This is a genomic window from Microbispora sp. NPDC046973 (genome assembly GCF_040644495.1).
Lineage (GTDB): Bacteria > Actinomycetota > Actinomycetes > Streptosporangiales > Streptosporangiaceae > Microbispora.
In genome coordinates this window covers 55,954-168,374 of the sequence record NZ_JBEYWQ010000011.1, presented here as the reverse complement: position 1 = coordinate 168,374, position 112,421 = coordinate 55,954, and the positions used below count along the sequence as shown (strand labels likewise).

Below are 112,421 nucleotides of genomic sequence, written 5' to 3'. Positions count from 1 at the left end.
ACCTTCCACGGCGCCGAGCGCAACAAGGCGCTGGGCGTCTGGGCCGCTCTGGGCGGCGTCGGATCGGCGGCGGGAGTCATCCTGGGCGGCGCGATCACGGCCGGCCCCGGCTGGGAATGGGTGTTCTTCATCAACGTCCCTGTCGGCGTCGTGGTGCTGGTCGCCCTGCCGTTCACCGTCCCGGCCCCGGCACGCCAGGCTCAGCGGGGCCGGATCGATCTACTCGGGGCGCTGCTGGTCACCGGGGCGACCGCCTCCCTCATCTACGGACTGGTCAAAGCGGGCGACGCCGGCTGGGGCGGGACGGCGACGCTCGTGGCATTGATCGCCGCCCTGGCGCTGTACGCCGGGTTCGCCATCGTCGAAGGGCGGGTTCGCGCGCCGCTGATGGACGTTCGCATGCTCACACGGCGTCCCGTTCTCGCGGGTGCCTTCCTCATGCTGGTCGCCAGCGCGTTGCTGATCGGCTTCTTCTTCCTCGGTTCCGTCTACCTGCAGCACGCACGCGGTTACACCGCCCTCGGCACCGGCCTCATGTTCCTGCCCGTCGCGGTGGCCACCGGAATCGGTGCGCACGTCGGCAGCCGTCTCGTCGGGCGCACAGGCAGCCGTCCGATCGCCGCCGCGGGGTTGGCGCTCGCCGCCGTCGGCTCCTGGCTGCTCACCGGCTTGTCCGCCGAGGCCGACGTCTGGGCGGTCCTGGTCCCCGGCTTCGCCGTGGCTGCCGCCGGTCTCGGCGCGGTGTTCGTCGCGGCCACCACCTCCGCGCTCGGCTACATCTCTCATCAGGAGGCCGGCCTTGCATCCGGCGTGGTCAACACCTTCCACGAGGTCGGCGGGTCGGTCGGCGTCGCCGTCGTCTCCACCATCGCAGCCGCCGGTATCGAGACCGGCACGATCACCGGCTTCGGAACGGCCTTCACGGTGTGCGCCGTCAGCGCCGCCCTCGGCGCCCTCGTCACCCTGGTCCTGGTCCCACGCGGCAGACCACACCACGTCGCAGGGCCGCACGCGCACTGAGGACCTGGGCTTCAGCCGTGGTCACGGCCCGCGAAAGCCGTACGGCGGGCGGCCGGCGGGGGGAGGGCGGGGGGAGGGCGCTCGCCCTGCCGGCGTCTCGCCCGAGGCGCCGGCCCGCCGGCGCAAGGGCCGGGATTCCGCCGCGCACCGCCATCGCCGGCGGCCTCGGTGCACACCTGTCCTCGCGGGGCAGCAGGTGATGGACACCGAGACAACATCCGGGGGCCCATGACCGCGGCCTGACCGAACACTCCGCGCGCACCGCAGCTCAGTGGTGGTAGGCGTGGACGACGGCGTGTCCCTTGCCCTTGCCAATGATCCACTTGTTGATCGGCGTGGTGACCAAGAAGGCGACGAGCAGGGAAAGCGCCAGGGCGCCCCAGAACAGCGCGGACGTCAAAGTAGCGGCCATGGCGCCTGGGATGGCGATCATGACGCCGTTGTCCACGATCTCCATGACGATGATGGAAACGGTATCGGCCGCCAGCGCCAACTTGATCGCGCCGGCCCAGCCCACTCCAGCCCTACGGAGGGGGAGCAGGGTCAGCAGATAGCCGAAGAAGAAGGCGAGCACGACGGCCAAGGCGACGGACGGGCCGGTGGTCCAGCCGAGCGCGGTGGAAATCACCAATCCCAGGACTTCACCGATGGCGCACCCGGTCAGGCAGTGCAGCGTCGCGGACGCGGCCGTCCGCCAGGACGCTTTCGTTCCGACGGCGCTGTGATGCGAATGGGCTGCGTGATCCAGAGTCGGCGGGTGCTCGCCGTGCTCATGCTCCATCTGGTCGTGGTGGTGCTGCTCGGTCATGACGACTCCGGCACATGTAGGTGGGCCTCGTTACTCGTCCGAGGTTAATACCCCTAGGGGGTATCTGGCAAGCATTGCGATGAGCGGCACCCGGCGAAGCGACACGCCGGAACTCGACGCCGGGCGGCAGATGAGTGCCGACGAAGCGCGGTCGCAGGGGCTGTCAGGCGCGGAAGGGCCTGTAGGCCTCGGAGAAGGTCTGGCCGCTGCCCTGTAGTTGTGCGCCGTCCGTCCATGTGGCGCTGTTGTCGGTGCTGCTGCGGATCCGCCCGGCGGGCAATCCTCATCTCGCGGGCATTCGGGATCACCTTGGGACGAATGGGAAGGTCATGGCATGCCTGCCGAAGACACTCAGCAAGGAAGCGGCAGCATCATCATGCCCAGGGTCACCAGTACGGCGGGGACGCCGACCGCGGCGGCGACGGCGAACCACGACAGGGATCTGACGTGAGGCAGCAGTGGAGGCGTCTGCGGAGAGGTCAGCCGGGCGATTCTCAGCCTGGCGATGTGCGTGGTGGCGGGGTTGACGGCCAGGGCACCCACGGAGCACGACGCGACTGAGAGCTTCTGTAGCGCACCGATGAGTGGAGCCCTTCCGTGGTGGTGCGCCGCCTGATCGTCGGCGGCCAGTTCCAGCAGGCCGGGCAGGGTGGTGTGCGCGAGCCGTAGCGTGCCGAGCCAGGGAACCGCGGCGCGCAGTGCGTCGGCCAGCATCAGGACCAGGTGGTGCCGCTGCCGCAGGTGCGCGCGCTCGTGGGCCAGCACCGCCTCCATCTCGGCCGGGCCGAGCCGGTCGAGCGCGCCTGTGGTCACGACGATGGGCCGTTCTCGCGCCGGCAGGCAGTAGATCATCGGCATGGGGTGCTCGAGCACGCGGACGTCCGGTGTCCCGGCGAGATCCCCCGCGACCACGTCGAGCATCTGCCGGTGCTCGCGGCGTTCCCGGACGGTCCGGACCACCCTGGGCACGGCCAGGCTGAGGGAGGTGATCCCCGCCGCGAGGAGCAGAACTGTCCCGAGTGCCGCCACCGGGGATATGGCATGGCCGTCCTCCGGCAGGCAGTCGGCGAGCCAGTCGACGAGCCGGTGACCGGGAGTGGAGGGCCAGACGAGTGCGATAGCGGTCAGCCCGGTCAGGGCCAGCGTGGTGCCGGCGAGAGCGGCGGTCCACAGTGCTACGGCGGTGCCGGGCAACCCCGCGGACCATCGCGCGCGCAGCAGCATGGGGCCCGCGAGGTGCCCGAGCAGGAACACGCATCCGGCCAAGGCGATGATTGCGGCGATCATTCCCAGTTCTCACCTTCTCGCGCCTGGGATCCGAGGAACGGGTGGGCGACGGCCACCGTCGCCCACCCGCCGGGAGTCCTACTGCAGGAGCTTCCTCATGGTGCTGATCTCCGCGGACTGGCCGGCGATGATGGCGTCGGCCATCTGCTTGGCCGGTTCGTAGACGCCGGCTCCCTGCTCCTCCTTGGCCATGGTGATGGCGCCCTCATGGTGCTGGATCATCATCGTCAGGAACGCCTTGTCAAAGGCGGCGCCCTTGAGTCCTTCGAGCTTCTTCATGTCCTCGCCGGACATCATGCCGGGCATGCCGTGGTCCATATGGTCCATTGGCATGCCGTCCTCGTCGGGAACCTGAACACCCCAGCTTTCGAGCCAGCCGGTCATCGTCTGGATCTCAGGATCCTGGGCGGCCTCGATCTGCTTGGCCAGCTCCTTGACCTTGCCGCCGGCGGCGCGGTCCTCGGCCAGCTTCGCCATCTCAAGGGCCTGGCGGTGGTGCGGGATCATCATCTGCGCGAACCATATGTCCCGGTCGTTGTGGTACGCGGCCGGGCTGGTGGCAGGAGCCGGTGATTCGGCAGGCATCGCGGACATCGACGACGTGGCGGACATGTCGTGGGCGGCGGTGTCCGTGGAGCCGCAGGCATTGACCAGCAGGCCGGCTCCGAGCAGGGCGGCGGGAACGGCAAGACGCTTCATGGGTGAACACTCTCCGTGTGTAGGTACAGGCAGGTCGCTGGGGCTCGACGGCGAGGCAGGCCGTCGAGTGCGCCTTCTACACCCGGATCACACAGAGTTGCGCGAGGGTCGGACCTCTGGGACGGGCGGTGGGCCCGCGGGGGAGGAACGACTGCAAGAAGAGCCGACTTGGCGGGGCACCGAAGCGGCCTGCACCCACTATGACGAGGAGAAGTAGTAGGACCGACCCGGCCAGGAGGAGGGCGAGACAGACCTGGCCGCCGCCGTGACCCTGGTGGGGAGAGCCGGGCGTGTCGCCGTGCCGGTCGCGCGTTCCGGCCATCGGCATCGCCGAATGATCGGTTTGGGCGGAGTGCAGGGCCAGGACGCTGGGAGTGGGAAGAGGCCCAGGTGAGGGCTGCAGTCCGTGCATGGCCAGTAGACCGCACAGGACGGCGGCAAGCAGGAGCAGCCCGCTCAGTGGAGCGAGCCTGCACGCCACACCGTCCGTCGTCACAGTGGACACATTACCCATCGATCCAGGCGCTTCCCGCACCACCTGGCAATGCCTTCCTAAGCACTCACTACTATCCGGACTAGTGACCATGATGGCCTCCGGCGATACCAGTGCCGGGCCATCGGTGATGTTCAACCATGATCGTCCACCGAGGCCGGAGGCAGCAGAGGCGAGCCATGATGCCGACTGGAGGACAGGGCCGGGAGACATCCGACAGCGCGGTTGCCACGTACGCCTTGAACTGCCACCCCGCTTTACGCGGAATCGGGATCGGGCGGCAGGTCGAAGGTTCGCGGGGGAAAACAGGGATAGTGTGATCGTGAGCGCTGGGGAGACACCGCTGATCCCGTCGCGGCATCCCGGGGACAGTGGTTGATCGACTGCCACTGCCTACGATGGGGGTCCAGACTCGGTGACCGCTTTGTCGCGCCAGGCCTGATCTACTACCTTACCTAGGAAGGACGAAGGCGGAGGAGACGTGCGCGAGTTCGGCAAGCTCGAGGCCGCGGTGATGGACTGCGTCTGGGCTCTCGGCCGGCCTGTGTCCGTACGCGAGGTGCTGACCGAGCTCCAGAAGAGCCGCGACATCGCCTACACCACGGTGATGACGGTGATGGACACCCTGCACGGCAAGGGCTGGCTGCGCCGTCGGTTGGAGGGCCGCGCCTACAGTTACGAGGCCGTGGCCTCGCGCGAGGCGTACACGGCTCGTCTGATGCGCGGAGCGCTGGCGACGAGCAACAACCAGGCGGCGGCGTTCGTCCACTTCCTCGCCGAGCTGACCCCCACGGAGGCGGAGGCGCTTCGGCAGGCGTTGAAAATCGTCCCCCCGAACTGATCTCCGCCCACGGCTCCCTGGCCGCGATCATCTCCCGGATGTCGTCGAGCCCGAACCCAGCTTCCTTCGCCCGCAGGACGACCGCGATCCGGTAGAGGTCATGGGGACCATACCGGCGGCGATCGCCTTCGATCCGCGCCGGCTCCAGCAGGCCGACGGCCTCCCAGTGGCGCAGGACATGCGTGGCCAGGCCGAAGTGTTCCGCCACCTGTCCGATGCTCATCGCCGGAGGGTTCGAGTTTGACTTCATGTCGACATCAAGTCGCATGGTGGGGCGCATGTCCGACGACGAGATGCCCCGTGTGCCAGCCGAAGATCTCAACCGGCTCATCCGGCTGCTCGACGCAGCCGACGCATCCCCTGGCGCGGCAGCCCTCCGTGCCCGAACCTACGAACTACTTCACATCGCCCCCGGAATCCCAGCGGTCGACGTCGGGTGCGGTACCGGCCGCGCCGTGGCGGAGATGAACGAGCGTGGCGCCCAAGCCCTCGGCATCGACGCGAGCGTGCAGATGATCGATGAGGGCCGTCGACGCCGGCCGGATCTGGACCTGAGGGTGGGCGACGCCTACGAGCTGTCCCTGCCGGACGGCTCTGTGGCGGCTTACCGCGCCGACAAGGTGTACCACGAGCTCGACGACCCGGCGAAAGCGCTCAGTGAAGCGTTCCGCGTGCTCACACCCGGCGGGCGAATCGCCCTGATCGGCCAGGACTGGGAGAGCTTCATCATCGACTCGGACACTCCCGCGATCACCCGCACCATCGTCCAGGCACGCGCGGACACGGTTCCGAATCCTCGCGCCGCTCGCCGCTACCGCAATCTCCTGCTCGACGCCGGCTTCGAGGACGTGTCGATAGAGGTCCGCACCGGCATCTTCACCGACGCCGCCATGCTGCCGATGCTCTCGGGCATCGCCGAGGGAGCCTGCGCGGCCGGCGCGCTCGACCGAGAGCAGGCCGACATGTGGATCGCCGAGCAGGATAGGCGGGCCAAGGCGGGGCGGCTCTTCCTTGCGATACCGCTGTTCCTCGGCTCGGCAGGCCGCCCCTGACGAGAACGGCTACCGGTGACGTTCAAGAGACCAGCCGTACGCCGCCCATGAAGGGGCGCGTCTTGATGCTGACGATCTTCACCACGTCTCCCGTCTGCGGGGCGTGAACCATCATGCCGTCGCCGACGTACATGCCGTTGTGGTGAAGGTCGGAATAGAAGAAGACGATGTCCCCCACCTGAAGCTGGTCCATGCTGGGGACGCGTGTCCCCAACTGCCACTGGGCTCCCGTGTAGTGGGGCAGGTTGATCCCGACCTTCGAGTACGCCCACAACATCAGGCCTGAACAGTCGAAGCTGTTCGGGCCGGCGGCTCCCCACACGTAGGGCTTGCCGACCTGACTGACCGCCCATCGCGCGGCCTCGGCGGCTTTGCCCTGGCCCTCGACGGACACCGTCGGCAGGTCGGCGACGGGAGGCGGGCCGAGTTGCTCAATCTTGGCCTTCACCTCTTCGATGAGTTTCTCGATGCGCTGCTTCTTCCCTGCCAGGTCGCTCACCAGGTTTCCGAGCTGCTTCTTGTGCGCGTTCGCGCGCTCACGTGCCTGCTCGACCTGGTCCTGCAGTCGCAGCGCGTCCTTCAACTGCATCCCCCACTGCTGAGAGAACTGCGCAGTGAGCGAGGCGGCGGACAATACTGCCCGGGGGTCTCCTCCGGCCATGGCGAGGGAGGGTGAAGCGAGGGACCCATTCATGTAACTCGTGTTGGCGAGCGCACGGGTAGCCTCCCGTACCTGCGCGTATCGCTGCTCGATCCGTGCGGCCTCGGTGTTCAGCCGCCGCGACTCACGCTTCGCCGCGGCCAGCTCCACGCGCCGGCCGTTGTACTGCTCGGTGAGCTTCTCCGCCTGCTCGTTCAGGCGGGCGAGTTGAGCCTTGAGCTCCTTCGGGGTCGGCTTCGGCGCAGCAAGGACGACCGAGGGCATCAGCATTCCGGCGACAGCGGCCAGCGCCCCGGCTAGCCGTAAAAGGATGTGCGAAAGCGGCGCCTCAGGCTTACGTCCCACGCTTCTCCGCTCTTTCACCTGTCGCGAGGCACGTCTCGGACCTGCGTGACCGCTTCATGGCCCGCTGGCCGCGGTCCGCGACGTCCGGCACGTCCGAGTCCTCTTCCTGAGGCCGGGCCGAACTACGACGCACCTTAGTAGACATGTGTCACTTACGCATCCAATGCGGGACGCATCAGTCCAGACCGGTGAACACAGGTGCGCGCAGGAAGCAGCGGCATCGTCCTCGGTTCACCTATCTCCAATAGGAGATTCGTCTGCCGCATCTCTTCGGTTCAAGAGATTCGTCGTCAGCGACTGGGTGCGCCTGCCCCGCTTCGAGCGGCCCCTTTACCGGCAGGCCCGTGACGCTCCGCCACGGGCCTGCCGGATCGGGCCTACCGACCCTCGGACAGGCTCGCCACGAGGCGGTCGAAGGGGGTGCCCCCGACCAGCTCGTCCAGCACCGCGAGCAGGTGGGGGCATTCACAGGCGGGATGCTCGGCAGGGCAGTCGAGCGTGTACGTAAGGAACTCGCGCGCCGCCCGAGCCCGTACGATCAGGTCGTCCAGCCGCTGTATCTGCCGGCTCGTGTCGTGCCGCCATCGTTCCCGGGGCTGATCGAGTACCGCGGCCGCCACATCCAGGGAAATGCCCAGCCGCTTGGCCAAATGCACGAAGGCAAGGCGGCGCAGCTCCTCCGGCCCGTACATCCGACGCCCGCGTTCGCGCCCGCCCGGCCGTACCAGACCGCGTTCTTCGTAGTAGCGCAGTGTGGATGGGTTGAGGCCGAAGCGACCGGCGGCCTCACCGATAGGGATGGACTCCATGGCTCCATTTGACTTCAAGGCCGCTTGAACCGAGAGCCTGGTCGGCATGAGGACGCCATCGATCTCGTCCTGGGCCTTCGACGGCCCGGTTCGGTCCCCGTTCGCCATGCCCACCGGTCTTCCAGGGCGGATAGCGGGGTGGCTGATGCTGCGGCTGAGCGATCCGGGGGAATTGCTCGGACTCCTCGACGTGCAGAAAGGCGACCACGTCTGCGAGGTTGGCTGTGGACCGGGCGCGCTGATCCGCGCGCTGGACCTGGAGACCTCGGCGCAGGCGATCTGCGGCGTCGATCCGTCCGCCGAGATGCTGGCCATGGCGTCGCGGCATAACGCGGCAGCCCTCTCGCGCGGCCGGGTGCGGCTGGAGCCCGGCACCGCGGATGACACCGCCCAGGCTGACCAGAGCTTCGACCGGGTCGTGTCGCTCAACAATGTAGCCATGTGGCCGGACCTCGACGCGGGTGTGCGCGAGCTCCACCGGATCCTCCGGCCGGGCGGCATCCTGCTGATCGCCTGGCATGGCGGAAGGGCGCCTTCTGCGATCGCCAGGAAGAACTCCCTGCCCTCACAGAAACTCAATCGAATTCGCCACGCGCTGGAGCGGGTCTTCCCGCTGGTAGAGCGCCAGGAGCTGACGAAGCTCACCGTCTTCACCGCCCGGCGGAGTGCCTGAATGGTGCACCTGCCGTTCGACCGCCCGGCGGATTACGGCCGACGCTGAGCGCCCAGCCCGGCCAAGGTGACGGCGACCAGGCGGTGGACCGCCTCATGGCTGTCGACCGCGCCGGCCGCGGTGAGGGCGTGCAGGCAGTAGCAGGCCAGCTCCTCGGCCGCCACGTCGTCACGAAGATCCCCGTCCCGGGCGGCCTCGGCGATCAGGTTCTGCATGAACTCCCGTAACCGCTGCTGCGCGCGGTCGACGTGTTCGCTGCGATGCAGTAGTGCGGCGAGCTCACTGCCATGGTGGCGCGCCGAGTGGTACTGGATCTGCGCGAAGGTCTGAAGGGCGGCTCGCAGACGTACGACGGCAGGCTGGGTCGGCTGTGCCGCCGCGGTGAGCTGGTCGAGATGTGCGTTGATCTGGCGTTCGTGCCACGCGGTGAGGACGGCCTGGGCGTCGGGGAAGTACTTGTACAGCGTCGCGCGCCCGACGCCGGCGCGCTCGGCGATCTGCGACATCGTCAGCGAGACCAGCCCGCGCTCAGCCACCAGCGCAGCCATGGCGTTGAGGGCGGCGTCCCGAACCGCTGCGCGATGCGCGTCGATCGTCTCGGTCCACAGCTTGGGCACATCCGGATCATACAGGCTGTCCTCTTGCGCGCCACAATGCCATTGCCGTAGACAGAGTGTATCGATAAATTCGATCTCACTACGACCTCCCGGACACCCGCGAGGCGTCATTTCGAAGAGGAAGAACGGACACTCGCATGCGGAACGCGGCCACCGGTCGGCACCACGACGCCATCGGCACCACAAACAGCCTGGACACCGAGCGCCCGAACTGGGAGGAGATCTACGCCCGTGGGCCGCGATGGGATATCGGTCGCCCCCAGCCGGCATTCCTCGCTCTCGCCACGTCCGGCGCCATCTCCGGCCGAGTCCTGGACGTCGGCTGCGGGACGGGCGAACACGTGCTGATGTGCGCGGCCAACGGCCTTGACGCCACCGGCGTCGACATCGCCGGCGCCGCGATCGACGCCGCGGAACGCAAGGCACACGAGCGGGGCCTGAACGCCCGGTTCCTCCGTCACGATGTCAGGCGGCTGGCCGAGCTCGAGGAGTCCTTCGACACCGTGTTGGACAGCGGGCTGCTGGTCCACGTCCTCGACGACGAACAGGACCGCGTCGCCTACCTACAGGGGCTGCGGGCGGTGGTGCCGTCGGGCGGCCGCTACTTCGTCCTGTGCTTCCGCGGCCCGCAGAGCGAGTCGGGGCCGCGGCACCTGGTGCGCGAGGACGTCACCGCCTGCTTCGCCGAAGGATGGCGCGTGGAGTCGATCGAGGAGACCACCCTCGACAGCCTGAGCGACGAGGACGGCATCCCGGCGTGGCTCATCGCCCTCACGCGGATCTGATCCTCGCCTATTCCGGCGCCTCACCCGGGATCAGACCAGGGCCGGATTTCCTCCACGACAGACGAGCAAGGAAGCTTCCCGATGCCAATCTTGCACGCTCAGATCCAGACCGAACGGGCCGGGCGCTACATCGTCCAGTTCTGCAAGCACGCGACCGCCATGGGTAGCGGCGGCCACATCGCCCGGATGCATCCGCACGCACCGACGGCCCGCCGTGACGTGCAGGTGGCCGCCGAGTGGTCGGACACCAGCGGAACCGTCACCTTCACCCCATGGGGCGAATGTACGCTCACCGCCGACGCCGGCACCCTCACGGTTCGCATCGACGCCCCCGATGAGGAGGGCCTGGCCCAGATGCGCGACATCGTCACCCGCGACTTCGAGCGGTTCAGCCGTCGCGAGCCGGTGACCGTGACCTGGCAGCGGCAGGAGACCCCGGACGGCCCGGTCCGGCACACCGGCGCGACCACAGCCTCGCCACGGCGAGCGATTTCACGGTCCAACCTCCAGACCATCCTCGTGGCGCTGGCCATCCTCCTGGTCATCGGTCTGCACGTCGGCGTGGCCGGCACGGTAGTAGCGGAATCGCGCTGGACCACCGCCGCTGTCAACATCGTCGTAGCGCTTATCGTGCTGAAAATCGCGCTGATCACGTGGGCTCGCTTCCGGATCCGCCGCCGCGAAGGTGTCAGAACCTCCAATCAAGGTTGGGACGGCTAGTGCTGTGACCGGAGAAGATCACCGGGTTCGCGTGTAGATCTCGGCGCCGATCGGATGTGGCGTACATGTCCCGACCGGCGCAAGGAGGCGCGGTGGCAGAACCGGTCAGAGTACGCAGACTTACGCACCAGGAGGGCCAAAAACTCCAGCAGATCGTGCGGCGAGGGAGCACCAGTTCGGTGCGGTACCGGCGGGCGATGATGCTGCTGGCCTCCGCGGGCGGGAACACCGTCCCGGTCATCGCTCGCCTACCCGGACCGGCTGCTCGACGAGCTGCGGCGAACACCGCCACCACCACCGCCCTCCTCGGGCTACACCTCGTCCCTGCGACCGGGATGATCACCACCCTGGCCCGGAGCCTGCGCACCCGGACCGATTGACGATCCCGCAACGGGACAACGCGCGGCGCAGGGGCGTACGCGAGCGCAAGCGCGTGAACGATCAGACGGCGGGCGTAGATGGCTGCCCGGCGGCCCGCAGGGCCGCAGCCACCTGCGGATGGATCTCGAAGATGGCGTCCAAGCCGGTCAGTTTCAGCACCTGGGTCAAGTGCGGCCCGGCCCCGGCCAGCAGCAGCCGGGTGCGCGCACTGCGGCCACGCCGCCACAGGCCCACCCACTCAGTCAGCCCGGCGGAATCGCAGAAGACGACATCCGTCATGTCCACGATCAGCACCGAGGCGTCCACGAGCCGCCCTGCCTGGGTGCGCAGCAACGGAGCCGACACATCCGTCAGCTGACCGGCGGCACGAACCACAGTGACACCGGCGTCCCGACCGACGGTGACAGTTGAGATCAGCCCTGGATTGGATGCCACGGGCGAGCTCCTCATACCTGCGAGGATCAGGGCAGGTGAGCTCTCTTCTTACCATCAGGGGCGTGATCAAACCGATCAGATGCGCGTCCCCGAGTGGAGCACCCCAGCGGAAATCCACCTGTGCCATCGAGCAGGGCCAGTGCACAGCCAAGCGGCGTACCGACAAGAAGACCCGAACGGCTCCACTCCAAGCCGTCAACATTCGCCTGTCGGGACCGCAGCGCAATAGATGCCCCTTCCGTCAACCTCAAACGGGAGGGGCGGTGCCGAGGGTTGGGCGTACCGGGCCGACCGGCTTCGTCGTGTGCTGAGGATCGCTGTCGAAACCGAGATTTGCGCGGCGCCTGGAGTGACGACGAACCCTCAGCAGGCGCTGGGGAGACCACGCAGCGCGGCAGCCAGGGGGCTTGGCCTAGGCTGCGGCCATGGCTGAGATCACGTCTCCGACTCCCAAGGAAGCCTTCGAGCTGTTGCTCGCCGGTAACCACCGCTTCGTTGCCGGCGCCCCGGAGCACCCGAACCAGGACGCGACACGCCGCACCGAGATCGCACCGGGCCAGCGCCCGTTCGCCGTCCTGTTCGGATGCTCTGACTCCCGGTTGGCCGCCGAGATCATCTTCGATCGTGGCCTGGGTGACCTGTTCGTGGTGCGCACCGCAGGCCACGTGATGGGTACGGAGGTGCTGGGCAGCATCGAGTACGGGGTGGATGTGCTGGACTGCCCGCTGGTGGTGGTCCTCGGCCATGACTCGTGCGGCGCGGTGGGCGCCGCGTGCGCCGCTCTGGAGGACGGGATGGTGCCGTCCGGGTACGTCCGGGACGTCGTCGAGCGAGTGACCCCCAGTGTGCTCGCGGCGCGGGCCGCAGGTCGTGTGGAGGCCGACGAGATCCTCGCCGAGCACGTGAGGCACACGGTCGACCTGCTGCTGGACCGCTCTCGAGTGCTCGCCGAACGAGTCGGCGCGGGCCAGGCCGCCGTCGTGGGCCTGTGCTACCGCCTGGCCGACGGCAGCGCTCAAGTGGTGGCAGCCCGCGGCCTCGAAGTCACCGCCGGTTCCGCATCGTGACCGGAGCTCCTCCAGCCGTTGCCCACCAACGTCACCGCGGCTACGGCCTGAACTGCGCCTCGCACGTGTTCAGGGGCCGGACGCTGGTCCGGCTGGGTGCTGGTGGGGGGTTAAAAGGCAGGTAGGCGGTGTACCCGGTGCCCCGGAGCCGGTGGGCGGTCCAGGCCTGGGCGTAGCCGGGAGGTCCGGAGCGTGTTCTGGCGAGGGCCGCGGTGGGCTCGGTGTCGGCACGGCGCAGCAGGGCGGCTTCGGTGATGTTGCGGGTGTTGCCGCTGACGTCGGCGGAGGCGCAGCCGGCGTAGTAGCCGATCGGCTGGGAGTGGCTGCCGGTGACCAGGCAGGGCGGGTGCAGGCCGAGGCGGTGCAGGCCGTCGGCGACGGCTCGGTAGCGGTAGCGGTGGCTCGTACGCCGGCGGCCGTCTTCTGGAGGACCGTGTACTGCACCGTCAGGTGTACGACGAGCAGCGCGGCGAGGACGCCGGCGACGGCGGCACGGGCGGGGACCGGGCGGACGGCTCGCACCGTACGGCCGGCCAGGGTGGCGACGGGCAGGGCCAGCAGGGCGTAGACGGGCAGGAAGAAGCGCGGCGCGGAGTAGCCGAGGTGGCCTGGGACGCCGCAGAGGCAGGCCTCAAACCCCGCTCTCCGCAGGACTGGCACGCCTTGGACGACGCGATCGACGGGGCGCTGACCGCGCTGCGCGCCGGCGACCCGACCCAGGCACAGTGTGTCGCGGCGCTACAAACCCTTGAGAAGACCTTGAACCAACAGCAGGGCTGAACCGCTCCTCCGGACAATCATGCCGCCACACTCAACCGGACGCCGCCGACACATACCGGTCGGCGGCGCTGGAACCTGACCGGTCGGCCGCGGACTCCTGGTGAGGTCCCGCGGTGGCGCATCGACGGTCCACCGCAGCGCTGACGAGTGAGCGGTGGCGTGGCTGGTGGTCGCCGCTGGTGGCCAATCTCGTGCTCGGCCTTCTTGGTCCGTGGATCTCCCGAACCCTGCCGCCGTGAGTCGCCGTCCGGTTGGCGCCGACCGCGATGGTGGCCGTGGCCCTGGGCACCCCGACCTTGCTGACCGCGTCCGGGTTCTTGTCGCTCGCGCAGATGCTGCAGGTAGCACTGCTCATGAGTTGATCTGCGGGTCGGCTCGGCGACGAGCAGCCGTGGCCGTTGGCGGCCGGGGCGATAGCGGAGGCAGGTGCCGGGCTGTTTCGGGCGCACGGGAACGAGGCGGTCGATCGCCTACTCGGACCTCTCTGTGGGGCATCTCCTGAAGGGGGATCGGTCCCGGCCGGCGGTAGCTCGCGCCTCCCCATAGACGCGGGCGGCCCTGGCCTGCTCCGCCGCGGCGCGTCGGGCGGCGCGCCAGGCCGGCGGAGGTCTCGACGGCGATCAGGGATGCCGCGGTGTCGTGTCAGCGGCCATGTCATGACGGCGACGACCCGCGTCTCTCCGGAGGCTCTGGCTCGCTGGCAACAGAGCCGTGACCCGACGGCGCGCCGCCGCAGCTGATCGACGGTGCGTCAGCCACCACAGACAGGCAAAACCCACCGGTCAGGTAGTCGCCAGGACGGCAGCGATCGGCGGGACGAGCGGGGTAGGCGCGGCGTAGTCACACGGGTATCGAGCGAGGAACCGGACGCCGGAGTGCACAGCAATCATGGGGACTGCCCACGGGGACAGCGGGGCAGTCCGAACCAGGGCGGACCCGCAATGTCTGGGCGGGGTACGTTCTTGGGGCTGGTGATCGCAGGCTTTACCCTTGGGCGGTTCGAAGACCTGTCGAGGGTCGTGGCCTGAATGCGGTGGGAGTGGGCGGATGAGCGGCGCGGGTGAGTTCGTCGTTCCGGCGGTGGTCGAAACTCCGGCGCGTGCGCCCGAGCCGACCGGGCGGGTGGGGCGGTGGCTGCTGGAGCACCGGGTCCAGCCGGTCGGGCCGGAGACGGCCGAAGGGCACGCCAAGCCTCAGACCTGGTGGAAGGTGATGTGCTTAACGGGGGTGGACTACTTCTCCACGCTGGCCTACCTGCCCGGTATCGCGGCGCTGGCGGCCGGCGCGCTGTCCCCGCTGGCCACGCTGCTCATCGTGGCGCTGACGCTGCTGGGCATGCTACCGATGTATCGGCGGGTGGCCAGGGAAAGCCCGCACGGTCAGGGCTCGGTGGCGATGCTGGAGCGGCTGCTGCCGTTCTGGCGGGGCAAGCTGTTCGTGCTGGTCCTGCTGGGGTTCGTGGCCACGTCGTGGATCATCACGATCACGCTGTCGGCGGCCGACGCGTCCGTGCACGTGGTGGAGAACCCCTTTTTCCCGAGCTTTCTGCACGGCCACGAGGTCGTGCTGACCGTGGTGCTGCTGGTGGTGCTCGGCGGGGTGTTCCTGCTCGGCTTCAGTGAGGCGGTCGGCGTGGCCATCCCGCTGGTGGCGCTGTTCCTGCTGCTGAACGCCGTCGTCGTCGCCGTCGGGATCGCCGACGTCGCGGCCGAGCCCGAGGCCCTGTCGCGATGGACGGACGGGCTGCTGAACGGGGGCGGCGGCTTCACCGGGCTCCTCGGCCCAGCTGTGCTGGCCTTTCCGCTGCTGGTGCTCGGCCTGTCCGGATTCGAGACGGGGGTCAGCATGATGCCGCTGGTGGCCGCCGAGGGCGAGGACGCCGAGCAGCGCCTGGCCTCGCGCGTCCGCAACACCCGCAAGCTGCTCACCGCGGCGGCGCTCATCATGAGCGTCTACCTGATCGCTACCAGCTTCGTGACCACGGTCCTCATCCCGGCCGAGCAGTTCCGCCCCGGCGGCCAGGCCAACGGCCGCGCGATGGCCTACCTCGCCCACCAGCATCTGGGTGAGACTTTCGGCACCGCATACGACATCAGCACCATCCTCATCCTGTGGTTCGCCGGTGCCTCCGCGATGGCGGGGCTGATCAATATCGTGCCCCGCTACCTGCCCGGCTACGGCATGGCCCCCGAATGGGGTCGGGCCGTACGCCCAGTCGTCGTTGTCTACACGCTGATCTGCATCGCGCTCACCCTCGCCTTCGGCGCCGACGTCAACGCCCAGGCCGGCGCGTACGCGACCGGCATCTTGGCGATGATGGTCTCCGGTGCGGTCGCGGTCACCATCTCCGCCATCGCCAAGCGGCAGCGCCCCGCCGCTTTCGGCTTCACCGTGCTGACCTTGGTGCTGCTGTACGCGCTGGTGGAGAACATCCGAGAGAAGCCGGACGGCATCGCCATCTCCGCCCTGTTCATCCTGGCCATCATCGTCATCTCTCTGGTGTCGCGGATCTCTCGCACCACGGAGTTGCGCGCCGAGCGGATCGAGTTCGACGAGGCCGCCCGCCGCTTCGTCACCGATTCGCTCGCCCACGACGGCGCGCTGAACCTCATCGCCAACCGCCGTCAGAGCGGCGATGCGGCCGAGTACGCCGCCAAGGAGAGCGAGCAGCGCGGTATGAACCCCGTCCCGGGAGCAGCCGACGTGTTGTTCCTGGAGATCGACGTCATCGACCCGTCGGAGTTCAGCAACGTGCTGCAGGTCCATGGTGTCCAGGTCGACGGCCACCGGGTGCTGCGCGCGGCCAGTCCCGCTGCCCCCAACGCCATCGCCGCGATCCTGCTCGCCCTACGTGACGTCACCGGCGTGCGACCGCACTGCTACTTCGAATGGTCGGAGGGCAGCCCCCTAACACACCTGTTCCGTTATCTCCTGCTCGGCAGGGGAGACACACCCCCGGTCGTCCGTGAGATCATCCGCAAAAGCGAACCCCAGCCCGCCCGCCGCCCAGGCATCCACGTCGGCGGCTGAGTGACCTCCACGAGCAGCGCATCTCCCTGCCCACACTGGTGGAGCACCTGGGCGCGGGTAAGCAGCGCGGGCAGGATCTGCTCGATCAGGATGTTGATCTGCCGGCTCCCCTGGACGCCGCCGGTCACGTAGACGAGCGGCAGATCCGGGGCCAGGCCGTACCTCTCATGCGCCCGGGCAGGGATTCCGTGCAGGAGCGGGGGCGGATGGGGTTGCCCGTGACCACGGTGCGCGGGCCCGCTGAGGGAGGTGGTGGCGTACGTGGCCGGGGCCCATCCCTGTGAGAAGCTCGCGGAGGAGATCTGCCAGCAGCGCGGGAGGGCAAGCATCAGGGCCCGTTAGAAGGGGGCGGGCGAGGCCCGCCCCCCTTGGCACTTTCAGAAGTGGTGCGCGACGGCCGTGCGTCACCCCGTTGGGGTCGTCCTGCTGACCCGAGCGGTCTTCCGCTCCGCAGTCGCCTGCGGCCGCGAAGGCTGTGGAGCGGGAGGTTCCGGAGTGGGAGGCACCGATAGAGCAGCCTCCCTCTCTCTGTCCTGTGCTTGCTGAGCGGACCTGGAGATGTCTTCCAATTCGTGCGCGGTCTCCTCGAACTCCTCCGCAGCCCCGCGGCTCGCCTTGCTGACGACCCTTCGGCCACGGACAGCCAGGTCCTCGTAGACCTCGTTGGCCTTGGCGACGGCGTAGGGGCCGACACCTGCGAGGGCACAAAACGGCTTAGAAGTAGTGATTTTCTTGACCGGAGTAGTGAGCTGCATATGGTCACCCTTCCAGTGCATTCCGGATGTGATTACCCTTGCGCGAACCTCCGGAGGCGCAGGCAGGTCATGCGCCGGGAGCCTGGTATTGCACCTGCTGCTTGGTAGCCTCGTCGATCTCTTCCGGCGTCAAGAGGACAACGGTCTTCGTCCGCAGTCCACCAGATGCCGAGGCAGTGAAGCCCCAGGCGGCGCAGGCCGCGTTGCTGGGCAGGTCGGCCACGACGTAGACATCGGTCTCGCCGAAGGCGAAGTACATCTGCTCGACATGGCCCCCGAGGCTGTCCGCGATGCGGTCCACGACTTGGCGTCGCGCGGTGCCTCCCTCGCGGAGCACCCCCTTGAGGCCCTCTTCGGTGTAGGTGGCCTGGATCAGGTACTTGGGCATGGGATTCGTCCCTTCCCTGGCCTCCGGGAACGGTCGCGAATACGGAAGGCCCGCTGCCATGGACGAACGGGCCTCCGCCGGTCCGTTGAAGGCCCTGGTTGCGAGATGAACTCGGTGACCTTCTGTACCGTAGAGGGACCTTATCGGACTCGCTCTCGACGCTATGCACCGAGCAGTCAGGTCCAAACAACGAAGGTGCCGAGAGCACGCCATAAACGCCGTCTACCTTCAGGAACGCTCGCCCCCGGCCCAAGGGAAACGCAAAGAGGTGGGCCTCGCCCTCGGGCCGTGGAGGACGGGGCCGTTTTCCAGGATCCGACCGTGCGAAGGCTTGCCTGGCCAGCGGGCGCCCGCTGCCCCCGCAACGGGCAGTCACATGCAGCGTCCCACCCTCAAGCCCCAACGCTCACGAAAGGCACGCACAGGGGAGCGTCTACCTCCGATCAAGAGGTATGTGCGCGCGCTCTCTTGAGAGGCTCTTGGACCGGGCGAGACGCCGCAGTTGGCCACAGCCCCATAGGCTCCCTTCGTAGCTGATCGCTACTGCTGGTAGCCGACCCGAGGGCCGCTGTGATCAAAAAGACGCTCATCGCCGCGCTGGCCATCATGGCCGGATTCATCACCTACGGCCTGGTGGCCGGCTACCGCGAACTCGCACGACGTAGGGCGGGCGGTTTCCGCCGCTGATGTAGCGTCGACCACCCGCCCGCATGTCAAGAAAAGAGGCTCTGCGCTCGTGAGAGGGCAGAGCCTCTTCTGATCAAGGGGACTCGTATCGCTGACCGTCTTCGCCAGCCTTAAGGGCCTCTTCCACCGAGTGAAACCGGTCGAAGGCCGACAGCAGGCGCGTGAGGGACAGAATGCGCTCAACACGGGGCGCGACGCCTGCGAGGGCGAGGCCCATGTCGCGTGCCTGGCAGCCCCTGAGGACATACACCAAACCGGACAGACCGACCGAGTCGCAAAACGACACTGTGGCGAGATCGAGCACGAGTCCGGCGGGTTCGGTTTTCCAAGCCGTCCTGGCGGCGTTCTTGAGTCGCTCGGCGGTGCTGCGGTCGAGGTCACCCGTGACCGTGAGGATGGCCCACTCACGCTCAAAGCGTGAGTGGATGTCAAAGGCGGGGGATGCGGGCGGGATCACGGCCCTGCTCCTTTCGGGAACGGAGTCCACCCTGCCCGGAAACTCATGGCGAGACCACGGACCCTTCGCCGGCGTTTCTCCGCTGCATGCTCAACACGACCGGCCTGATCCAATTGTTCGAGATGCATGAGACGTTGGAGCAGGCCTTGACGGATCCGGACGGCTGGGAGACTGGCAGGAATGCGGCCCCCGCTCCTCAGTGAGACAGGAGCGGGGGCCGTCTAGCACTCGATGCCGCCGGTGCGGCGCTTGTCCGCAGGGGAACGCTCGGGTACGGCGGGCAGAGCGAGCTGCCGCCGGCCGGGACCGGCCTCCAGGCCCGCACGCCCGGACGGCGGGCGAGCGATACACCGACTATCCGGCCGCTACCCGGGGATGTCCCTGGACCGCCACTGTCTTCATCAGGAGGAGATTCGGCCATGAACGCTCCCGCCGGGCTGCTCTACTTACTGAGCGTTGGGAAGGAAAAAGAACTGATCCTCCGCGTGCACGACACGATGCCCGCGACTGAGGACCTGGTCACGTGGATGGAGCAGGGCAGCGTGGTGCCACTCCACGTCTCCCACGAGGGGGAGCCGAGCAGCTTCACCTACGTGGTCAACTTCACGCACGTCGTCGGAGCACGGCTCGCTCCTTATACAACGACGCGGATAAGCAGCTTTTGAGCTGAAGTGTCAGCGGGAACCGGCCGTGCCATGGCAGCTGCGTCCGCAAGTGCGGCACAACGCCGCCCGCGATTGTCGACCATGCACCGTGGCTGCCCACAACCGCAGACTGGTGCCGCCGAAAGATGATCGCTAGTCTCGCCGTCCGTGCAGGAAACCCTCTCTTTCGGACCGCCTGAGGGTCCGCCTCGCGCGAGGAGATCACGGTGGCTTTGGCCGGCCCTGGGCCTTACGGCCGTCGTGGGTTTGAGCTCTGGGGCGTACGGCGCCATCGAGCTCAAGCGGGAGCTCGACCGGCCCCCGACCGACTCAGAGCTGCACGCCGTGTCGGTGCAGGAGATCGCGCTGCGGTGGCGCACCAGGTCGGCGGGCGAGATCTTCCCGGCCACCGTCGACTCTGGCTCGGGTGGGACGAAGGAACTGGCCGTCCGTGTCGGGATCGCTCCGCAGGCGTCCTGCAGCAAGGCCCTGGACGCGGTGATCGCGAAGGTGGCCGTGGCCGACGGCTGCACGACCGTGCTGCGCGCCACCTACCTGGACAAGACTCAGACGCTGGTGACCACGGTAGGCGTCGCCGTCTTTCCGGACGAGGCGTCGGTGTGGAAGGTATCCCGAGTCGTGTGGGGGAACAGTGCGAGCCGGGGTGTACGTGCCGTGGCCTTCCCCGGCACGCTGTCGGCCCGGTTCCGCGACGCCGCTCGGCAGCGGTTCTTCATGACGAACTACGCCAACTATCTGATCTTCGTCAGCGGGGGATACGCCGACGGCCGGCCCAAGGTCAGGCTGGACCGGCCCCAGCTGTTCATGTTCGGTGACCAGATCGCCGCGCAGGTGGGCGGACGGCTGCAGACCTATGTGGATCCATGCACGGTCAAGGGGGTCGTCACATGCTGAAACGCACGCTCTCCCTGCTGGTCGCGGCCATGCTCCTGCCCGCCGCGCCGGCCTCGGCCGCCGACGACGACGTGTTGGGACAGCTTGCCAGGGATTTACAGGCCGCCCACCGCCTCGCCACTGGCAAGGGCGTCACAATCGCGATCCTGTCCGACGGCGTGGACCCGGGGCTCCACGAACTCTCCGGCCGCCTGAAGATCGCTCCGGACCTGGTCAAAAGAACCGAGCCGGACCAGCGCGTCGGCACCCTGCTGGCCTCGGCGATCGCAGGAACAGGCACGATCGCTGGCCGGCCGATCAAGGGCATCGCTCCCGCCGCGACGATCCTTTCCGTCCGGGTACGGCCCTCGTCAACGGCCGCGTACAAGAAGTTCCTCCAGACCGACGCGCTGGACAAGGTGGCCACCGGCCTCCGCTACGCGACAGATCACGGGGCCAAGGTCGTCTTCATCGAAGAAGGGCGCGGAGCCGCGGCCAACACCGCCAAACTGGCGCAGGCCGTCGACTACGCCCTGCGCAAGAACGTCGTCATCGTGGCCGAGGCCTCGCGGCTGGTCACCTATGAGGGGAAGCCGACCCCGCCCGAGTCGCTGTCCTATCCGGTCGCCCTCCCGGGCGTCATCGGTGTCGGCGCCACCGACGAGAAGGGACGACCGCTCACCAAGATGTCGGCCCGCAACTCCACCGTGCTGCTGTCGGCGCCGGGGACACGGCTGAACGTCACAGGCGACGGCAACCAGAGCCGGTGGTACATCTACGGACCGCCCACCGCCGCGGCATGGGTGGTCGGCACCGCGGCCCTCATCAAAGAGAAGTACCCCAAGCTCTCACCCGCGTGGGTGGCTCAAGCCCTCACCGTGTCAGTACGACACCGGCCCAGAGGTGGATACGACGCGACCGTCGGCAACGGCATCCTCAACCCGGTCGAAGCACTCAGGCAGGCCGCCCGGTTGAACCGGCTTCCCGGCTCGGCCCCGCCGAGCAAGTACGCGGTACGGTCCACGACCCGCTTCGGCGGCCTGCCGGACTCTCCGATCAAGGCCGTACAGTGGGACGAAACCAAGCTGATCCGCTACGGCTCCATCTCCAGCGCCGGATTCCTCCTGCTCGCGATCTCTCTTGTCATCGCTGCCGTGTCCATGGTCCGTAGGCGCAGGGAACGCTTGGAAAGCACCGTCCCAGGTGGTCCGCTGACGGACCGCTCCCTCGGGACACCGCCCGCGGTAGCCGAATCCGGCGGGATGAACCACCGCCCTGAGTGACTTGTGAGGTGCGACAGCGCTCTCCAGTACGGTCCACATGATCACCAGATTGGACGACGGCGCTGCCCGAATTCGGCATCACACGCCCGGCACCCCCGACAGCTGGGTGATCAATACATACCCCGCATGCCGACATTGGACGTGCCGGCCTATGAGATGAGCTCAGGACAGCAAGCACTGTCTCCAGGAGGAGAGGGGGAACACTTCGACCACTTCTCAATGGCGGAGAGTGAGTACGGCCCGAGCCGCCTGATGACGCGCCGCCGAGAGTTCGGCCGATATGGCGTCGATGTCAGCCTCGTCCATGATGATCGCCGCCTCTCGCGGTTTACGTGTATCCATCATCGCGATCCGAAGATGCGTGGGCGGATGAGTCGTGTCGATGGACGACATACGCAGGGCCGAGACCCGCAGCCGGCGCAGCCGCTCGGTCTGGGGGACCGAAGCGATGTAATCCCGCAGTTCCTGCCAGAGGTCGACGTCGCTCTCCTGATTCAGCGCGCGGTAGAACCCTCCCTTCTGATGCAGGGCGGTCTGACGCTGGAGCAGGGTTTCGACGCTCTCGTGCAGGGCCAGGGCTTCCAGCATCGATCTGGTCGCCGCCGACGAGGCCACCCGCGCGGCGAGGTCGTCGGCCAGGTACTCGGCTCGCTGCCCGCTGCGCAGCGTGAGACGGTGCAGCGACAAGAGGACCAGGCTGGTGACCTTGTGCGGGATGAACAGCAGCGCCGCGGCGGTGACGGAGGCGAGTGTCGAGAGGAGGTCCGAGCCCGCACTGACGATCCTGCTGGGATGGGTGACCTCGTACCACTGCTCGAGAGCTGCGGAGGCCGAGTGCAGCCACAGACTGCGACGGCTGTCGCCGTTGCGGGAATGCCCGAACTCGTGCCCCAGCAAGGCGACCCGCTCCTGCGGGCTCAGCACCTCCCACAACGCCAGGCCGATCGTGAGAACGGTACGCCGGCGCAGCCCAACCCTGCCGAAAGTCGCGTTGTAATCCGGGGTCACGCGGATCATGTCGGCGGGCCCCACCCCCAGCTCAGCGGCGACCCGATCGGCGAGACCGTAAAGACGAGGTGCCTCGGCCCGGCTCAGCGACCACTCATCCCGCCGAAATCTCCCCAGCCTCGGCCGCAGAGAGAAGGCGACGACCAGCCCCAGCACGCCAAGAACCCGGGCCAGGAATATCCCGTTGATCACGAGCCATATCGATCCGGCTACGAGAACCACGGTGCCCAGGTGCACCACACCTGCGATGACCATAGCGGCGGCCCCCGCTCGGTCCCGCCCGTGGGCCGGCTCACGCGCACTGCTGACCTCGGCGTACAGCCGTTCGACGGCCGCCCGGTCGGCAGCGCGGCGTCTGTCCTGCCATCGACGCCTTCGCCGGATGGGCGTGGCAGCCGTCTCCGCCAGCGGGTCGACGTTCCAGTCACATGCCGGGCACCAGGCGCTGAACCGGGGGTCCGTCGAGACGGGGGCGGAGCACGAGGGACAGATGCTGTCGGACGGGGACGTCATGACGCAGATCTTGCCGAAGAAGGAACGTGTAGCGGGACGAATTTGGGTACGCGCCGTAGATCGTGCGACACCAGGTTCCTGAACTCACCCCGATTCTCAAGCAGCGGACTGGTGCCGAACTGGACCTGAGGCGGCAGTGGCCGCAGATCTTCCGTGTTCAAGCAACCGGGAATGATCGTCCAGGTCGAACCTGCATGCTGTCGATGTGGACTGATCTCTGTCACCTGGTCAGGGCTGGCCCACTAACGAATGGCTAACAAACGATCAAGAGGCCAGGTCCCGCATCACGGGAACTGGCCTCTGAGCTGGTACTTCGTGGTGGGGCTACCAGGACTTGAACCTGGGACCTCTTCCTTATCAGGGAAGCGCTCTAACCGACTGAGCTATAGCCCCGCACCGCGCAACGAAGGTTACCGCATCCCGTTTCCGGTGGCGAATCCGTCGTTCCGAACGAGGAAAAGCTTACCGTGTCCGGGCCCCTGGTCGTGCCATCGAGGCGCATCCGTACGGCGGGCCGCTCGTGTGGGCGGCCTGCCGTACCGATGGTCACTCGGCTTCGCTGAAGGTGACCTCGACACCGCCCACGAGATCCGCGGAGATGTTGTAGATCACGGCGCCGAGGGTGGACAGCGCGGTGATGAGCACGACGTTCAGCGCGCCCAGCAGAGCCGCGTACCCGAGGATGCGGACCGGCTCGAACCAGCTCGCGATGTCGATGGTGCCGGCCCCGGCACCACCGGCGCCGCTGGTGAGCTGGTTGACGGTGTCGGTGATCGAGGAGAAGACGCCGAGCGCCGACAGCACGCCGTACAGCACGGCGACGGCCACGAACAGCACGACGAAGCACACCAGCGACACGACGAAGCTGAACTTCATCGCCGACCACGGCTCGATCCTGCGCAGGACCAGGTGGGCCTTGCGCGGCGGGCGCACGCCGAGCTTCTTGTCCTTGTCCTTCTTGGAGGACTCGGGGCGGTCTGCGGCCGGGCCGAAGCTCAGGCCACGTACGGAGCCGCCGTCCGCCGAGGGCCGACCGTTGTCCACAGACGGGCGGGCGTTGTCCACAGGGGGTGTGGACGCACCGAGGCCGGTGGGCCGGGGATACTGCGCGGTCGCCCCGCCGCCGTCGGATTTGCCGTTCTCGGACGCGCCGTCCGTGGCCGCCTGCCGCTTCCATGGCTGGTCGCCGGCCGAGGTCCGGATGCGCATGGTGTCGTCGGCCTTCGCCTTGTCGGCGGCGGTCACGTCATCTCCTTCGGAAGCCACCTTGGCGACGCTACCGCCATCGTGCGTCCGCGCGGTAACGCCGTTCGAAGACGACGCCGGGCGGGCGCCCGTGGGTCTCTGCTTGCCGCCGGGTGTACGCGGCCCGCCGGTGTCACTCATGCCACGCCCTCGTCTGACGGCTCGGGTGCGCATCCGCGAATCGCGCTGTGCTCAGCGATTCGCCCGCTACGCTCGCTCATGCCTCGCCTCCTGCCCCGTTCTCCTCGGTCTCCAACGACTCGGCGTTGCGAGCGAGGGCCACAACGCTGTCACCCTCGGCCAGGTTCATCAGGCGGACGCCCATGGTCTGGCGGCCCGACTGCTTGATCTCGCCGGCGCTGGTACGGATCACCCCGCCGGCAGAAGTGATCGCGAAGACCTCGTCCTCGGGACGCACCATGACGGCTCCGACCAGCTTGCCACGAGCGCTGACGATCTTGGCCGTCAGTACGCCCTTGCCGCCCCGGCCCTGGACCGGGTACTGGTCGGCGGGTGTCCGCTTCGCATACCCACCCTCGGTCGCGATCAACACGTCATCGCCGTCGCTCATGACGTTCATCGCGAGAAGTTCGTCACCGTCGATGAAGCGCATGCCGATCACACCGCTGGTCGCGCGGCCCATCGGGCGCAGCGCCTCGTCCGAGGCGGTGAACCTGATCGACTGCGCGTTCTTGGACACGAGCAGCAGGTCATCACCCTCGGAGACGAGACGGGCGGCGATCACCTCGTCATCTTCGCGCAGATTGATCGCGATCAGGCCACCGGATCGCGGCGAATCGTATTCGGAAAGCCGCGTCTTCTTCACCAGACCGCTGCGGGTCGCCAGCACCAGGTAGGGCGCGACGTTGTAGTCCCGCAGGTCGAGGATCTCCATCACGTGCTCATCGGGCTGCATGGCGAGCAGGTTCGCCAGGTGCTGGCCGCGGGCGTCCCGCCCCGAGTCCGGCAGCTCGTACGCCTTGAAGCGGTAGACCCGGCCCTTGTTGGTGAAGGCCAGCAGCCAGTGGTGCGTCGTGGTGACGAAGAAGTGCTCCACGATGTCGTCCTGGCGGAGCTGCGCGCCCCTGACCCCCTTGCCGCCACGCCGCTGCGCCCGGTAGAGGTCGGTGCTCGTCCGCTTGGCGTAGCCACCGCGCGTGATCGTGACGACCACGTCCTCCTCGGCGATCAGGTCCTCGATGGACATGTCGCCCTCGTACGCGGTGATCTCGGTCTTGCGCTCGTCGCCGTACCTCGCGACGATCTCCCCGAGCTCGTCCGACACGAGCCGGCGCTGCCGGGGCTCGGAGGCCAGGATGTCCTGGTAGTCGGCGATCTGCGCCATCAGGCCGTCGTACTCGTCCTGGATCTGCTGCCGTTCCAGCGCGGCCAGCTTGCGCAGCTGCATGTCCAGGATGGCCTGCGCCTGGACCTGGTCGATGTCCAGCAGCGTCATCAGGCCGCCCTGCGCCTCGGCCGCCGACGGCGACCGCCTGATCAGGGCGATGACGTCGTCGAGCCGGTCGAGCGCCTTGAGCAGACCGCGCAGGATGTGCGCCCGCTCCTCCGCCTTGCGCAGCAGGAACCGGGTGCGCCGGACCACGACCTCGATCTGGTGCGTGATGTAGTGCCGGACGAACTGGTCGAGCCGCAGCGTCCGCGGCACGCCGTCCACCAGCGCGATCATGTTCGCGCCGAACGTGGTCTGGAGCTGGGTGTGCTTGTAGAGGTTGTTCAGCACGACCTTGGCGACCGCGTCGCGCTTGAGCACGATCACGAGCCGCTGGCCGGTGCGCGAGGACGTCTCGTCGCGGACGTCCGCGATGCCGGTGACCTTGCCGTCCCTGACCAGCTCGGCGATCGTGAGCGCGAGGTTGTCCGGGTTCACCTGGTACGGCAGGGCCGTGACGACCAGGCACTGCCGGCCCTTGGGGTCCTCCTCGACCTCGACGACGGCCCGCATGATGATCGAGCCGCGGCCGGTGCGGTAGGCGTCCTCGATCCCGCGGCGGCCGACGATCAGCGCGCCGGTCGGGAAGTCGGGGCCCTTGACCCGCGCGAGCAGCCCGTTGAGCAGCTCCTCGTCGGTGGCCTCGGGGTTGTCGAGCGCCCACTTGACGGCCTCGCCGACCTCCCGCAGGTTGTGCGGCGGGATGTTCGTGGCCATGCCGACCGCGATGCCGGCGGACCCGTTGACCAGCAGGTTGGGGAACCGCGACGGAAGGACGACCGGCTCCTGTGACCGCCCGTCGTAGTTGGGCTGGAAGTCGACGGTCTCCTTGTCGATGTCCCGGAGCATCTCCATGGCGATCGGCGCGAGGCGGCACTCGGTGTACCGCATCGCGGCGGCCGGGTCGTTGCCCGGCGAGCCGAAGTTGCCCTGGCCGTCGACGAGCGGGTAGCGCAGCGACCACGGCTGCGCGAGCCGTACGACGGTGTCGTAGATCGACGTGTCGCCGTGGGGGTGGTAGGAGCCCATGACGTCACCGACGATGCGGGAGCACTTGAAGTAGCCGCGGTCGGGCCGGTAGCCGCCGTCGAACATCGCGTACAGCACGCGGCGGTGCACGGGCTTGAGGCCGTCGCGGACGTCGGGCAGCGCGCGGGACACGATGACGGACATCGCGTAGTCCATGTAGCTGCGCTGCATCTCGGCCTGGATGTCGACCGGCTCGATGCGATCGGCGGGGGGCCCAGGCGGCGTGTTCACTTCCGTCACGAAAAGTCCTTCTGGTCGGCCGCGCTGCTCAGACGTCGAGGAACCGGACGTCGCGGGCGTTGGTGATGATGAAGTTCCTGCGGGCCTCGACGTCCTCGCCCATCAGCACGCTGAACAGGTCGTCGGCCTGGGCGGCGTCGTCGAGGGTGACCTGGCGCAGGACCCGGGTGTCGGGGTTCATCGTGGTGTCCCACAGCTGGGCGGCGTTCATCTCGCCCAGACCCTTGAACCGCTGCACGCCGTCGTGGAGCCGGGGGTCGCGCCGGCCGCGGGCGACGCCGTCCTCGATGATCGCGTCCCGCTCCCGGTCGGAGTACGCGTACGACGCGTCCTCGCCCTTGCGGTCCCACTTGATCTTGTAGAGCGGCGGCTGGGACAGGTAGACGTGCCCGGCCTCGATCAGCGGGCGCATGAAGCGGAACAGCAGCGTGAGCAGCAGCGTGGTGATGTGCTGGCCGTCCACGTCGGCGTCGGCCATCAGGATCAGCTTGTGGTAACGCAGCTTCGAGATGTCGAACTCGTCGTGGACGCCGGTGCCGAGAGCCGTGATGAGCGCCTGGACCTCGTTGTTCTTGAGGACCTTGTCGATCCGGGCCTTCTCGACGTTCAGGATCTTGCCGCGAAGCGGGAGGATCGCCTGGAACTTGGGATCGCGCCCGCCCTTGGCCGAGCCGCCGGCCGAGTCGCCCTCGACGATGAACAGCTCGCACTTCTCCGGCTCCGACCACTGGCAGTCGGCCAGCTTGCCGGGCAGGCCGCTGCCGCTCTCCAGCAGCGACTTGCGCCGGGTGAGGTCGCGGGCCTGCCGGGCCGCGATGCGGGCGCGGGACGCCTGGAGCGACTTGTTGATGATCTCCTTGGCCTCGCCCGGGTTGCGCTCGAACCAGTCGCGCAGGTGGTCGTTGCAGGCCTTCTGGACGAACGACTTCGCCTCGGTGTTGCCGAGCTTGGTCTTGGTCTGGCCCTCGAACTGCGGGTCGGCCAGCTTCACCGAGATGATCGCGGCCAGGCCCTCGCGGACGTCGTCGCCGCTGAGGTTGTCGTCCTTGCCCTCCTTGAGGAACTTCTGCTCGCGCGCGTAGCGGTTGACGATGCTGGTCAGCGCCGCGCGAAAGCCCTCCTCGTGGGTGCCGCCCTCGGCCGTGTTGATCGTGTTGGCGAACGTGTAGACCGACTCGCTGTAGGAGGCGTTCCACTGCATGGCGATCTCGACCGAGATGCCGTCGCCGTGCTCCTCGAAGTCGATGACCGAGTTGTGGATCGGGTCCTTCTTCGAGTTCAGATGGGTGACGAAGTCGGACAGGCCGCCCTCGTAGTGGTAGGTGACCACCTTGGCCGTGCCGTCGATGATGTGGTCGGGCCGCTCGTCGGTCAGCGTGATCTTCAGGCCCTTGTTGAGGAAGGCCATCTCCTGGAATCGGCGCGCCAGCGTCTCGAAGTTCCAGGCGGTCGTCTCGAAGATGTCCGGGTCGGGCCAGAAGCTGATCGTCGTGCCGTGCTCGTCGGTCGGCTCGCCCTTCTCCAGCGAGGCCGTCGGCTTGGCCATCACGTACTTCTGCCGCCACACGTGGCCGTCGGTGCGGACCTCGACCTCCAGGCGCGTCGACAGCGCGTTGACGACCGAGGCGCCCACGCCGTGCAGGCCGCCCGAGACGGCGTACGACTTGCTGTCGAACTTGCCGCCGGCGTGCAGCACGGTGAAGACGACCTCGACGGCGGGCCTGCCCTCGGCGGCGACGATGCCCACGGGAATACCGCGTCCGTGGTCCATCACGCGCACGCCGCCGTCGGCGAGCAGGGTGACCTCGATCAGGTCGTTGTAGCCGGCCAGGGCCTCGTCGACCGCGTTGTCGACGATCTCGTAGACGAGATGATGCAGCCCGCGCTCACCGGTGGAACCGATGTACATGCCGGGGCGCTTGCGGACCGCTTCCAGCCCTTCGAGAACGGTGATAGAGCTAGCGTCGTAGGACAAGTGCGAAATCCTCCTGCCGCGGACACGCGGCGGGCGGCACCGTGGATTGGCTGCCCCTGCCGTGCCCGTCACCGTCGTGAGTGCCCCGATGCGCGCACCCAGGGAAATCGGCCCATGGGACCGGGGTGACGCAAACCGGACGTGTCCTTGAGTCCGTTTACATTCTACCGGTCCGATGGACATCAAGTGGCATTCACGGGGGCTGTGATGCCCTGTCGCTTGATGATCATGTTTCTGAGCACCCCCCACACGGAATGGGGGTCGGAGCCTCAGACGCGATTTTGGGCCGGTTCGGGCTCTCCTCGGGTCGGTTCTCGGATCGCCGGGCGCCGGTGCGGGCCCCGGACGGCGCTCGCCGCGGCGCGCTCAGCCGTACGTGTCGCCCGGCCCACGGCTTCCGCGTACGCGCAGGCCGCCCTCCGGGCGGTGCCCCACGCCGGGGCCGTGCACCTTGACGCGGGTCACGGTGCCGTCGCCGAGCTCCTCGTTCAGCCGCCTGACCAGGGTGGACGCGAGCAGCCGGACCTGGGTCGCCCAGGCGGTCGAGTCGGCGGCGACCATCACCTCACCGTCCTCGAAGCTCTCCGGCCTGGTGTGGGCCGCCAGTTCGGGGCCGACGATCTCCGCCCAGCGGCCGAACACCCCGCCCACCGCGACCGGCTGTTCCCATCCCCGGGCCGCGAGCAGGTCGCGGATCGCGCGGCCGAACGGCAGCGGGTCGCCGGAGTCACGCCGCGGGGCGCCCGAGCCGGAGCGGCGGCGCGGCTCGGTGCGCGGGAGCTGCCCCCGCTTCAGCGCGTCGGCCTTCGCCTGGGCCAGCTTCTCCCGTGCCAGCGCGGCGCCCCGCGCGGCCGAGCCCTGCGGGGACTGTCCACCGCCTGTGGATATCTCATCGGACACGGGTCACGCTCCCTTCCATCACGTCGAACCGGGCGCCGGCCAGCTCGGGCGGCACGTCGTCCGGCACCGCCGCCGTGATGAGCACCTGCTCGGCCGGGGCGACGATCTCGGTGAGCCGCCTGCGGCGCTGACCGTCCAGCTCGGCGAAGACGTCGTCCAGGATCAGCACGGGGTCGCCGCCGTCGGCCCGCAGCAGGTCATAGGCGGCCAGCCGCAACGCGAGGGCGAACGACCACGACTCGCCGTGGCTCGCGTAGCCCCGGGCCGGCAGCTCGCCCAGCCGCAGCAGCAGGTCGTCGCGGTGCGGGCCGACGAGGGTCACGCCGCGTTCGAGCTCCGCCTGGCGCGCCTCCGCGAGACCCGCCCGCAGGTGCTCGGCCAGTAGTTCCCGGTTTGTCCCCAGGGTGGGGATATCTGTGGATAACCCCGACGGCCGGTATTCGAGATCGGCGAGTCCCGACGACGGGGCGAGAGTGGCGTACGCCTTCGCCGCGAGCGGACGCAGCGCGTCCACCAGGGCCAGCCGTGCCGCCAGCAGTTCCGCACCGTGGCGCACCAGGTGGGAGTCCCAGACCTCGAGCGTGCTCAGGACGTCTCCCGCCCCGGCGGCGGCGAAGGCCGCGTCGTCCTCCTGCCTGCGGCCGCCGCGCCGCCGTCCCGCCCGCGTCGCCGCGGCCGTACGCAGGAGCGCGTTGCGCTGCTTGAGCACGCGCTCGTAGTCGGCACGCACGCCCGCCAACCTGGGAACGCGGGCGACGAGCAGGTCGTCCAGGAAACGGCGGCGCTCGGAGGGGTCGCCCTTGACCAGTGCGAGGTCCTCCGGGGCGAACAGCACGGTCCGCAGCAGCCCGAGGGCGTCGCGCGGCCGGGGGACGGGCGAGCGGTTCACCCTGGCCCGGTTGGCCCGGCCCGGGTTGATCTCGATCTCGATCAGCGCACGGCGGTCGTCCCTGACCACGGCCGCGCGCACGATCGCCCGCTGCGCGCCGTGCCGTACGAGCGGCGCGTCGGTGGCCACGCGGTGGCTCGAATGGGTCGCGATGTAGCCGAGCGCCTCGACCAGGTTGGTCTTGCCCTGCCCGTTCGGCCCGACGAACGCCGTCGCCCCCGGCTCCAGCACGAGTTCGACCTCCGGATAGGACCGGAAGTCGGTGAGGGACAGGCTCGCCACGTGCACCCCGCCAGGCTAGTGCCGGTGCCCGGCCTTCGTGTCCCGGCCACGACGCGCTGTGGAGAAACGGCGCGTTGTGGAGAAGCGGGCGAGAGCGGGGTGTTCGTCCACAGCCTGTGGATGATCGACGCCGCCGGCCCGCGGTCAGGCCGCATCACCCCGGACGAACCCCGGCATCCACACCCTTGTGGACGAACGGGAAGCCGCGTGGGGACGCCGAGGTCCGGCCGCGCGTCAGCCCTCGGCCTCCACCGGCGGGGTGACGTCGGCGCCCGGGGCGTCGGCGCCCTTGCCGGTCTGGCCCTCGACCGAGGCGACCGCGTGGCCGCCGAACTGGTTGCGCAGCGCCGCGACCATCTTCATCGCCGGGGAATCGGCCTGGCGCGAGGCGAAGCGGGCGTACAGCGCGGCCGTGATGGCCGGCAGGGGCACGGCGTGGTCCACGGCGGCCTGGACCGTCCACCGGCCCTCGCCGGAGTCCTCCGCGTAGCCCTTGAGCTCGGTGAGGTCGGGGTCCTCCTCCAGCGCCCGCACCAGCAGGTCGAGCAGCCAGGACCGGATGACCGTGCCGTGCCGCCAGCTCTTGAACGTCTCCGGGACGTTGGTGACGACGTCGCTGGCCTCGAGCAGCTCCCAGCCCTCGGCGAAGGCCTGCATCATGCCGTACTCGATGCCGTTGTGGACCATCTTCGCGAAGTGGCCCGCGCCCACGCTGCCCGCGTGGACGAAGCCGTCCTCGCCCTCGGGCTTGAGCGTCTCGAAGATCGGCATGAGCCGGCGGACGTGCTCCTCCTCGCCGCCGGTCATCAGGGCGTAGCCGTACTCCAGGCCCCAGACGCCGCCGCTGACGCCCACGTCGACGAAGCCGATGCCGCGGGTGCCGAGTTCGGCCGCGTGCCGCTGGTCGTCCAGATAGTGCGAGTTGCCGCCGTCGATGACGATGTCACCGTCCGACAGCAGGTCGCGCAGCTGCTCGACCGTGCTCCGCGTCGGCGCCCCGGCGGGAACCATGACCCAGACCGCGCGCGGCGCCTGAAGCCTCTCGACGAGGTCCTTGAGGCTGCCGACGTCGCTGATGGAGGGATCGCGGTCGTAGCCGACGACCTCGTGGCCGCCGCGCCGCAGCCGCTCGGCCATGTTCCCGCCCATCTTGCCGAGCCCGATCATGCCGATCTGCATCTGAGCCACCCCTCAACCTCTGCGTCGTCCACCGAGGCACGCGTACCCATGCATCAGGGGTCCATGCCCGCAGGAGATCGTACGCCCGGGGTGTTCGGGCCGCGTCAGCTGGACAGGCGGATGGGCATGATGAGGTAGCGGTAGTCCTCGCTTCCCCCGTCGTCCACAGGCTTGCCCCCGGTGAGGATGGCGGGCTTGGTCGGCGTGGTGAACTGGAGCCGCGCGACGTCGGAGTCGATCGCCCCCAGGCCCTCCAGCAGGAACTGGTGGTTGAAGGCGATGTTGATCTCGTCGCCGTCGAACTCGACCGGCAGCGCCTCCACGGCCTGCGCCTCGTCGCCGCTCCCGGCCTCCAGGACGACCTCTCCGCCGCGGAAGGCCAGCCGTACGGGGGTGTTGCGCTCGGCGACGAGCGCGACGCGCTTGACGGCCTCCACGAACGAGGCTGTGGACAGATCCGCGCGCGCGGAGAACTCGGTGGGCAGCAGGGAGCGGTACTTCGGGAACTCGGGGTCGAGCAGCCGGGTCGTCGTCCGCCGTCCGGAGCTGGAGAACCCGATCATGCCCTCGCCGGTGCCGCCGGCCCGGCTCAGCGCGATCTCGACCTCGGCGCCGGTGCCGCCCAGCGCCTTGGCGGTGTCCGCCAGCGTACGGCCGGGGATCATCGCCACGGCCTGGAAGTCCGGCTGCTCGGGCTGCCACTTCAGCTCGCGTACGGCGAGACGGTAGCGGTCGGTGGCGGCGAGGGTCACGGTGTCGCCCTCGATCTCCATCCGTACGCCGGTGAGCATCGGGAGGGTGTCGTCCTTGCCCGCTGCGACGGCCACCTGGCCGACGGCGGAGGCGAACACGTCGCTGCCGACCCGTCCGGCGGCGGGAGGCATGGCCGGCAGGGAGGGGTAGTCCTCCACAGGCATGGTGAGAAGTGTGAACCGGGCGCTGCCACAGGTGACGACGGCCTTGGCGCCGTCCACAACCAGTTCGACGGGCTGTGCGGGGAGCGCGCGGGTGATCTCGGCGAGGAGCTTGCCCGAGACGAGCACTACGCCCGGCTCACCGGTCTGCAGGTCGAGGGTCACCTCGGCGGAGACCTCGTAGTCGAAGCCGGAGAGCTTCAGCCGCTGGTCGTCGGTCACCTCCAGCCGCATGCCGGCGAGCACCGGCACCGAGGGACGGGCCGGAAGGCTCCGTGCCGTCCACGCGACGGCCTCGGCGAGCACGTCGCGATCGATCCGGAACATCACGTGGATCAGCCTCCTGGGTGTCGCTGCTTCGTCAAGTCTTCACTCTCCCGCACCTGTGTGCCTCCAGAACCCCTTCTATGGTTCTTGAGTTCCTTAGGGAGAGAGATACAAGTCGTCCTAATAGGAAGTGTGGATATGTGGATGTCGAGCATTTTCGCAGCTCAGCGGAGCTGATTCATCCACTGCCCGTGTGGGGGAACCGTGGACGGACCCCCTGTGGACTGTGGGTGGTCCCGCTGTCCCCACAGCCGTTCCCCAGGCGAGCGCCCCTCTGTCCACGAGTAATCCACGAGGTTTCCACCGGTTGTCCACGGGGTAAAAGGGACAGCTGAGCTGTGTGTGACGAGTACGCACAGGGCATCCCCAGCTCGTCCACGGGTATTCCCCAAACCATCCCCAGGTTCTCCCCAAACTTTTCCCCAAGTGGGGACGGCGCGTTGGCGGGCCGGAGAGGGTGGGGGTAACGCACGGAGCCGCCGCCGAGGGCCGGCATTTTTGATCCACAGAGTTATCCACAGCTGTGTACTAAGCGTTGCGTGCGCGCTGCTTGATCCGTGTCGTCAGCTCGTTGACCTGGTTGTACATCGAGCGCCGCTCGGCCATGAGCGACCGGATCTTACGCTCCGCGTGCATCACTGTGGTGTGGTCGCGCCCGCCGAACTGCTGGCCGATCTTCGGCAGGGACAGGTCGGTCAGCTCGCGGGCCAGGTACATGGCGATCTGGCGGGCGGTGACCAGGGCGCGCGAGCGTGAGCTTCCACACAGGTCGTCGAGCGATACACCGAAGTACTCGGCGGTTGTGGACATGATGAGGGAGATGGTGATCTCCGGGCTCGCGTCCTCGCTGATGAGGTCCTTGAGGACGATCTCGGCGAGCTGGATGTCCACAGACTGCCGGTTGAGGCTGGCGAACGCCGTGACCCGGATGAGCGCGCCCTCGAGCTCGCGGATGTTGGTCGCGATGCGGCTGGCGATGTACTCCAGCACGTCGGGCGGCGCGGCCAGGCCCTCCTGGATCGCCTTCTTGCGCAGGATCGCGATGCGGGTCTCCAGCTCGGGCGGCTGGACGTCGGTGATCAGCCCCCACTCGAACCGGTTGCGCAGCCGGTCCTCCAGCGTCACGAGCTGCTTGGGCGCCCGGTCGCTGGAGATGACGATCTGCTTGCTGGCGTTGTGGAGAGTGTTGAAGGTGTGGAAGAACTCCTCCTGCGTCTGCTCCTTGCCCTCGAGGAACTGGATGTCGTCCACGAGGAGGATGTCCACAGCCCGGAAACGGGAGCGGAACCCGTCGGCCTTGTGGTCGCGGATGGAGTTGATGAAGTCGTTGGTGAACTCCTCGGAGCTCACGTACCGCACCCGGGCGCCGTCGTACAGGCTCTGCGCGTAGTGGCCGATCGCGTGCAGCAGGTGGGTCTTGCCCAGCCCGGAGTCGCCGTAGATGAACAGCGGGTTGTACGCCTTGGCGGGGGCCTCGGCGACCGCGACGGCGGCGGCGTGCGCGAAGCGGTTGCTGGCGCCGATGACGAACGTCTCGAACGTGTACTTGGCGTTCAGCCGGGCCGGCTCGCCTGAGGTGCGGCCGCCGCGGGAGTCCCAGCGGTTCTGCCCGGCGCCGGGAACAGGGCCGGGCACGGGACCGGACACGGGGCCCGGCACCGGCTCGGGCTTCGGCGCGGCGGGCGGCTCGGGGGAGTAGCCGCCGGGCCGCTGCGGATGGTCCGGCGGGGACATGTGCTGCGGAGGCTGCGGATACTGCTGGCTCTGTGGATAGTGCGGCTCGGCGTCGCGCCGGATCGGGCCGTCCTCACTTAACGGGAAGCGCGGGGCCTGGGGGCGAGGCTGTGGATAATCTGTGGACGGCGCCTGTGGACGATGGTCGGCCGGCGGCGCCACGGCGGGGTCCGAGGCGGCGGGCAGGCCGGCGCCGGGATCGACCATCACGGCGATCCGCACGGGCCGGCCGAGCTCCTGCGACAGCGCATGCACGATCAACGGGCGCAGCCGTACCTCGATGACCTCCTTGGCGAAATCGTTGGGGGCCGCCAGGAGAATCGTGTCGTTGATGAGGCCGGAGGGCTGCGTCATCTGGAGGAACGCGCGCTGCTGCCCCGAGACGCCCTCGTCGAGCAGGGTCCTGAGCGCCCGAGCCCATACAGCGTTGAGATCGACGCCTTCCATGGCTCGGCCCCTCCTCTCGTTGCGCGGCCCCGCTCGCCCGCCGCGATCCGTGTCGTTTCCCGGTCCTGTACGCCTCGCCGCACCGGCCCTCGTCCGGCTGCCATCCACATATGATCCACATGATGTGCACAGCCCGTGCATCCTCCCCGGGCACATTCACGCTGGTGGGGGGAAGGGCCGGACGGCCGACGGTAGCGGTGTGCGCAACCTGCGTTCAAGGCGTTGTCCACAGCCTAACGGGCCATGGTCGCTCGCCGTACTCGCTTGCCGTCACGGGTGCCGGTTTGACCTGACGTACGGTGGGCCCGTAACGTGTCCCGGTCGGCTAATCACGCGACGGCTATTTCGCATGCCCGCGCATATGACGAGCCGTGACCATGGAATGTACCGCGCCCGCGGAACGCCGCGGACGTGCCTGAAGCCTGGAGCCCACCCGTGAGCAAGCGTACTTACCAGCCGAACAACCGTCGCCGCGCGAAGACCCACGGCTTCCGGCTGCGCATGCGCACCCGGGCCGGCCGCGCCATCCTGGCCGCGCGCCGCCGCAAGGGCCGCGCCGAGCTGACGGTCTGACGATCAGACGCCGCCCGCCCGTGTCGAGCGGAGCGGGCGGCCATACGTCGAGGAAGGCCCGGTGCTGCCGTCCGCGTCCCGCATGCGGCGGGGTGACGAGTTCGCCGACGCGATTCGCCGTGGGCGGCGCGCCGGGCGTCCCACCCTGGTCGCACACCTGAACCTGCGTGACGCCGACGAGCCACCGCTGGTCGGCTTCGTCGTGAGCAAAGCGGTCGGTGGCGCCGTGGTGCGGAACCAGGTCAGGCGCAGGTTGAGACACCTCGTGCGGAGCCGCCTGCCACTGTTGCCGAGAGGTAGCCTTCTGGTGGTACGCGCCAATCCACCGGCCGCGTCCGCGCGCAGCGAGCACCTGGCCGCCGAACTCGACGTCGCGCTGAGTCGTTTACTCCGGCGGCGCGGGTCCGATTCCCGGACCCCGACGGATGGACGGTCATGACAGCGCAGCAACCGACCCCGGCCGTGGTGCCCGGGGAGGCCGATCGGCCCGCGACCGGGCCGGTCGCCCGCGTGCTGCTCGCGATCATCCGGTTCTACCGCGCCTTCATCAGCCCGATGCTGGGGCCGAGGTGCCGGTTCGAGCCGTCCTGCAGTGCCTACGGTCTGGAAGCCGTCGCCGTTCATGGAGCGGCGCGCGGGGTCTGGCTGACCGTCAGGCGTATCGGACGGTGTCACCCGTTCCATCCCGGAGGTTTCGACCCGGTGCCCCCACGCCGAGTCCGGTCTCACGACGAAACGCAAGGGAGCTAGCTCGGTGGAGCTGCCATTCCTGAACTGGCTGTACACGGCGGTGGCCTGGGTGATCACCCAGATCCACGCCGGGTACAGCACTTTCATCCCCTCCAGCAGCGGTCTCAACTGGGCGCTGACCATCATCACGCTGACCGTGCTGATGCGTCTGCTGATCTTCCCGCTCTTCATGAAGCAGATGCGCTCGTCGCGCAAGATGCAGGAGCTGGCGCCCAAGGTCCAGGAGCTGCGCAAGAAGTACAAGAACGACAAGCAGCGCATGAACCAGGAGGTCATGCGGCTGTACCAGGAGGGGGGCGCCAACCCGCTCGGGGGCTGCCTCCCGATCGTCGCGCAGTTCCCGATCTTCATCTCGATGTTCACCGTGCTGCGGGCCATCGCCGAGGACCGGGCCGTTTTCGGCATGACCAAGGAGCTGGTGAACAGCGCGCGCGCCGCGCACGTCATCGGCGCGCCGCTGGCGGCGAAGTTCTTCGACAGCTCCGAGGTCATCAGGAGTCTCGGCGCCCAGCCGCTGATGACGAAGATCGTTCTCGCCTGCTTCGTCGCCATCAGCTCGTGCACCACGTTCCTCACCGTCCGGCAGAGCGTGAAGCGCTCGATGGCGCAGATGCCGGACAACCCCATGGCGCAGCAGCAGAAGATCCTCATGTACATCTCGCCGCTGTTCGCCGTCTTCAGCCTGAACTTCCAGCTCGGTCTGATCCTGTACTGGGTGACCACCAACCTGTGGACACTCGGCCAGCAGCACTGGTTCTACAGCCGTCATCCCATGCCGGTTGTGGACGAGAAGGGCAACGTCACCACTCCCGAGCCGACGAACGGCATCTTCACCAAGCTGGTGGGAAAGCCCAAGGCGCCGGCGCAGCCTGAGCCCGAACCCGCCCCCAAGATCGTCCGTCAGCAGCCGACGCGCCAGCCTCGCAGCAAGCGCACCGGCAGCAAGAAGTCGTAGGAGAAGGAGAGTCCGGACGTGACCGAAGCTGAGGAGACCCTCAAGCCTGCTCCCGACATCGAAGCCCTGGAACAGGAGGGCGAGATCGCGGCGGACTACCTGGAGGGCCTGCTCGACATCGCCGACCTGGACGGCGACATCGACATGGACGTCGAGGGCGACCGGGCCGTGGTCTCGATCGTGGGCATCAAGGGTGACGAGCTCGTGGGTCCCGGCGGGGAGGTGCTGGAGGCGCTGCAGGAGTTGACGCGCCTGGCCGTGCACCGTCAGACGGGGGAGCGTTCGCGGCTCATGCTCGACGTGGGCGGTTACCGGGAGCGGCGCCGCGCCGAGCTCACCAAGGTGGGCGCCGCGGCGGCCGACGACGTCAAGCGCACCGGCGAGCCGAAGGCGCTCAAGCCGATGACGCCGTTCGAGCGCAAGATCGTTCATGACGCGGTCGCCGCGGCCGGCCTGCGCAGCGAGTCCGAGGGCGAGGAGCCCCGCCGCTTCGTGGTGGTCCTGCCCGCCTGACCGCTTTTCACAGTTCCGACGCGGGGAAGCCGCCGGTCCCACATCCGGGACCGGCGGCTTTTCCGTCCTGTACGTCCATTCCTCGCCCTGCCTCTTCGGCCGGATCCGCACCGCCGGCGGTCGCCGGATGTACGGCCGGCCGTCGCCGAGGGGAAAGGACGGTTACCCTTGGCCAAGAGCGTTCCTGGATGAGTGAGTGATGACGGAGAGCAACGAGCTGCCCGAGGCGCCCCCGGTGGCCCGGGAGATTTTCACCGGTGAGGCGTTGGAGCGGGCCCGGGTGTTCGCCGAGTTGCTCGCCGGGCCGGGCGTGGTGCGAGGACTGCTGGGGCCGCGCGAGGTGCCCCGCATCTGGGACCGGCACCTGCTGAACTGCGCGGTCGTGGAGGAGGCGATCCCGCCGGACTCGTCTCTGGTCGACATCGGCTCGGGCGCGGGCCTGCCCGGCCTCGTGCTCGCGATCGTCCGCCCCGACGTGACGGTGACGCTGCTGGAGCCGCTGCTCCGCCGCACCGTGTTCCTGTCCGAGTGTGTCGAGGTGCTCAAGCTCGACAACGTGGAGGTGCTGCGCGGGCGGGCCGAGGAGCTCGCCCACAAGCGCGTCTTCGACGTGGCGACGGCGCGGGCGGTCGCGCCGCTCGACCGCCTGCTGTCGTGGTCGATGCCGCTGCTGCACGAGGGCGGGGAGTTGCTGGCGATGAAGGGGGAGCGGGCACAGGAGGAACTGGACGCGGCCCGCCCCCAGCTGGAGTCGTTCGGCGCCAGGCATGTCGAGTTGATCACAGTGGGGCGCGGTAAGGTCGAGCCGCCCGCGACCCTCGTTCGCGTCGTCGCCGGACGGTCTCCGCGAACGGACACGCGGAGGCGACGAAAGAGGTGAGCCGGTGGCGGATGCCGGATCAGGCGGTGTGACAGCGGGTCTGGGTTGGCCGGAGACTCGGCTCCCCCTACGCTGGGAGATCGCGACAGCAGGCCGGTCCTCCGGGGTGGGCTGGCCTCGTCCCCCTGTCTCGCCGGTCGAAAGGACGACGACCGTGTCCCAGACCCCCCTTAGCCCTGGCGATTCGCCGCTGGTACGAGAGGCACTGAGTTCTGTGGTTTCACGTGAAACAGCCGCCACGCCCCCGCAGGCGGCTGCGTCTTCCGTCGGTTACTCGACGCGCGACGAGGGGGCCTGGCCCCGGCCTTCCCGGTGTCGCGTGATGACGGTGGCCAACCAGAAGGGCGGCGTGGGAAAGACCACCACGGCCGTCAACCTCGCGGCGGCGCTGTCCATGCACGATCAGCGCGTTCTCGTGGTCGATCTCGACCCGCAGGGCAACGCGTCCACGGCGTTGGCGACGGAACACCGGTCGGGGATGCCGTCGGTGTACCAGGTCCTCGTGGACGACATGCCGCTGTCGCAGATCGTGAAGCCGGTCCCCGACATGCCCAACCTGTACTGCGCTCCCGCCACCCTCGACCTCGCGGGCGCGGAGATCGAGCTGGTCCCGATGGTCGGCAGGGAGACCCGTCTGCGGCGGGCGCTCGCCTCGTTCGACTCGATGGAGTTCGACTACATCCTCATCGACTGCCCGCCGTCGCTGGGCCTGCTGACCGTGAACGCCATGGCGGCGGCCCAGGAGGTGCTCATCCCCATCCAGTGCGAGTACTACGCCCTGGAGGGTCTCACCCAGCTTCTGCAGAACGTGGAACTGGTGCGCGCGCACCTGAACCAGACACTGTCGGTCTCGACCATCCTGCTCACGATGTACGACGGCCGGACCCGCCTCGCCTCCCAGGTGGCCGAGGAGGTGCGCTCCCACTTCGGCGACACCGTGCTCGACGCCGTCATCCCCAGGAGCGTCCGCGTCTCCGAGGCGCCCAGCTACGGCCAGTCGGTCATGACGTACGACCCGGGCTCCAGCGGGGCGCTGGCGTACATGGGCGCCGCTCGCGAGATCGCCTATCGGGCGGCGGCCCTCACCGGCGCCTGACAGAGCTACTGCGCTTCCGGGCAGAGGCTCCGGTCCTCCCGAAGCCCGCTCCGCTTCTTACGTCCGGCCACGCGCCGGAGGTCCGGTGGCGGAGTTGTGCACGGCTGGATGCGCGGAGACTCATGGCGGGGCTCCGCAGCGGTACTCTCTCCTGGTGTGTGCGTGCCGGTGCCCAGTGACCCCGAGTCGCTGGGCACCGCCTTCTGTGCGGGTATGAGGGAGCAGCGGTGAGCCAGCAGCGTCGGGGACTGGGCAAGGGTCTTGGGGCTCTGATCCCCACAGGACCGATCGTCGATCCGGCGTCCGCGGCGAGCGCTCCGCCTGCCGGTCTGCCGTCGACCGCTCAGGGGACGGACGTGGTGGGCCTGCGTCCGGTGGAAGGCGCCTACTTCCAGGAGATCGAGGTCGACTCCATCTCCCGGAACCCGCGGCAGCCGCGGGAGGTGTTCGACGAGGAGCGGCTCGACGAGCTGGCGGCGTCCATCAAGGAGGTCGGCCTGCTGCAGCCGGTCGTCGTCCGCGCCGTGGAGGACGGCCGCTTCGAGCTCATCATGGGGGAGCGGAGGTGGCGCGCCTCGCAGATCGCCGGGCTTGACCGCATCCCCGCGATCGTCCGGAGCACCCAGGACGACGAGATGCTCCGTGAGGCGCTGATCGAGAACCTTCAGCGGGAGCAGCTGAACGCGCTGGAGGAGGCGGCCGCCTACCAGCAGCTTCTGGACGACTTCGGGGCCACCCACGAGGTGCTCGCGAGGAAGGTCGGACGGTCGCGCTCGCACATCAGCAACACCCTGCGATTGCTGAACCTTCCGCCCGAGGTGCAGCGCCGAGTGGCGGCCGGAGTCATCAGCGCCGGGCACGCGCGGGCGCTGCTGACGCTGAGCGACCCCGCCGCCCAGGAGCGGCTGGCGACGCGGATCGTGGCCGAGGGGCTGTCGGTCCGGACCGTCGAGGAGATCGTGGCTCTGGGCGAGGCGACCGCGGGGCCGGCTCCACGCAAGCCCCGGGCGAAGAAGCCGACCGCTCCGGCGCTGCGCGACCTGGCGGATCGGCTCTCAGACCACTTCGAGACGAAGGTGAAGGTCGACCTCGGCAGCCGGAAGGGGCGCATCGTGGTCGAGTTCTCCACGATCGACGACCTGGAGCGCATCATCGACACGATGGCGCCCGAGGCTGCCCACGCGATGCGGAGCAGGGGCATCACGACGGAGTGACCGTAAGAGCCTGCGGTAGCACACGGGACCTGCCGCAGGTTTCACGTGAAACATCGCGCCCAGGGCCTCCTCGTTCGGAGCTGGCGGGGTCGATGTGTCGCCTCTCCGCGCCGGCTTCGCATCCGGCTCGCTCGACGGTGGTCCCATGAGCGCCGTCGGCCGTTCCTATGCCGGACTATGCACTCGTCTTGTTCCTCGGCCGCCCAGCGCGAGTGCTCCTGACGCTCACGCGCTTGCCTGCCAGCCGCCCCGGAAGGCCGGACAGAGCGGAGGCGGGCGGGGGAGAGGGCCGGAGGCTTAGACCGGGTCCCGGGGAACTCCGGGCCTGCAAGGAAGTTTCGTAGGCGGAGCGGAGCGGGCTTCGCGAGGATCGAAGGCTCTTTCCGGCGGAGTGGCCCGCGCCCGGCCAAGGTCTGTGAACGCCGCATTCTCAGACACCAAGGTTCGCGCAGACCCCACAGCAACGCGCTCCGGGCCGCTGTGCCTGCCTGTAGAGAGCGCGCGCGCCGTCACCGGCCACTGATACGAGGTCCTCGCCGCCCGGAGATATCTTCCCGGATTGGAGCCGCCCCCTCCAGGCGAGCCTGGAGGGGAGTGTTTCACGTGAAACGGAGGCGGGATCAGCCCCGGGTGGCGGCAAGCTCCAGGAGTCCCTTGCACAGGGTGCCGAGGTCCCGGCCCGCCGCCTCCGCCGCCATCGGCAGCAGAGAGGTCTCCGTCATGCCGGGCGCCACGTTCACTTCAAGGAAGTACGGCTTGCCGTCGGCGTCGACGATGAGGTCGGTGCGGGAGATGTCTCGCAGGCCGAGCGCGGTGTGGGCGGCGACCGCCATGCCCGCACAAGCCTCAGTGGCCTCGGGGGAGAGGCGGGCCGGCGCGAAGAACTCCGTCTGCCCGGCCGTGTACCGGGCCGCGTAGTCGTACACGCCGTGGTCGGGCACGATCTCCACCGGCGGCAGAGCGATGGGTCCGTCGCCGAGATCCACCACGGAGACCGCGACCTCCACGCCCTGGACGTACCGCTCGATGAGCGCGGTGTCGCCGTAGGCGAAGCAACCGACCATGGCAGCCGGCAACTCCTCCGCCGTACGCACCATGGAGGCGCCCAGCGCGGAACCGCCGCGCGAGGGCTTGACGAAGAGCGGCAGACCGAGCCGGTCGATGATGCGGGCGAGCACGGCCGTGGCGCCGAGGTCGTGGAACGTCTCCTTGGGCAGCGCCACAGAGTCGGGCGTGTTCAGCCCCCAGGAACGGACGACCGCCTTCGCCGTGGGCTTGTCGAAGGCGACCCGGCAGGCGTCCGGCGTCGCACCGACATAGGGCACGTCGAGAAGTTCGAGCACCGAGCGGATGGCGCCGTCCTCTCCGGCGCCGCCGTGCAGGGTGACGAAGACCGCCTCCGGCGGGTCCGCCAGCACGGCGGGCACGAAGGTGGCGTCGGCGTCGCGCGTCTCCACGTCCACGCCGGCGGCCCGCAGCACCTCCGCGACGCGGCGTCCCGACCGGATGGAGACCTCACGCTCGTAGGAGAGCCCTCCCGCGAGGATGAGCACGTGGCCCAGATCGCTCATGGCGCCTCACCGCCGATGCGCTCCGCCGCGGCACCGGTTTCGGTCCAGCGGTGATCGGTCTCGCCTGGCCCGGGTCGCGTCCCCCTCCACGGACGCGCGGGGGGCGATCCTTGGGTCATCGTTCGCTCGCTCACGAAGAGGGCCTTTCTCGCCTCGAGAAGTCAGTACGGCCAGCCTGAACAGGCTAGTGCCCCGCCCGCGTCGCCGCGTCGCCGCGTCACGTCTCAGACAAGGTCGTACTTGCGCCGGAGCCGCCCATGAGCGGTGCCATGGGCGGCTCCTCCGTCACCTGGGGGCAGCGGCCGTACCGTGTCTAGGCGAGATCCGGGCCGGGGGTGTCGACGCCGGCGTGCCCCGGTGTGGAGCCCGTGCCGAACGTGTCCCGCAGCCTGAGCTCCTGCTCGATCACGCCCGCCAGGCGGCGCACGCCCTCCTTGATGCGGTCGGGCTCGGGGTAGCAGAACGACAGACGCATGTTCCGCGTGCCGCCGCCATCGGAGTAGAAGCCGGTGCCCGGCACGAACGCGACCCGCTCGGCGACCGCACGGGGGAGGATCGCCTTGGAGTTGAGTCCCTCGGGGAGCGTCATCCAGACGAAGAACCCGCCTGCGGGGCGGGTCCATGTGCAGCCGGGCGGCATGAGCACGTCGAGCGCGCCCAGGAGCGCGTCACGCCGCTCGCGGTACAGCTCGCGGAACGACTTGATCTGCTCGCGCCACGGCTGGGTGGCGAGATACTGGCCCACGGCGAGCTGGGTGAAGGACGAGTGCGACAGCACCGCCGACTCCATGGCCAGGACCAGCTTGTCGCGTACGGCGTGCGGGGCGAGGGCCCAGCCGACGCGGAAGCCGGGGGCGAGGGTCTTGGAGAACGAGCCGAGATAGACCACGCCCTCGGGGTCGTCGGCCCGCAGCGCCCGCATCGGTTCCGCGTCGAACCCGAGCAGGCCGTAGGGGTTGTCCTCCACCACGAGGACGCCGGCGCGGCGGCAGATCTCCAGCACCTGGCGGCGGCGCACCTCGTTCAGCGTCACGCCGGCGGGGTTTTGGAAGTTGGGGATCGTGTAGAGGAACTTGATCCGGTTGCCGGCCGCCTGGAGCGCGTAGATGGTCTGCGCGAGGGCCTCGGGGATGAGGCCCTGGTCGTCCATCGCGATGTGCACGACCTTGGCCTGGTAGGCGCTGAACGTGCCGAGCGCCCCGACGTACGAGGGTCCCTCGGCGAGCACGACGTCGCCGGGGTCGATGAAGATCCTGGTGATCAGGTCGAGCGCCTGCTGCGAGCCCACCGTGACGACCACGTCGTCCGCGTTCGCCTCGATGCCCTCCATGCGCATGACCTCGCAGATCTGCTCGCGCAGGGCGGGGTCGCCCTGCCCGGAGCCGTACTGCAGGGCCACGGAACCGCGCGAGGTGACCAGGTCGGCGACGAGTTCGCTGACGAGGTCGAGGGGAAGCGCGTTCACGTACGGCATGCCGCCGGCGAGCGAGACCACCTCGGGCCTCGACGCGACGGCGAAGAGAGCTCGGATCTCGGAGGCGACCATCCCGGCGGCGCGGGCGGCGTACCTGTCGACGTAGGCGTCAATGCGCGACCCATGGGTCGCGTTCGTCCGACCGTGATCAAGCTCTTGTTGTGCCACGGTCCACCTCCGATCACGTAGCCGAGAAATCCAGAGTACGGTAACGCGCCACTCCGATCACAACAGGGTATTGACCATCAAGGGCCCCTTTTCTTGCATTCCCGCACCACTGTTTCGGTCCGGCCAACCCCTTTAATGGTCGTCGGCGACCGTTGTGGCGCACCCGCTCCTGCCCTTCCGCTGAGTTACGATGCGAGCTGGAGACGCCGTATTCGCGCGCTTTTCTGGCAGGACTCCTGACGGGGATTGGGGCATCACGTGTCGCGTCGGCTGGTCAATGTCACCCTCGACAATCTCGATGACCTGCCGCGACGGTGCCGGCGGTGCGTGTTCTGGGAGCTCGATCCGGTCAGCGGCGAGCGCGCCGTGGAGGCGGGCGACCCGGCCCTGGAGAAGGAGGCGTGGATCTCCGCGACCCTTCTCGAGTGGGGGAGCTGCGGGAAGATCGCCTACGTCGACGGCGTGGCGGCCGGGTTCGTGCTCTACGCCCCGCCGTTGTACGTCCCGCGCTCGGTGGCGTTCCCCACGTCCCCGGTCAGCTCGGACGCCGTGCTGCTGATGACCGCGCACATCGTGCCGGAGTTCACCGGCGGCGGGCTGGGGCGGATGCTCGTGCAGGGCGTCGCCAAGGACCTGACCCGCCGCGGCGTACGGGCGATCGAGGCGTTCGGCGACCTGAAGTGGGAGCAGCCGGGCGGCTGCGTGCTGCCCGCGGACTATCTGCTGTCGGTCGGCTTCAAGACCGTGCGCCCGCATCTGCGCTTCCCCCGGCTCCGGCTGGAGCTCAAGACGGCCGTGTCGTGGCGTGAGGACGTCGAGGTGGCGCTGGAGCGCCTGCTGGGGTCGATGTCCCCTGAGCGGGCCCTGCGGCCCGTCTGAGGGGCCTCCAGCGGTCCCACAGGGCACCGGAGAACGCGAAAGCCCCCCGCGCCGCACGCACGGGGGGCTCTTCGGATGGTGCCGGCGGAAACGGCGTCAGATGACGCCGTCGAGCTCGCGCAGCAGCATGGCCTTCGGCTTGGCGCCGATGATCTGCTTGACGACCTCGCCACCCTTGTAGACGTTCATCGTCGGGATCTGGAGCACACCGTAGTCCCGCGGCGTGACCGGGTTCTCGTCGATGTTCAGCTTGACGATGGTCAGCTTGTCGGCGTTCTCGGCGGCGATCTCCTCGAGGATCGGCCCGACCTGACGGCACGGACCGCACCACTCGGCCCAGAAGTCGACCAGAACCGGCTTGTCGCTCTTGAGGACCTCGGCCTCGAAGCTCGCGTCCGTCACGCTCTTGATCGCGCCCACGGTATCTCTCCCCTTGCATGAGTGGTGTGGCGGTGCAGACAACCGCGGAGACTGTCCCCGCATTCCCGATGTCGGGACTCAGGCGTTCAGCGTCAGCCAGCGCTCGGCGTCGAGCGCCGCCGCACATCCGGTCCCGGCGGCCGTGATCGCCTGACGATAGGTGTGGTCGACGACGTCCCCGGCCGCGAACACCCCGTCGATGTTCGTCCGCGTCGACGGCGACTCGACCACGATGTACCCCTGCTCGTCCAGGTCGATCTGGCCCTTGAGCAGGTCGGTGCGCGGCTCGTGCCCGATCGCGATGAACAGGCCGCCCACCGGAAGGTCGGACTCCTCGCCGGTCTTGACGTTGCGCACCCGCACACCGGTGATCCGCTCCTCGCCGAGCACGTCGGCGATCTCGCTGTCCCAGATGAAGCGGATCTTCTCGTTCGCGAACGCCCGGTCCTGCATGATCTTGCTGGCGCGCAGCGAGTCACGACGGTGGATCACCGTCACCGACTTGGCGAACCGGGTCAGGAAGATCGCCTCCTCCATCGCCGTGTCGCCGCCGCCGACCACCACGATGTCCTGGTCGCGGAAGAAGAACCCGTCACAGGTGGCACACCACGACACGCCGCGCCCCGACAGCCGCTTCTCGTTCTCCAGCCCGAGCTCGCGGTAGCGCGACCCGGTGGCCAGGATCACGGCCTTGGCGTAGTAGGTGTCGGTGTAGGTCTTGACGACCTTCGGGTTCGCCTCGAGGTCCACCTCGACCACGTCGTCGGCCACCAGCTCGGCGCCGAACCGCTCGGCCTGCTTGCGGAAGTTGTCCATGAGGTCCGGGCCCATGATGCCGTCGGGGAACCCGGGGAAGTTCTCCACATCGGTCGTGTTCATCAACGCGCCACCGGCGGTGACCGACCCCTCGAAGACGAGCGGCTTGAGGTCCGCGCGCGCGGTGTAGACGGCCGCCGTGTAGCCGGCCGGCCCCGACCCGATGATGATCACGTTACGAACGTCGCTCAACGGACCCGCCTTCTTCGCTCCCGGTTGATTGCAGTGCCGTCAACAGATCCTAGGCCCCCGTCATTCCCGGGCCGGTCTCCTGAGACGGCGAAGCCCCCCGGAGGTCGCGGGGGGCTTCGTCACTGCTGATGGTACGGCTCGCGCCGCGTGCTCACTTCCAGGAGGCCAGAACCTCGGGCCGCAGCTTGTGGCACTGCGAGTCCACCACGACCACTCGGACGGCGTTGCTGCTCTTGTCCTCCCAGAACGCCATGACCGTGGCCTCGTTGCCGTTGTAGAGGGCCTTGTCGACGCCGATCGGCGTCCGGTCGAGCTGGGTCGAGAACCGCTTGACGCAGGTGTCGAGGTCCTCGTCGTCGTTGGTGCCCGAGCCGGGCGCCACGCCGAAGTAACCCAGCAGCGGCCCGCGCAGCTCGCGGCTGGTGTAGTTGTGGCCGCTGGCGTACGTCGAGTAGGTCAGCGCCTCGACCTTGGCCGGGCTCTGGCCGGGATCGCCCTGGCTCACCACCTGCTGGGACGGCGAGTCGCCGAAAGAGAGCAGGCCGGTGGCGAGACCGCCGCTCCCGATCACGACGGCCGCCGCCGCGGCGACCGCGGCCGGCATTGCCCACGTGCGCCGCCTGGACGCCTTGCGGCCCGCCGTACGCGTCCCGGAACGGCGTCTGGCCGGCACGATCGTCCCGTCGTCGGCGACGACGCCCAGCGGAGCCGTCGTCGCGGCGACCGGCGCCGGCTCGCGCTCCGGTTCCACCTGCGTCTCGGCAGCGGTTTCCTCGGTGGCTTCCGCGGTGGTTCTCACCGGGGTCGCGACCGGAGGCTCGACGGTCTCCCACGGAACGCCGTCCCATGGAGCGCTGTCCCACGGGGCGATCTCCTGCGGAGCGTCGTCCCATGGAGCGTCCCGCAGGACCCGGTCCCAGTCCGGAGCCTCGGCGGCCAGCGCCTGGTCGATGCGCCTGGCGACGCCGAGAGGCATCGCCGGCACCGGCATCGCCGCCAGGACCTCGCGGACCGCGGCCAGGTCGGCGAGGCTCTCCCCACAGGGGTCGCAGACCGCGAGATGCTCGCGGACCCGCCGGGCCGTCGTGTCGTCGAGGAGACCCTCCGCCAGTTCGGCGAGAACCTCCAGGTCGTAGTGCGTGTCACCCGTCACGAAGTTCTGCTCCCTTCCCGGATGAGACGCGAGTGAGGTCAGATCGGTTCCGCAGATGCGAAAGAATCGGGGCGAGTTTGGCGCGGCCCCGCGCGCAGCGGCTCTTCACGGTGCCCGGCGGGACGCCCAGCACCGCCGCCGCGTCGTCCACCCCATACCCCATCATGTCGACCAGCACGAGGGCCGCCCTCTGGTCGGCCGGCAGCAGCTTGAGCGCCGCCGTGACCTCCAGGGACACCTCGCGCTCACCCGCCTGGTCGGTGGCCGGGATTTCGCGCTCCGCGGCCTCGATGAGCTCGTCGTCGGCGACCGGGCGCACCGATTTGCGGCGCATGCGGTCGAGGCAGGCGTTGACCACGATGCGGTGGAGCCACGTCGTGACCGCCGCCTCGCCGCGGAAGCTGCCCGCCTTCCGGTACGCCGAGACGAACGCGTCCTGGACCGCGTCGGCGGCCTCGTCGGGATCGCCGAGCGTACGCAGGGCGACCGCCCACATCCGGTCGCGGTGCCGCCTGACGATCTCGCTGAACGCGTGAGGGTCGCCGCCGAGGTGGCGGGCCAGCAGATCGGCATCGGACATCGCGTGTCGCGCGTGCTCAGCCGTCGGGGGATTGTCTGGTGGGGAATTCACAAGTCCCTGCTATGCCGATCCTGGGGAATGCACCGTTACGTCGTAGATAGTGCCACGATACTGCCCGTTGAAGGGGGGAAGCCGGGTGAACCAGATCAAAACGTACTGACCCGTGGTGGCCTTTTCCGGAGTGAGCGTCACCGAGCCCGACGCGCCCTTCTTTTCCGCCACCGTCTTGAGCGAGGACAGCTCCGCCGAGTCGCCCACCTTGAGCTGCACCGTCGCGCCGCCCGCGTCGCCCAGGGAGACGACCACGTCGGCGACGGGGACCGGCTTGCCCATGTCCAGGATGAGCCCGACGCCGTCCTTGAGCCGTCCCAGGTCGGCGCTGCTGTAGCTGTCGGTGTGCCAGTCGGTGGACGGCTTGCCGTCGATGGCGAGCGGGGCGATCTCCGGCTTCTCCGCGCGGTCCGGGCCGAGGGGGTCGAACCCCGTCGCGCTCACGGGCTTGACGGTGACCGGCTTGCGCGAGGCGGACGGAGACGCGGCGGCGTCCGACTGGGCCACGCCTCTCGGGGTGTTGCCGAGGTTCTTGCCCACGGTCCAGGCGCCCACGCCGACGGCCGCCATCACGAGCAGGACGATGACGGTCAGCAGGATCTTGCTCGCCGCGCCGGTCTGCGGGCGCGGCGGCGGAGGGGCCATCGTCATCCGCGACGTCATGCGGGGCGGCATCGTGGACATGCCCAGCCCGTCCGGCGCCTCGCTGTTCAGGTTCAATGCGGGCGGCGCCGTGGTGACCGGCGCCGGCGCGGGGCGGGGCACCTGCGCGAGCGCCTCGGCCACGTCGGAGGGGGTGGCCAGCGGCGGCTGCCCCCGCCGGGGCTCCTGCAGCAGCGCGCGGCAGGTGATGGCGTCCAGGTAGCCCGGGACTCCGGCGGTGACCTGCCGGGGCGTGCAGATCCTGCCGTCGTCCAGGGGCGCGGCGGGCAGCCCGCAGTCGGAGTCGCCGGGCCAGTGGCCGGTCAGCGCCGCGTAGAGCAGGCGGCCCAGTCCCTCGGCGTCCTCCTTCGCGGGCTCGTCGCTGCTGAGGTCGAGGATCGCGGCGTCGACGGCGAGCCCGAGGAGCTTGACCGTGCCGCCGCTCGTCCAGACCAGGCGGCCGGGAGTCAGGTGCAGGTGGGTGAGCCCCGCCGCGTGCGCGTGCGCCAGGGCCTCGGCGGCCTCGGCCACCAGGGCGGCGCCCCGCTCGGGCTCGACGGGCCCGCTCTCCAGCAGGTCGAGGAGCGACTCTCCGCTGACCCACTCGCTCACGACGTACGCCGTGCCGTCCTCGTCGGCCGCGTCGAAGACCTGGGTGAGGCGGGGGTCGGTCAGGCGGCTCGCCAGGCGGGCGGCGGTGACCACCTCCTGGACCCGGGGGAAGTCGGGCGCGAACGTGTGGACCGCGACCGGGCGGGCGAGGATCTCGTCCAGGGCCTTCCACAGGGTCGCGCCGCCGGATTCGTGGACCCTGTCCTCCAGGCGGAACCGATCCGCCAGCCTGGTCCCCGGTTCGACCGTGGACATGCTCATGCGGCCGCCCCGCTCCGCGGCCCGTCGGCATGCATCAGCCGATGCCGGGTGGTTCCGCCCACGCCTTCCCGCTTCCGCTCGCCGGTCCGAAACTCCAGATCGCGCCCCTAAGACCTCCTGCCTGCCGCGGTCGCCGAGCGGAGCACCGCCGGGTCGGCGAGACCCCGGAGACGAGCATCCGCCGGGCCGGAACAGGCCCGCACGGCGCCGCCGCCGGTCCTCTTCCGCCTCGCGGTCGCCCGCCCGGCCGAATCCATCGGTAGGGCAAGGTCTGCGGGACGTTCCCTGGGTGTGTCTCAACACTCCCTGGCGCACCATGCTAGTGCCGTGCCGCTTGTGCCCGCCTTCCCGATCGAAGACGTCCGAATCGGACTTTCGGGTTACCTTCCAGTTGCCGGTCGTTCTTGAGGACTCTTAGCGTCCTACCCGGCTTGCGACAAGTCCAATGATGGAACGGACCTCGGGCACCCGCAGCCGGTGCGCCGCCAGCATGTACAGCAGCAGCCCGGCGCCGCCGCCCACCACGAGCACCACGGCCGAGGTGACCGGGGTGATCGAGGTGACCTCCCTGGCCAGCCACAGGACCGCCAGCGCCAGCGCGGCCGCGGGGATCGCCGCCGCGTACATCCGGCCCAGGCCGGCGGTGACCTCGCGGCCGCCGAGCCCGCCGATCTTGCGGCTCGCCAGCACCCACGCGACGCCGCAGAGCGCGACGTACGTGATCAGGTAGGCGAACGCCAGCCCGATGACGACATACCGGTCGGGGAGCGTGAAGTAGGCGACGAGACTGAGCGACGCGTTGATGACCACGTTCACCCCCGCCATGATCGCGGGGGTGCGGGTGTCGCCGAAGCTGTAGAAGACCCGCAGCAGGAGCTGGAAGACCGAGAACGGCACGAGCGCGACGCCGAACACCTGCAGCACGTGACCGATGTAGATCGCGTTGGCCGTCGTCATGTGGCCCCACGAGAAGATCAGCGTGGTGACCGCCGGGCCGAGCACCATCAGCAGCAGCCCCGCCGGGACGATGACGGAGGAGACCAGCCGCACCCCGGAGGAGAACTCCTCGCGGGCCGTGGCGAGGTCCCCGTCCGCCACGAGCCTGCTCATCCTGGGCAGCATCGCCGTGATCACCGACACCGCGATGATCCCGTACGGGAGCTGGAAGAGCTGGAACGCGTACGCCCACGCGCTGTTGCCTGCGCCCGGCGCCCGGTCGCCTGCGCCGGTGGCGAGCTTGGTGGTGACCCAGAACCCGATCTGGTTGATGCCGACGAAGGCGAACGTCCACGCGGCGGCCCTAGCCGCCTCACCGAGCCCGGTGTTGCGCACGCCGAACCGCGGGCGGAACCGGAACCCGGCTCGGTGCAGCGCGACGATCAGGACCAGCGCCTGGGCCAGGATGCCCGCCGTGGTGCCGAGCCCGAGCAGCATCAGGTCGCGCTCGCTGACCTTCTCGATGTCGGAGGTCCCGACGACGTAGTAGGCGGCGAGGACTCCCATGACCACGATGTTGTTGAGGACCGGCGCCCACATGGGCGCGGCGAACCTGTCCCGCGTGTTCAGGATGGCCCCGGCCAGCGAGCCGATCCCGAAGAACGCGATCTGCGGGAGCAGATACCTGGCCAGTGTGGTGGCCACCGCGACCTTTTCGCCGGACCAGTTCGAGGCGGTGTAGAGCTCCATGATCGGCCGGGCCAGCAGCACGCCGATCACCGCGACGGCCGTCAGCACCACCACGCCCAGCGTCATCAGCCGCTGCTCGAACGCCTGGCCCCCGTCGGGGTCCCGCTTCTGCGCCCTTACGATCACCGGCACGACCACGGCGCTGAGGACGCCCTGGAGCAGCAGGTCGAGCAGGATGTAGGGGATCTGGTAGGCCGCGTTGTACGCGTCGCCGAGGGCGAGGGTGCCGATGGCGGCGGCGAGCATCGCCGTGCGGATGAAGCCGGTGAGCCGCGAGACCATCGTCCCGGCCGCCATGATCGCGCTGGCCCGCAGCATCCTGCTCATGGTTGTCCTTCGGTTCACGGCGGCCGGAGTCGTGCGGCCGCCTTCCTCCAGTGGTCCCGGACTTCAGGGTGGTCCAGATTACGGCGACCCGGACGACGGCGACTGGGTGCGCTCGGCCGGGACGGCTCCCTGCCGGTCGCCGGGCGGGCCGTCCTCGTCGTTCGGCCCGTCGAAGGGGAACGCCTTGCGCGACCTGCGGCGCAGGATGCGCATCACCACGGCGGCCAGCATGATGACCACGGCCGCCCCCACGATGACGAGGGCGATGCCGGTGTAGCCCGTCGCGCGCACCACGACGCGCACCGGGCTGCCGTACTTCTCGTCCCCGTCGGTCAGCAGCTGCACCGAGATGCTCGCGTCGCCGCCCTCGTTGCGTACGATCACCGGCACGTTCACGAGCTGGCTGCGCCCCGCGAGGATCCTGGTGGTGGGGGTCACGTAGACCCCTCCGGGGGCGTCGATCGCGAGCCGCGACTTGCTGGCCGAGGTGACCCGGATCTTGATCTGGATGTCCTTGTCCAGGTTGTTGGCCACGCTGACCGGGACCTGGCCGTTGCTTCCCGCGACCGCGCGCGGGGTGTCGAGCACGGACACGTCGTCGATGCGCTCGTCGATCGCCTTCTGCACCTGGCCGGCGAAGGACAGCGCCCGCTTGCCGTCGCCCCGCCAGGAGGCCGAGGCCAGCCGGAGTATGGCCGTGTGGAAGACGTCCGTGTGCTCCTCGGTGACGGTGGCCACGGCGTCGGCCTTGCGCTCCAGCTTGCGCACCGTCGCGAGGTAGGAGCGGCTCAGCTCGGCCTGGCGGTCGCGCTCGGTGTACGTCAGGTCGGCGCGCGGCACCCCGGCCCGGCCCGGCTTGACCGAGTCGAGCGAGGTCATGCGCAGCCAGGGCGCGCTGGAGGCGGCCTGCAGGAGGCTGGAGACGAACGCCGGGTCGGGGGTCCACAGGTGCGAATCGGGGACCGCGATCACCGTGCGGGTGGCCGTCTTCGCCGTCGCGTCCTGCCCGGTCTGGCCGTTCTGCCCGAACTGCCCGAACTGGCCGTTCTGCTGGGTCTGCTGCTCGAAGGCGATCATCGCGGTCTCGGCGAGGAACCGCTGCCGCGCGAGCATCGCGGCGCCGGGGGCGGACACGTTCCCGCCGAGGACCTCGCTGAGCGTGGGGTCGGCCAGCAGCGCGGTGAGAGGGTCGTCCGCGACGGTGTCGAGCCTGGCCGCCCCGTCGGGAGTGGTCTGCGCCGGCGGGGGAACGGGCTGTCCGTTCTGCGTCGCGTCCTGGCCCTCGGCCCGCGGAGGCAGCGCGTCTCCCGACAGCAGCACGGACGTCACGCCCGACATCGCCAGTTCGTCCACGGCGTCGCGGTCGATCGTGCCGCCGGCCGGCCACGCGGTGGTGCCGCGGATCTCCCGGCCGAGCAGTTCGCTCGCGAGCGCCGCCCCGCGCTGGATGGACGCCGCGGCCTGCTTGTCGAGCCCGTGGTGGACCAGCGCGGCCACGTCCGGATCGGCGTACGGCGTGGCGACGACGGTCTTGTCGGTCAGCGCGCTGCGCAGGCCGTTCAGCCACTGGCCCGCGGCCGGGTCGGCGTTCTTGCGCGTGCCGCGCACGCTCCTGGTGCCGGAGGACAGGACGTGGACGTCGTCGAGCAGGGCGGGGTCCACGAACCAGGTCACCCCGTCGCCGGTGTCCTGCGCCGTCTGGAGCAGCGACGCCAGGCGGCCGGAGGTGAGCGAGGCGGACAGGTCGTCGTCCATGAACGTCGCGTCGTCGGCGCGGTGGGGCCGGTCCACGATCGGCAGGGCGACGGCCAGCTTGACCTTGGGGATCTGCTCGCCCTTGGGGGCGTACGTCAGGAAGGTCCGCTCGATCCCGAGCCGCTGCCCGGTCGCCGCGTCGGTCACCTCGATCTCGAAGGGGTAGACCCCGGGCCGGGGCACGCCCAGCTCCCCGGGGGTCACGGTGAACCGGAAGGGAAGCTTTCCCGACTGGTCGAGCGGCGTGGCCTGGATCTTTGTGCTCCAGTTGGTGGTCGCGTACCCCTGCTCCGACAGGTAGGCCGCCATCTCGGCACGGGAGGCGAACGGCCTGTCCCGGGAGTAACGGACGGCGACCCGGACGGAGGACCCCGCCGTGCCGGAGACGGTCCCCGCGACCGTGATGGGGGCGGTGGCGACGCGCACGACCTCCGGCGTGATCTCGCTGACGAGGAGCGGGTCGGCCGGAGCCGCGGCCGCGACACGACCCGGAGGAGGCGCCGCGACAGCCGTACCGGCCATGCCCGCGGGGGAGGCGAGCAGGGCGGTCAGCAATGTCAGGAGCGCGGCCTTACGGATCATGTGCCGGCCGGCGGTGAGGTACGGCGCACGTCCAGAATGCTATTGGCTACGCGGTCCGCATAGGACTCACCAGGCTCGCGAGACCCCTCCGCTGGGCGCCGGTCAGGTCGACGGGCTTGGCCGCCACCAGGTCGAACAGGTGGATGGCACGCACGCGCAACGCGGTGCGGCGCTCGCCGGTCGCGGTGTGGACGACCTCGTCGGGATCGATGCGCTCCATCAGGCGCTGGTCCACCAGGACGGTCAGGTCGTCGGGCAGGAGCAGCGGGCAGACCAGGCCGTGCGCGTAGTCGGTGGCGGAGTTGACGGTGAAGGCGGACGCGGGGGTTACCCTGTGGGCGCGCAGGACGGCGCCCACCGCCGCCGGCCCGGGACAGGAGTTCACCGCGCTCACCACGGCCACCTCGTGTGCCCGCCCGCGCGCCGACACCTCGAACAGCGACACGCACAGGCACGTCTCGGGAGTGACCCCCAGCACCTCGGGAAGCTCGTCCGAGCATGTCAACGGGCGCGGAAGACGTACGATCTCATGGTGGATCTGGTGGGCGAGGAGCCAGCGGTGAATCGCGAGAGCGTCTTTCATCTCGTGTGCTCCTTGCGTCGTCCAGCGCCCCCGAACCGTCCGTGGCCTGGTGATCGCTAAGTGTGTCTCCCCTGGGTGACACCCGAACACCTGGGCCATCGGGGGAGGGTTTCTGTTCCGTGACCGAAGGACCTACCCAGCCTTGTCCGTTTCAAATCTGAGCGACAGCCAGCAGCGCGCCGTGAACGAACTGTTCCGCCGGATCGCCCCGGTCGCCGACGAGCTCGGTGAGCTGTTCTCGGCCCGGGGGCACGAACTGGCCCTGGTCGGCGGTTCCGTCCGCGACGTCCTCCTCGGCCGTGCGAGCAAGGACCTCGACCTGACGACGGACGCCCGCCCCGAGCGGGTGCTGGAGATCGTCAAGGACTGGGCGGACGCCGTCTGGACGATCGGGATCGACTTCGGCACCGTCGGTGTGCGCAAGGGCGGCTGGCTGCTGGAGATCACCACCTACCGCAGCGAGTCGTACGACCCCGCCTCGCGCAAGCCCGAGGTGATGTACGGCGACTCGCTCGACGGCGACCTCGCCCGGCGCGACTTCGCGGTCAACGCCATGGCGGTCCGCCTGCCCGGCCACGAGTTCGTCGACCCGTACGGCGGGCTGCCGGACCTCGCCGCCAGGACGCTGCGCACGCCGGCCGGGCCCGAGCAGTCGTTCGACGACGACCCGCTGCGGATGCTGCGGGCGGCCAGGTTCGCGGGCCAGCTCGGGTTCGCCGTCGCCCCCGAGGTCGTCGAGGCGATGACCGCGATGTCCGGCCGCATCGAGATCGTCTCGGCCGAGCGCATCCGCGACGAGCTCGACAAGCTGATCCTCGGCGCGCACCCGCGGGCCGGGCTTGCGCTGCTGGTGGAGACCGGGCTCGCCGCCCACGTCCTGCCCGAGCTGCCCAAGCTGCGGCTGGAGATCGACGAGCATCACCGGCACAAGGACGTCTACGAGCACACGCTGATCGTGCTGGAGCAGGCGATGGGGCTGGAGACGGCCGGCCCCGACCGGGTGCTGCGGTGGGCGGCCCTGCTGCACGACATCGGCAAGCCGAAGACCCGGCGCAACGAGCCCGGCGGCCGGGTGTCGTTCCACCACCACGAGGTCGTCGGCGCGCAGATGGCCAAGAAGCGGCTCACCGAGCTCAAGTTTCCCAAGGACGTCGTGTCCGACGTGTCCAGGCTCGTGGAGCTGCACCTGCGCTTCCACGGCTACGGGACGGGGGAGTGGACCGACAGCGCCGTGCGCCGCTACGTGCGCGACGCGGGGCACCTCCTCGAACGCCTGCACAAGCTGACCAGGGCCGACTGCACCACCCGCAACAAGCGCAAGGCCCAGGCCCTGTCGCGCACCTACGACCAGCTGGAGGTCCGCATCGCCCGGCTGGCCGAGGAGGAGGAGCTGGCCAAGATCCGGCCCGAGCTGGACGGCAACGAGATCCAGGAGATCCTCGGCGTGCCGCCGGGACCGGTCGTCGGCAGGGCCTACAAGCACATGCTGGAGGTCCGCATGGACCAGGGCATGATCGGCAAGGACGCCGCCCGGCAGGCCCTGCTCGCCTGGGCTCACGACAACGGGATCGTCTCGTAGGTGGACGCCGGGGAGGTCCTCCGGCTCGACCGGGAGCACGTCTGGCACCCGTACACGGCCGTGCCGTCGGGGGTGCCCGTGCACGTCGTCCGCCGGGCCGACGGCGTGCGGATCACGCTCGGCGACGGCCGCGAGCTGATCGACGGCATGGCCTCCTGGTGGGCGGCCATCCACGGCCACAATCACCCGCGGCTCAACCGGGCCGCGCGCGACCAGATCGGCGACATGGCGCACGTCATGTTCGGCGGCCTGACCCACGAGCCCGCCGTACGGCTCGCGCACCGGCTGGCCGGGATGACCGGGCTCGACCGGGTCTTCCTCGCCGACTCGGGCTCGGTGGCGGTCGAGGTCGCGATCAAGATGGCGGTCCAGTACAGCGGGCGCTCGACTCTGCTGACCGTGCGGGGCGGCTACCACGGCGACACGTTCGCCGCGATGTCGGTCTGCGACCCGGTCAACGGCATGCACCACCTGTTCACCGGGATGCTCCCGCGGCACGTCTTCGCGCCGATGCCGCCGCACGACTACGGCCGCCGCCCGGCCCCGGTTCCAGGTCCGCAGGCCGGTCCCGACGAGGCGTATCTGGCGGAGCTGACCGCGGCCGTCGAGGCCAACGCGGACCGGCTCGCCGCGATCGTCGTGGAGCCCGTCGTGCAGGGCGCCGGCGGCATGCGGTTCTACCACCCCGCCTATCTGCGGCGGCTGCGCGACCTCGCCGACGAGCACGGCGTCCTGCTGATCGCCGACGAGATCGCCACCGGCTTCGGCCGTACGGGGGAGATGTTCGGCTGCGACCACGCCGGGATCAGGCCGGACATCATGTGCGTGGGCAAGGCGCTCACCGGCGGATACATGACGCTCGCCGCCACGCTGTGCACCGCGCGGGTGGCCGACCGCATCGGTGTGCTGATGCACGGCCCGACCTACATGGGCAACCCGCTCGCCTGCACCGTGGCGGGCGCCTCGCTCGATCTGCTCGCCGAGCGGCCCTGGCGGGAGGAGGTCGCGCGGATCGAGGCCGCCCTGCTCGACGGCCTCGCCCCGGCCGCGGACGCCCCCGGCGTACGGGACGTGCGGGTGCTGGGCGCGATCGGGGTGATCGAGACCGAGCATCCCGTCGATGTCGCGAAAATTCAGGACATCGTGATGGAGCACGGCGTGTGGCTGCGGCCCTTCGGCCGCCTGATCTACACGATGCCGCCGTACGCCTGCACGCCCGAGGACGTCGCCCGCATCACCGGTGCCATGGTCGCCGCCACGGCGGCGCTCTGAGTCGGAACGTGCGGGTCAGTCGGCGGCGGGGACCGGCGGCCTGCGTACGGCGGAGGGCAGGATCAGCCGGTAGACCACCGCGCCGAGCAGGTAGCCGACGCCGATCACGGCGAGCGCGAGGTAGGACTTGCCGTCGGGTGGCAGCAGCGCCGCCGCCAGCACCGCGCCGAGGACCGTCATGACGTTGAACAGCATGTCGTACACGGAGAAGGCCCGCCCGAGATAGGCGTCCTCGACGTCGCGCTGCACGACGGTGTCCGCGCAGATCTTCACGCTCTGTCCCGCGACGCCGATCACCAGGCCCGCGGCGAAGAACGCCCATTCCTGGAACGTCGCGCACAGCGCGAACTCCAGGACTCCGCAGGTCACGAGCATCATCGGGACCCAGGTCTCGATGCGGATCCGATCGGTGGCCCACGGGGTGACGACCACCGCGGCGAAGCTCCCCGCGCCGACGGCGCCCAGCACGAGCGCGATGCCCCGCAGCGCGTCGTCGGGGTCGGTCGTGAAGTGGTAGCGGTAGAGCATCGCCACCGCCGCGGTCGAGATGCCGAACATGAGCCGGTGCGTCGCGATGCCGCCGAGGGCCGCCCCCGCGGAGCGCCGGTGCGCGATGTGCCGCGCGCCGTCCACCAGGCCGGCGAGCACGTGCCGTACGGCCTCGCGGGCCTGCGGGCGCTCCGGGTCGTACGCGGGGCCGAGCAGGGAGCGCTCCATCGTCCGCGCGATCAGCGCGCTCAGGCCGAAGACGAGGCCGGAGCAGACCAGCAGCACGGCCACACCCTTGTCGTCCGACCCGGCGATCATGCGGAGCGCGATGCCGGCGCCCGCCCCGACGAACGTCGCCACCGTGCCCGAGGTGGGCGTGACCGCGTTGGCCATCATCAGGTGCTCCGACGGCACGACATGGGGCAGCGACGCGCTGAGCGCCGACAGGAAGAAGCGGTTGACCGCGAGGACGGCGAGCGCCGCCGCGTAGAAGACGCCGTCGGAGGCCCCCGCCGCGACGAGGCAGGCGGCCAGCACCAGCAGCACCCCCCGCACGATCGGCGCGATGACGAGGATCTGCCGCCTCGACCAGCGGTCGATGAACACCCCGACGAAGGGTCCGAGGACACTGTAGGGAAGGAGCAGCACCGCGAGGCCCGCCGCGATGGCGGTCGCGCTTGCCTGCCGTTCCGGGCTGAAGACCGCGTAGCCGCCGACGGCGAGCTGGAAGATCCCGTCCGAGAACTGCGAGACGAGCCGCGTGGCGAAAAGCCGCCGGAAGTTTCGGCTCTGCAGGACCACCCGCAGATCGGAGACGTAGGACACGGCGACAGCCTACGCGGACGATCACGTTCGAGCATCAGGATCATCCCTGATAAAGCCCCCTACGTCTCCCCCGCATCGAAGTGATCACGTACTCTCGCAGAGTGACCTCACAGGAACATGTCGTGCTGGTTGACGGCGAGGGCAACCCGATCGGCACCGCTCCCAAGTCCACCGTCCACGGCGCCGACACGCCGCTGCATCTCGCGTTCTCCAGCTACGTCTTCGACCACCGCGGGCGCGTGCTGCTGTCGCGGCGGGCGGGCTCGAAGCTGACCTGGCCCGACGCGTGGACCAACAGCTGCTGCGGGCACCCGCTGCCGGGCGAGCCGCTGTCGTCGGCGGTGATCCGCCGTCTCGAGTTCGAGCTGGGCCTGGCCGTCGAGTCCGTCGACCTGATCCTGCCGGGCTTCTCCTACCGGGCCGTGATGGACAACGGCACCGTGGAGAACGAGCTGTGCCCGGTCTACCGGGCCGTGGTGACCGAAGAGGCCGCGCCCAACGCCGAGGAGGTGGGCGAGGTCCGGTGGGAGCCCTGGACGCGTTTCGCGGCCGAGGTGATGAGCGGCGAGCTGGACATCTCGCCCTGGGCCCGGGAGCAGGTGCCCCATCTCGTCGCGCTCGGGCCGGACCCGCTGGCGTGGCCGGTGGCCGACCCCGCGGCGCTGCCGCCGGCCGCGCGCCCGCTCACGAACCGCTGAGATGTAGCGGGCCGGGACATGGGACCGCCCCGGTCCGATCGAGCGGAGCCGGGGCGGGACACGCGGTGGGCGACGGACGTCAGCGCTCGACCTCGCCGCGGATGAACTTCTCGACGGCCTCGCGGGCGTCGTCGTCGGAGTACTGCTCCGGCGGCGACTTCATGAAGTAGGACGAGGGCGACAGCAGCGGGCCGCCGATGCCCCGGTCGAGAGCGATCTTGGCCGCGCGGACCGCGTCGATGATGATGCCGGCCGAGTTGGGCGAGTCCCAGACCTCGAGCTTGTACTCGAGGTTGAGCGGGGTGTCGCCGAACGACCTGCCCTCCAGGCGGACGTAGGCCCACTTGCGGTCGTCGAGCCACGGCACGTGATCGGACGGGCCGATGTGGACGTCGGCCTTGGCCATCTCGTGCGGGATCTGCGACGTGACCGACTGGGTCTTGGAGATCTTCTTGGACTGGAGGCGCGTGCGCTCCAGCATGTTCATGAAGTCCATGTTGCCGCCGAAGTTGAGCTGATAGGTGCGCAGCAGCTCGACTCCGCGGTCCTCGAACAGCTTGGCCAGCACGCGGTGGGTGATCGTGGCGCCGACCTGCGACTTGATGTCGTCGCCCACGATCGGGACGCCGGCCTCGGTGAACTTCGCGGCCCACTCGGGGTCGGAGGCGATGAAGACCGGCAGCGCGTTGACGAAGGCCACCTTGGCGTCGATCGCGCACTGCGCGTAGAAGCGGTCGGCCTCCTCCGAGCCCACCGGAAGGTAGGACACCAGGACGTCGACCCGGGCGTCCTTCAGCGCCTGGACGACGTCGACCGGCTTCTCGTCCGACTCCTCGATGATCTCGCGGTAGTACGTGCCCAGCCCGTCGAAGGTCGGGCCGCGCTGCACGGTGACACCGAGCGGCGGCACGTCACAGATCTTGATCGTGTTGTTCTCGGAGGCGACGATGGCCTCCGACAGGTCGCGGCCGACCTTCTTGGCGTCCACGTCGAAGGCCGCGACGAACTCCACGTCACCGACGTGGTAGTCGCCGAACCGCACGTGCATGAGGCCCGGCACACGGGTGCCCGGATCCGCGTCCTTGTAGTAATGGACGCCCTGCACCAGCGATGAGGCGCAGTTGCCCACACCGACGATGGCTACGCGCACCGAACCCATAGCACTCGCTCCTTTACCTATCTGCCTCGGGCGTGTCCGCCCTCTGGGTCTCTTCCTGTACGGCTTGCGCGGGATCCGGGGGATGGTTCCCCTCGCCGGGAGCCGAACGGCTCCGCCGTTCCGAGTCGATCAGCTCGTTCAGCCAGCGGACCTCGCGCTCGACCGACTCCAGCCCGTGGCGCTGGAGCTCAAGCGTGTAGCTGTCCAGCCGCTCTCTGGTACGGGCGAGAGCCTCACGGACGCGGTCGAGGCGTTCTTCCAGGCGGCTGCGGCGGCCCTCCAGGATCCGGAGCCGCACCTCCGCCTCCGTGTGGCGGAAGAAGGCGAAGTGGATGCCGAAGCTTTCGTCCTCCCAGGAGGACGGGCCCGACTGACTGAGCAGCTCCTGCAACCGCTCCTTGCCCTCCGCCGTGATCTTGTAGACGATCTTCGACCTGCGGCCGAGAACCGTGTCCTCAGGGGGCTCCTCCTCGGCGATGAGGCCCTCGTTGAGCAGACCCCTGAGGCAGGGATACAGCGAGCCGTAGGAGAACGCACGGAACATGCCGAGCAGCGTGTTGAGCCGTTTGCGCAGCTCGTATCCGTGCAAGGGCGTTTCGTGCAGCGATCCCAGGACGGCGAGCTCCAGCACACCTCCACGAGAGCCCGTCACTGGAACCACCTCCTGTGTCCGACCGATGTATCGACTCGATACATCCGCAGGATACGTCGGGGTGTCATATATGGCAACGGGTCAACGGTTGGGCAAGATTTGGCAAAGGGTCGTAATCTGGCCGCATGTGGTCACAGCGGTCGGTCGTGGACTACGGCCTCGCTAAGCGGGCGGCCGTACAGTCCGTCCGCTCCGGCCGCATGCGGGCGCGGGACGTATGTGACGCCCACCCATACCTGCTGCGCGCGGCTCGGTTCCACGGAGAGCCGACGAGTCGCATGTGCCCCATATGCGAACGAAGGAACGTGACCAACGTCACATACGTATATGGGGATGAACTGGGACGAGTAGCCGGCCAGGCAAAAGGGCCGGCCGAGCTCACCGCGATGGCCCGGGAATACCGCGAATTCCGGGTCTACGTGGTGGAGGTCTGCCAAGGTTGTTCCTGGAACCACCTGGCGGTGTCGTTCGTCCTCGGAACAGCCGATCCCCCGGGCCCTTCTCTGTAGGGCGACCTCCACCTCCAGGAGGCCAGCCCGCCGGCCTGCCGGCCGACGTCGATCAATTCCCCGAACCATCTGACGAGGACGCGTGACTTACAGCAGCTACGGACCGGAGCCGACCGGCCGTCCCGAGGACGCCTCGGGCTCCGGTGGATCATTCCGCCCTGGGCGCCGTCGTCGCTCGCCCCGGGAATCCGACGAGTACGGCGAGTACGGCGAGTCCCCTCCGCCGCGACAGCCCGGCAGGGGACCGGCCCCGCAGCCACCCCGGGCCGCCCGGCCGGCCGGACCCGAGCAGCGCCGCAGGGAAGCGGCCGCCTTCGAGGACACGGCGGCCATGAACGCGGTGCCCCCGAGGCCGGAACAGGGCCCGCCGCAGAGACCGGCTCAGAGACCGGCTCAGGGACCGGCCGGCGGGGGACGTCCGCCGGCGGGCCGTGACCCGCGCTACGCGGCCGGCTCTGGCGGTCCCGGCCGGCCCGGCCCGGACGAGCGCACCCAGGCGATGGGCATGCCGACGGGCGGCTTCCGCCGTGAAGCGGACGGGCAGAGCACCGAGGCGATCCAGACCGGTGGCCGCCGCCGCAGGCCCCCGAGCCGGGGCGGCCGTGGTCCCGGCGGCCCGGGTGGGCCTGGAGGTCCGGGCGGTCCGGAAGGTCCCGGCGGGCGCGGTCCCCGGGGCCCGCGCGACTTCGACGAGGATGACGAGAAGCCGCGCCGCCGTACGGGCTGGAAGCGCTTCCTGCCGAGCTGGAAGATCCTCGTGGCGGCCTTCACCGTGCTGGCCGCCGGCACCTTCGGCATGATCGCGGTGGCCTACGCCAACACCCCGCTGCCGGCGGCCACGCAGGCGGAAGCCGTGGCCCAGGGCAGCGCCATCTACTACAGCGACGGCAAGACACTGATCGCCAAGGTGGGCACCCCGCGCGTCATCCTGGACAACATCAACAAGGTGCCGCGGCACGTCCAGGACGCCGTCATCGCGATCGAGAACAACACCTTCCGCGAGGACAGCGGCATCTCGATCCCCGGCATGATCAGGTCGGTCTGGATGACCGCGACCGGCCAGCAGCTCCAGGGCGCCTCGACCATCACCCAGCAGATGGCCCGCAACTACTACGACGGCCTGAGCCAGGAAGTGTCGATCAAGCGCAAGATCAAGGAGATCTTCGTCGCGGTCAAGCTCGACAAGGAGATACCCAAGGACCAGATCCTGCTGCAGTACCTCAACACGGTGCCCTTCGGTCGCGCCTACGGCATCGAGGCCGCCGCGCAGGCGTACTTCAAGAAGCACGTCGAACAGCTCACCCCGGAGCAGGGCGCCTACCTCGCCGCGCGCATCCAGACGCCCGCCCTGGACGCCGACTCCCCTCGCTTGCAGAGCCGGTTCAAGGACGTCGTCAACGCCATGGCGAAGCTCGACCCCGCCAAGTACGGCAATCTGCCGAGCACGGCCAAGTTCCCCAAGACCGTCCCCGAGCGCAACAACAACGAGTTGGGCGGCCTGAAGGGCTACATGGTCGTCCAGGTGATGCAGGAACTGAAGACGCGGATGAACCTGTCGCCCGACCAGGTCAGGAGCGGCGGTTACAAGATCGTCTCGACCTTCGACAAGAAGCTCATGCAGGCCGCCAGGAAGGCGGTCATCGGCACCACCTCCACGCTGCCGAAGGAGATCCACGCCGGTCTGGCCGCGGTGGACCCCAAGACGGGACGGGTGCTCGCCTTCTACGGCGGTGAGGACTACGTCAAGGACAACTGGAACGAACCGTTCGACTCCTACAAACAGGCCGCCTCGGCGTTCAAGCCGTACGTGCTGGCCGCGTGGCTGGACGCCGGCTACAGCTTGAACAGCTTCGTGCCGGGCAACAAGACGGTGCCGGAGGCACTCCCGGGCACCAAGCCCATCGGCAACAGCCACAACGTCGGGTCGGCGATCAACGTCACCACGGCGACCGCCGACTCGGTCAACACGGCCTTCGCCTCGATGGCGTACAAGCTCGATGAGGCGAACGGCACGATCGGGGAGCTCAGCGCGGTGAAGCAGATCGCCGAGGAGGCCGGGCTCGGCAAGCAGCGCATGGAGGACGACGTCAAGGCGCACAAGTACGCCTTCTCCATCGGCAGCGCCCTGGTCACCCCCGTCGAGCAGGCCGCCGGCTACTCGATCTTCGCCAACGAGGGCAAGCACGTCGACTACCACGTGGTCAGGGAGGTCCGGAAGGACAAGGAGGTCGTCTTCCCCGAGCGGCGGGACGTGAAGCAGGTGATCACGCCCGAGGCGGCGGCCGACTCGGTCGCGGCCATGGAGGAGGTCCTCAAGTCCGGTACGGCGCGGGGCAAGGGCATCGGCCGCCCGGCCGCCGGCAAGACCGGTACGAACAACGACAACAAGGAAGCCTGGTTCGTCGGGTTCACGCCGCAGATCTCCACCGCCGTCGGCATGTACCGCGAGCAGTGCGTCACCAAGAAGGGCAAGATCGTCCAGCCCATCAACGCGAACTGCCCGGAGACCCCCGGAGGAAAGCCGAGCAAGAAGTACGGCCCGAACAACCGCTACTCCGAACCTCGTGAGATATCGCTCGGCAGCGGCATCGAGGGTGCGACCTACCCGACCACGATCTGGCGGAACTTCATGATGGAGGCGCTCGCGGGCAAGCCGGTCGAGCAGTTCCCGCAGAAGGCCGGGCTGGGCAGTCCGGAGAACATCGTGCCGAGCCCGACGCCGACCCCGTCGCCGACGCCGGATGACGCCGGGTTCCCCACCGACTTCCCGACCGACTTCCCCGACGACGGCGGCTGCTACGACGGCGGCCCGGGGTGCGACAGCGGCGACGGCCTCGGCGACGACCGGGGCAGGGGCGGCCAGGACGGCGGCCCCGGGGGCGGTGACGTCCCGTTGAACATCAACCAGGGCCCGGCCGCCATGCCGACCGGGTCAGGAAACGGCAGAAACGGCAGGGGCGGCGGCGCCTGATCCGCGTTCCGATGTCCTGACGGGGCCCGCGGCGACTCCCGCCGCGGGCCCTTTCGGTGCGCGGAGTCGCCAAGCCGAGGCGTTGAATGGTGCAATACCGAGCATGACGACCCGGACCACGAACGACTCCGCCCCGCTGCCCGGGGTCGCCGCGCGGGCGGTGCCGTACCTGCCTCTCGGGCTCCTCGCGGGGCTCGGCGCCGTTCTCGCATACCTGTGGAAATATCCCTGCCGGTTCGGCGGAGCCTGGAACGGCGGTGTCGGGCAGTTCACGAACTTCTGCTACACCGACATCTATCCGCTGTTCTGGGCGGAGAAGCTCAACGAGGGCAAGGTCCCTTACGTCGACTATCCGGTCGAATACCCGGTGGGCATCGGCGGGATCATGGAGTTCGCCCGCAGGCTCGCGCACGGCGACGGGATCGTGTTCTACGACGTCACCGTGATCCTGATGGGAATCGCGCTGGTCGCGGGCGTGCTGCTCACGGCCGCGCTCGCCGGACCGGCCCGCCGCTGGGACGCCCTCTGGTACGCCGTCGGTCCGGCCGTCATCCTCTGCGCGTACATCAACTGGGACCTGGCCGCGGGGGCCCTCGCGCTCGGCGGCCTGCTGGCCTGGGCCCGCCACCGGCCGTGGCTCGCGGGCGTGCTGCTGGCGCTGGCCGTGGCCACCAAGTTCTACCCGCTGATGTTCTTCGGCGCGTTGTTCCTGCTCACGGTGCGTACGGCGAAGTGGGTGCCGTTCCTCAAGACCGCCGCCGCGGCCGCGGCCGCATGGCTGCTGGTGAACGTGCCGATCATGGCGATCAACTTCGAGGGCTGGAAGAAGTTCTACGCGTTCAGCAGCGAGCGCGGCGCCGACTGGGGCGGGCTGTGGTTCTTCTTCCAGAAGACCCAGTGGTTCGGCATGGAAAGGCCCGGTTTCCTGGCCTTTCTCGGCGACGCCGAGAAGCTGAACACCATGGCCATGGCCGCGCTGGCGGTGCTGCTGCTGGGCGTCGCCGTGCTGGCGCTCGTCGCGCCGCGCCGGCCGCGCCTGATGCAGCTGTGTTTCCTCGCCCTGGCCGCCTTCATGATCACGAACAAGGTCTGGTCGCCGCAGTACGTCCTGTGGCTGGTGCCGTTCGCGGTGCTGGCCAGGCCGAGGTGGGGCGCACTGGCCGCCTGGCAGATCGCCGAGTGCTGGTACTTCTTCTCGATCTGGCTCTACCTGGTCAGCCAGTATCCGGACCACGCCGGGGAGGGCATCGGCGACAACCCCTACTTCCTGTCGGTCTGGGCCCGGGCGCTGACCATCGTCATCCTCATGGCGCTCGTCGTCCGCGACATCCTGCGGCCCGAGCACGACGTCGTACGCCAGGGGGAGGCCGACGACCCGTCGGGCGGGGTGTTCGACCACGCCGAGGACCGTCTCGTGCTGCGCCGTTCGCTCCTCGCGAGGGGTGCCGGGCAGCAGCCGGAGACGGCGTGAGCGCGTGAAACTTACATCGGATTTCGCGCCCGTCACGGCGCGGCTCCGAGCCGTCCGAGTGGAGGCATCACGTAGCGTCGCGTGAGAGTGTGCGCGACGAACGGGGGAGAACGCGATGCGCCGGAGGCCACCATGGCTCCTGCTGCTGGTGTGGGCCGCGACCAGGGGGATGCTCCTCCTCGTCGCGACCCAGACCATCCCGACCGGGCACGGCGAGGCGTTCAGGAACGACGTCACCCTCTATCGCGACTGGTCCGACGTCCTGATGGAGGGCGAGTTCCCGGCGGGCGACGAGAAGTGGCAGTATCCGCCGTTCGCGGCGCTGCCGCTGCTCGCCCCCCGCCTGCTGCCGCTGGGCTACCACGTCGCCTTCTTCCTGCTGGCGGTGCTGTGCGACCTCGCGATCCTGCTGCTGGTGTGGCGGTTCTCGACCTCGCGCCGCGGCGGGGGCCGTACGGGCCCGTGGGCGTGGACCGTGGGCGCGGCCCTGCTCGGTCCGGTGCTCGTCTCCCGGTATGACCTCATGGTCACGCTCGTGGCGGTGCTCGCGCTGACGACGTCGGCCAATCCGGCGGTGCGCGGGGCGCTCATCGGCGTCGGGCTCCTCGTGAAGGTGTGGCCGGTCGCCCTGCTCGCCGGCCTGCGGCGGTGGCGCGAACTGCTGACCGCGTCGGGGTCCACGCTCGTCGTCGCGGTGGCGGGGTGCGGCGTGGCCGCCCTGACCCTGCCGCACGCGCTGGACTTCCTGACCGCGCAGGAGGAGCGGGGACTGCAGATCGAGTCGCTGGCCGCCACGCCGTTCGCGCTCGCCCGCGCCCTCGGCTGGTGGGACGGCTACACCACCTATCGGCACGGCGCGATGGAGGCCGTCGGCGGCGGCGTGGGCATCGCGACGATGCTGAGCCTGGCCGCCACGCCCGTGGCGCTGGCGCTGGTCGGTCTGTGGTGGCTGCGCGCGGCCCCGAGCCCGCGGTCGTACTACGACGCCGCCCTCACCACCGTGCTCTTCCTGGTCGCCACCAGCCGGGTGCTGTCGCCGCAGTATCTCGTGTGGGTGATCGGCGTCGCCGCCGTCATCCTGTCGGTGCGGCGCGACCGGCCGGGCCCGACGCAGCGGCCGGCCGCCCTGCTCGTCATGGTCGCCGCCCTGCTGACGGGCATCATGTATCCCTGGGTGGAGCTGGACTACAGCTGGACGGGTGCCCTGCCCGGGACGCTCGTGCTGGTCCTGCGCAACCTCGTCTTCCTCGCCGCGGCCGTCACGTCGTACGTGCAGTTGTGGCGCGCCACGCGCAGGCCGGGGCGGGTGAGGGACGAGCAAGACCTTCGGGCGGCTCTACCCGCTTCCTGAGGGTTTCAATCCGCAGAGTTATCCACAGGGTGTGGACGAGCGTCTACAGGTGCTTGCGCAGGAACGCGATGTCGTCGGCCTGGCCCTCGAACGGCGTCTCGACCACGATCGGCGCCCCGGCCGCCCGGCAGACCTCAAGGATCAGCTCGGGGTCGATCTGCCCGTTGCCGAGGTTGGCGTGGCGGTCGGCGCCGGAGTCGAACGCGTCCCGCGAGTCGTTGCAGTGCACGAGGTCGATGCGGCCCGTGATCGCCTTCACCCGCTCCACGAGCCCGGCGAGCTCCTCGCCGCCCGCGTGGAAGTGACAGGTGTCCAGGCAGAAGCCGACGACCGAGGGGTCGGGCGCCCCCGCCGTCACCGCGTCCCACAGCCGGGCGATCCGCTCCAGCTTGCGCGCCATCGCGTTGCCGCCGCCGGCCGTGTTCTCGATGAGCACGGGGACCGGGCACTCGGTGCGCTCGAAGACCTTGCGCCAGTTGTCGAAGCCGGTCTGCGGGTCGTCGCCCGCGTTGACGTGCCCGCCGTGGACGATCAGGCCCTTGGCGCCGATGGCCGCCGCAGCCTTGAGATGCGCGTCGAGCAGCTTGCGGCTCGGGATGCGGATGCGGTTGTTCGCGGTGGCCACGTTGATGACGTACGGCGCGTGCACGTAGACGTCCACGTCCGAGGCGCGCAGCGCGTCGGCGGTGGCGGGTGTCACCGGGCCCTTCCAACCCTGGGGGTCGCCGAGGAAGAACTGCACCACGTCGGCGTCGCGGGCCGCCGCGTGCGCCAGCGGGTCGTCCTGGTCGACGTGGGCTCCGATCCGCGGGCGGGCGCCGTTGTGGCTGTCCATGCCGTTCCTCCACCGTTGCGTGCGTGTCATGGGGCTGCCGGACGCGGAGGGCGAACCCTATGCGCTCTCCAAGAGCGTTTCAAGAGGACACGCTGTTTCAAGAGTGCGAACCAGGGCAGTCGCGTGTCGCGCGCCCCCGAAACCCGCGCGCGATACTACTTCGTCGTCAAGGAGACGAGCATGAGATATCGCTTAGGCAGCTTCATCCTTCTCATCTACATCCTCGTCGGCCTCTACGTGGCCTGGCTTCACCACTACATCACCCCCACCCTCCTCAAGCAGGTCGCCCAGGCTCTGATCGCGGTCTTCCTGTGGTTCCTCGTGCTGCTCGGCGTGGACCTGCACATCGGCGGCTGACCGGCCACGCCTCGACGGCCCGGGCTTCAGCTGCGCAAGGTGAATCCGCGGGGGAAGAAGCCCCCGTGCGCGATGCCCAGCGCGGCGCCGACGAACGACCCCACGATCCCCACGATGATCAGTGCCCGCTGTCTGGTGGTCGACGAGACGAACTGGGCGTACAGGCCGCCCCAGAACCCGATCGCGCCCACCCATGACGCGATCATGTGGGCCATCACGATGAAGCCCGTGACGAACGCCACCAGGCCGCACACCAGCGTCGCGATCGTCATCGCGTTCTCCCGCGGGTGCGGCCTGCCGTCCGTGTTCAGCGTGAGATGAACGGGGTGCCTTCTCTTGCGGCCGATGGCGTGTCGCATCGCGCCTACCCCCTCTCCGACCTCCAGTTTCACTCTCCGGGCGGGGTACGGCCAAGTGGCTGGTAGCCTTATTCGACTGCGTCTGATAAGGGCCGGGGGCATGGCCGCCCGGCGCGAGGCGCAGGGTCCTCCTGTCACGGCAAGGCGTCGTGACCGCAAGAGTCCAGAGGAGGTTGGATCACACATGCGTCGCTACGAGATGATGGTCATTCTCGACCCGTCCCTCGACGAGCGCACCGTGCAGCCGTCGCTCGACCAGTTCCTCACTGTCGTCCGCAACGACGGCGGCACCGTGGAGAAGGTCGACGTCTGGGGCCGTCGCCGCCTGTCCTACGACATCGCCAAGAAGTCCGAGGGCATCTACGCCGTGGTCGACCTGACCGCCGAGCCCGCCACCGTGAAGGAGCTGGACCGCCAGCTCAACCTGAACGAGGGCATCCTCCGCACCAAGGTCATCCGCCCCGAGCTCCACTGAGCTCCACTGGCAGAACCCGAAGCCCGGCGGTTTGTCGGGCCCGGGCCGTACTCTGAGCCCCTGACGGCTCAGCTGACGGGATAGGAAGGCGAAAGCGACCGATGGCAGCAGGCGACACACAGATCACGATCGTCGGCAATCTTGTCGACGACCCGGAGCTGCGCTTCACCCCTACGGGGCAGGCCGTGGCCCGGTTCCGCATCGCGTCCACTCCGCGGTTCCTCGACAGGCAGACCAACGAGTGGAAGGACGGCGAGGGCCTGTTCCTCACCTGCAACGTCTGGCGGCAGGCGGCGGAGAACGTCGCAGAGAGCCTCCAGCGCGGCATGCGGGTGATCGTGCAGGGACGGCTGCGCCAACGGTCGTACGAGACCAAGGAAGGCGAGAAGCGCACGGTCTACGAGGTCGAGGTCGACGAGGTCGGCCCCTCGCTGCGCAACGCCACGGCGAAGGTCAACAAGACCTCGCGCCAGGGCGGTGGCGGTGGCGGCTTCGGCGGACCGGCCAACGACCCGTGGGCGACCGCGGCGCCCGCCCCGCAGGGGGGCTACGGCTCCGGCGGCGGCGGCGGCGGCGGCGGCGGCTTCGGCGGCCCGCAGGGCGGTGGCGGCTTCGGCGGCGACTTCAGCGACGAGCCGCCCTTCTAGGTCACCCGGGGCCTTCCGGTCCCACCACCGTAAACACAACCGAGCGACCATTCCCGCGACATGCGGGGCTCTGAGAGGAGCACCACGATGGCGAAGCCGGCAGTCCGCAAGCCCAAGAAGAAGGTTTGCCTTTTCTGCCACGACAAGATCTCCTACGTCGACTACAAGGACACGGGACTGCTGCGGAAGTTCATCTCCGACCGCGGCAAGATCCGTGCCCGCCGGGTGACGGGCAACTGCACCCAGCACCAGCGCGACGTGGCGACCGCTATCAAGAACGCTCGTGAGATGGCCCTGCTGCCGTACACGAGCACCGCGCGCTGAGAAAGGAGACTCAGGACAAATGAAGCTCATCATCACCACTGAGGTCTCCGGCCTCGGCGCTCCCGGCGACATCGTCGAGGTCAAGGACGGCTACGGCCGTAACTACCTCATTCCCCGTGGCTTCGCCATCCGCTGGACCCGCGGCGCCGAGTCGCAGATCGCCTCGCTGAAGAAGGCGCGTGCGGCCCGCGAGATCCGCGACCTGGGCTCCGCCAAGGAGGTCGCCGGCCAGCTCGGCGCCCTCAAGGTGCGGCTCAAGACCCGCGCGGGCGAGTCGGGCCGGCTGTTCGGCTCGGTCACGACCGGCGACATCGCCGAGGCCGTCAAGGCCGCCGGCGGTCCGCAGCTCGACCGCCGCCGCATCGAGATCGGCAACGCGATCAAGAGCGTCGGCACCCACAAGGTGAGCGTCCGCCTCCACCCGGAGGTCGCCGCCACCATCGACGTCGAGGTGGTCGCGGGCTGACAACCCGTCGCAGTCCGTCGAGGGCCCTTCTCCGTACGTCGGAGAGGGGCCCTTCGCGCTTCTCCGAGCCGCCCGGCGACGAGGCGATTCCCCTCAGGTAAACGGGGGTTATACGGAACGCTAGTATCTTGCCGTCCGATTTAGCGGATTTCGTGGAAAGACCCCCTGATGGAGGCTGTGATGCGCCGTCCCTCACTTCTGCTGGCGTCCGGCGCCCTCGTGCTGGCGGCCGCCGCCTGCGCTCCGGCGGACGACACCTCCACCACCGCGAGCGCCGCGAGCCCGGCCGGCTCCGCCGCCGCGAACGCGTGCGCGAAGGAGAGCCTCAAGCTCACCACCCCCGGCAAGCTCACGATCGGCACCGACAAGCCGGCGTACGAGCCGTGGTTCAAGAACGACGACCCCTCCAACGGCCAGGGCTTCGAGAGCGCGGTCGCCGCCGCGGTGGCCGAGAAGATGGGCTTCACCAAGGACGAGGTCGCCTGGACGGTCGTGCCGTTCGACTCGTCGTTCGCCCCCGGGCCCAAGCAGTTCGACTTCGACATCAACCAGATCTCCATCACCCCGAGCCGGGCCAAGGCCGTCGACTTCAGCCAGGGCTACTACACCGTCAAGCAGGGCGTGGTGGCGCTGGACGGTACGAAGTTCGCCTCCGCCACGAGCCTCGCGGAGCTCAAGGACGCCAAGATCGGCGTGCAGGCCGGCACGACCGCGCTGGAGGCGGTGCGGTCGGTCATCCAGCCCGCGAACGACCCGAGCGTGTTCAACCAGCAGGTCGACGCGGTCAACGCGCTGAAGAACAAGCAGATCGACGCCATCGTCGTCGACCTGCCGACCGCCTTCTACGTCACCGCCGCCCAGGTGAAGGGCTCGAAGATCGTCGGCCAGTTCGCCGCGAACAGCGGTGAGCCCGAGGAGTTCGGCCTGCTGTTCCAGAAGGGCAGCCCGCTGGTGAGCTGCGTCGACAAGGCGCTCGGCGAGCTCAAGTCGTCCGGTGAGCTGGCGAAGATCGAGAGCCAGTGGCTGACCGCCGCCGCGGGCGCGCCGGAGCTGAAGTGACCGACGGGCAGTCCGCCGCGTCGCCGGCGGAGACTCCGGACGACGCGGGGTCGCCGGTCTGGGTGAAGAGCGAGCGGCAGCTCCGCCGGGAGGCGGAGCTGCGCGGCCGGGCGCGGCGGTCGATGTCGGTCGCCACCGCCTCCACCCTGGTCGTGGTGGTCACCCTGGTCGTGGTGATCAGCCGATCGCCGGGGTGGCCCAGAGTCCAGGAGCTGTTCTTCAATCCCGAGGAGTTCGCCCACGCCCTGCCCGACGTGCTGCGCGGGTTTCTGCTCAACATCAAGATCTTCCTCGTCGCCGAGGCCTTCATCCTGGTGGTGGGCCTCCTCGTCGCGCTGGTGCGCGGCCTGCGCGCGCCGGTGTTCTTCCCGCTGCGCGCCCTGGCTGTGCTCTACACCGACGTCTTCCGCGGCATCCCGACCATCCTGCTCATCTATCTGGTCGGGTTCGGCATCCCGGCGCTCCAGTTGCAGGGCACGCCGAGCGACCCCGTCACGCTCGGCATCATCGCGCTCGTGCTGTCCTACGGAGCGTACGTCGCGGAGGTGTTCCGGGCGGGAATCGAGTCGGTCCACCCGAGCCAGCGGGCGGCGGCGCGGTCGCTGGCCCTGAGCCATGGCCAGACCATGCGCTACGTGGTGCTGCCGCAGGCCGTCCGCAGGGTGGTCCCACCGCTGCTCAACGACTTCATCTCGCTGCAGAAGGACAGCGCTCTGGTCTCCGTGCTCGGCCCGCTGGAGGCGCTGCGGCAGGCGCAGATTCACGTCGCCTCCGACTTCAACTACACGCCCTACCTGGTCGCCGCGCTGCTGTTCATCGGGCTGACGGTGCCGATGGCGCGGTTGACCGACCATCTCGCCGCGCGGGTCGCCCGGCGTCAAGCGGGAGGCGGCGCGGCATGAGCCTGCTCACGATCGAGGGCGTCTGGAAGCACTACCACGGGCAGAGCGTGCTGCGCGGAATCGACCTGGAGGTCGCCCCGCACGAGGTGGTCTGCCTGATCGGGGCGTCCGGCTCGGGCAAGTCGACGCTGCTGCGCTGCGTCAACCTGCTGGAGACGATCGACGACGGCGCGATCCACCTGGACGGCGCAGAGATCACCGACGTGCGGGCCGACGCCGACGACGTGCGCCGCCGCATCGGCATGGTGTTCCAGGCCTACAACCTGTTCCCGCACATGACCGTGCTCGACAACATCACGCTCGCGCCGCGCAAGGTGCACGGCGTGCGGCCGGAGGAGGCCGAGGCGCGGGCACGGGAGCTGCTCGACCGGTTCGGGCTGGCGGACAAGGCGGGGGAGTACCCCGACCGCCTGTCCGGCGGGCAGCAGCAGCGGGTCGCCGTGATCCGCGCGGTCGCGACCGATCCCCGCCTGCTCCTGCTCGACGAGGTCACCTCGGCGCTCGACCCCACGCTGGTCACCGAAGTGCTCGGGGTGATCCGCGAGCTCAAGGAGACCGGGATGACGATGATCCTGGCCACCCACGAGATGGGCTTCGCCCGCGACATCGCCGACACCGTGTGCTTCCTGGAGGGCGGCGTGCTGCTGGAGAGCGGCCCGCCCGAGCAGATCTTCACGGCACCCGAGCATCCCCGCACCCGGGCGTTCCTCCAGCGCGTGCTGGAGGCCCGCCGCATGTGAGTCAGGCGGCCGTCCGCGAGGCGCCCGTGACCATCCAGGCGGTGCCGTACGCGCGGAGGGCGAGCGTGACGAGCCGGGCGGCCATCCAGACGCCGAGCGCGATCCACAGGGCGACCAGAGTGCCCGCGACGGCGGCGAACGGCAGGTAGGCCAGCGTCGTCCACAGCCCCGCCCAGGCGAGGTAACGCTGGTCGCCCGCTCCGATGAGCACCCCGTCGAGCACGAACACGACGCCCGCGACCGGCTGCAGGAGCGCGACCGGCCACAGCACGGCGAGCAGCTCGGCGGCCGCCGCGCCCCGCGCGTCGAACAGGGCGGGCACCAGCGGGCGCGCCAGCAGGACGGCCGCGCAGAACACGACGCCGCATCCGATGCCCCACATGACCATGCGCCTGGTGGCCGCCCGGGCGCCCGCGGCGTCGCCGGCCCCCAGCGCGCGGCCCGTGATGGCCTGTCCCGCGATCGCGATGGCGTCGAGGGCGAAGGCGAGGAACGTCCAGATCCGGGCGGCGATCGTGTGCGCGCCGATCTGGTCGTCGCCCATGCGCGTGGCGATCGAGGTGGCGACGAGCAGCACGGCCTGCAGGCATGCCGTACGCACGACCAGGGCGAATCCGGCGGCGCCGGCGGACCGCACCCCGGCGAGGTCGGGCAGCAGCGAGGCGCCGTGCGCGCGGGCGGTCCGCACGACCAGCGCGAGGTAGGTCGCGGCGGCCAGGGACTGCGCGGCGACCGTGCCCCAGGCCGACCCGGCGATCCCCCAGCCCAGGCCGAGCACGAACCAGATGTTCAGCAGCCCGTTCAGCCCGAACGACGCGACGGACACGGCCAGCGGCGTACGGGTGTCCTGCAGCCCGCGCAGGACGCCGGTGCCGGCGAGGACCAGCAGCATGCCCGGGGTGCCGAGGAGGCTGATGCGCAGATAGGTGACGGCCTGCGCGGCGAGCTGGCCCGTCGCTCCGAACAGGTGTACGATAAATGGAGCAAGAGGCCAGCACGCCACACTGACGGCCAGGCCGATGATCGCGGCCAGCCACAGGCCGTCCATCCCCTGGCGCATCGCCTGCCTGACGTCCCCCGCCCCCAGCCTCCGCGCGACCGCGGCCGTGGTGGCGTACGCGAGGAACACGCACAGCCCGACGAGGGCCGACAGGGCCGCGCTGGCCACGCCGAGAGCGCCGAGCGCAGGATCGGGGAGGTGGCCGACGATGACGGAGTCGGTGAGCAGGAAGAGCGGCTCGGCCACCAGTGCCCCGAACGCCGGGACCGCGAGCCTGAGGATCTCCCTGTCGCGGGCACGGCCGTGTCCCGTTCCGGAGGTAAGTGGCATAAGCCTATTTTGCGGCTTACGGAGTCATGCTCGATCGGTATCGCGAATCTCCGGTGACTTTCTTTCCTCCACAGGCCGTGGATATCGAAATCCCAGGTGGGAGCGGACTTTTCCGATGCGGTCACATCTCTGTCCACAGGGTCGTCCCCAGGGTTTTCACATGTCCGGGGAGTGGACGCACACGTTGTCCACAGGGTTGTCCACTGCTCAAGTTGCCGCCCGGCCCTGGGGTTGGGGAGACTTGCGCACCGGGCTGGGGTTGCTGTGACCGCCGGGCAGGGGGTGTGAGGGTGAGCGTGCTCGACTTCCCGGGGGGACCGGGAGGCTCCGATTCGATGTTCGAGCGGACGCCGCCGCACAACATCGAGGCCGAGCAGTCGGTGCTGGGCGGCATGCTGCTGTCCAAGGATGCCATCGCCGACGTCATCGAGGTGCTGCGCGCCGACGACTTCTACCGGCCGGCCCACCAGATCGTCTTCGAGGTGATCACCGACCTGTACGGCCGGGGCGAGCCCGCCGACTCGGTGACCGTCTTCGACGAGTTGCAAAAGCGCGGCGAGGTCGCCCGGGTCGGCGGCGGTGCCTACCTGCACACGCTGACCGCGATCGTGCCCACCGCCGCGAACGCCGGCTACTACGCCAAGATCGTCCGCGAGCAGGCCGTCCTGCGCCGCCTCATCGAGGCCGGCACCCGCATCGTCTCCTACGGATACGGCGGCCAGGGCGAGGAGGTCGACGACCTGGTCGACCGCGCGCAGGCCGAGATCTACAAGGTCACCGAGCGCCGCACCTCCGAGGACTACCTCCCGCTGTCGGAGATCATGCCGTCGGCGCTGGACGAGATCGAGGCCATCGGCAGCCGCGGCGGCCAGATGGTCGGCGTCCCCACCGGCTTCCAGGACCTCGACGCCCTGACGAACGGCCTCCACCCCGGCCAGATGATCGTCGTCGCCGCCCGCCCCGCAATCGGAAAAAGCACTCTGGGTCTGGATTTCGCCCGATCCGCGGCGATCAAGCATGGGATGACCACGGTCATCTTCTCGCTGGAAATGTCGCGCAACGAGATCACCATGCGCCTGCTGTCCGCCGAGGCGCGGGTGGCGCTGCACACGATGCGCTCGGGCATGATGAGCGACGACGACTGGACGCGGATGGCCCGCCGGATGGGCGAGGTCGCCGAGGCGCCGCTGTTCATCGACGACTCCCCGAACATGTCGATGATGGAGATCCGGGCCAAGTGCCGCCGTCTCAAGCAGCGTCACGACCTGCGCTTCGTGATCGTCGACTATCTCCAGCTCATGAGCTCGCCCAAGAAGACCGAGAGCCGTCAGCAGGAGGTCTCGGAGCTGTCCCGAGCCCTGAAGCTGCTGGCCAAGGAGCTGGAGGTGCCGGTCATCGCGATCTCCCAGCTCAACCGTGGCCCCGAGCAGCGTACGGACAAGCGCCCCCAGGTGTCCGACTTGCGTGAGTCGGGCTCCATCGAGCAGGACGCCGACATGGTCATCCTGCTGCACCGGGAGGACGCGTACGAGCGGGAGTCGCCGCGCGCGGGTGAAGCGGACCTGATCGTGGCCAAGCACCGAAACGGCCCCACGGCCACGGTCACCGTGGCCTTCCAGGGCCACTACAGCCGCTTCGTGGACATGGCCACTCACTAGGGGCGCGGCAGGGTCAGTCGACCTCGGGCCAGTCCCAGCCGAGCTGGAGGAACATGCCCAGGCGGTCGCTCACCGCGCGCATCTCGGAGATCTTCCCGTCCCGCAGGGTGAGGATGAAGATCGCCTCGACGGTGAACGACCGGTGGGTGGGCTCCGGCATCCGCGGGTGGGAGCCGGAGTTCACCCCCGACATCGTCAGCCGCACGGTCACCCGGTCGCCCTCGGCGATCATCTCCTCGACCTTCAGGTGAAACGGCTCGAACGCGTCGAGCTGCTGGGCGATGGCGTCGAACGCGGCGCCCGGCTCGTCGGGCTCCCCGTGGATCACCTTGTTGTGGTCGATCACGTCGTCGGTCATGTAGCGGCGCAGGTCGCCCAGCCTCCGATCGTTGATGGCGTCGAACAGCCCCTGGGCGACGGTCTTCGCGGCGGTGCTCACGGTTGCTTCCCTTCGTTTCTTACGGTGTAAGAGGACGATAGTCTTACGGCGTAAGAGACGTCAACCGGAGGAAGCGATGCCGAGAGCGGGACTGTCCCGGGAGAAGGTGCTCGCCGCCGCGCTGGCCCTGGTCGACAGGGAGGGCATCGCGGCGCTGTCGATGCGCAAGCTCGGCGCCGAGCTGGGCGTCGAGGCGATGACGCTCTACTACTACGTGCCGAACAAGGACGCCGTCCTGGACGGGCTGATCGACATGGCGGTCTCACGGGTCACGGTGGAGCCGGTGGGCCCGTGGCGGGAGTGGTTGCGCGCCTTCGCGGTCGCGATCCGGCGGGAGCTGCTCGCGCACCCCGCCCTGCTGCCGCTGGTCGCCACCCGGCCGGTGCTCGCGCCCGGCGGCCTGGCGACCGTGGAGCGCATGGCGGCCGCCCTGCGGGCCGAGGGGTTCGGCGCGCTGGAGGGGCTGCAGCTCGTCAACGCGGTGGCCACGTTCGTCGTGGGGCACACGCTGGCCGAGGCGGGGCGTACGCCTGGGCACGACGATCCGGACGTCGCCGGCACGATGGAGAGCCTGGACCCGGAGGAACACCCCGTTCTGGTCGAGGCGCTACGCGCCGGGCTCGGCACCCCCGAGGACCATCAGGAGCGCTTCGACCGCGCGCTCGACGCCCTGCTCCACGGCCTCGCCCCCGGCACTTCCCTCTAGACGTCCTCGGGACGCGGAACCCACGTCGCGGGTCGCCGGGGAGAAGGGGCGAGGCCGCGGGCATGGGGGTGCCTCCGGGGAACGCGGACGGCTCGGGTCGTCGGCTGCCGCCGGTTCCCCGGGAAGTGTCACTCGGCTCCGGCATGCCCGGCCTTCTCGTGCTCCAGCGCCGCGATCCGCCCGGCGGCCCACTCGGCCCAGTCGCGCTGCGCGGCGGTCAGGCGCAGGCCCCACTCCAGCGCGATGTCGCCGTACAGCCGCAGCGCGTCGTCGCCCTGGCCGATGACGAACTCGCGGATGCCGAGGAGCTGGTCGTGCTCGTGGACGGCGCGCTCGGCCAGCCGCTCCAGATAGCCGCGGGCGGCGTCGGTGCCGACCTGGTCGAGGAAGAAGACCCGCAGCAGCATGTCGCTGCGCCGGGTCAGGGTGGGCGGCACCTCGACCAGCCAGTGGCGCAGCTCGGCCCGGCCCTCCTCGGTGATCTCGTATTCCTTGCGCCCGCGCGGGCCCTCCGCCGCGACCCGCACCAGCCCTTCCTTGGACAGCCGGCCGAGCTCGGCGTAGAGCTGGCTCTGGGTCGCGGGCCAGACGTTCTCCAGCGACAGCTCGAAGGTCTTCAGCAGGTCGTAGCCGCTGGCGGGCCCGGCCGACAGGAGGCCGAGCATGGCATGACGAAGGCTCATGGGTCCGATCGTACATTCCTGTGTTGACATGTCGCGAGTGGAGGTTCTACTTTCGACATGTCACTCATGGAACGTCGAACCCAAGGAACCCCCCATGCTCCGTTACGTCCTCACCTTCCTCCCCTGGATCGCCTTCGCCGTTCTCAGCACGAACGGCGAGGCCAGGTTCGGAGCCGCGGCGGCGCTCCTCGTGTCGATCGTGCTGCTCGCCGTCGATCGGCGGGCGGGGCGCGGCTGGGACGAGATGGTCATCGAGCTCAGCTCGGGGGTCTTCTTCGCCGGTTTGACGCTCGCCGCGTTCGCGGTCACGCCGGCGCCCTTCGGGGAGTACGGCCCGGCCGTCTCGGTGGCCTGGCTGGCGCTCACCGCGTGGGGGTCGCTGGCCGTCCGCAAGCCGTTCACGCTGGGCATCGCCCGCCGGACCACCGCGCCCGAGGTGCACGCGACCCCGCTGTTCTACCGCGTCAACGCCGTCATCACCGCCGTGTGGGCGGCGGGCTTCACCCTCAACGCGATCGGCCTCGCCCTGCTGCTCGCCTTCGCCCCGCACGCCACCGCCGCGATCATCGCGGTGAAGGTCTGCGGCTTCGCGCTCCCCGCCCTGTTCACCATCCGCTACCCCCAGATCGTCCGCGCCCGTTACGCCGCCTGATCGGAGTCACCCGCCATGACCACACAGCTGACCGCCTCCTACCTGACCGGCCGCCTCGCCCCCGTGCCCGACGAGATCGACGCGCTCGACCTGCCGGTCGAGGGCACGCTGCCGCCCGAGCTCACCGGCCGCTACTTCCGCAACGGGCCCAACCCCCGCCCGGGGGAGGACGGCGGGCACTGGTTCGTCGGCCACGGCATGATCCACGGCATCCGGCTGCGCGGCGGGCGGGCCGAGTGGTACCGCAACCGCTGGGTCCGCACCACCCGCTTCGCCGGCGCGCCGTACGTGCACGAGCGCGGCGTGGACCTCGCGGCCGTCCCCGCCAACACCCACGTGATCCGGCACGCCGACAAGATCCTCGCGCTCGTGGAGAACGGCCTGCCGTACGAGATGACGCCGCAGCTCGACACGGTCGGCCCCTGTGATTTCGGCGGGCGGCTGGCCACGGCGATGACCGCGCACCCGAAGGAGGACCCGATCACCGGAGAGCTGCACTTCTTCGGGTACGGCTGGGCCGAGCCCTTCCTCACCTACCACCGGCTGTCGGCCGGGGGCGAGCTGGTGGAGAGCCGGCCGGTGGACGTGCCGGGGCCCACCATGGCGCACGACTTCGCGATCACCGAGCACCACGTGGTGTGGCTCGACCTGCCGGTCGTCTTCGACTTCGGCCTGGTGGGCCGCGGCATGCCCTACCGGTGGGACGACGCGTACGGCGCGCGGCTGGGCGTGATGAGCCGCGCGACCGGCGAGGTGCGGTGGTTCGAGATCGACCCCTGCTACGTCTTCCATGTGGGCAACGCGAGCGAGGACGAGCACGGGCGCGTCGTCGTCGACGCGGTGCGCTACTCGCCGGGGGCGTTCTGCGGTTTCTGGCCGACCATCGGCGGCGCGGCCAACCCGGCCGCCCACACCGGGGGCGCGGCCCTGCACCGCTGGACGCTCGAGCCCGCCACCGGCGTCGTGGCGGACGAGCCGCTCGACGACCTCGACGTCGAGTTTCCCACGATCAACGAGACGCGCACCGGCCTGACCAGCCGCTACATCTACGCGGTCGGCAAGGGCGCGATCGTGAAGTACGACACCGCGAACGGCACGAGCCGGGCCTGCCAGACCGGCGAGCGCTCGCCGGGCGAGGCCGTGTTCGTCCCCGCCTCGGGCGCCGAGGCCGAGGACGAGGGCTGGCTGCTGTCGATCGCGGGCACCGAGCACGGCGCCGAGCTGCTGGTGCTCGACGCGTCGGACCTGGCCCAGGTGGCGTCCGTACGGTTGCCGCGCCGGGTGCCGGCCGGGTTCCACGGCTCGTGGATTCCCGACGACGTTCCCGGCGCGTGAGCCGTACGGACGCTCGCCCGGGTCAGACCCGGGTGACGCGGACGGCGTCGGCCACGACGTAGCCCGTGCCGGAGGTCCATCGGCTGACGCCGACGGCGTTGTAGGTGCCGGCGTTGAGGGAGAACGTGCCCAGGCTGCGCCAGGTGCCGCCGCCCGAGCGCTGGTCGACGTAGACCGTCTGGTTGCCGCTCGACGTCGCCACGATGTACGGCGCCGAGGAGTTGTAGCCGGGGTCGGACGGATACCACACCTCGACCCGGTAGGTGCCCGCGCTGGGGACGGCCACCTGATACCAGGCCGGGTCGCTGGCGGCCACGGGGTTCGCGAAGCGGTAGTCGGTGCCGTAACGCTGCGCGGAGTAGGACGAGGTGCCCCAGTTGGCGCTCGCCGTGAACTGGCTGCCGGAGTTGTCGACCGTGGCCGACCACGACGGGGTGCCGCCGCCGGTCACGTAGTTCATGTAGGTCGTCCAGTTCCAGTAGGAGCCGGGGTCGGTGTGGGTGGCGCCCGGCACCTCGTTGTGGCCGATGATGTGCGCGCGATCCTTCGGGATGCCGTACTTGTCGCAGATGGCGCGGGTCAGCGCCGCCGAGGCGCGATACATGGCGTCGGTGAACCACGAGGCGTCGCTGATGTAGCCCTCGTGCTCGATGCCGATGGAACGGGTGTTGTAGGACCAGTTGCCCGCGTGCCAGGCGATGTCCTTCTCCCGCACCATCTGGGTGATCTCGCCGTTCGACGACTTGACCACGTAGTGCGCCGAGACCTGGGCGGCGGAGTTCTGGAACCAGGAGATCGTGCCGGCGTACGAGCCCTGGGTCACGTGGATGACCACCCGGTCGATGGCGTAGCTCGACGGGCGGCTCGACGCGGTGTAGTTGGCGGAGCTGGCCGGCACCCAGGCGGCGGGGCCGTAGTCGGTGCTGAGCGTCTCCACCGGCGAGTTCAGGTCGCGGACCTTGGCGTAGGCGCCGCGGTCCGCGGTGACCTCTCGCGGTGCGACCGTGACACCGCGGGCCTTGATCCCGAGGCCGAGCTGCTCGTAGACGGAGTCGGCGTAGAGGCGGGCGACCTCGGGCGAGGTGGCGTTGGAATATCTGGCCACTGCCTCATACCAGCGGCCGGCGTCCTTCCTGGCCGCCTCGTCGAGGCCGAGCTCGTCGGCGTGGGCGCGCAGCAGGGCCGCGCCGGCCATGACGTTGGCCTCGGTGTCGGAGCGCAGCTTCTCGGCCGGCAGCCCGGTCAGCTCGGCGGCCTTCTCCAGGGCGTGGACCGTGGGGTTGCTGACCAGGTGCATGACGCCGTAGCCGCCGCTCGCGCTCGGCTTGCCGGCGTGGTCGTCCAGATGGGTCTCGGCGTAGGCCACGGCGACCAGCAGGTCGCGCGGCACGTCGTGCGCGGCGGCCGCGCGGTCGAACGCCGCGGGGAGCGGGGCGGGCCCGGCCGCCATGGCGGGCCGTCCGGTGAGGACGAGCACGAGGGCGGTGAGGACGGCGGCGGTGAGAGGGGCGGTGAGGGCGGCTAATCGGGGGAGGGGGAGACGCATACGGGGCTCCTGGTGAGGGGGGTGACGGCTGCACCGTATGCCAGTTCTGACACGATGTCGATAATTGACATCACAACTGTGTAAGAAGAAACTTTCCGCCCTCACTCTTGCGCCGTGACCGGATTTGGGCCCCCTCCGATCGGGTGAAAACTATTGCGCGGTCAAGGGAAGGCATTGAAACTTCCCTTCGTGACCACGCTCCCGCGTACCCTCCTGGCCACGTTCATCGTCCTGGTCGTCACTCTCGTCACTCCCCGGTCCGGGGCCGCGGCGGCCTGCGCCACGGACCCCGCGACCCCCAAGCGGCAGCTGCGCGCCATGTGGATCTCCACGGTCGCCAACATCGACTGGCCCAGCCGCACCGGTCTCAGTGTCTCCGCACAGCAGGCCGAGCTGCGCTCCTGGCTCGACCTGGCCGTCAGCAGGCATATGAACGCGGTGATGGTGCAGGTGAGGCCCACCGCCGACGCCTTCTGGCCCTCGCCGTACGAGCCGTGGTCGCAGTGGCTCACCGGCACCCAGGGCCGCGACCCCGGCTACGACCCTCTGGCGTTCCTGGTCGCCGAGGCCCACGCCCGCGACCTTGAGCTGCACGCCTGGTTCAACCCCTACCGCGTCGCCAACGACGACGATCCGGCGACGCTGGTCTCCACCCACCCGGCCCGCGTGCATCCCGACTGGCGCTTCGCGTACGGCGGCAAGCTCTACTACAACCCCGGCATCCCCGAGGTCAGGGCCTTCATCGAGGACGCGATCATGGATGCCCTCACGCGGTACGACGTCGACGGCGTCCACCTCGACGACTACTTCTACCCCTATCCGGTGAGCGGCGAGGCCCTTCCCGACTCCGCCACCTTCAGCCGGTACGGCGGCGGCTTCTCCGACATCGGCGACTGGCGGCGTGACAACGTCAACCGGCTCGTGCGAGAGCTGGACCAGCGCGTCCACGCGGCCAAACCGTGGGTGTCCTTCGGTGTCAGCCCGTTCGGCATCTGGCGCAACTCCACCACCGACCCCCTCGGCTCCCGGACCTCCGGGCTGCAGTCGTACGACGCGATCTACGCCGACACCAGGCTGTGGGTGAAGCAGGGCTGGGTGGACTACATCGCGCCGCAGATCTACTGGCACATCGGCTACGGCCCCGCCGCCTACGAGGTGCTCACCGCGTGGTGGTCCGGCGTCGTCGGGGGGACCGGCGTCGGCCTGGTCGTCGGCCAGGCCGCCTACCGGGTCGGTGCGAGCGGCCAGGACGCCGCCTGGCAGGACCCGGCCGAGCTCGGCGACCACCTCTACGACAACAGGAAGCACCCCGAGGTGATCGGCGACGTCTACTTCAGCGCCAAGGACGTCAGGGCGGACCGGATCGGCGGCTTCTCGGCCCTCGTGGCGGCTCACTACTCCAGGCCGGCGCTCCCGCCCGCGCGGGGCACCGGTGGGGCGCCCGCGGCCCCCTCGATCACCTCCGCCGTCCGCACCTCGACCGGCGTCGCCCTGTCCTGGCAGGGCAGCGGCACCTCGTACGCGGTCTACCGGGTCGACGGCGCGGTCTCGACGGCCGATCCGTGCGCGTTCGCCGACGCCCGCACCCTGCTGACCACGACCAGGCAGACGGGCTACACCGACACCACGGCCACGGGCACGGCGACCTACTACGTCACCGCGCTCGACCGGTGGCGGCAGGAGAGCGCGCCCAGCGACGGTGCGACCGCCCCCGGGGCGTCCGCGATCGTGGTCGACAACGCCGGATCCTCGTTCACCGCGAGCTCGGCCTGGGGCGTCTCGGCCTACTCCGCCCAGCGGTACGGCGCCGACTACCGCTTCGCCACCCCGGTGGCGGCCAGCGACCCGGCCTGGTTCACCGCCACGATCCCCAGCGCCGGGAGCTACCGCGTCGAGGTCTGGTATCCGTCCGACCCCGGCTACAACAGCGCGACGCCGTACATCGTGGCGACGTCGAGCGGCAACCAGACGGTCTACGTCGACCAGCGGACGGGCGGCGGCCAGTGGCGCTCGCTCGGCACGTTCACGCTGTCCGCCGGGACTTCCAAGGTGGTCGGCGTGAGCCGGTGGACCTCCGCCACCGGCTACGTCGTCGCCGACGCCGTCCGCATCACCAGGGTCTAGTAGGGGACGGGCCGGTAGTGCGTGGTGACCCGGCCGTCGTCGAGCACGTGGAGGGCGATGGCCGGCGGCAGGTCGTAGTCGACCGGAGGCTGCGCCGAGGTCTCGGACGGCAGCAGCGCGGTGCTGACCACTCCCGGCGCGACCAGCAGCGGCAGCCCGGCGAACGTCGTCGCCGCCGCCGTGTGGGCGTGCCCGGCCAGCACCGCGATGGCGTGCGGGTGACGGCCGAGGACCTCCGCCAGCCCCTCAGGCCGCCCGAGCCGGATGCGGTCCACGTACGGGATGCCGAGCGCGACGGGCGGGTGGTGCATGCCGACGAAGGCGGGGACGCCGGGCGTCGCGGCGAGCACGGAGTCGAGCCAGGCCAGGGTGTCGTCGTCCAGCGCGCCCTCGGGCCGGCCGGGGATGCTCGAGTCGCACAGCGCGATCGTCGCGTGGTCGAGGTTGAGCGCCTGGTTGACCGGGTGGTCGCCGTCCTGCTCCAGCAGCACCTTGCGGAGGTTGCCGCGCGCGTCGTGGTTGCCCGGGCACAGCACGAGCGGCACGTCGTCGCCGGCGATCAGCTCGCGGACGGTCTCGTACTCCTCCATCGCGCCGTGGTCCGCCAGGTCGCCGGTGAGCACGATCGCGTCGGGCCGCAGCGACCGCGCGTAGGTGAGCGCGCGGGCGGCGCGCGAGGTGTTCCGCTCGCTTCCGTCGATGTGGATGTCGCTGACGTGCGCCAGCACGAGCATGTGATACCTCCGGGCGGATGGTGGGAGCTCCAGCTTCTCACGCGAGACGGCGGCGGTCAGGACGGCGAACACCGCGGTGTGACGCGTTTCTCATCGAGACCGTGACAGGGGGCTGTCGCGGCCGGACACCAGCATGACGGCATGTGCGACGACATGGAGCTCGACATGTGCGGCATCGTCACCACCGGCGTCGAGGACGTCCCGGAGACCCGGGCCTTCAACGAGGAACTGGAGCGGCGGCTCGCGGCGCAGACCCCGATACACATCCTGAACGACCCTGCCGCCAGCAGGAAGGCCCGCGCCCTGATGGGCGGGCACGAGCGCGTCCCCGAGGCCGTCGACCGGGCCGTCGGCGGGGTCCCCGTACGCGTGTTCGTCCCCCCGTCCGTCGACGGGGTGTTCCTGCACATCCACGGCGGCGGCTACGTGATCGGTTCCGCGGACGGCCAGGACCTCTGGCTGTGGCGGCTGGCCCGCGAGGCGCGGGTGGCCGTGGTCAGTGTCGACTACCGCCTGGCGCCGGAGAACCCCTACCCCTGCGGCCCCGACGACTGTGAACGGGCCGCATTGTGGCTGGCCGAGCACGCCGCCGCGGAGTTCGGCGCCGACCGGCTGGTCATCGGTGGAGAGTCGGCCGGCGCCTGCCTGGCGGCTCTCACCCTCCTGCGGCTGCGCGACCGCCACGCGGTCACCGGCGCGTTTCGCGCCGCCCATCTCAGCTTCGGCTCCTACGACCTGTCGATGACGCCGAGCGTCCGCCACTGGGGTGAACGCAACCTGCTGGTCTCCACGCCGATCATCGCCTGGTTCAGGGAGCAGTACACGCCCGGCATGACCCCAGAGGAGCGCCGATCCCCTGAGATCTCCCCGCTGTACGCCGACCTGTCGGGCATGCCCACGGCCAGGTTCGTGGTGGGGACGATGGATCCGGCGCTCGACGATACGTTGTTCATGGCCGCGCGCTGGCGGGCGGCCGGCAACGCCGCCGAGCTGGAGGTCGTCGCGGAGGCGGCGCACGGCTTCACGCTCTTCCCGATCGCGGTCGCCGAGCGGGAGCGGAGGCAGCAGGTGGGATTCGTCCGGAAGGCGGTGGCGACGGCGGAATGAACCGGACCGAACGCCTGTACGCCCTGGTCGAGGAGCTGCGGGCCGTGGCGCCCCGGCCCCGGACCGTCGCCTGGCTGGCCGAGCGCTTCGAGGTGTCCCGGCGGACCGTCCAGCGCGATCTCCAGGCGCTGCTGCAGGCGGGAGTGCCGGTGCGCGACCAGGCCGGGCCCTACGGCGGGTGGTTCGTCGACCCGGTGATGACGCTGCCCCCGATCAATCTGACCGCGGAGGAGGCGCTCGCCCTGGCCGCGGCGGTGGCGGCGGCGGAGCACACGACCCCGTTCGCCGCCGCCGCACGCGGCGCGATGGCCAAACTCGCGGCCGCCATGTCGGCGGGGGCGGCCGACCGGGCGGCCGAGGCGAGCCGCCGGATCTTCGTGCTGCCGCAGCCGCGGACCGAGACCGTGCGCGAGGCGGTGGCGCGAGCGGTCCTGGAGCAGCGGGTGATCCGCCTGACGTACGCGGACGCCGCCGGGGAGGAGACCGAGCGCGAGGTCGAGCCCGCCGCGCTGCTGACGGCCCGCGGCCGCTGGTATCTCGTCGGCTACTGCCGGGTCCGCGAGGCCGGGCGCGGCTTCCGGCTCGACCGCATCCGGCGCGCCGAGGTCACCGCCGAGGCCGCGCCGGCCCGTGAGCTCGCCGCCCTCGACCCGGCGCTCGCGACCGCGACGTACGCCGAGTCGCTGGAGTCGTTCACGAACCGCGCTTAGGCCGCCCGGACAGCCGTTCGGCGAGGATCCGGGCCCTGGCGAGCTGCACCTTCCGCGCCTGGCCCGCCGCGAACCCCATCACGAGCCACGGTGCGCTCAGGTCCAGCCGGTCGTCCACCCGCGTGCCGCCGGCCTCCGGAGACAGGTCGAAGCGGTAGCCCATCCGGACGCCGCCGGGGCTGTCCACCTGTCCCCGTACGGATAGGCCCTCGGTCAGCAGCGTGACGGCGATGGGGTTGTCGTACTTCAGCCCGAGGAAGCGGAACCGCTCGACGGAGGTGTACCGCACCATCCCCGGCTCGGACCGGTCGACGTCCCGCACGGCCACCACGAGCGGTGACAGGCCGATGTAGCTCTCCGGCGTCGTGAGGTGCTCGAACACCTTCTCCGGCGCGGCGTCCACGTGGAACGTGTTGGTCAGCACCCGTCCGGGCACCCCGGCCCCCTCTTATTCGGGCATGGCTTGATGGGGGAATTGTGGCAGGACCGGATCGCCGGACGGACGCCGGATGATCACGATGAGGTGTCGCGCAGAAAGGCGGCGGTCGCGGGATCGGCCGGATAGAACGACTCGATGGCCAGCTCGGAGACCGTGATGTCGAGCGGGGTGCCGAAGGTCGCCACGATGCTGAAGAACGACAGCTCCCGCCCGGCCCGCCGCACCCGGAGCGGCACGAGGATGTCCCCGGGGCCGGGCAGCTCCACCTCGGGTTCCGGCTGGTCGCAGGGGTAGTCGCGCAGCTCGGCGTACAGCTCGGTGAGCCGCGGGTCGGCGGTGAGCGTGATCTGCCGGCGCAGCCGTCCGAGCAGGTGCGCACGCCACTCGCCCAGGTTGAGGATGTGCGGGGCGAGCCCTTCCGGGTGCAGGCTCGCCCGCAGCACGTTGCTCAGCAGGTCGGGGTCCACGCCCTCGGCCAGCAGCGCGATGCCCTCGTTGGCGTCGACGAGCTCCCAGGTGCGGTCGACCACCACGGCCGGATAGGGGTCGTGCGCCGACAGCAGCCGCCGGATCGCCTCGCACACCGCCGCCATCCCCGGCGAGTCGAGCGGCGACTCGGTGTAGACGGGGGCGTATCCGGCGGCCAGCAGCAGGTGGTTGCGCTCGCGGAGCGGAAGGTCGAGGTGCTCGGTGAGGTGGAGCACCATGTCGCGGCTCGGGGTGGCCCGGCCGGTCTCGAGGAAGCTGATGTGGCGGGTGGAGATCTCGGCCAGATTCGACAGATCGAGCTGGCTCAGCCGCCGGTGTTCGCGCCACTGGCGCAGGAGCTCCCCGAACGGCCGCTGGTGAAGCGTTGCAACGGTCACGTCCTGGACGCTATCCGGTCGCCGATCGGCCCGGCGATTACCCCTGAGGTAGGCGCCGGGCGTCCGGGACGCGTCCGCTACTCCCAGCGGAACAGCCGGGCCGCGGCGAGACCGGCGGCCAGCGCCCAGCCCGCCAGCACGGCGAGGTGGAGCGGCTGGGGGGCGTGCCCGCCCAGGGCGTCCATCAGCCCCTGCCCGAAGGCGCCCGTGGGCGTGAAGTCGCTGATCCGGCGCAGGATTTCGGGCATGAGCGGCCGGGGCAGCCACATCCCGGCGAGGAACAGCAGGGGGAACATGAGGGTCGAGCCCACCCCCTGGACGACCCGGGCGTTCTTCGCCACGGCGGCCAGCAGCAGCCCGATGGCGAGGACGGTGAGCGTGCCGAGGACGAAGACCGCCGCGAACGCCCAGGGCGAGCCCGGCAGCGGCACCCCGAGGACCAGGTGACCCAGCACCAGCGTCACCGTGGTCGCGGCCACGGACACGATCACGTTGATCAGCAGTTGGGCGGACAGCAGCGCGCCCGGCCGCACCGGGGTGGTGGACAGCCGCCGCAGCACGCCGCGTTCCCGGTAGACGACCAGGGTGGCGGGCAGCACGCTCAGCCCGAGCGTCACGACCGACAGCAGCACCATCATCGCCGTGAAGGGCGCGTCCACGAACCGCTGCCCGCCCAGCGACGGATCCGCGTCGCGGAAACCGGGGATCGTCGTGCCCAGCGCCAGCAGCAGTCCCACCGGCAGCACGATCGCGAAGAACACCGCGACGGGTTCGCGGAGGAAGAGCCTGGCCTCCACGGCCGCGAGTTTTCCGAAGGCCTTCGTCATGACTCCTCCTTGCCGGTGAGAACGAGGAACGCGTCGTCGAGGGTGGTGCGCTCCATGCGCAGGCCCCGCGTACGCGACGGGGGCAGCACGGCGGCGACGGCGCTCAGCAGGTCGCCGGTGCCGGTGACGGTGACCTCCGCGCCGCTCCCGTCGGCGGACACGGTGACGGACGCCACCTCGGGCAGCGCACGCAGGCCGTCGACGGGTTCGTCGGTGTGGAAGACCAGGCGCTGCTCGCCGCCGGCGCGGGCGACCAGCCCGGTGGGGGTGTCCACCGCCCGCACGCGGCCGCGGGAGATGACCGCGACCCGGTCGCACAGGCGCTCCACCTCTTCCATGAAGTGGGTCACGAGCAGGATGGTCACGCCGCGGTCCCTGATCCGGGCGACCAGGTCCCAGGTCTCGCGGCGGGCCCGCGGGTCGAGACCGGTGGTGAGCTCGTCGAGTATCGCGATGCGCGGGCTTCCGACCAGCGCGAGCGCGACCGACAGCCGCTGGCGCTGCCCGCCCGACAGCTTGCCGAAGGGCGCCCGGAGGTCGAGCCCGGCCTCCTCGGCCAGGGCCCGCCAGTCGGCCGGACGGGAGTAGAACGAGGCGTAGAGCGCCAGCGCCTCCCCGACCCGGATCTTGTCCGGCAGCGAGCACTCCTGGAGCTGCACGCCGACCTGTTCCTTCAGGTCCGCGTCCACGGTGACCGTGCCCGCGGTGGGGGTGCGCAGCCCGGCGACACACTCGACCGTCGTCGTCTTGCCCGCCCCGTTGCGGCCCACGATGCCGAAGACCTCGCCCTCCTTCACGGAGAACGACACGTCCTCGACCGCGACCCGCGTTCCGTACGTCTTGCGGAGGTGGTCCACGGTGATGATTGCCATGGCCAAGACGCTAGGAATCGGGCGATCCGCGGAGAATGCGGCTGTGGACCCGGTGGGGGTGCACTTTTCTCCACCCCCATCGGGCGGCTCGGGCCACTGTGCCGGCCCGGCGGCAGCCTCCAGACTGAACCCATGGCCTCAGCTCGCTCGACCCTCGTCGCCCTCGCCAGGGGCGCCGCTCTCGCCGGCCTCGCTCTGGTGGGCCTGGCCGCCGGCCTGGCGATGCTGGCGGCGGTGCTGCTCACGTTCGCGGTCGGCCTGGTGATCGTCTTTCCCCCGGCCGTACGGCTCGCGCGGGCCGTTACCCGGCTGCAACGCCGGCTGACCGCGCGCTGGGCGGGCATACCGGTCGACGAGCCGTACCGGCCCGAGCCGCCCCCGCCGGTGCCGCAGCACGACGGGTGGTATCGCGACGGCCGCACGCTGTACAAGCGGCCGACGATCCCGGCCTTCAACCTGCGCTGGCACTGGATGACGAAGGACCCGGCCACCTGGCGCGACTTCGCCTACCTGCTCGCCGCGCCGCTGACGAGCGGGCTCGTGGCCGCCGCTCCGCTGCTCGCGACCGCGTACGGCCTCGTCCGCGTGGCGGGCGGCGACCCCGTGGGCCTGGCCTGGATCCTGCTCGCGGTGATCGTCGTGCGCTGGTACGCGCCGTGGGCCGTGCGTCTGCACGGTCAGGTCGCCGCCGCGCTACTGGGGCCCACCGAGAAGGCCAGGCTGGCCCAGCGGGTCAGCCGACTGGACGCCGCCCGCACCGAGGCCGTCGACTCGCAGGCGGCGGAGCTGCGCCGGATCGAGCGCGACCTGCACGACGGCGCCCAGGCCCGCCTGGTGGCGATCGGCATGACCATCGGCGCGGCCGAGCAACTGCTGGAAAGCGACCCACAGGCCGCCCGGGCGCTGCTCGGCAAGGCGAGGGAGGCCTCGGCGACCGCGCTGCAGGAGATCCGGCGGCTGGTGCGCGGCATCCATCCCCCGGTGCTGGCCGAGCGCGGCCTCGGCGACGCCGTACGCGCCCTCGCCCTGGACAGCCCGCTGCGCGCCCACGTCACGGTCGACCTGCCCGAGCGCGCCTCGGCCCCGCTGGAGTCCGCGGCGTACTTCGCGGTCAGCGAGCTGCTGGCCAACGCGGCCCGGCACGGCGACGCGACCGAGGCGTGGGTGGACGTGAGCGCGCAGGGCCCGGCGCTGCGCGTGACGGTGACCGACGACGGCCACGGTGGCGCGGACCCCGGGCAGGGCACCGGTCTGCGGGGCATCGAGCGCAGGCTCGGGGCGTTCGACGGCGTCCTCGCGGTGAGCAGCCCGGTGGGCGGCCCGACCACGGCCGTCATCGAGCTGCCCCGGGCGTTCCGGGTGCGGCCGGCGCCGCTGACCCCGTGGCGTTACTTCGGCCGCCTGTGCTGGGGGCTGTGGCCGATCGCGCTGTTCCCGCAGGGGCTGGTCGCGATGGTGCTGAAGCTGGTGGGATCGCCGGTGAAGTCCTGGTTCCTCGGCCTGCACGTGCCCGAGCCCTTCCAGTGGCCGGTCATCGTGGGCATGATTGCGCTCGGCGGCGGCCTGCTGGCCGTCGCGCTGGCGACGACGGCGTGGACCAGGGAAGCGGAGGGCGGCACGTGCGGGTAGTGCTGGCCGAAGACCTGCACCTGCTGCGGGAGGGCCTGGTCGCCCTGCTGCGCGCGCACGGCTTCGAGGTGGTCGCGGCGGTCGAGTCCGGCCCGGAGCTGCTCGCCGCCCTGGTCGGCGAGCGTCCCGACGTGGCCGTCGTGGACGTGCGGCTGCCGCCGACCTTCACCGACGAGGGGCTGCAGGCCGCCCTGGCCGCGCGGCGGCAGGTGCCCGGCCTGCCGGTCCTCGTGCTGTCCCAGCACGTCGAGCAGCTGTACGCCAGGGAGTTGCTGGCCGACGGGTCCGGCGGCGTCGGCTATCTGCTGAAGGACCGGGTGTTCAACGGCGAGCAGTTCGTCGACGCCGTACGCCGGGTCGCGGCCGGCGGGACGGCCATGGACCCCGAGGTGATCGCCCGGCTCCTGGCGAGCAACGCGCGCAACGAGCCGCTCGGCCGCCTCACCCCCCGGGAGCGCGAGGTGCTGGAACTGATGGCCGAGGGCAGGTCGAACGCCGCGATCGGGCAGCGGCTGTTCCTCAGCGACAGCGCGGTGGGCAAGCACACGGCGAGCATCTTCACCAAGCTGGGCCTGGCGCCCTCCGACGACGACAACCGCCGCGTCCTCGCCGTGCTCGCCTTCCTCAACAGCAAGTAGGGCAGGGAACGGCACAGGGGACGGCCGGGAATGTCGGTGCCGGGCGCTACTTTTGGACCCGAGTCGTGGCGCAGTCAGGTGGCGCAGGCAGGAGGTCGGGATGAAATTCCAGGTTAACCGCGACGTTCTCGCCGACGCGGTGGCGTGGGCGGCCCGGGTGCTGCCCGCCCGGCCCGCCGTGCCCGTTCTCGCGGGCCTGCTGCTGGAGGCGGGAGACGACCTGCGGGTGTCCGCCTTCGACTACGACGTCTCGGCCCGTGCCGACGTCGAGGCCGACGTCGCCGAGCCGGGGCGGGTGCTGATTCCCGGGAAGGTCCTGGCCGAGATCACCCGGAGCCTGCCCGCCCGGCCCGTCGAGATCGTCACAAGCGGGTCGGAGGCGGTGCTCACCTGCGGCAGCACCGAGTTCGGACTGATCACGATGCCGGACGAGGACTTCCCGGCGATGCCGCCGATGCCCCCGAAGGTCGGCGCCGTGGGCGGCGGCGCCTTCGCCACCGCGGTCGGGCAGGTGGCCGCCGCCGCGAGCCGCGACGACACGCTGCCCATGCTGACGGGCATCCGCGTGGACATCGAGGGCGTGCGGGTGTCGATGGCCGCCACCGACCGCTACCGCATCGCCGCCGCCGAGTTCCTGTGGCATCCCGAGCAGCAGGACGCGCGGCACGGCGTGGTCGTGCCGGCGCGGGTGCTGGTCGAGGTGGCCCGATCGCTGCGCGGCGGCGAGGTGGCGATCGGCCTGGGCGACAACGTCGCGGGCTTCGAGAGTCAGGGGCGCACGACGACCGTGCGGCTGCTGGACGACCAGTTCATCGACTACCGGTCCCGGCTGACCGCCCAGTGGGAGAACCACGCGGACGTGGAGGTGGGACCGTTCGTGGAGGCGGTCAAGCGTGTCGTGCTGGTCGCCGAGCGCAACGCCGCGGTCCGGCTGTCGTTCTCCCAGGGACAGGTGCTGATCCAGGCCGGGGGCGGTGACATCGGCAGGGGCGCCGAGGTCGTCGAGGCCGAGCTGGAGGGCCCGGACATCGAGATCGCCTTCCAGCCCCACTTCCTGCTCGACGGGCTGGCGGGCGTCGAGACCGGGCGGGCGCGCATCCACATGGACTCGCCGACCCGTCCCGCGCTGATCACCGACGAGGGCGAGGACCCCGGCTTCCGCTATCTCGTCATGTCCCTGCGGCTCGGCTGAGCCGTGCTCGCCTCACCGCTCGCCTGACTGCTCCCGCCTGATCGGGCCCCGCGGGTGCCGTTCGTACGGACCCGCCGGGCGGGGGCTCAGGAGGTGAGGGTGGCGGAGTCGGTGAGGGCGATGAGGATGTGCTCCATGCACGCGTGACCGGCCCGCTCGGCCGCGGTGGCGTCGCCGGCGGCGATCGCGCGCACGATCGCGTCGTGGGGGATGTAGTTCTGCTCCAGGGAGCCGCCGGCCGCCGCGATGCTCGCCCGCAGCGCCGCGGAGAAGTCGACGTAGAGGTCGATCAGCACCCTGTTGTGCGTGGCCTCGACGACCGCCACGTGGAAGGCGAGGTCGGCCTCGACGAACGCCTCGGGGTCGCCGTCCGACCATGCCTTCTCGCGCGCGGCCAGCGCGGTCTCGATCGACGCGACGTCCTCGTCGGTCCGCCGCGTCGCCGCGAGCCGGGCCGCCTCGACCTCCAGCGCGCGCCGGACCTCCAGGATCTCCAGCTGCTCGGCCGCGCGCAGCCGCCTGGCCATCGCACCCGACAGCTCGCTGGTGGCCCGCACGTACGTGCCGTCGCCCTGGCGACACTCCAGCAGCCCGGCGTGGGTCAGCGCGCGGACCGCCTCACGGACCGTGTTCCTGCCGACTCCGAGGTGCTCGGCGAGCACCGTCTCGGTGGGAATCTTGGCATTCATCTGCCAGGAGCCGGAGGTGATCTGCTCCTTGAGCTGGTCGATCACCTGGTCCACGAGAGACGCCCGCTGCGCCGTCCGCAGGCTCACGTCAGCCTCCTTTGGGTTGCCAATCATCCGATGATGGAATGAGTGGTAGACCCTCATTATTCCAGAGCCTCCAGAACAAGTCCGGAGCCCCAGGAGGCTATCGAGCGAGCACCGTCGTGGTCATGGAGCCCGGTATGTTCACGCGGATTCCGACCGCTTCCAGGGCTCTACGATATGCCCCTGACTGCCGGTCGAAGGCACCGGCCTGGCCCCACAGGTCGCCGAGCATGCGCCAGGCCCGGGCGGTCTCCCGGTCGGGCGTCTCGCCGTCCAGCAGGTCGTGCGCCCGGTCGAGCGCGGCGGCCGGATCTTGGGACCGTGCCAACGCGATCTCGGCCAAGACCATGTTCGCGGTCGCCGCGGTCGTCCCCTTGGCGCCGTCCAATAGATCCAGTGCCTGACCGGCGAGCTCGGCTGCGGATTCCGCGTCTCCGGTCCGGAAGCGTACGAAACCCAGCACCACGAGGCTCCGCGCGTGCTCCTGCCGCTCGGCCGGGAACCGCGCGAAGACGTCCGCCGCCGACTGCGCGAGCTCGTTGGCTCGGTCCAAATCGGCGCCTTCGGGATCCGCGGCGGTGAGGCGAGCCCAGTGCATCGCGATGCGGGCGCGGCGCACGGCGATCCGTGCCGGACGACCCGCCGCGAGAGCGTCCTCGGCGAGCTGCACGGCCAGCGCCGAGTCCTCGCCTTCGGCCGCCGTGACGCTGGCCTGCCACAGCGCGAGGATCTCCGCGCTGCGGTCGCTCGCGCGCGTCGGGCCCGCGGTCGACAGCACCCGCTCGACGTACGGCAGGCCGGTCTCGGCCTCCACCAGCGCCAGCGCCAGCTCGACGGCCAGTTCGCCCTCGATCACACCGAGCCGGTCGATCTGGCCGAGCGCGTGGGCGCCGAGGTCGCGCGCACGCAGCCGGTCGCCGGCCCGCTGGTAGCAGCGGCACAGCGCGACCGTCAGCGGCAGGTCGGCGAGGCGCTCGGGGTGCGCGGTGGCCTCGCGGCGCAGCCGCTCGTAGGCCTCGACGGCCCGGCCGACGCGCCCCTGGGCCTCCAGCGCCCGCGCCACACCGAGGCGCGCGTGCGCGGCCAGCATCGCGTTGTCCTCGCCCGCCGCCTTGACGATCTCGCCGAAGCGGTCGGCCGCCACGGCGGGATCGCCGTGATACAGCTCGAGCTCGGCATGACGCAGGCCGAGCTCGGTGTCGATGCGCTGCCGGGGTTCTATCCCGTGGAGCAGGAACTCGGTGGTGCAACCGAGTCGCTCGGCGAGCAGCCGGGCGACGACCGGCGTCGGCGTCCGCTTTCCGGACTCGATGAGTGAGACGTAACTGTCGGATAGGTCGGGTCCGGCCAACTGGGCCTGCGACATGCGCCTGCTCAACCGCAATCCGCGGACGCGGTCACCGATGGTTCCCTGACTCGGCATCTGATCTCACAGGGCGGGGGAAGGGTCAATAGTGTCGCCATAATGGCACGAAGCGACCGAATCGTGTAACCCTCCGTCAAGAATCACGACGATGAAGGTTCGATCACGGTGTCGAGATATCGGACGGGAGACCGTCGGTCAGTCGTCGTCCCCGTCCTTGCTGGGGAAGATCATCTGGCAGACCTCGAGGTACAAGGTCTCCGGATAGGGGATGTGGGGGACGGTACGCAGGGCCTGATCCTGGCCGGCCGACTCCATGACGAACTCGCCGTAGCCGAGCATGCGGCCGAGGAGCGAGCGCTGGAAGCTCATGTCGGTGACCTTGCTCAGGGGCATCATCGCGACCTTGCGCGTGATGAGGCCCGTGGTGAGAAGCATGCGCTGGGAGGTGACGACGAAGTAGTCGACCGACCACTCCGCGACCTTCCAGACGAATCGAACCAGCAGGAGGAGCCAGGCCCACCAGACGAGGGCGAGGGCCTGGCTCGCACCGTTGTCGCTCAGGAACTTGCTGAGGATTCCGGCGAGGATGAGGCCGCCGAAGATCTCGGCGACCGGGCGCAGGAGGACGGCGGGGTGACGCCGGACCATGATGACTTGGTGTTCGTGGGGGAGGAGGTAACGGTTGACCGACGACGGGGCCGAGTCCCCGTGGGTCACAAGTCTCATGTCAGGGTGGCGAAGAACTGCGCCATCGAGTCGGCCGCGCTGACGATTCCGTTGAAGGCCCCGTGGACCGTGTGGGCCGCGTCAGTCGGTCTCGTGAGCAGATAGAAGCCCGCCGACACGATGAGCGTCCACTTGATGACTTTCTTCGCCTGCACCGCCGTCACCACTCCCATGACCAATACATTACCCAGACACCCCGTTTGGTAAAGCGGCTAACCGCCAACGGGTTTCGTGATCGCGACGGCGTCAGCCCCGCTCCGCGGCGGCGGTCGCCAGGACCCGCAGATGCTTGCGGGCGATGCGCTCGACCAGTGCGGGGTGCGCGTGTCCGGTGACCTCGATGGCGCCGTGGTGGGCGGCCTGAACGCACCGGGTCACCGTCGCGGGAGGATGCACCCCCGCGAACTCGTCCCTGAGCAGGGCCTCGAGCTGTTCGTAGTGCTCGCCGGCCGGATGCTGGATCATCGCTCTCCCTGGTGGCGCGCCGCTCGCGAGAGCGCGAGGTGACGTCGTCATCACAGTGCGTACCCTATCGGGCGCGCAGTGTAACCAGGGGTGAGAGTGGACGGACGGCGCGGAAAGGAAGGGAAATCAGACCCCCGGGAAATCAGGCCCGGGGGACTCGGACGGCAGGGGGATCGGCGGCGGGGAGATCAGACGACGCCGTAGAGGCGGTCGCCGGCGTCGCCGAGGCCGGGCACGATGTAGCCGTTCTCGTTCAGCCGTTCGTCGAGGGCGGCCGTCACCACCCGGATCGGCCGGTCGCCGCCGCGAAAGGCCTCGTCCAGGTACGCGATGCCCTCGGGGGCGGCCAGCAGGCAGATCGCGGTGACGTCCCGGGCGCCGCGGTCGAACAGGAAGTGGATCGCCGCGGCGAGGGTCCCGCCCGTCGCGAGCATCGGGTCGAGCACGTAGCACTGGCGGCCGGACAGGTCCTCCGGCAGCCGCGTGGCGTAGGTCTGGGCCTTGAGCGTGGACTCGTCGCGGATCATCCCGAGGAAGCCCACCTCGGCGGTCGGCAGGAGCCGGGTCATCCCGTCGAGCATCCCCAGCCCCGCGCGCAGGATCGGCACCACGAGCGGCGCGGGGCGCGCCAGCCGTACGCCGTGGGTGGGCGCGAGCGGGGTGTCGACCGTCACGTCGGTGACCCTGACGTCCCTGGTGGCCTCGTAGGCGAGCAGCGTGACCAGCTCGTCGGCCAGGCGGCGGAACGTCGGCGAGTCGGTCCGCACGTCGCGGAGAGTGGTGAGCTTGTGGGCGACGAGCGGGTGGTCGACGACGAGGGTCTCCATGGGGACAAAAGTTACCGGGTCCTGGGCGAACCCTCGACGCCGGCTGAGTCTTTGATCACGATTTGGAGTGAGCGCCGTACGGTACGACTCCGATTCTGCGACCATTGCCTGCGTGAAGAGCGTGCGGTGGGGAAGACGATGACAGACGTGGACACTCTTGACTTCGCCATCGTCGTCTATCGCGAGGAGGACCGCTGGGAGGCGGAGATGCTCCCGGTGGCGCTGACCTCCGACCTGGACGGACTCATTCACGCCCTCCGCCAGACCCCCAGCATGGGAACCACGATTGGCATGGTCGCCGTAGGGGATGACTTCTTCGTGGCGTTACGGGTCTTCGGCGAGCAGGTGGACGTCTTCCTCTCGGACATCACGGCCGCCTGGGAGTGGCCGCTGGCGCAGCAGGTCCTCGAATACCTCGACGTGCCCGTGCCCGAGGAGGAGGAGCTCGACAGCGTGCTTCCCGCCGGGGACCTGTCCATCTTCGCCGACCTCGGGCTCGACGAGATGGAGCTGGGCGCGCTGTCCGGCGACCTCGATCTCCTGCCTGACGAGGTCCTGTCCAGCATCGCCGCACGGCTGGGTTTCTCCCAGCCGTTCGAACGCGCCGTCGACGCCGCCATCGGCTGACCTGGGGAGACGGCAATGCCCTCCAGATCCAACCTTTTCTCCGCCGGTTTCGCCCGCATCGACGGCCGCTGGGCCGGCGCCGAGGTCGACCTCGGCGAGGCCGAGATCGCCGACGACCTGAGCGACGCCCTGCAGGAGGCCCTCGGGCTCAGCGGCGACGAGCTCGCGCTGCTGTGCGTCGAGGTCGAGGACGAGTGGTTCGCGATCATCCGCTACGAGGACGACCTCGACCCCCGCGTGTTCATCTCCGACGCGCACGCCGTGCAGAACGACCCGCTGGGCGAGATCTTCGCCGAGCTGGCCGGCGTCGTGGTGGACAAGGACGCGCCCGACCTCGGCATCCGTCCGGTCGGCGACCTGGAGCTGCTCGGCGACTTCTCGCTGAGCGCGGAGGAGCTCGTGGAGCTCAGCATGGAGGAGGGCGTGCTGCCCGCCGACATCCTCTCCCTCATCGCCGAACGGCTCGGCTTCGCCGACGAGCTCGACCGGCTGCGGTGACCGGCTCGCCGCCGGACACGTACGAGGCCGCCATGCGGCTGGCGCTGGCGGAGGCCGTACGGGCGGGCGGGCGCGGCGAGGTGCCGGTCGGCGCCGTCGTGCTCGGTCCGCCCCGATCCGGAGCTCCGTACGGCGCGCCCGGTCCGGTGCTGGCCGCGGCGGGCAACGACCGCGAGGCGAGCGCCGATCCCACGGCCCACGCCGAGGTGCTCGCCCTGCGCGCGGCGGCGGCGCGGACCGGCGACTGGCGGCTGACGGGCTGCACGCTCGTCGTCACGCTGGAACCGTGCACCATGTGCGCCGGCGCCGCGGTCCTCGCCCGGGTGGACCGCGTCGTGTACGGCGCGGTGGACGAGAAGGCCGGGGCCGCCGGATCGCTGTGGGACGTCCTGCGGGACCGCAGGCTCAACCACCGGCCCGAGGTGGTCATGGGCGTGCTGGCCGGCGAGTGCGCGGCCGTGCTGACCGAGTTCTTCTCGGGCCGCCGCGGCTGAGTCCGCGGGCCGAAGGAAACGGATGCACGCGCAGTGGTGTTCGTCCGGTAAGCTGCTGCGCGGTGGAGTCGCCTAGTGGCCGAGGGCGCACGCCTCGAAAGCGTGTGTAGGGCAACCTACCGTGGGTTCAAATCCCACCTCCACCGCTCGACCAAGGAGCCGCCGGTCCTGATCACAGGGGCCGGCGGCTCTTTCGTTTCCAGGGCCGGCACGGCCGGTCAGAGCGAGTCCGCCGCCCGGGTCCCGTTCAGCCGTCGCACGCCCGCCGCCACCCAGATGCCGGCCAGCCCGGCATAGGCGGTGAGCAGCGCGGCGGAAGGGGAGGACAGGAGCATCGCCAGGGCGGCGGCCAGGCCCAGGAGCATCGCCCAGCCGTACAGGACGGCCCGCCCTCGGGGGGCGCTCGTGTGCGCCGCCTCCTGCACGGGGGTGACCAGCGCCATGACCGCCGCCCCGGCCACTCCCACCGCCTCCTGCGCGGCCGCCACGCCCGTGACGAGCAGCGCCGTGCCGACGGCCAGCAGACAGCAGCACACGAGGGCCGCCCGCGCCTGCCCGCCCTCGAAGAGCAGCCGGGTCGTCCTGGAGCCGGCCAGGCGCAGGGTGGTGACCGCCTCGGCGACCCAGGCCGCCCAGTGCAGGAGCGCGATGAGCACGAACAGGGCGACGACCGGAGGCGCGACCGGCAGCAGGAACAGCATCCGCCACCCGCCGAAGAACGTGCCGCGCAGCCGCGAGAGCAGGCGATAGACGGGGTTGCGCCGCTTGAGCGCCGCCACCAGGAGGCCCCTGGCCTGGTCGAACCCCGGAGCGAGGCGGAGCACCTCGCGGAACGCGCGGGCGGCCTCGCCGGGTGAGCCGAAGGCGAGCTGCGCGCGTCCGTACGCCAGGTGGGCCAGGGCGCTCTCGGGGTCGAGCCCCACGGCCCGCGCGGCGGCCTCCTGCGCCCCGGCGGCGTCGCCGAGCATGGTGAGGGCCACCGCGAGCAGGCTCGCGAGATCGGCGTCCTCGGGCGCGAGGGCGAGCCCGCGGCGCGCCGCGTCGGCCGCCCGCGGCCACTGCTCGGCGTGGACGTGCACCCGGGCCAGCAGCTCCCAGGCCGGGGCGTGCTCGGGGGCGAGCTCCAGGCACGCCCCCGCGGCGTCGGCGGCTTCCCTGGGCCGGCCCGCCCGGTAGTACGCCTGACCGGCCACGTAGTGCGGGAACCAGTGGTCCGGCGCGAGCCGTACCGCCTCCGTCGCCTCGTCGATCGCCTCGGCCGGCCTCCGCTGCTCCGCCAGCGCGACCGCGAGGAAGGCGTGCCCGTCGACGTTCTGGGGATCCTGGGCGAGCAGGCCCCGCAGCTCCCGCTCGGCCTCCTCCGGGCGGCGCAGCTCCAGCAGCGTCCGCGCCCGCTCGAGCGGCGCCGCGGCGGTCACCATCTGACCTTGCTGCCCTTCTTGCCGTCGATCCAGGGCATCAGCTCGTCCCAGGCGCCGGAGTCGTTGGCGTGCAGGACGTAGTTGCGCGCCGTTCCCAGCCACTCCTTCACGGCCGTCGGCCTCGTCGCCTGGGCCACCACGAGCAGGTCGTTCGTCGTCAGCGGGAGGGGACGGCCCGCGCTGATCGACTGGCGCAGCTTGGTCTCCACCGCGCGGTCGACCACGCCCTTGAGGTCCGCACCCACGAACCCGTCCGTCACCTTCGCCACCGCGTCGAAGTCCATCTCGGCCAGCGGTTTGTCGCGGCACAGGATGCGCAGGATGGCGGCGCGGGCGGAGGTGTCGGGCGGGGGCACGAAAACCATCTGGTCGAACCGCCCGGGACGCCGGAACGCCACGTCGATGTACCAGGGCGCGTTGGTGGCCGCCAGCACCAGGACGCCCTCGTTGGCGTTCTCCTCCACGCCGTCGAGCTCGGCGAGGAACTGGTTGACCAGCTGCCGGGTGTGCGCCTGCCGCATGTCGGAGCGGCGCGCGGCCAGCGCGTCCACCTCGTCGAAGAAGAGCACGCACGGCCGGTTGCGGCGGGCCATCTCGAACGTGGCCCGCAGGTTGCGCTCGCTCGAGCCGATGTACATGTCCAGGATGTCGGCCAGCCCCACGCTGATGAACGCCGCGCCGAGCTCACCCGCCGCGGCCCTGGCCAGGTGGGTCTTGCCCGCGCCGGGAGGGCCGTACAGCAGCACCCCGCCGCCCGCCCGCTTGCCGAACGCCGCGAACAGTTCGGGCTGCTGGACGGGGAGCAGGAGCTTCACCCGCAACGCCTCCTTGACCGCCTCCATGCCGGCCACGTCGGCGAAGGTGACGCCGGAGCGCTCGGTCTCGGGGGCGTCGGCGTGCGCCTCGGGCGCGTACGGCGGGCCGGAAGGGGCGGGTTGCGGCGGGTGGGGCGCGACGGGCTGGGGCGCCAGCCGGGCGGCCAGGTCGGGGTCGGCCAGCGAGGGATCACGGGCGACCGCGTCGTGGTAGCGGCGCGCCGCCCCGGCCACGTCGCCCTCGCCCAGCAGCGCCCTGGCGGCGAGCAGCCCGGCGCGCGGCGCGTGGCCGGGAGCCGCCAGGAGCGGTTCCAGCGCCGACAGCGCGGCGCCGTACGCGCTCTGCCGCACGAAGGCCTCCGCGAGACCGGCGATGACGTCCGGGTCCTGGGGCGACAGCACGAGGGCGGCGCGGAACTCGGCCTCGGCCTCGGCGAGGTACCCCTTGGTCAGAAGCTGCTCGGCGAGGTGGCGCCGCAGGGGAAGGTTGTCCGGAGACAGCCGAGCCGCCTCGCGGAGGGCGTGGAGTCCGGCGTCGTCGAGCACGGCCCGGCTCCCTTCTGTCGAAGGCTGGTCAGGTCAAATGACCGTAAGGCTACCGAAGCAGTCAGACAGAAGATCTCGGCCAGGGAGCGTCTAGTCCTGCAGTTCCAGCACGCGGGCGTGCAACACCGAGCGCTGGTGCAGGGCGGCACGCAGGGCCCGGTGCAGGCCGTCCTCCAGGTACAGCTCGCCCTTCCACTGCACCACGTGCGGGAACAGGTCGCCGTAGAAGGTCGAGTCCTTGGCGAGCAACGAGTGCAGGTCCAGCACCGCCTTCGTGGTGATCAGTGTGTCGAGCCGGACCTGCCGGGGCGGGATCCGCGCCCACTCGCGGGACGACAGTCCGTGCTCGGGATAGGGCCGTCCGTCACCGACCAACTTAAAGATCACGGTATGTAGTTTAGGAGACGACGCAAAGGTCCGCGCCCGAGGCCTTGCCGGGGTCTCAGATGCTCCCGGAGAAGGTGTCGCAGCGCGCCGGATCGCCCGACGAGTAGCCGTTCGTGAACCACTTCTGCCGCTGGGCCGAGGTGCCGTGGGTGAACGCGTCCGGGTTGACCCTGCCCTGGGCCTGCTCCTGGATGTGGTCGTCGCCGACCGCCGCGGCGGCGTCGAGCGCCTCCTGGATGTCGGCGTCGGTGAACGGCTTGGCGTAGAAGCCGGTGTCCACCGCGTTCTTGGCCCACACGCCGGCGTAGCAGTCGGCCTGGAGCTCGAGGCGCACCGAGCCGCTCTCCGCGCCCTGGTCCTGGCCGACGCGGTTCATGGTGCCGAGCAGGTCCTGCGCGTGGTGGCCGTACTCGTGGGCGATCACGTACGCCTGGGCGAACGGGCCGCCCTTGGCCCCGAACCTCGACTGCAACTCGTCGAAGAACGACAGGTCCAGGTAGACGTGCTTGTCGTTGGGGCAGTAGAAGGGGCCGACGGAGGAGTCCGCCGCGCCGCAGCCGGTCTGCACCCCGCCGGAGAACAGCGTGGTCTTCGCGCCGCTGTATCCCTGGATCTGCTCGCTCCAGTACTTCTGGATGCTGTTGACGACGCCCACGACCCGGCACTTCTCCGACTGGTCGGCGTCGGCGCCGGTCTTGCACTGCGCGCTCAGGTCGCTGGTCGGCTGCAGGCCGGCGGGCTCGTCGCCGCCGCCCGTGATGTTGCCGGGGTTGACGCCGAAGATCAGGGCCACGATGAGGGCGATGATGCCGGCGGCTCCGCCGCCGATGGCCAGGCCTCCGCCGCGGAACCCGCCCCCACCGCCGACGTCCTCGACCTGCGAGGTGTCGAGTTGCGCTCGGTCATCGAAATCCATCTGCGACGCTCCCGATGGCGTGCCGTCACTGTGTTTCCCGCTTCGCCGTCGGGGCGCTCACGGCCCTCTCGGCTCGCTCGGTGGTGCTGGCCGCCTACTGCCCCGGATGGCGGCGATCATGCCTGGCGGCCCGCCATGCCGGATCTGTCTTGCCCCGATCTTCGCGTTTTGCCGGGTTAGGATCACCGCGTGCCTCTGACCGCCTTACCCCGGCTGGTGCCGCCGATGCCGGGCGGGCGAGGATGGGCCGGCCCGCTGGCCGTGGCCGCTCTCGGGGGCTTCCTCCGGTTCGACCGTCTCGATGTCCCGCACGCGCTCGTCTTCGACGAGCTCTACTACGCCAAGGACGCCTACTCGCTGATCACGTACGGCGTCGAGCGGCAGTTCGCCGACGGCGCCGACCAGGTGTTCGCACGCGGCGGCACGGACGTCTTCAAGGCGTGCGGGACGTTCGAGGAGTGCGGCGCCTACGTCGCCCACCCTCCGCTCGGCAAATGGCTGATCGGCGCGGGAGAGTGGCTCTTCGGCGTCACGCCCTTCGGGTGGCGGTGCGCCGCCGCGCTCGCGGGCACGCTCAGCGTGCTGGTCCTGGCGCGGACCGCCCGCCGGATGACCCGCTCGACCCTCCTCGGCTGCCTCGCCGGTCTGCTGCTGGCCCTGGACGGCCTGCACCTCGTGCTGTCGCGCTCCGCGCTGCTCGACGGTTTCCTGACGTTCTGGGTGCTCGCGGGCTTCGCCTGCCTGGTCGCCGACCGCGACGCGGCCCGCACCCGGCTGACGGAGTGGTATCGCACCTCGGCCCTGCACGGGCCCGCTCCCCGGCTCGGGCCGCGGCCCTGGCGGCTGGCGGCCGGGCTGTGCCTGGGCGCGGCGACGGCGACCAAGTGGACCGGCCTGCTGTTCGTCGTGGCGTTCGGGATCATGACGCTCGTCTGGGACCGCGGTGCCAGGCGCGCCGTCGGCCTGCCCCGGCCGTACCGGCAGGCGTTCCGCCTCGACTGGCCACTGGGCCTCGCCTGGCTCGGCGCCGTACCCGCCGTGGTGTACGTCGCGTCGTTCGCCGGATGGTTCGCCTCGGCCGGCGGCTGGGGCCGCGACTGGGAGCGCGCGACCTCGAACGGCTGGGCCTACTTCGTCTTCGACTCGCTCCGGTCGCTGGTGGACTACCAGAGCCAGGTGTTCGGCTTCCACCAGGGGCTGAGCGCGCACCACGACTACCAGTCGGACCCGTGGACCTGGCCGCTGCTGCTGCGGCCGGTCGCGTTCTTCTACCAGTCGCCCCACGGCACGTGCGGCGCCGCCTCCTGTTCTCAGGCGATCCTCGGGACCGGCACCCCGGTGATCTGGTACGGCGGGCTGCTCGCGCTGATCGCGATGGTGGTTCGGTACGTGAGGACCCGAGACTGGCGGGCGGGCGCCGTCCTGCTCGCCTACGCGGCGGGATGGCTGCCGTGGTTCTACTTCGCGCTGGCCGACGACCGAACGATGTACCTGTTCTACGCGCTCCCGGCGGTGCCGTTCATGGTCCTCGCGATCGTGCTGGCGTGCGGGCTCGTCCTCGGGCCGCCGGGCGCGCCGGCCGCGCGGCGCTCCACCGGGGCGGCGGTGGTGGGCGCGTTCACGCTGCTGGCGCTGGTGAACTTCTGGTGGCTGTCGCCCGTGCTCACCGCCGTGCCGGTGCCGTACGACGTCTGGCTGAGCCGCATGCTGCTGCGCGGCTGGATCTGATCCGATCGCTAGCTGTAGACGATGAAGCCGGGATAGACGTGGACGCCGGGGCGGCCCCCGATCTCCGCCACCGCGTCGCGGATCTGCCGCAGGTGCTCGACCGTCATCTGGAGCGGCGGCTCGTCCGGCTGGTAGGTGGTGCGGATCGGGTAGTCCTCGCCCGGCACGCGGGTCATCTCGATGTGGCAGCCGAGAACGTGGGTGACGGGGCGGGCCTCGGCGAACTTCACCAAGCGGTCGATGGTCTGCTCGAACGCCGGCCAGTCCTCGACGTACAGCCGCCCGGGGTAAACGGTGTCACCGGTCAGGAGCAGGCCGGTGGACCGATCGTAGAAGGTCACCGCCGACCTGTGGTGCCCCGGGCTCGCCACCACGTCCAGAACGCGGCCGCCCAGATCCAGGGTCCCGGGCACGTCGAGATCGTCGCCGAGTCCGAAGAACTCGCGTACGCGCTCCGGCGCGGGGTCCACGATCACCGTGTCCGGGCGGTCGCGGAACTGGCCGTCGCCCGCGATGTGGTCGCCGTGGCCGTGCGTGTGGGCGACGAGGAGCCCGTAGTCCTCGCGGGGGTGATCGGCCAGCCGACGGTCCACGATCTCGTCCACCGTCCGGCGCAGCGGGAAGTACGCAGGGGACGCCGTCGCGCCTGTGTCCAGCAGCAGGGCCCGGGTGTTCCCGAACATCAGGAACATGAAGGGCGCCTCGTAGTTGATCGCCTTGTTCTGGCGCAGGACGAACGTGTGCTCGTCGTACCGGTGCACCTGGATGTCGGGGTCGGTGTTGTGCTTGGCCGACTCGGAGCCGTGGATCCACCGGACGTCGAGGTCGCCGGCCTTCGGAATCGCCGGGAAGTCGATCTGTTCCATCCGGCCCACCCTCCTGCCTCCCTCCGCCGGCTGTCCAGGCTAGAGGCGGGTCGCGGCGCGGACCAGCCCGGCGACGGCTCGCGACCGGCTGTGCGGCGGCCATGCGATCACCGTCGTCACCGCCGGTGCGTCCAGCACCGGCACGGCGGCGAGGTCGTGGCGCAGATGAGTCCGGCACGACTCCGGCAGGACCGCCGTGGCCCGGCCGAGCGCGATCAGCTGGAGAAGCTGCGCGTGGTCGCGAACCTGCGGGCCGGGGCCGTCCGGGTAGGTGCCGTCGGGGCGGGGCCAGCGCGGCGTGGGCAGGCCGGACAGCGCGGTGACGTCGGCCATTCGCAGGTGGGCCCGGCCGGCGAGGGGGTGCCCGGCGGGCAGGACCACGACCTGCCCCTCCGTGCACAGCTCCTCGACGTCGAACCCGGCCGTCGAGTCGAACGGCCGGTGCAGCAGGCCCACGTCGGCCCGCCCGTCGCGCAGCAGCCGCTCCTGCTCGCCGGGCCCGCACAGGAGCACGTCGACGGCGACCGCGCCGGGCTCGGCGGCGTACGCGTCGAGCAGCTTCGGCAGCAGATCGCCGGAGGCCCCGGCCTTCGTGACGAGGACCAGGCCGGGCCGTCCGGTCGCGGCGAGGGCGGCGCGGCGGGTGCGGCGCTCGGCGGCCTCGACCGCGTCGAGAGCCGCCTGGCCCTCGCGCAGCAGCACCGACCCCGCCTCGGTCAGCGTGACGGTGCGGCTCGTGCGTTCCAGCAGCGTCACCCCGAGCCGCCGTTCGAGCTGCCCGATCGCCCGCGACAGCGGCGGCTGCGCGATCCCGAGCCGCTGCGCGGCCCGCCCGAAGTGCAGCTCCTCGGCGACGGCGACGAAGTATCGCAGCTCACGCGTCTCCATGCCGTCACGGTATCGCCGGGAGCGCGCGATCGATACCCGGGAGGTATCGACGCCCACCCAAACGGTGTTGGAGGTCCGGCCGTGGGCGCGGACAGGATGAGACGCATGAGCGAACGGACGATCGCGCTGGTGACCGGCGCGAACAAGGGGATCGGATACGAGATCGCGGCCGGCCTGGGCGCCCTCGGCTGGAGCGTCGGCGTCGGCGCCCGAAGCGATGAGCACAGGCAGGCCGCGGTGGAGAAGCTGCGCGCGGCCGGTGCGGACGCGTTCGGCGTGCCGCTCGACGTGACCGACGACGCGAGCGTGGCCGCCGCCACTGAGCTGATCGAGGAGCGCGCGGGCCGCCTCGACGTGCTCGTCAACAACGCCGGGATAACCGGCGGCATGCCGCAGACGCCCACCACGGTCGACCCCGCCACGATGCTGGCGGCCGTGGAGACCAACGTGATCGGCGTCATCCGCGTCACCAACGCGATGCTGCCGTTGCTGCGCCGCTCGGCGTCGCCGCGGATCGTGAACATGTCCAGCACCGTCGGCTCTCTCACCCGGCAGACCACTCCCGGGGCCGAGACGGGCCCGATCTCCGCCGCGTACGCGCCGTCGAAGACGTTCCTGAACGCCGTCACCGTGCAGTACGCCAAGGAGTTGCGCGACACGAACATCCTGATCAACGCCGGCTGCCCCGGGTTCTGCGCGACCGACCTCAACGGCTTCCGGGGCGTCCGTACGCCGGAACAGGGCGCGGCGATCGCCATCCGGCTCGCGACCCTGCCCGACGACGGCCCGACCGGCGGGTTCTTCGACGACGCCGGGCCGGTGCCCTGGTGACACGCGGCATCACACGCGTCCGGCCCTGATGGCGACGGCCTCGATGTCGGCAGGGGAACCGGTCATGATCGTGCGTACGTGCTCGGTGACCAGTTCGACCGGCCAATCCCACCAGGCCGCGCGCGACAGCCTTTCGACGTCGGCGTCCTCATAGCGGCGGCGGATGGCGCGGGCCGGGTTGCCGCCGACGATCGTGTAGGGCGGCACGTCCGCGGTGACCACCGCGCCCGTGGCGATGATCGCCCCGTCGCCGATCGTCACACCCGGCATGACGGTGACGCCCCGGCCGAACCACACGTCGTTGCCGACCACGGTGTCGCCCCGGCTGGGCATGGCCGTGACGATGTCGAGGGTGCGTTCCGCCCAGGCGCCTCCGAACATCGTGAAGGGAAACGTGGAGACTCCCATGGTGGGGTGCTCGGCGCCGGCCATCAGGAAGCGGGTGCCGGTGGCGATGGCGCAGTACTTGCCGATCACCAGACGCTCCGGGCCGTACGCGTACAGCACGTTGCGCCGCTCGAACTCGCGGGCGGTCTCCGGGTCGTCGTAATAGGTGAACTCCCCGACCTCGATGCGCGGGTCTGTGACCAGGGGCTTGAGGAACACCACCCGTTCGTGCTCAGGCAGCGGGTGCAGCACCGACGGGTCGGGGATGGCGGACGTCATGCGGGCGTGTCCTTCCAGAATCGGTTCTCAGACCAGGGTGGAGATGCAGAACGGGTGGCCCGCGGGGTCCAGCAGGACTCGCCACCGGTCCGGGTCCGGCTGGAACTCGGGCTTCACGGCTCCCATGGCCAGCAGCCGGGCCTGCGCCGCGTCCAGATCGTCGACGCCCAGCTCGATGTGGGCCTGCTTCTCCTGGGAGGGGTCCGGCCAGGTGGGACGCCGGTAGTCGGCCAGCCGGTTGAACCCCAGCCCGGCCGCGCCCTCCTGGCCGAGCAGGACGAAGTCGTCGGTGGAGAAGACGACGGGCAGGCCGAGGGCCTCCCCGTAGAAGCGGGCCAGTTCTGCGGGGTCCGGGCAGTCGAAGGTGACGGCGGAGTAGCGGAACGCGGGGGCGGAGGTGTTTTCCATGCGGGAGACGCTATGACGAGATCAGGACAGATCCGGTCCTGGTCGTATGGAACACTTCAAAAAGTGCTCAGCGCCTCCGCCCGCCTGCTGCGACTGGTTTCCCTGCTGGTCGCCCGGCCCTCGTGGACCTGCGCCGAGCTGGCCGAGCGGACGGCCGTCACCGAGCGCACCGTGCGGCGGGACATCGCCAAGCTCCGCGAACTCGGCTATGCCGTCGAATCCGACCCCGGACCATGGGGTGGTTACCGTCTGCGGGCCGGATCCCGCGTGCCGCCGCTGATCCTCGACGACGAAGAGGCGCTCGCCGTGGCCGTCGGGCTGCGTGAGGCGGCGCTGAGCGGCGCCCTCGGCAGGGATCAGGCCGCGCTGTCGGCGCTCCTGAAGCTGCGGCAGGTCCTGCCGCAGCGGATCGCGGACCGGCTCGGCGAGATGGACGCCGCCTTCGTGCACACCCCCAGGCCCGAGGAGCCGCAGATCACGTCCGGCATGCTGCTGGAACTGGCGGCCGCGTGCCGCCGGGGTGAGCGCGCCCGCCTGTCATACCGCGACTGGCAGGGAAGGACCACGGTCCGGGACGTCGATCCCTACCGCCTCGTCCACACCGGACGCCGGTGGTACTTCGTCGCCCGGGATGTGACGCAGGGGCAATGGCGGACCTTCCGGGCCGACAGAGTCGACCGGGTGCAGCCGACCGGGGTCCCGGTGGAACTCGCCGACCCGCCCGACCCCGCGCTGCTCGTCTCCCGCTCCGTCGCGACCGGCCCCTACGCGTTGTACGCGACGATCCGTCTCCCGATGCCCATGGGCCGGGCACTGCGACTGATCCCGGCGACGGTCGGCGCCCATCGTCCCGACGGTCCCGACGCCACGATCGTCGAGGTCGGCGGCCCCGACGCGGACGGGCTCGCCAGGTATCTCGTCGGCCTGGCGACACCTCTGCGCGTCCTTGCGCCCGAGGCCGTACGGCAGGCCCTGCTGCACCTCACCAGGGAGCTCTACGAGGGCAACGAGTGAGGCCCGGACACGGCCCGGACACACGAAAGGCCCGGTTGGATCGACCGGGCCTTTCGTGTTCTTGCTGCTCAACCAAGCGCGGAGGATAGGAGATTCGAACTCCTGAGGGGTTGCCCCCAACACGCTTTCCAAGCGTGCGCCCTAGGCCAACTAGGCGAATCCTCCGTCGGACAGCTTAGCCCACTTTCCGGCGTGGTTTCGACTGTCGTCTCGACGGCCCGCGCACACCCGTCGAGTGGCTAGACTGTCCAGCGGACCCCTCGCGCGGCGTCATCCTGTGAACCTCCCCAGGGCCGGAAGGCAGCAAGGATAAGCGGGCTCTGGCGGGTGTGCGAGGGGTCTCTCAGTTAGCGGGTACGCCGGCCGGGTCGACCCTCCGAGGAGGCGGCATGAGTCTTGCGCTGTACCGCAAGTACAGGCCCGGGACGTTCGCCGAGGTCAAGGGGCAGGAGCACGTCACCGACCCACTGCGTCAGGCGTTGCGCAGCGGCCGGATCCACCATGCCTATCTCTTCAGCGGCCCGCGCGGCTGCGGCAAGACCTCCAGCGCCCGGATCCTCGCCCGGTCCCTGAACTGTGAGAAGGGCCCGACGCCCGACCCCTGCGGGGAGTGCGAGTCCTGCGTCGCGCTGGCCCCCACCGGCCCCGGCCACCTCGACGTCATCGAGATCGACGCGGCGTCGCACGGCGGCGTGGACGACGCCCGCGACCTGCGCGAGCGGGCCTTCTTCGCCCCCGTCTCGGCGCGCTACAAGATCTACATCATCGACGAGGCCCACATGGTCACCCGTGAGGGCTTCAACGCGCTGCTGAAGCTGGTGGAGGAGCCGCCGCCGCACCTCAAGTTCGTCTTCGCCACCACCGAGCCGGAGAAGGTCATCGGGACGATCAAGTCCCGGACCCACCACTATCCCTTCCGGCTGATGCCGCCGGCCACGCTCAAGCGGCTGATGGAGGAGATCCTCGGCTCGGAGTCGGTGCCGTACGAGCCGGCGGCGTTACCGCTGGTCGTACGGGCGGGCGCGGGATCGGCCCGGGACACCCTGTCGATCCTCGACCAGCTCCTCGCGGGCGCCGACGAGTCCGGCATCACCTACCAGCGGGCGGTGTCCCTGCTCGGCTACACCGACGGCGACCTGCTGGACGAGGTGGTCGACGCGTTCGCCAAGCGGGACGGCGCGGCCGTGTTCCAGGCCGTGCACCGGGTCATCGAGGGTGGTCACGACCCGCGCCGCTTCGCGACCGACCTGCTCGAACGCTTCCGCGACCTGGTGATCCTCTCCAACGTCCCCGAGGCCGCCGGCAGCGGCCTGCTCGACCGGCCGGCCGACGAGCTGGAGCGTCTGCAGGCGCAGGCGGCGTCGATGGGCCCCGCCGAGCTGACCCGGGCGGCCGAGGTGTTCAACGCCGGGCTGACCGAGATGCGCGGCGCGACCTCCCCCCGCCTGCTGCTGGAGCTGATGTGCGCCCGCGTGCTGCTGCCCGGGGCCGACCAGGGCGAGGCCGCGCTGCTGACCCGGCTCGAACGGCTGGAGCGCGGGGTCGCGGCCGGGACCTACGCCGCCGCGCCGCAGGCTCCCGCCGTTTCCCCGCCCGCGCCGTCTCCCGCGCCCGCCGCTGCGTCCTCCGCTCCGGCCCCGCAGGTCCAGGCGCCCGCCGCGCCCGCCGCTCCCGCTGCTCAGGCCGCCCCGGCGGCCGAGCGGAGCGCCGACGACTGGCCCACCCCCGTACGGCCCGGCTCCGGGGCGGCCCCGCCGCCTCCGCAGGCGCAGCAGGCCCAGGCGCCCGCCGCGGGCGGGGGGCCGGTGCAGCAGGCCTGGCCGCAGGTGCTCGAAGCGATCAAGAACCGCCAGCGGGTGGCCTGGATGATCCTCAACGCCCAGGGCAGGCTGCTCGGCGTCGAGGGCAACGTCGTGACCGTCGGCTTCGAGAAGCCGGGCGACGTGCAGGGCTTCCTCAAGGGCAAGCGCGACGAGGTGGTGGCCGCCGCGCTCGGCGACGTGCTCGGCGGCACCTGGCGCGTCGACGTGGTCGTCGGCGGCTCGGGTCCCGGCCC

Annotated in this window: 111 protein-coding genes, 3 tRNA genes, 1 other RNA gene and 2 pseudogenes (2 of these 117 only partly in view); 56 read left to right on the top strand and 61 right to left on the bottom strand. The window is 70.2% G+C overall.

Annotated features, from left to right (window positions below):
* Positions 1-1,020: the 3' portion of an MFS transporter gene (locus tag ABZ860_RS21770; RefSeq protein ID WP_357222736.1), read on the top strand. The gene continues 426 nt to the left of window position 1, outside the view; only the last 1,020 of its 1,446 coding nucleotides appear in the window; its start codon lies off the left edge, out of view; its stop codon occupies positions 1,018-1,020.
* A gap of 268 nt (positions 1,021-1,288) precedes the next feature.
* On the opposite strand, the gene ABZ860_RS21765 is transcribed toward ABZ860_RS21770, so the two are convergent.
* From ABZ860_RS21765 to ABZ860_RS21750, 4 genes are all read right to left on the bottom strand, one after another.
* Positions 1,289-1,828, bottom strand: a complete 540-nt coding sequence (locus ABZ860_RS21765) for a DUF4396 domain-containing protein (RefSeq protein WP_357222733.1) — start codon at positions 1,826-1,828, stop codon at positions 1,289-1,291.
* Between the two features lie 351 nt (positions 1,829-2,179).
* Complete coding sequence (locus ABZ860_RS21760; protein WP_357222731.1) at positions 2,180-3,115, bottom strand: M56 family metallopeptidase; 936 nt, start codon at positions 3,113-3,115, stop codon at positions 2,180-2,182.
* A 78-nt stretch (positions 3,116-3,193) separates the two neighbouring features.
* A complete protein-coding gene (locus ABZ860_RS21755) occupies positions 3,194-3,814 on the bottom strand; it encodes a DUF305 domain-containing protein (protein ID WP_357222729.1) in 621 nt (206 codons plus the stop codon).
* A 76-nt stretch (positions 3,815-3,890) separates the two neighbouring features.
* Positions 3,891-4,328: a DUF6153 family protein gene (locus tag ABZ860_RS21750; protein ID WP_357222727.1), complete on the bottom strand. Its 438-nt coding sequence runs from the start codon at positions 4,326-4,328 to the stop codon at positions 3,891-3,893.
* A gap of 460 nt (positions 4,329-4,788) precedes the next feature.
* Between ABZ860_RS21750 and ABZ860_RS21745 the strand changes: the two genes are divergently transcribed.
* A complete protein-coding gene (locus tag ABZ860_RS21745; protein ID WP_169983856.1) occupies positions 4,789-5,148 on the top strand; it encodes a BlaI/MecI/CopY family transcriptional regulator in 360 nt (119 codons plus the stop codon).
* Positions 5,149-5,182: 34 nt separating this feature from the next.
* On the opposite strand, the pseudogene ABZ860_RS21740 reads toward ABZ860_RS21745, so the two are convergent.
* A pseudogene (locus ABZ860_RS21740) lies at positions 5,183-5,371 on the bottom strand (MerR family transcriptional regulator); the annotation flags it as partial.
* A 55-nt stretch (positions 5,372-5,426) separates the two neighbouring features.
* Here ABZ860_RS21740 and ABZ860_RS21735 point away from each other — a divergent pair.
* The gene (locus ABZ860_RS21735; protein ID WP_357222725.1) at positions 5,427-6,200 is read left to right on the top strand and encodes a methyltransferase domain-containing protein; all 774 of its coding nucleotides are present in this window, start codon (positions 5,427-5,429) and stop codon (positions 6,198-6,200) included.
* A gap of 22 nt (positions 6,201-6,222) precedes the next feature.
* On the opposite strand, the gene ABZ860_RS21730 is transcribed toward ABZ860_RS21735, so the two are convergent.
* Positions 6,223-7,206 (bottom strand): NlpC/P60 family protein, encoded by a 984-nt coding sequence (locus ABZ860_RS21730; RefSeq protein WP_357222723.1) that lies wholly within the window; start codon positions 7,204-7,206, stop codon positions 6,223-6,225.
* Between the two features lie 377 nt (positions 7,207-7,583).
* On the bottom strand, positions 7,584-8,123 hold the full coding sequence (locus tag ABZ860_RS21725) for a MerR family transcriptional regulator (RefSeq protein ID WP_357222999.1): 540 nt from the start codon (positions 8,121-8,123) through the stop codon (positions 7,584-7,586).
* A 37-nt stretch (positions 8,124-8,160) separates the two neighbouring features.
* Here ABZ860_RS21725 and ABZ860_RS21720 point away from each other — a divergent pair, with 37 nt between their 5' ends.
* Complete coding sequence (locus tag ABZ860_RS21720) at positions 8,161-8,688, top strand: methyltransferase domain-containing protein (RefSeq protein ID WP_357222721.1); 528 nt, start codon at positions 8,161-8,163, stop codon at positions 8,686-8,688.
* Positions 8,689-8,720: 32 nt separating this feature from the next.
* On the opposite strand, the gene ABZ860_RS21715 is transcribed toward ABZ860_RS21720, so the two are convergent.
* Positions 8,721-9,305 carry a TetR/AcrR family transcriptional regulator gene (locus tag ABZ860_RS21715; RefSeq protein ID WP_357222719.1) on the bottom strand — a complete coding sequence of 195 codons (585 nt, stop codon included), beginning with the start codon at positions 9,303-9,305 and terminating at the stop codon, positions 8,721-8,723.
* Positions 9,306-9,442: 137 nt separating this feature from the next.
* Here ABZ860_RS21715 and ABZ860_RS21710 point away from each other — a divergent pair, with 137 nt between their 5' ends.
* From ABZ860_RS21710 to ABZ860_RS21700, 3 genes and pseudogenes are all read left to right on the top strand, one after another.
* A complete protein-coding gene (locus tag ABZ860_RS21710) occupies positions 9,443-10,090 on the top strand; it encodes a class I SAM-dependent methyltransferase (protein ID WP_357222717.1) in 648 nt (215 codons plus the stop codon).
* Positions 10,091-10,180: 90 nt separating this feature from the next.
* Entirely contained in the window at positions 10,181-10,810 is a 630-nt protein-coding gene (locus ABZ860_RS21705; RefSeq protein ID WP_357222715.1) for a DUF2218 domain-containing protein, read from the top strand.
* Positions 10,811-10,902: 92 nt separating this feature from the next.
* Positions 10,903-11,061 (top strand): annotated as a pseudogene (locus tag ABZ860_RS21700) (IS630 family transposase); the annotation flags it as partial.
* 190 nt (positions 11,062-11,251) lie between these two features.
* Here ABZ860_RS21700 and ABZ860_RS21695 read toward each other — a convergent pair.
* Positions 11,252-11,626 (bottom strand): STAS domain-containing protein, encoded by a 375-nt coding sequence (locus tag ABZ860_RS21695; protein WP_357222713.1) that lies wholly within the window; start codon positions 11,624-11,626, stop codon positions 11,252-11,254.
* A gap of 425 nt (positions 11,627-12,051) precedes the next feature.
* On the opposite strand from ABZ860_RS21695, the gene ABZ860_RS21690 reads away from it, so the two are divergent.
* The 3 genes from ABZ860_RS21690 (at position 12,052) to ABZ860_RS21680 (ending at position 16,503) form a co-directional block, all read left to right on the top strand.
* Positions 12,052-12,693 (top strand): carbonic anhydrase, encoded by a 642-nt coding sequence (locus tag ABZ860_RS21690; RefSeq protein ID WP_357222711.1) that lies wholly within the window; start codon positions 12,052-12,054, stop codon positions 12,691-12,693.
* 450 nt (positions 12,694-13,143) lie between these two features.
* A complete protein-coding gene (locus ABZ860_RS21685; RefSeq protein ID WP_357222709.1) occupies positions 13,144-13,473 on the top strand; it encodes a hypothetical protein in 330 nt (109 codons plus the stop codon).
* Between the two features lie 1,047 nt (positions 13,474-14,520).
* Entirely contained in the window at positions 14,521-16,503 is a 1,983-nt protein-coding gene (locus ABZ860_RS21680; protein ID WP_357222707.1) for an amino acid transporter, read from the top strand.
* Here ABZ860_RS21680 and ABZ860_RS21675 read toward each other — a convergent pair.
* From ABZ860_RS21675 to ABZ860_RS21665, 3 genes are all read right to left on the bottom strand, one after another.
* Positions 16,398-16,832: a glycosyltransferase gene (locus tag ABZ860_RS21675; protein WP_357222705.1), complete on the bottom strand. Its 435-nt coding sequence runs from the start codon at positions 16,830-16,832 to the stop codon at positions 16,398-16,400. The genes ABZ860_RS21680 and ABZ860_RS21675 overlap by 106 nt on opposite strands.
* A 493-nt stretch (positions 16,833-17,325) precedes the next feature.
* The gene (locus ABZ860_RS21670; RefSeq protein WP_357222703.1) at positions 17,326-17,646 is read right to left on the bottom strand and encodes a GYD domain-containing protein; all 321 of its coding nucleotides are present in this window, start codon (positions 17,644-17,646) and stop codon (positions 17,326-17,328) included.
* Positions 17,647-18,406: 760 nt separating this feature from the next.
* Entirely contained in the window at positions 18,407-18,790 is a 384-nt protein-coding gene (locus tag ABZ860_RS21665; protein ID WP_357222701.1) for an STAS domain-containing protein, read from the bottom strand.
* A 419-nt stretch (positions 18,791-19,209) separates the two neighbouring features.
* On the opposite strand from ABZ860_RS21665, the gene ABZ860_RS21660 reads away from it, so the two are divergent.
* The 3 genes from ABZ860_RS21660 to ABZ860_RS21650 all read left to right on the top strand — a co-directional run bounded on the left by ABZ860_RS21660 (position 19,210) and on the right by ABZ860_RS21650 (position 21,611).
* The gene (locus ABZ860_RS21660; protein ID WP_357222699.1) at positions 19,210-19,455 is read left to right on the top strand and encodes a hypothetical protein; all 246 of its coding nucleotides are present in this window, start codon (positions 19,210-19,212) and stop codon (positions 19,453-19,455) included.
* A gap of 246 nt (positions 19,456-19,701) precedes the next feature.
* Positions 19,702-20,349 (top strand): hypothetical protein, encoded by a 648-nt coding sequence (locus ABZ860_RS21655; protein ID WP_357222697.1) that lies wholly within the window; start codon positions 19,702-19,704, stop codon positions 20,347-20,349.
* Positions 20,343-21,611, top strand: a complete 1,269-nt coding sequence (locus tag ABZ860_RS21650; protein ID WP_357222695.1) for a S8 family serine peptidase — start codon at positions 20,343-20,345, stop codon at positions 21,609-21,611. Before ABZ860_RS21655 ends, ABZ860_RS21650 begins: the two co-directional genes overlap by 7 nt.
* A gap of 216 nt (positions 21,612-21,827) precedes the next feature.
* Here ABZ860_RS21650 and ABZ860_RS21645 read toward each other — a convergent pair whose 3' ends face one another.
* The 10 genes from ABZ860_RS21645 to dnaA all read right to left on the bottom strand — a co-directional run bounded on the left by ABZ860_RS21645 (position 21,828) and on the right by dnaA (position 35,743).
* Positions 21,828-22,859 carry a M48 family metallopeptidase gene (locus ABZ860_RS21645; RefSeq protein ID WP_357222693.1) on the bottom strand — a complete coding sequence of 344 codons (1,032 nt, stop codon included), beginning with the start codon at positions 22,857-22,859 and terminating at the stop codon, positions 21,828-21,830.
* 589 nt (positions 22,860-23,448) lie between these two features.
* Positions 23,449-23,525: transfer RNA gene (locus ABZ860_RS21640), tRNA-Ile, on the bottom strand.
* Positions 23,526-23,678: 153 nt separating this feature from the next.
* The gene (locus ABZ860_RS21635) at positions 23,679-24,377 is read right to left on the bottom strand and encodes a DUF3566 domain-containing protein (RefSeq protein WP_357222691.1); all 699 of its coding nucleotides are present in this window, start codon (positions 24,375-24,377) and stop codon (positions 23,679-23,681) included.
* Between the two features lie 217 nt (positions 24,378-24,594).
* On the bottom strand, positions 24,595-27,096 hold the full coding sequence (gyrA, locus tag ABZ860_RS21630; RefSeq protein ID WP_357222689.1) for a DNA gyrase subunit A: 2,502 nt from the start codon (positions 27,094-27,096) through the stop codon (positions 24,595-24,597).
* Positions 27,097-27,124: 28 nt separating this feature from the next.
* Positions 27,125-29,071, bottom strand: coding sequence for a DNA topoisomerase (ATP-hydrolyzing) subunit B (gene gyrB, locus ABZ860_RS21625; RefSeq protein ID WP_357222687.1), 1,947 nt, complete (start codon positions 29,069-29,071; stop codon positions 27,125-27,127).
* Between the two features lie 366 nt (positions 29,072-29,437).
* Positions 29,438-29,971: a DciA family protein gene (locus ABZ860_RS21620; protein ID WP_357222685.1), complete on the bottom strand. Its 534-nt coding sequence runs from the start codon at positions 29,969-29,971 to the stop codon at positions 29,438-29,440.
* Positions 29,961-31,148, bottom strand: coding sequence for a DNA replication/repair protein RecF (recF, locus tag ABZ860_RS21615; protein ID WP_357222683.1), 1,188 nt, complete (start codon positions 31,146-31,148; stop codon positions 29,961-29,963). Before recF ends, ABZ860_RS21620 begins: the two co-directional genes overlap by 11 nt.
* 228 nt (positions 31,149-31,376) lie before the next feature.
* A complete protein-coding gene (gnd, locus tag ABZ860_RS21610; protein ID WP_357222996.1) occupies positions 31,377-32,321 on the bottom strand; it encodes a phosphogluconate dehydrogenase (NAD(+)-dependent, decarboxylating) in 945 nt (314 codons plus the stop codon).
* 104 nt (positions 32,322-32,425) lie between these two features.
* Positions 32,426-33,565 (bottom strand): DNA polymerase III subunit beta, encoded by a 1,140-nt coding sequence (dnaN, locus tag ABZ860_RS21605; RefSeq protein ID WP_357222682.1) that lies wholly within the window; start codon positions 33,563-33,565, stop codon positions 32,426-32,428.
* A 525-nt stretch (positions 33,566-34,090) separates the two neighbouring features.
* Complete coding sequence (gene dnaA, locus ABZ860_RS21600; RefSeq protein WP_357222680.1) at positions 34,091-35,743, bottom strand: chromosomal replication initiator protein DnaA; 1,653 nt, start codon at positions 35,741-35,743, stop codon at positions 34,091-34,093.
* Between the two features lie 435 nt (positions 35,744-36,178).
* On the opposite strand from dnaA, the gene rpmH reads away from it, so the two are divergent.
* The 8 genes from rpmH to ABZ860_RS21560 all read left to right on the top strand — a co-directional run bounded on the left by rpmH (position 36,179) and on the right by ABZ860_RS21560 (position 41,724).
* On the top strand, positions 36,179-36,316 hold the full coding sequence (rpmH, locus tag ABZ860_RS21595) for a 50S ribosomal protein L34 (protein ID WP_015772801.1): 138 nt from the start codon (positions 36,179-36,181) through the stop codon (positions 36,314-36,316).
* Positions 36,317-36,377: 61 nt separating this feature from the next.
* On the top strand, positions 36,378-36,755 hold the full coding sequence (gene rnpA / locus ABZ860_RS21590) for a ribonuclease P protein component (RefSeq protein WP_079314209.1): 378 nt from the start codon (positions 36,378-36,380) through the stop codon (positions 36,753-36,755).
* A complete protein-coding gene (gene yidD, locus ABZ860_RS21585; RefSeq protein WP_079314210.1) occupies positions 36,752-37,066 on the top strand; it encodes a membrane protein insertion efficiency factor YidD in 315 nt (104 codons plus the stop codon). The genes rnpA and yidD overlap by 4 nt, the downstream gene beginning before the upstream one ends.
* A 4-nt stretch (positions 37,067-37,070) precedes the next feature.
* Positions 37,071-38,021, top strand: a complete 951-nt coding sequence (yidC, locus tag ABZ860_RS21580) for a membrane protein insertase YidC (protein WP_357222677.1) — start codon at positions 37,071-37,073, stop codon at positions 38,019-38,021.
* Between the two features lie 18 nt (positions 38,022-38,039).
* Positions 38,040-38,534: a R3H domain-containing nucleic acid-binding protein gene (locus ABZ860_RS21575; RefSeq protein ID WP_030508592.1), complete on the top strand. Its 495-nt coding sequence runs from the start codon at positions 38,040-38,042 to the stop codon at positions 38,532-38,534.
* 199 nt (positions 38,535-38,733) lie between these two features.
* Positions 38,734-39,414, top strand: a complete 681-nt coding sequence (rsmG, locus tag ABZ860_RS21570) for a 16S rRNA (guanine(527)-N(7))-methyltransferase RsmG (RefSeq protein ID WP_357222675.1) — start codon at positions 38,734-38,736, stop codon at positions 39,412-39,414.
* A gap of 322 nt (positions 39,415-39,736) precedes the next feature.
* Entirely contained in the window at positions 39,737-40,510 is a 774-nt protein-coding gene (locus ABZ860_RS21565; protein WP_357222673.1) for a ParA family protein, read from the top strand.
* 227 nt (positions 40,511-40,737) lie between these two features.
* Positions 40,738-41,724, top strand: a complete 987-nt coding sequence (locus ABZ860_RS21560; RefSeq protein ID WP_357222671.1) for a ParB/RepB/Spo0J family partition protein — start codon at positions 40,738-40,740, stop codon at positions 41,722-41,724.
* Between the two features lie 620 nt (positions 41,725-42,344).
* On the opposite strand, the gene ABZ860_RS21555 is transcribed toward ABZ860_RS21560, so the two are convergent.
* Positions 42,345-43,295: a D-alanine--D-alanine ligase gene (locus tag ABZ860_RS21555; protein ID WP_357222669.1), complete on the bottom strand. Its 951-nt coding sequence runs from the start codon at positions 43,293-43,295 to the stop codon at positions 42,345-42,347.
* Positions 43,296-43,608: 313 nt separating this feature from the next.
* A complete protein-coding gene (locus tag ABZ860_RS21550; RefSeq protein ID WP_357222993.1) occupies positions 43,609-44,841 on the bottom strand; it encodes a PLP-dependent aminotransferase family protein in 1,233 nt (410 codons plus the stop codon).
* A 354-nt stretch (positions 44,842-45,195) separates the two neighbouring features.
* Between ABZ860_RS21550 and ABZ860_RS21545 the strand changes: the two genes are divergently transcribed.
* Positions 45,196-45,816, top strand: a complete 621-nt coding sequence (locus ABZ860_RS21545; protein ID WP_139575468.1) for a GNAT family N-acetyltransferase — start codon at positions 45,196-45,198, stop codon at positions 45,814-45,816.
* A gap of 96 nt (positions 45,817-45,912) precedes the next feature.
* On the opposite strand, the gene trxA is transcribed toward ABZ860_RS21545, so the two are convergent.
* The 8 genes from trxA to ABZ860_RS21505 all read right to left on the bottom strand — a co-directional run bounded on the left by trxA (position 45,913) and on the right by ABZ860_RS21505 (position 55,476).
* Positions 45,913-46,236, bottom strand: a complete 324-nt coding sequence (trxA, locus tag ABZ860_RS21540) for a thioredoxin (protein ID WP_030508599.1) — start codon at positions 46,234-46,236, stop codon at positions 45,913-45,915.
* Between the two features lie 78 nt (positions 46,237-46,314).
* Positions 46,315-47,244: a thioredoxin-disulfide reductase gene (trxB, locus tag ABZ860_RS21535; RefSeq protein ID WP_357222667.1), complete on the bottom strand. Its 930-nt coding sequence runs from the start codon at positions 47,242-47,244 to the stop codon at positions 46,315-46,317.
* A gap of 151 nt (positions 47,245-47,395) precedes the next feature.
* Positions 47,396-48,397, bottom strand: coding sequence for a zf-HC2 domain-containing protein (locus ABZ860_RS21530; RefSeq protein ID WP_357222665.1), 1,002 nt, complete (start codon positions 48,395-48,397; stop codon positions 47,396-47,398).
* On the bottom strand, positions 48,387-48,977 hold the full coding sequence (gene sigM, locus ABZ860_RS21525; protein ID WP_357222663.1) for an RNA polymerase sigma factor SigM: 591 nt from the start codon (positions 48,975-48,977) through the stop codon (positions 48,387-48,389). Before sigM ends, ABZ860_RS21530 begins: the two co-directional genes overlap by 11 nt.
* Before the next feature lie 60 nt (positions 48,978-49,037).
* Positions 49,038-50,543 (bottom strand): serine/threonine protein kinase, encoded by a 1,506-nt coding sequence (locus ABZ860_RS21520; RefSeq protein WP_357222661.1) that lies wholly within the window; start codon positions 50,541-50,543, stop codon positions 49,038-49,040.
* A gap of 414 nt (positions 50,544-50,957) precedes the next feature.
* A complete protein-coding gene (murJ, locus tag ABZ860_RS21515) occupies positions 50,958-52,556 on the bottom strand; it encodes a murein biosynthesis integral membrane protein MurJ (RefSeq protein WP_357222659.1) in 1,599 nt (532 codons plus the stop codon).
* A gap of 78 nt (positions 52,557-52,634) precedes the next feature.
* The gene (locus ABZ860_RS21510; protein WP_357222657.1) at positions 52,635-54,893 is read right to left on the bottom strand and encodes a hypothetical protein; all 2,259 of its coding nucleotides are present in this window, start codon (positions 54,891-54,893) and stop codon (positions 52,635-52,637) included.
* A gap of 46 nt (positions 54,894-54,939) precedes the next feature.
* Complete coding sequence (locus tag ABZ860_RS21505) at positions 54,940-55,476, bottom strand: YbaK/EbsC family protein (RefSeq protein WP_357222655.1); 537 nt, start codon at positions 55,474-55,476, stop codon at positions 54,940-54,942.
* A gap of 142 nt (positions 55,477-55,618) precedes the next feature.
* Here ABZ860_RS21505 and ABZ860_RS21500 point away from each other — a divergent pair, with 142 nt between their 5' ends.
* Together ABZ860_RS21500 and ABZ860_RS21495 are read left to right on the top strand one after the other, a co-directional pair.
* Positions 55,619-57,055 (top strand): CCA tRNA nucleotidyltransferase, encoded by a 1,437-nt coding sequence (locus ABZ860_RS21500; protein WP_357222653.1) that lies wholly within the window; start codon positions 55,619-55,621, stop codon positions 57,053-57,055.
* A complete protein-coding gene (locus tag ABZ860_RS21495) occupies positions 57,056-58,327 on the top strand; it encodes an adenosylmethionine--8-amino-7-oxononanoate transaminase (protein WP_357222651.1) in 1,272 nt (423 codons plus the stop codon). It begins immediately after the preceding gene.
* A gap of 15 nt (positions 58,328-58,342) precedes the next feature.
* On the opposite strand, the gene ABZ860_RS21490 is transcribed toward ABZ860_RS21495, so the two are convergent.
* Positions 58,343-59,641, bottom strand: coding sequence for an MFS transporter (locus ABZ860_RS21490; RefSeq protein ID WP_357222649.1), 1,299 nt, complete (start codon positions 59,639-59,641; stop codon positions 58,343-58,345).
* A gap of 101 nt (positions 59,642-59,742) precedes the next feature.
* Between ABZ860_RS21490 and idi the strand changes: the two genes are divergently transcribed.
* Complete coding sequence (idi, locus tag ABZ860_RS21485) at positions 59,743-60,339, top strand: isopentenyl-diphosphate Delta-isomerase (RefSeq protein WP_357222647.1); 597 nt, start codon at positions 59,743-59,745, stop codon at positions 60,337-60,339.
* A 79-nt stretch (positions 60,340-60,418) separates the two neighbouring features.
* Here idi and ABZ860_RS21480 read toward each other — a convergent pair whose 3' ends face one another.
* Both ABZ860_RS21480 and ABZ860_RS21475 read right to left on the bottom strand, forming a co-directional pair.
* On the bottom strand, positions 60,419-61,498 hold the full coding sequence (locus tag ABZ860_RS21480; protein WP_357222645.1) for an inositol-3-phosphate synthase: 1,080 nt from the start codon (positions 61,496-61,498) through the stop codon (positions 60,419-60,421).
* A gap of 13 nt (positions 61,499-61,511) precedes the next feature.
* Positions 61,512-62,150: a helix-turn-helix transcriptional regulator gene (locus tag ABZ860_RS21475; RefSeq protein ID WP_357222643.1), complete on the bottom strand. Its 639-nt coding sequence runs from the start codon at positions 62,148-62,150 to the stop codon at positions 61,512-61,514.
* A 125-nt stretch (positions 62,151-62,275) separates the two neighbouring features.
* Between ABZ860_RS21475 and ABZ860_RS21470 the strand changes: the two genes are divergently transcribed.
* The 4 genes from ABZ860_RS21470 (at position 62,276) to ABZ860_RS21455 (ending at position 68,452) form a co-directional block, all read left to right on the top strand.
* Entirely contained in the window at positions 62,276-62,659 is a 384-nt protein-coding gene (locus ABZ860_RS21470; protein ID WP_357222642.1) for a DUF5318 family protein, read from the top strand.
* An 82-nt stretch (positions 62,660-62,741) separates the two neighbouring features.
* A complete protein-coding gene (locus ABZ860_RS21465; protein ID WP_357222640.1) occupies positions 62,742-65,630 on the top strand; it encodes a transglycosylase domain-containing protein in 2,889 nt (962 codons plus the stop codon).
* 103 nt (positions 65,631-65,733) lie between these two features.
* Positions 65,734-67,101, top strand: a complete 1,368-nt coding sequence (locus ABZ860_RS21460) for a glycosyltransferase 87 family protein (RefSeq protein WP_357222638.1) — start codon at positions 65,734-65,736, stop codon at positions 67,099-67,101.
* A 115-nt stretch (positions 67,102-67,216) separates the two neighbouring features.
* Positions 67,217-68,452 carry a glycosyltransferase family 87 protein gene (locus tag ABZ860_RS21455; protein ID WP_357222636.1) on the top strand — a complete coding sequence of 412 codons (1,236 nt, stop codon included), beginning with the start codon at positions 67,217-67,219 and terminating at the stop codon, positions 68,450-68,452.
* Between the two features lie 43 nt (positions 68,453-68,495).
* Here ABZ860_RS21455 and ABZ860_RS21450 read toward each other — a convergent pair whose 3' ends face one another.
* Positions 68,496-69,287 (bottom strand): deoxyribonuclease IV, encoded by a 792-nt coding sequence (locus tag ABZ860_RS21450; protein WP_357222634.1) that lies wholly within the window; start codon positions 69,285-69,287, stop codon positions 68,496-68,498.
* Between the two features lie 180 nt (positions 69,288-69,467).
* Here ABZ860_RS21450 and ABZ860_RS21445 point away from each other — a divergent pair, with 180 nt between their 5' ends.
* Positions 69,468-69,644 carry a hypothetical protein gene (locus ABZ860_RS21445; RefSeq protein ID WP_167530482.1) on the top strand — a complete coding sequence of 59 codons (177 nt, stop codon included), beginning with the start codon at positions 69,468-69,470 and terminating at the stop codon, positions 69,642-69,644.
* A 26-nt stretch (positions 69,645-69,670) separates the two neighbouring features.
* On the opposite strand, the gene ABZ860_RS21440 is transcribed toward ABZ860_RS21445, so the two are convergent.
* Positions 69,671-69,916 (bottom strand): hypothetical protein, encoded by a 246-nt coding sequence (locus tag ABZ860_RS21440; RefSeq protein WP_357222632.1) that lies wholly within the window; start codon positions 69,914-69,916, stop codon positions 69,671-69,673.
* Between the two features lie 271 nt (positions 69,917-70,187).
* Between ABZ860_RS21440 and rpsF the strand changes: the two genes are divergently transcribed.
* The 7 genes from rpsF (at position 70,188) to ABZ860_RS21405 (ending at position 74,616) form a co-directional block, all read left to right on the top strand.
* Positions 70,188-70,478, top strand: a complete 291-nt coding sequence (gene rpsF, locus ABZ860_RS21435) for a 30S ribosomal protein S6 (RefSeq protein WP_030508619.1) — start codon at positions 70,188-70,190, stop codon at positions 70,476-70,478.
* A gap of 101 nt (positions 70,479-70,579) precedes the next feature.
* Positions 70,580-71,125: a single-stranded DNA-binding protein gene (locus ABZ860_RS21430; RefSeq protein ID WP_357222630.1), complete on the top strand. Its 546-nt coding sequence runs from the start codon at positions 70,580-70,582 to the stop codon at positions 71,123-71,125.
* An 87-nt stretch (positions 71,126-71,212) separates the two neighbouring features.
* Positions 71,213-71,449 carry a 30S ribosomal protein S18 gene (gene rpsR / locus ABZ860_RS21425; protein ID WP_076439843.1) on the top strand — a complete coding sequence of 79 codons (237 nt, stop codon included), beginning with the start codon at positions 71,213-71,215 and terminating at the stop codon, positions 71,447-71,449.
* A gap of 19 nt (positions 71,450-71,468) precedes the next feature.
* Complete coding sequence (rplI, locus tag ABZ860_RS21420; protein ID WP_357222628.1) at positions 71,469-71,915, top strand: 50S ribosomal protein L9; 447 nt, start codon at positions 71,469-71,471, stop codon at positions 71,913-71,915.
* 180 nt (positions 71,916-72,095) lie between these two features.
* On the top strand, positions 72,096-72,974 hold the full coding sequence (locus tag ABZ860_RS21415) for an ABC transporter substrate-binding protein (protein WP_357222626.1): 879 nt from the start codon (positions 72,096-72,098) through the stop codon (positions 72,972-72,974).
* Positions 72,971-73,876: an amino acid ABC transporter permease gene (locus ABZ860_RS21410; protein ID WP_357222624.1), complete on the top strand. Its 906-nt coding sequence runs from the start codon at positions 72,971-72,973 to the stop codon at positions 73,874-73,876. The genes ABZ860_RS21415 and ABZ860_RS21410 overlap by 4 nt, the downstream gene beginning before the upstream one ends.
* On the top strand, positions 73,873-74,616 hold the full coding sequence (locus ABZ860_RS21405) for an amino acid ABC transporter ATP-binding protein (RefSeq protein ID WP_357222622.1): 744 nt from the start codon (positions 73,873-73,875) through the stop codon (positions 74,614-74,616). Before ABZ860_RS21410 ends, ABZ860_RS21405 begins: the two co-directional genes overlap by 4 nt.
* A gap of 1 nt (position 74,617) precedes the next feature.
* On the opposite strand, the gene ABZ860_RS21400 is transcribed toward ABZ860_RS21405, so the two are convergent.
* Positions 74,618-75,946 (bottom strand): MATE family efflux transporter, encoded by a 1,329-nt coding sequence (locus tag ABZ860_RS21400; RefSeq protein ID WP_357222620.1) that lies wholly within the window; start codon positions 75,944-75,946, stop codon positions 74,618-74,620.
* Between the two features lie 335 nt (positions 75,947-76,281).
* On the opposite strand from ABZ860_RS21400, the gene dnaB reads away from it, so the two are divergent.
* On the top strand, positions 76,282-77,604 hold the full coding sequence (gene dnaB / locus ABZ860_RS21395) for a replicative DNA helicase (protein WP_143737165.1): 1,323 nt from the start codon (positions 76,282-76,284) through the stop codon (positions 77,602-77,604).
* Positions 77,605-77,617: 13 nt separating this feature from the next.
* On the opposite strand, the gene ABZ860_RS21390 is transcribed toward dnaB, so the two are convergent.
* A complete protein-coding gene (locus ABZ860_RS21390; protein WP_357222618.1) occupies positions 77,618-78,043 on the bottom strand; it encodes an ester cyclase in 426 nt (141 codons plus the stop codon).
* A gap of 76 nt (positions 78,044-78,119) precedes the next feature.
* Here ABZ860_RS21390 and ABZ860_RS21385 point away from each other — a divergent pair, with 76 nt between their 5' ends.
* On the top strand, positions 78,120-78,749 hold the full coding sequence (locus ABZ860_RS21385) for a TetR/AcrR family transcriptional regulator C-terminal domain-containing protein (RefSeq protein WP_357222616.1): 630 nt from the start codon (positions 78,120-78,122) through the stop codon (positions 78,747-78,749).
* A gap of 128 nt (positions 78,750-78,877) precedes the next feature.
* Here ABZ860_RS21385 and ABZ860_RS21380 read toward each other — a convergent pair whose 3' ends face one another.
* The gene (locus ABZ860_RS21380) at positions 78,878-79,432 is read right to left on the bottom strand and encodes a PadR family transcriptional regulator (protein WP_357222614.1); all 555 of its coding nucleotides are present in this window, start codon (positions 79,430-79,432) and stop codon (positions 78,878-78,880) included.
* Between the two features lie 94 nt (positions 79,433-79,526).
* Here ABZ860_RS21380 and ABZ860_RS21375 point away from each other — a divergent pair, with 94 nt between their 5' ends.
* Both ABZ860_RS21375 and ABZ860_RS21370 read left to right on the top strand, forming a co-directional pair.
* Positions 79,527-80,084, top strand: coding sequence for a hypothetical protein (locus ABZ860_RS21375; protein WP_357222612.1), 558 nt, complete (start codon positions 79,527-79,529; stop codon positions 80,082-80,084).
* 15 nt (positions 80,085-80,099) lie between these two features.
* On the top strand, positions 80,100-81,419 hold the full coding sequence (locus tag ABZ860_RS21370; protein WP_357222610.1) for a carotenoid oxygenase family protein: 1,320 nt from the start codon (positions 80,100-80,102) through the stop codon (positions 81,417-81,419).
* A 22-nt stretch (positions 81,420-81,441) separates the two neighbouring features.
* On the opposite strand, the gene ABZ860_RS21365 is transcribed toward ABZ860_RS21370, so the two are convergent.
* A complete protein-coding gene (locus tag ABZ860_RS21365) occupies positions 81,442-82,965 on the bottom strand; it encodes an N-acetylmuramoyl-L-alanine amidase (protein ID WP_357222609.1) in 1,524 nt (507 codons plus the stop codon).
* 189 nt (positions 82,966-83,154) lie between these two features.
* Here ABZ860_RS21365 and ABZ860_RS21360 point away from each other — a divergent pair, with 189 nt between their 5' ends.
* Positions 83,155-85,089 (top strand): family 10 glycosylhydrolase, encoded by a 1,935-nt coding sequence (locus tag ABZ860_RS21360; RefSeq protein WP_357222607.1) that lies wholly within the window; start codon positions 83,155-83,157, stop codon positions 85,087-85,089.
* Here the strand turns inward: ABZ860_RS21360 and ABZ860_RS21355 are convergent.
* Positions 85,086-85,823 carry a metallophosphoesterase gene (locus tag ABZ860_RS21355; protein WP_357222605.1) on the bottom strand — a complete coding sequence of 246 codons (738 nt, stop codon included), beginning with the start codon at positions 85,821-85,823 and terminating at the stop codon, positions 85,086-85,088. The genes ABZ860_RS21360 and ABZ860_RS21355 overlap by 4 nt on opposite strands.
* Positions 85,824-85,964: 141 nt before the next feature.
* On the opposite strand from ABZ860_RS21355, the gene ABZ860_RS21350 reads away from it, so the two are divergent.
* Both ABZ860_RS21350 and ABZ860_RS21345 read left to right on the top strand, forming a co-directional pair.
* Entirely contained in the window at positions 85,965-86,930 is a 966-nt protein-coding gene (locus ABZ860_RS21350; RefSeq protein ID WP_357222603.1) for an alpha/beta hydrolase fold domain-containing protein, read from the top strand.
* On the top strand, positions 86,927-87,640 hold the full coding sequence (locus ABZ860_RS21345; protein WP_357222601.1) for a WYL domain-containing protein: 714 nt from the start codon (positions 86,927-86,929) through the stop codon (positions 87,638-87,640). The genes ABZ860_RS21350 and ABZ860_RS21345 overlap by 4 nt, the downstream gene beginning before the upstream one ends.
* On the opposite strand, the gene ABZ860_RS21340 is transcribed toward ABZ860_RS21345, so the two are convergent.
* From ABZ860_RS21340 to ABZ860_RS21325, 4 genes are all read right to left on the bottom strand, one after another.
* Positions 87,624-88,076, bottom strand: a complete 453-nt coding sequence (locus ABZ860_RS21340; protein ID WP_357222599.1) for an SRPBCC family protein — start codon at positions 88,074-88,076, stop codon at positions 87,624-87,626. The two genes, ABZ860_RS21345 and ABZ860_RS21340, sit on opposite strands and share 17 nt — an antisense overlap.
* A gap of 77 nt (positions 88,077-88,153) precedes the next feature.
* Positions 88,154-88,945, bottom strand: a complete 792-nt coding sequence (locus ABZ860_RS21335; RefSeq protein ID WP_357222597.1) for a helix-turn-helix transcriptional regulator — start codon at positions 88,943-88,945, stop codon at positions 88,154-88,156.
* Between the two features lie 77 nt (positions 88,946-89,022).
* Entirely contained in the window at positions 89,023-89,772 is a 750-nt protein-coding gene (locus ABZ860_RS21330) for an ABC transporter permease (protein WP_357222595.1), read from the bottom strand.
* Positions 89,769-90,644, bottom strand: coding sequence for an ABC transporter ATP-binding protein (locus tag ABZ860_RS21325; RefSeq protein WP_357222593.1), 876 nt, complete (start codon positions 90,642-90,644; stop codon positions 89,769-89,771). Before ABZ860_RS21325 ends, ABZ860_RS21330 begins: the two co-directional genes overlap by 4 nt.
* A gap of 132 nt (positions 90,645-90,776) precedes the next feature.
* Between ABZ860_RS21325 and ABZ860_RS21320 the strand changes: the two genes are divergently transcribed.
* The 3 genes from ABZ860_RS21320 to dnaN (ABZ860_RS21310) all read left to right on the top strand — a co-directional run bounded on the left by ABZ860_RS21320 (position 90,777) and on the right by dnaN (ABZ860_RS21310) (position 94,103).
* Positions 90,777-92,273, top strand: coding sequence for a sensor histidine kinase (locus tag ABZ860_RS21320; protein ID WP_357222591.1), 1,497 nt, complete (start codon positions 90,777-90,779; stop codon positions 92,271-92,273).
* Entirely contained in the window at positions 92,264-92,911 is a 648-nt protein-coding gene (locus ABZ860_RS21315; protein ID WP_079314250.1) for a response regulator transcription factor, read from the top strand. The genes ABZ860_RS21320 and ABZ860_RS21315 overlap by 10 nt, the downstream gene beginning before the upstream one ends.
* A gap of 100 nt (positions 92,912-93,011) precedes the next feature.
* The gene (gene dnaN, locus ABZ860_RS21310; RefSeq protein WP_357222589.1) at positions 93,012-94,103 is read left to right on the top strand and encodes a DNA polymerase III subunit beta; all 1,092 of its coding nucleotides are present in this window, start codon (positions 93,012-93,014) and stop codon (positions 94,101-94,103) included.
* A gap of 86 nt (positions 94,104-94,189) precedes the next feature.
* Here dnaN (ABZ860_RS21310) and ABZ860_RS21305 read toward each other — a convergent pair whose 3' ends face one another.
* The 6 genes from ABZ860_RS21305 to upp all read right to left on the bottom strand — a co-directional run bounded on the left by ABZ860_RS21305 (position 94,190) and on the right by upp (position 98,260).
* Positions 94,190-94,879, bottom strand: a complete 690-nt coding sequence (locus ABZ860_RS21305) for a FadR/GntR family transcriptional regulator (RefSeq protein ID WP_357222587.1) — start codon at positions 94,877-94,879, stop codon at positions 94,190-94,192.
* Positions 94,880-94,976: 97 nt separating this feature from the next.
* A complete protein-coding gene (locus ABZ860_RS21300) occupies positions 94,977-96,254 on the bottom strand; it encodes a helix-turn-helix transcriptional regulator (RefSeq protein ID WP_357222585.1) in 1,278 nt (425 codons plus the stop codon).
* A gap of 183 nt (positions 96,255-96,437) precedes the next feature.
* A complete protein-coding gene (locus ABZ860_RS21295) occupies positions 96,438-96,968 on the bottom strand; it encodes a PH domain-containing protein (RefSeq protein ID WP_139575509.1) in 531 nt (176 codons plus the stop codon).
* Positions 96,965-97,141, bottom strand: a complete 177-nt coding sequence (locus ABZ860_RS21290; RefSeq protein ID WP_179155058.1) for a hypothetical protein — start codon at positions 97,139-97,141, stop codon at positions 96,965-96,967. The genes ABZ860_RS21295 and ABZ860_RS21290 overlap by 4 nt, the downstream gene beginning before the upstream one ends.
* Positions 97,142-97,214: 73 nt before the next feature.
* Positions 97,215-97,433, bottom strand: coding sequence for a hypothetical protein (locus ABZ860_RS21285; protein ID WP_079314255.1), 219 nt, complete (start codon positions 97,431-97,433; stop codon positions 97,215-97,217).
* Between the two features lie 188 nt (positions 97,434-97,621).
* The gene (upp, locus tag ABZ860_RS21280) at positions 97,622-98,260 is read right to left on the bottom strand and encodes a uracil phosphoribosyltransferase (protein WP_079314256.1); all 639 of its coding nucleotides are present in this window, start codon (positions 98,258-98,260) and stop codon (positions 97,622-97,624) included.
* Between the two features lie 138 nt (positions 98,261-98,398).
* On the opposite strand from upp, the gene ABZ860_RS21275 reads away from it, so the two are divergent.
* The 4 genes from ABZ860_RS21275 to ABZ860_RS21260 all read left to right on the top strand — a co-directional run bounded on the left by ABZ860_RS21275 (position 98,399) and on the right by ABZ860_RS21260 (position 100,025).
* Positions 98,399-98,887 (top strand): tRNA adenosine deaminase-associated protein, encoded by a 489-nt coding sequence (locus ABZ860_RS21275; RefSeq protein WP_030508646.1) that lies wholly within the window; start codon positions 98,399-98,401, stop codon positions 98,885-98,887.
* A gap of 15 nt (positions 98,888-98,902) precedes the next feature.
* The gene (locus ABZ860_RS21270; protein WP_182901750.1) at positions 98,903-99,385 is read left to right on the top strand and encodes a tRNA adenosine deaminase-associated protein; all 483 of its coding nucleotides are present in this window, start codon (positions 98,903-98,905) and stop codon (positions 99,383-99,385) included.
* Positions 99,382-99,879, top strand: coding sequence for a nucleoside deaminase (locus ABZ860_RS21265; RefSeq protein WP_357222583.1), 498 nt, complete (start codon positions 99,382-99,384; stop codon positions 99,877-99,879). The genes ABZ860_RS21270 and ABZ860_RS21265 overlap by 4 nt, the downstream gene beginning before the upstream one ends.
* A 61-nt stretch (positions 99,880-99,940) precedes the next feature.
* Positions 99,941-100,025 (top strand) — tRNA-Ser (locus tag ABZ860_RS21260).
* 72 nt (positions 100,026-100,097) lie between these two features.
* Here ABZ860_RS21260 and ABZ860_RS21255 read toward each other — a convergent pair.
* The 4 genes from ABZ860_RS21255 to ABZ860_RS21240 form a co-directional block, all read right to left on the bottom strand.
* The gene (locus ABZ860_RS21255) at positions 100,098-101,300 is read right to left on the bottom strand and encodes a tetratricopeptide repeat protein (protein ID WP_357222581.1); all 1,203 of its coding nucleotides are present in this window, start codon (positions 101,298-101,300) and stop codon (positions 100,098-100,100) included.
* Positions 101,294-102,661, bottom strand: coding sequence for an ATP-binding protein (locus tag ABZ860_RS21250; protein WP_357222579.1), 1,368 nt, complete (start codon positions 102,659-102,661; stop codon positions 101,294-101,296). The genes ABZ860_RS21255 and ABZ860_RS21250 overlap by 7 nt, the downstream gene beginning before the upstream one ends.
* Positions 102,662-102,751: 90 nt before the next feature.
* Positions 102,752-103,048, bottom strand: a complete 297-nt coding sequence (locus tag ABZ860_RS21245) for a type II toxin-antitoxin system VapB family antitoxin (RefSeq protein WP_357222577.1) — start codon at positions 103,046-103,048, stop codon at positions 102,752-102,754.
* Positions 103,049-103,103: 55 nt separating this feature from the next.
* Positions 103,104-103,964, bottom strand: a complete 861-nt coding sequence (locus tag ABZ860_RS21240; RefSeq protein WP_357222575.1) for a neutral zinc metallopeptidase — start codon at positions 103,962-103,964, stop codon at positions 103,104-103,106.
* Positions 103,965-104,153: 189 nt separating this feature from the next.
* Between ABZ860_RS21240 and ABZ860_RS21235 the strand changes: the two genes are divergently transcribed.
* Entirely contained in the window at positions 104,154-105,692 is a 1,539-nt protein-coding gene (locus ABZ860_RS21235; RefSeq protein ID WP_357222573.1) for a phospholipid carrier-dependent glycosyltransferase, read from the top strand.
* An 8-nt stretch (positions 105,693-105,700) separates the two neighbouring features.
* On the opposite strand, the gene ABZ860_RS21230 is transcribed toward ABZ860_RS21235, so the two are convergent.
* Together ABZ860_RS21230 and ABZ860_RS21225 are read right to left on the bottom strand one after the other, a co-directional pair.
* Positions 105,701-106,558, bottom strand: a complete 858-nt coding sequence (locus ABZ860_RS21230; RefSeq protein ID WP_357222571.1) for an MBL fold metallo-hydrolase — start codon at positions 106,556-106,558, stop codon at positions 105,701-105,703.
* A 39-nt stretch (positions 106,559-106,597) separates the two neighbouring features.
* Positions 106,598-107,446, bottom strand: a complete 849-nt coding sequence (locus tag ABZ860_RS21225) for a LysR family transcriptional regulator (RefSeq protein ID WP_357222569.1) — start codon at positions 107,444-107,446, stop codon at positions 106,598-106,600.
* Between the two features lie 105 nt (positions 107,447-107,551).
* On the opposite strand from ABZ860_RS21225, the gene ABZ860_RS21220 reads away from it, so the two are divergent.
* A complete protein-coding gene (locus tag ABZ860_RS21220; protein WP_357222568.1) occupies positions 107,552-108,277 on the top strand; it encodes an SDR family oxidoreductase in 726 nt (241 codons plus the stop codon).
* Positions 108,278-108,286: 9 nt separating this feature from the next.
* On the opposite strand, the gene ABZ860_RS21215 is transcribed toward ABZ860_RS21220, so the two are convergent.
* Together ABZ860_RS21215 and ABZ860_RS21210 are read right to left on the bottom strand one after the other, a co-directional pair.
* Positions 108,287-108,943: a CatB-related O-acetyltransferase gene (locus tag ABZ860_RS21215; RefSeq protein ID WP_357222566.1), complete on the bottom strand. Its 657-nt coding sequence runs from the start codon at positions 108,941-108,943 to the stop codon at positions 108,287-108,289.
* 27 nt (positions 108,944-108,970) lie between these two features.
* Entirely contained in the window at positions 108,971-109,351 is a 381-nt protein-coding gene (locus tag ABZ860_RS21210) for a VOC family protein (RefSeq protein WP_357222564.1), read from the bottom strand.
* Positions 109,352-109,414: 63 nt separating this feature from the next.
* Here ABZ860_RS21210 and ABZ860_RS21205 point away from each other — a divergent pair, with 63 nt between their 5' ends.
* Complete coding sequence (locus ABZ860_RS21205) at positions 109,415-110,365, top strand: YafY family protein (RefSeq protein WP_357222562.1); 951 nt, start codon at positions 109,415-109,417, stop codon at positions 110,363-110,365.
* A 79-nt stretch (positions 110,366-110,444) separates the two neighbouring features.
* Here the strand turns inward: ABZ860_RS21205 and ABZ860_RS21200 are convergent.
* Positions 110,445-110,530 (bottom strand) — tRNA-Ser (locus ABZ860_RS21200).
* 86 nt (positions 110,531-110,616) lie between these two features.
* Between ABZ860_RS21200 and ffs the strand changes: the two genes are divergently transcribed.
* Positions 110,617-110,712: signal recognition particle sRNA small type (ffs, locus tag ABZ860_RS21195), an RNA gene on the top strand.
* Positions 110,713-110,754: 42 nt separating this feature from the next.
* Positions 110,755-112,421, top strand: partial view of a DNA polymerase III subunit gamma and tau gene (locus tag ABZ860_RS21190; RefSeq protein WP_357222560.1) — the 5' portion only. 520 nt of this gene lie beyond the right edge of the window; only the first 1,667 of its 2,187 coding nucleotides appear in the window; it begins with the start codon at positions 110,755-110,757; the stop codon falls past the right edge of the window.

Coding starts and splice junctions, on each gene's coding strand:
- ABZ860_RS21765 (WP_357222733.1), bottom strand. CDS start 1,828: ATGACCGAGCAGCACCACCACGACCAGATGGAGCATGAGCACGGCGAG.
- ABZ860_RS21760 (WP_357222731.1), bottom strand. CDS start 3,115: ATGATCGCCGCAATCATCGCCTTGGCCGGATGCGTGTTCCTGCTCGGG.
- ABZ860_RS21755 (WP_357222729.1), bottom strand. CDS start 3,814: ATGAAGCGTCTTGCCGTTCCCGCCGCCCTGCTCGGAGCCGGCCTGCTG.
- ABZ860_RS21750 (WP_357222727.1), bottom strand. CDS start 4,328: ATGGGTAATGTGTCCACTGTGACGACGGACGGTGTGGCGTGCAGGCTC.
- ABZ860_RS21735 (WP_357222725.1), top strand. CDS start 5,427: ATGTCCGACGACGAGATGCCCCGTGTGCCAGCCGAAGATCTCAACCGG.
- ABZ860_RS21725 (WP_357222999.1), bottom strand. CDS start 8,123: ATGGCGAACGGGGACCGAACCGGGCCGTCGAAGGCCCAGGACGAGATC.
- ABZ860_RS21720 (WP_357222721.1), top strand. CDS start 8,161: ATGCTGCGGCTGAGCGATCCGGGGGAATTGCTCGGACTCCTCGACGTG.
- ABZ860_RS21710 (WP_357222717.1), top strand. CDS start 9,443: ATGCGGAACGCGGCCACCGGTCGGCACCACGACGCCATCGGCACCACA.
- ABZ860_RS21690 (WP_357222711.1), top strand. CDS start 12,052: ATGGCTGAGATCACGTCTCCGACTCCCAAGGAAGCCTTCGAGCTGTTG.
- ABZ860_RS21680 (WP_357222707.1), top strand. CDS start 14,521: ATGAGCGGCGCGGGTGAGTTCGTCGTTCCGGCGGTGGTCGAAACTCCG.
- ABZ860_RS21675 (WP_357222705.1), bottom strand. CDS start 16,832: ATGCTTGCCCTCCCGCGCTGCTGGCAGATCTCCTCCGCGAGCTTCTCA.
- ABZ860_RS21670 (WP_357222703.1), bottom strand. CDS start 17,646: ATGCCCAAGTACCTGATCCAGGCCACCTACACCGAAGAGGGCCTCAAG.
- ABZ860_RS21660 (WP_357222699.1), top strand. CDS start 19,210: ATGAACGCTCCCGCCGGGCTGCTCTACTTACTGAGCGTTGGGAAGGAA.
- ABZ860_RS21650 (WP_357222695.1), top strand. CDS start 20,343: ATGCTGAAACGCACGCTCTCCCTGCTGGTCGCGGCCATGCTCCTGCCC.
- gnd (WP_357222996.1), bottom strand. CDS start 32,321: ATGCAGATCGGCATGATCGGGCTCGGCAAGATGGGCGGGAACATGGCC.
- dnaA (WP_357222680.1), bottom strand. CDS start 35,743: ATGGAAGGCGTCGATCTCAACGCTGTATGGGCTCGGGCGCTCAGGACC.
- yidD (WP_079314210.1), top strand. CDS start 36,752: ATGACAGCGCAGCAACCGACCCCGGCCGTGGTGCCCGGGGAGGCCGAT.
- rsmG (WP_357222675.1), top strand. CDS start 38,734: ATGACGGAGAGCAACGAGCTGCCCGAGGCGCCCCCGGTGGCCCGGGAG.
- ABZ860_RS21565 (WP_357222673.1), top strand. CDS start 39,737: ATGACGGTGGCCAACCAGAAGGGCGGCGTGGGAAAGACCACCACGGCC.
- ABZ860_RS21555 (WP_357222669.1), bottom strand. CDS start 43,295: ATGAGCGATCTGGGCCACGTGCTCATCCTCGCGGGAGGGCTCTCCTAC.
- ABZ860_RS21550 (WP_357222993.1), bottom strand. CDS start 44,841: ATGGTCGCCTCCGAGATCCGAGCTCTCTTCGCCGTCGCGTCGAGGCCC.
- sigM (WP_357222663.1), bottom strand. CDS start 48,977: ATGTCCGATGCCGATCTGCTGGCCCGCCACCTCGGCGGCGACCCTCAC.
- ABZ860_RS21520 (WP_357222661.1), bottom strand. CDS start 50,543: ATGAGCATGTCCACGGTCGAACCGGGGACCAGGCTGGCGGATCGGTTC.
- murJ (WP_357222659.1), bottom strand. CDS start 52,556: ATGAGCAGGATGCTGCGGGCCAGCGCGATCATGGCGGCCGGGACGATG.
- ABZ860_RS21510 (WP_357222657.1), bottom strand. CDS start 54,893: ATGATCCGTAAGGCCGCGCTCCTGACATTGCTGACCGCCCTGCTCGCC.
- ABZ860_RS21505 (WP_357222655.1), bottom strand. CDS start 55,476: ATGAAAGACGCTCTCGCGATTCACCGCTGGCTCCTCGCCCACCAGATC.
- ABZ860_RS21480 (WP_357222645.1), bottom strand. CDS start 61,498: ATGGGTTCGGTGCGCGTAGCCATCGTCGGTGTGGGCAACTGCGCCTCA.
- ABZ860_RS21470 (WP_357222642.1), top strand. CDS start 62,276: ATGTGGTCACAGCGGTCGGTCGTGGACTACGGCCTCGCTAAGCGGGCG.
- ABZ860_RS21460 (WP_357222638.1), top strand. CDS start 65,734: ATGACGACCCGGACCACGAACGACTCCGCCCCGCTGCCCGGGGTCGCC.
- ABZ860_RS21455 (WP_357222636.1), top strand. CDS start 67,217: ATGCGCCGGAGGCCACCATGGCTCCTGCTGCTGGTGTGGGCCGCGACC.
- ABZ860_RS21450 (WP_357222634.1), bottom strand. CDS start 69,287: ATGGACAGCCACAACGGCGCCCGCCCGCGGATCGGAGCCCACGTCGAC.
- ABZ860_RS21445 (WP_167530482.1), top strand. CDS start 69,468: ATGAGATATCGCTTAGGCAGCTTCATCCTTCTCATCTACATCCTCGTC.
- ABZ860_RS21440 (WP_357222632.1), bottom strand. CDS start 69,916: ATGACGATCGCGACGCTGGTGTGCGGCCTGGTGGCGTTCGTCACGGGC.
- rpsF (WP_030508619.1), top strand. CDS start 70,188: ATGCGTCGCTACGAGATGATGGTCATTCTCGACCCGTCCCTCGACGAG.
- ABZ860_RS21430 (WP_357222630.1), top strand. CDS start 70,580: ATGGCAGCAGGCGACACACAGATCACGATCGTCGGCAATCTTGTCGAC.
- rpsR (WP_076439843.1), top strand. CDS start 71,213: ATGGCGAAGCCGGCAGTCCGCAAGCCCAAGAAGAAGGTTTGCCTTTTC.
- rplI (WP_357222628.1), top strand. CDS start 71,469: ATGAAGCTCATCATCACCACTGAGGTCTCCGGCCTCGGCGCTCCCGGC.
- ABZ860_RS21415 (WP_357222626.1), top strand. CDS start 72,096: ATGCGCCGTCCCTCACTTCTGCTGGCGTCCGGCGCCCTCGTGCTGGCG.
- ABZ860_RS21405 (WP_357222622.1), top strand. CDS start 73,873: ATGAGCCTGCTCACGATCGAGGGCGTCTGGAAGCACTACCACGGGCAG.
- ABZ860_RS21400 (WP_357222620.1), bottom strand. CDS start 75,946: ATGCCACTTACCTCCGGAACGGGACACGGCCGTGCCCGCGACAGGGAG.
- dnaB (WP_143737165.1), top strand. CDS start 76,282: ATGTTCGAGCGGACGCCGCCGCACAACATCGAGGCCGAGCAGTCGGTG.
- ABZ860_RS21385 (WP_357222616.1), top strand. CDS start 78,120: ATGCCGAGAGCGGGACTGTCCCGGGAGAAGGTGCTCGCCGCCGCGCTG.
- ABZ860_RS21380 (WP_357222614.1), bottom strand. CDS start 79,432: ATGAGCCTTCGTCATGCCATGCTCGGCCTCCTGTCGGCCGGGCCCGCC.
- ABZ860_RS21375 (WP_357222612.1), top strand. CDS start 79,527: ATGCTCCGTTACGTCCTCACCTTCCTCCCCTGGATCGCCTTCGCCGTT.
- ABZ860_RS21370 (WP_357222610.1), top strand. CDS start 80,100: ATGACCACACAGCTGACCGCCTCCTACCTGACCGGCCGCCTCGCCCCC.
- ABZ860_RS21365 (WP_357222609.1), bottom strand. CDS start 82,965: ATGCGTCTCCCCCTCCCCCGATTAGCCGCCCTCACCGCCCCTCTCACC.
- ABZ860_RS21355 (WP_357222605.1), bottom strand. CDS start 85,823: ATGCTCGTGCTGGCGCACGTCAGCGACATCCACATCGACGGAAGCGAG.
- ABZ860_RS21350 (WP_357222603.1), top strand. CDS start 85,965: ATGTGCGACGACATGGAGCTCGACATGTGCGGCATCGTCACCACCGGC.
- ABZ860_RS21345 (WP_357222601.1), top strand. CDS start 86,927: ATGAACCGGACCGAACGCCTGTACGCCCTGGTCGAGGAGCTGCGGGCC.
- ABZ860_RS21330 (WP_357222595.1), bottom strand. CDS start 89,772: ATGACGAAGGCCTTCGGAAAACTCGCGGCCGTGGAGGCCAGGCTCTTC.
- ABZ860_RS21325 (WP_357222593.1), bottom strand. CDS start 90,644: ATGGCAATCATCACCGTGGACCACCTCCGCAAGACGTACGGAACGCGG.
- ABZ860_RS21320 (WP_357222591.1), top strand. CDS start 90,777: ATGGCCTCAGCTCGCTCGACCCTCGTCGCCCTCGCCAGGGGCGCCGCT.
- dnaN (WP_357222589.1), top strand. CDS start 93,012: ATGAAATTCCAGGTTAACCGCGACGTTCTCGCCGACGCGGTGGCGTGG.
- ABZ860_RS21295 (WP_139575509.1), bottom strand. CDS start 96,968: ATGAGACTTGTGACCCACGGGGACTCGGCCCCGTCGTCGGTCAACCGT.
- ABZ860_RS21290 (WP_179155058.1), bottom strand. CDS start 97,141: ATGGGAGTGGTGACGGCGGTGCAGGCGAAGAAAGTCATCAAGTGGACG.
- ABZ860_RS21285 (WP_079314255.1), bottom strand. CDS start 97,433: ATGATCCAGCATCCGGCCGGCGAGCACTACGAACAGCTCGAGGCCCTG.
- upp (WP_079314256.1), bottom strand. CDS start 98,260: ATGGAGACCCTCGTCGTCGACCACCCGCTCGTCGCCCACAAGCTCACC.
- ABZ860_RS21275 (WP_030508646.1), top strand. CDS start 98,399: ATGACAGACGTGGACACTCTTGACTTCGCCATCGTCGTCTATCGCGAG.
- ABZ860_RS21270 (WP_182901750.1), top strand. CDS start 98,903: ATGCCCTCCAGATCCAACCTTTTCTCCGCCGGTTTCGCCCGCATCGAC.
- ABZ860_RS21255 (WP_357222581.1), bottom strand. CDS start 101,300: ATGGTGACCGCCGCGGCGCCGCTCGAGCGGGCGCGGACGCTGCTGGAG.
- ABZ860_RS21240 (WP_357222575.1), bottom strand. CDS start 103,964: ATGGATTTCGATGACCGAGCGCAACTCGACACCTCGCAGGTCGAGGAC.
- ABZ860_RS21230 (WP_357222571.1), bottom strand. CDS start 106,558: ATGGAACAGATCGACTTCCCGGCGATTCCGAAGGCCGGCGACCTCGAC.
- ABZ860_RS21225 (WP_357222569.1), bottom strand. CDS start 107,446: ATGGAGACGCGTGAGCTGCGATACTTCGTCGCCGTCGCCGAGGAGCTG.
- ABZ860_RS21220 (WP_357222568.1), top strand. CDS start 107,552: ATGAGCGAACGGACGATCGCGCTGGTGACCGGCGCGAACAAGGGGATC.
- ABZ860_RS21215 (WP_357222566.1), bottom strand. CDS start 108,943: ATGACGTCCGCCATCCCCGACCCGTCGGTGCTGCACCCGCTGCCTGAG.
- ABZ860_RS21210 (WP_357222564.1), bottom strand. CDS start 109,351: ATGGAAAACACCTCCGCCCCCGCGTTCCGCTACTCCGCCGTCACCTTC.